The organism is Telluria sp. ZB4P37 (assembly GCF_059685855.1).
Map to the genome: position 1 here is coordinate 796,080 of NZ_JCASID010000001.1, position 112,116 is coordinate 908,195.

The 112,116-nt window shown below is 65.0% G+C and carries 115 protein-coding genes (2 of these 115 running past the window's edge); 60 read left to right on the forward strand and 55 right to left on the reverse strand.

Annotated elements, in window-relative coordinates:
- Positions 1-98: the 5' portion of a glutathione-regulated potassium-efflux system protein KefC gene (gene kefC / locus AC56K1_RS03750; RefSeq protein ID WP_497156490.1), read on the reverse strand. The gene continues 1,705 nt to the left of window position 1, outside the view; 98 of the gene's 1,803 nt are visible here — the first part of the coding sequence; the start codon lies at positions 96-98; its stop codon lies off the left edge, out of view.
- Positions 88-666, reverse strand: a complete 579-nt coding sequence (locus tag AC56K1_RS03755) for an NAD(P)H-dependent oxidoreductase (RefSeq protein ID WP_497156491.1) — start codon at positions 664-666, stop codon at positions 88-90. The genes kefC and AC56K1_RS03755 overlap by 11 nt, the downstream gene beginning before the upstream one ends.
- Before the next feature lie 267 nt (positions 667-933).
- Between AC56K1_RS03755 and AC56K1_RS03760 the strand changes: the two genes are divergently transcribed.
- Positions 934-1,299, forward strand: coding sequence for a hypothetical protein (locus AC56K1_RS03760; protein ID WP_497156492.1), 366 nt, complete (start codon positions 934-936; stop codon positions 1,297-1,299).
- 81 nt (positions 1,300-1,380) lie between these two features.
- Here the strand turns inward: AC56K1_RS03760 and AC56K1_RS03765 are convergent, their stop codons facing one another.
- Positions 1,381-1,524, reverse strand: coding sequence for a hypothetical protein (locus AC56K1_RS03765; protein WP_497156493.1), 144 nt, complete (start codon positions 1,522-1,524; stop codon positions 1,381-1,383).
- Positions 1,525-1,625: 101 nt separating this feature from the next.
- Positions 1,626-1,946: a hypothetical protein gene (locus AC56K1_RS03770; RefSeq protein WP_497156494.1), complete on the reverse strand. Its 321-nt coding sequence runs from the start codon at positions 1,944-1,946 to the stop codon at positions 1,626-1,628.
- A gap of 132 nt (positions 1,947-2,078) precedes the next feature.
- Between AC56K1_RS03770 and AC56K1_RS03775 the strand changes: the two genes are divergently transcribed.
- Positions 2,079-2,720, forward strand: coding sequence for a TetR/AcrR family transcriptional regulator (locus tag AC56K1_RS03775; protein ID WP_497156495.1), 642 nt, complete (start codon positions 2,079-2,081; stop codon positions 2,718-2,720).
- 74 nt (positions 2,721-2,794) lie between these two features.
- On the opposite strand, the gene AC56K1_RS03780 is transcribed toward AC56K1_RS03775, so the two are convergent.
- The 5 genes from AC56K1_RS03780 to AC56K1_RS03800 all read right to left on the reverse strand — a co-directional run bounded on the left by AC56K1_RS03780 (position 2,795) and on the right by AC56K1_RS03800 (position 8,582).
- Positions 2,795-3,301, reverse strand: a complete 507-nt coding sequence (locus tag AC56K1_RS03780) for an outer membrane beta-barrel protein (protein WP_497156496.1) — start codon at positions 3,299-3,301, stop codon at positions 2,795-2,797.
- Between the two features lie 245 nt (positions 3,302-3,546).
- Positions 3,547-4,959, reverse strand: coding sequence for a dihydrolipoyl dehydrogenase (gene lpdA / locus AC56K1_RS03785; RefSeq protein ID WP_497156497.1), 1,413 nt, complete (start codon positions 4,957-4,959; stop codon positions 3,547-3,549).
- Between the two features lie 4 nt (positions 4,960-4,963).
- The gene (locus AC56K1_RS03790; protein ID WP_497156498.1) at positions 4,964-6,295 is read right to left on the reverse strand and encodes a dihydrolipoamide acetyltransferase family protein; all 1,332 of its coding nucleotides are present in this window, start codon (positions 6,293-6,295) and stop codon (positions 4,964-4,966) included.
- Positions 6,296-6,297: 2 nt separating this feature from the next.
- A complete protein-coding gene (locus AC56K1_RS03795; RefSeq protein WP_497156635.1) occupies positions 6,298-7,311 on the reverse strand; it encodes an alpha-ketoacid dehydrogenase subunit beta in 1,014 nt (337 codons plus the stop codon).
- 38 nt (positions 7,312-7,349) lie between these two features.
- On the reverse strand, positions 7,350-8,582 hold the full coding sequence (locus AC56K1_RS03800) for a 3-methyl-2-oxobutanoate dehydrogenase (2-methylpropanoyl-transferring) subunit alpha (protein ID WP_497156499.1): 1,233 nt from the start codon (positions 8,580-8,582) through the stop codon (positions 7,350-7,352).
- 219 nt (positions 8,583-8,801) lie between these two features.
- On the opposite strand from AC56K1_RS03800, the gene AC56K1_RS03805 reads away from it, so the two are divergent.
- Entirely contained in the window at positions 8,802-10,394 is a 1,593-nt protein-coding gene (locus tag AC56K1_RS03805; protein ID WP_497156500.1) for an EAL domain-containing protein, read from the forward strand.
- 78 nt (positions 10,395-10,472) lie between these two features.
- Here the strand turns inward: AC56K1_RS03805 and AC56K1_RS03810 are convergent, their stop codons facing one another.
- On the reverse strand, positions 10,473-11,855 hold the full coding sequence (locus AC56K1_RS03810) for an amino acid permease (RefSeq protein ID WP_497156501.1): 1,383 nt from the start codon (positions 11,853-11,855) through the stop codon (positions 10,473-10,475).
- A gap of 458 nt (positions 11,856-12,313) precedes the next feature.
- Between AC56K1_RS03810 and AC56K1_RS03815 the strand changes: the two genes are divergently transcribed.
- A complete protein-coding gene (locus AC56K1_RS03815) occupies positions 12,314-12,898 on the forward strand; it encodes a PEP-CTERM sorting domain-containing protein (protein ID WP_497156502.1) in 585 nt (194 codons plus the stop codon).
- A 66-nt stretch (positions 12,899-12,964) separates the two neighbouring features.
- On the opposite strand, the gene AC56K1_RS03820 is transcribed toward AC56K1_RS03815, so the two are convergent.
- From AC56K1_RS03820 to AC56K1_RS03835, 4 genes are all read right to left on the reverse strand, one after another.
- Complete coding sequence (locus tag AC56K1_RS03820) at positions 12,965-13,930, reverse strand: retroviral-like aspartic protease family protein (RefSeq protein ID WP_497156503.1); 966 nt, start codon at positions 13,928-13,930, stop codon at positions 12,965-12,967.
- A 33-nt stretch (positions 13,931-13,963) separates the two neighbouring features.
- Positions 13,964-14,329, reverse strand: a complete 366-nt coding sequence (locus AC56K1_RS03825; RefSeq protein ID WP_497156504.1) for a hypothetical protein — start codon at positions 14,327-14,329, stop codon at positions 13,964-13,966.
- A 187-nt stretch (positions 14,330-14,516) separates the two neighbouring features.
- A complete protein-coding gene (locus tag AC56K1_RS03830) occupies positions 14,517-15,509 on the reverse strand; it encodes an amidohydrolase family protein (protein ID WP_497156505.1) in 993 nt (330 codons plus the stop codon).
- Between the two features lie 83 nt (positions 15,510-15,592).
- On the reverse strand, positions 15,593-16,003 hold the full coding sequence (locus AC56K1_RS03835) for a secondary thiamine-phosphate synthase enzyme YjbQ (RefSeq protein ID WP_497156506.1): 411 nt from the start codon (positions 16,001-16,003) through the stop codon (positions 15,593-15,595).
- 128 nt (positions 16,004-16,131) lie between these two features.
- On the opposite strand from AC56K1_RS03835, the gene AC56K1_RS03840 reads away from it, so the two are divergent.
- A complete protein-coding gene (locus AC56K1_RS03840) occupies positions 16,132-16,422 on the forward strand; it encodes a hypothetical protein (protein ID WP_497156507.1) in 291 nt (96 codons plus the stop codon).
- Positions 16,423-16,475: 53 nt separating this feature from the next.
- Here the strand turns inward: AC56K1_RS03840 and AC56K1_RS03845 are convergent, their stop codons facing one another.
- From AC56K1_RS03845 to AC56K1_RS03860, 4 genes are all read right to left on the reverse strand, one after another.
- Entirely contained in the window at positions 16,476-18,767 is a 2,292-nt protein-coding gene (locus tag AC56K1_RS03845; RefSeq protein ID WP_497156508.1) for a putative bifunctional diguanylate cyclase/phosphodiesterase, read from the reverse strand.
- 260 nt (positions 18,768-19,027) lie between these two features.
- Positions 19,028-19,729 (reverse strand): MBL fold metallo-hydrolase, encoded by a 702-nt coding sequence (locus AC56K1_RS03850; RefSeq protein WP_497156509.1) that lies wholly within the window; start codon positions 19,727-19,729, stop codon positions 19,028-19,030.
- A 64-nt stretch (positions 19,730-19,793) separates the two neighbouring features.
- Entirely contained in the window at positions 19,794-20,600 is an 807-nt protein-coding gene (locus tag AC56K1_RS03855) for a TlpA family protein disulfide reductase (RefSeq protein WP_497156510.1), read from the reverse strand.
- 57 nt (positions 20,601-20,657) lie between these two features.
- Positions 20,658-21,989 carry a hemolysin family protein gene (locus tag AC56K1_RS03860; protein WP_497156511.1) on the reverse strand — a complete coding sequence of 444 codons (1,332 nt, stop codon included), beginning with the start codon at positions 21,987-21,989 and terminating at the stop codon, positions 20,658-20,660.
- Positions 21,990-22,290: 301 nt separating this feature from the next.
- Here AC56K1_RS03860 and AC56K1_RS03865 point away from each other — a divergent pair, with 301 nt between their 5' ends.
- From AC56K1_RS03865 to AC56K1_RS03875, 3 genes are read left to right on the forward strand one after another with little or no spacing between them, the layout of a single operon-like run.
- On the forward strand, positions 22,291-24,405 hold the full coding sequence (locus AC56K1_RS03865) for a putative bifunctional diguanylate cyclase/phosphodiesterase (RefSeq protein ID WP_497156512.1): 2,115 nt from the start codon (positions 22,291-22,293) through the stop codon (positions 24,403-24,405).
- A complete protein-coding gene (locus AC56K1_RS03870; RefSeq protein ID WP_497156513.1) occupies positions 24,398-24,667 on the forward strand; it encodes a hypothetical protein in 270 nt (89 codons plus the stop codon). The genes AC56K1_RS03865 and AC56K1_RS03870 overlap by 8 nt, the downstream gene beginning before the upstream one ends.
- Positions 24,668-24,680: 13 nt before the next feature.
- Entirely contained in the window at positions 24,681-26,624 is a 1,944-nt protein-coding gene (locus AC56K1_RS03875; protein ID WP_497156636.1) for a metallophosphoesterase family protein, read from the forward strand.
- Between the two features lie 20 nt (positions 26,625-26,644).
- On the opposite strand, the gene hmgA is transcribed toward AC56K1_RS03875, so the two are convergent.
- Positions 26,645-27,940 carry a homogentisate 1,2-dioxygenase gene (hmgA, locus tag AC56K1_RS03880; protein WP_497156514.1) on the reverse strand — a complete coding sequence of 432 codons (1,296 nt, stop codon included), beginning with the start codon at positions 27,938-27,940 and terminating at the stop codon, positions 26,645-26,647.
- A gap of 159 nt (positions 27,941-28,099) precedes the next feature.
- Here hmgA and AC56K1_RS03885 point away from each other — a divergent pair, with 159 nt between their 5' ends.
- The 6 genes from AC56K1_RS03885 to AC56K1_RS03910 all read left to right on the forward strand — a co-directional run bounded on the left by AC56K1_RS03885 (position 28,100) and on the right by AC56K1_RS03910 (position 32,518).
- The gene (locus AC56K1_RS03885; RefSeq protein ID WP_497156515.1) at positions 28,100-29,005 is read left to right on the forward strand and encodes a LysR family transcriptional regulator; all 906 of its coding nucleotides are present in this window, start codon (positions 28,100-28,102) and stop codon (positions 29,003-29,005) included.
- A gap of 66 nt (positions 29,006-29,071) precedes the next feature.
- A complete protein-coding gene (hppD, locus tag AC56K1_RS03890; protein ID WP_497156516.1) occupies positions 29,072-30,157 on the forward strand; it encodes a 4-hydroxyphenylpyruvate dioxygenase in 1,086 nt (361 codons plus the stop codon).
- A 135-nt stretch (positions 30,158-30,292) separates the two neighbouring features.
- Positions 30,293-30,646 carry a CidA/LrgA family protein gene (locus AC56K1_RS03895; protein ID WP_497156517.1) on the forward strand — a complete coding sequence of 118 codons (354 nt, stop codon included), beginning with the start codon at positions 30,293-30,295 and terminating at the stop codon, positions 30,644-30,646.
- Entirely contained in the window at positions 30,639-31,376 is a 738-nt protein-coding gene (locus AC56K1_RS03900; protein WP_497156518.1) for an LrgB family protein, read from the forward strand. The genes AC56K1_RS03895 and AC56K1_RS03900 overlap by 8 nt, the downstream gene beginning before the upstream one ends.
- Positions 31,377-31,493: 117 nt before the next feature.
- Positions 31,494-32,018, forward strand: coding sequence for a patatin-like phospholipase family protein (locus tag AC56K1_RS03905; RefSeq protein WP_497156519.1), 525 nt, complete (start codon positions 31,494-31,496; stop codon positions 32,016-32,018).
- The gene (locus AC56K1_RS03910) at positions 31,940-32,518 is read left to right on the forward strand and encodes a patatin-like phospholipase family protein (RefSeq protein ID WP_497156520.1); all 579 of its coding nucleotides are present in this window, start codon (positions 31,940-31,942) and stop codon (positions 32,516-32,518) included. Before AC56K1_RS03905 ends, AC56K1_RS03910 begins: the two co-directional genes overlap by 79 nt.
- 120 nt (positions 32,519-32,638) lie before the next feature.
- On the opposite strand, the gene AC56K1_RS03915 is transcribed toward AC56K1_RS03910, so the two are convergent.
- Complete coding sequence (locus AC56K1_RS03915) at positions 32,639-33,235, reverse strand: hemerythrin domain-containing protein (RefSeq protein ID WP_497156521.1); 597 nt, start codon at positions 33,233-33,235, stop codon at positions 32,639-32,641.
- 358 nt (positions 33,236-33,593) lie between these two features.
- Between AC56K1_RS03915 and AC56K1_RS03920 the strand changes: the two genes are divergently transcribed.
- The gene (locus AC56K1_RS03920; protein ID WP_497156522.1) at positions 33,594-34,616 is read left to right on the forward strand and encodes a manganese catalase family protein; all 1,023 of its coding nucleotides are present in this window, start codon (positions 33,594-33,596) and stop codon (positions 34,614-34,616) included.
- 60 nt (positions 34,617-34,676) lie between these two features.
- Positions 34,677-35,600, forward strand: a complete 924-nt coding sequence (locus AC56K1_RS03925; protein WP_497156523.1) for a ZIP family metal transporter — start codon at positions 34,677-34,679, stop codon at positions 35,598-35,600.
- A 302-nt stretch (positions 35,601-35,902) separates the two neighbouring features.
- Here the strand turns inward: AC56K1_RS03925 and AC56K1_RS03930 are convergent, their stop codons facing one another.
- Complete coding sequence (locus tag AC56K1_RS03930) at positions 35,903-37,246, reverse strand: MFS transporter (protein ID WP_497156524.1); 1,344 nt, start codon at positions 37,244-37,246, stop codon at positions 35,903-35,905.
- 190 nt (positions 37,247-37,436) lie between these two features.
- On the opposite strand from AC56K1_RS03930, the gene cyoA reads away from it, so the two are divergent.
- The 10 genes from cyoA to AC56K1_RS03980 all read left to right on the forward strand — a co-directional run bounded on the left by cyoA (position 37,437) and on the right by AC56K1_RS03980 (position 45,588).
- Entirely contained in the window at positions 37,437-38,477 is a 1,041-nt protein-coding gene (cyoA, locus tag AC56K1_RS03935) for a ubiquinol oxidase subunit II (RefSeq protein ID WP_497156525.1), read from the forward strand.
- A gap of 2 nt (positions 38,478-38,479) precedes the next feature.
- Positions 38,480-40,483 carry a cytochrome o ubiquinol oxidase subunit I gene (gene cyoB, locus AC56K1_RS03940; RefSeq protein ID WP_497156526.1) on the forward strand — a complete coding sequence of 668 codons (2,004 nt, stop codon included), beginning with the start codon at positions 38,480-38,482 and terminating at the stop codon, positions 40,481-40,483.
- The gene (gene cyoC, locus AC56K1_RS03945; protein ID WP_497156527.1) at positions 40,476-41,114 is read left to right on the forward strand and encodes a cytochrome o ubiquinol oxidase subunit III; all 639 of its coding nucleotides are present in this window, start codon (positions 40,476-40,478) and stop codon (positions 41,112-41,114) included. The genes cyoB and cyoC overlap by 8 nt, the downstream gene beginning before the upstream one ends.
- The gene (gene cyoD / locus AC56K1_RS03950; RefSeq protein ID WP_489872801.1) at positions 41,111-41,512 is read left to right on the forward strand and encodes a cytochrome o ubiquinol oxidase subunit IV; all 402 of its coding nucleotides are present in this window, start codon (positions 41,111-41,113) and stop codon (positions 41,510-41,512) included. The genes cyoC and cyoD overlap by 4 nt, the downstream gene beginning before the upstream one ends.
- Positions 41,512-42,312, forward strand: a complete 801-nt coding sequence (locus AC56K1_RS03955; protein WP_497156528.1) for an SURF1 family protein — start codon at positions 41,512-41,514, stop codon at positions 42,310-42,312. The genes cyoD and AC56K1_RS03955 overlap by 1 nt, the downstream gene beginning before the upstream one ends.
- 108 nt (positions 42,313-42,420) lie before the next feature.
- Complete coding sequence (locus tag AC56K1_RS03960; RefSeq protein ID WP_497156529.1) at positions 42,421-43,758, forward strand: ATP-binding protein; 1,338 nt, start codon at positions 42,421-42,423, stop codon at positions 43,756-43,758.
- The gene (locus AC56K1_RS03965; RefSeq protein WP_497156530.1) at positions 43,755-44,297 is read left to right on the forward strand and encodes a response regulator transcription factor; all 543 of its coding nucleotides are present in this window, start codon (positions 43,755-43,757) and stop codon (positions 44,295-44,297) included. The genes AC56K1_RS03960 and AC56K1_RS03965 overlap by 4 nt, the downstream gene beginning before the upstream one ends.
- Positions 44,298-44,299: 2 nt before the next feature.
- On the forward strand, positions 44,300-44,677 hold the full coding sequence (locus AC56K1_RS03970) for a c-type cytochrome (protein ID WP_497156531.1): 378 nt from the start codon (positions 44,300-44,302) through the stop codon (positions 44,675-44,677).
- Positions 44,674-45,366, forward strand: coding sequence for an MOSC domain-containing protein (locus AC56K1_RS03975; protein WP_497156532.1), 693 nt, complete (start codon positions 44,674-44,676; stop codon positions 45,364-45,366). Before AC56K1_RS03970 ends, AC56K1_RS03975 begins: the two co-directional genes overlap by 4 nt.
- Before the next feature lie 81 nt (positions 45,367-45,447).
- Positions 45,448-45,588, forward strand: a complete 141-nt coding sequence (locus AC56K1_RS03980) for a helix-turn-helix domain-containing protein (RefSeq protein ID WP_497156533.1) — start codon at positions 45,448-45,450, stop codon at positions 45,586-45,588.
- A gap of 319 nt (positions 45,589-45,907) precedes the next feature.
- Here the strand turns inward: AC56K1_RS03980 and AC56K1_RS03985 are convergent, their stop codons facing one another.
- The 3 genes from AC56K1_RS03985 to AC56K1_RS03995 form a co-directional block, all read right to left on the reverse strand.
- Positions 45,908-47,587 carry a hybrid sensor histidine kinase/response regulator gene (locus AC56K1_RS03985; RefSeq protein ID WP_497156534.1) on the reverse strand — a complete coding sequence of 560 codons (1,680 nt, stop codon included), beginning with the start codon at positions 47,585-47,587 and terminating at the stop codon, positions 45,908-45,910.
- A gap of 7 nt (positions 47,588-47,594) precedes the next feature.
- Entirely contained in the window at positions 47,595-48,767 is a 1,173-nt protein-coding gene (locus tag AC56K1_RS03990) for an FIST signal transduction protein (RefSeq protein ID WP_497156535.1), read from the reverse strand.
- Positions 48,768-49,752: 985 nt separating this feature from the next.
- Positions 49,753-50,508, reverse strand: a complete 756-nt coding sequence (locus AC56K1_RS03995; RefSeq protein ID WP_497156536.1) for an SDR family NAD(P)-dependent oxidoreductase — start codon at positions 50,506-50,508, stop codon at positions 49,753-49,755.
- A 142-nt stretch (positions 50,509-50,650) separates the two neighbouring features.
- On the opposite strand from AC56K1_RS03995, the gene AC56K1_RS04000 reads away from it, so the two are divergent.
- A complete protein-coding gene (locus AC56K1_RS04000; RefSeq protein WP_497156537.1) occupies positions 50,651-51,559 on the forward strand; it encodes a LysR family transcriptional regulator in 909 nt (302 codons plus the stop codon).
- A gap of 53 nt (positions 51,560-51,612) precedes the next feature.
- Here the strand turns inward: AC56K1_RS04000 and AC56K1_RS04005 are convergent, their stop codons facing one another.
- Positions 51,613-52,056 (reverse strand): hypothetical protein, encoded by a 444-nt coding sequence (locus tag AC56K1_RS04005; RefSeq protein WP_497156538.1) that lies wholly within the window; start codon positions 52,054-52,056, stop codon positions 51,613-51,615.
- A gap of 168 nt (positions 52,057-52,224) precedes the next feature.
- Entirely contained in the window at positions 52,225-53,109 is an 885-nt protein-coding gene (locus tag AC56K1_RS04010) for a LysR family transcriptional regulator (RefSeq protein ID WP_497156539.1), read from the reverse strand.
- A 16-nt stretch (positions 53,110-53,125) separates the two neighbouring features.
- On the opposite strand from AC56K1_RS04010, the gene AC56K1_RS04015 reads away from it, so the two are divergent.
- Positions 53,126-53,335: a hypothetical protein gene (locus AC56K1_RS04015; RefSeq protein WP_497156540.1), complete on the forward strand. Its 210-nt coding sequence runs from the start codon at positions 53,126-53,128 to the stop codon at positions 53,333-53,335.
- Between the two features lie 178 nt (positions 53,336-53,513).
- Here AC56K1_RS04015 and AC56K1_RS04020 read toward each other — a convergent pair whose 3' ends face one another.
- The 5 genes from AC56K1_RS04020 to AC56K1_RS04040 form a co-directional block, all read right to left on the reverse strand.
- Positions 53,514-54,425: a LysR family transcriptional regulator gene (locus tag AC56K1_RS04020; RefSeq protein WP_497156541.1), complete on the reverse strand. Its 912-nt coding sequence runs from the start codon at positions 54,423-54,425 to the stop codon at positions 53,514-53,516.
- A 140-nt stretch (positions 54,426-54,565) separates the two neighbouring features.
- A complete protein-coding gene (locus AC56K1_RS04025) occupies positions 54,566-55,549 on the reverse strand; it encodes an alpha/beta fold hydrolase (protein ID WP_497156542.1) in 984 nt (327 codons plus the stop codon).
- Positions 55,550-55,872: 323 nt separating this feature from the next.
- Positions 55,873-57,102 (reverse strand): EAL domain-containing protein, encoded by a 1,230-nt coding sequence (locus AC56K1_RS04030; protein WP_497156543.1) that lies wholly within the window; start codon positions 57,100-57,102, stop codon positions 55,873-55,875.
- 54 nt (positions 57,103-57,156) lie between these two features.
- Complete coding sequence (locus tag AC56K1_RS04035) at positions 57,157-57,381, reverse strand: hypothetical protein (protein WP_497156544.1); 225 nt, start codon at positions 57,379-57,381, stop codon at positions 57,157-57,159.
- Positions 57,382-57,760: 379 nt separating this feature from the next.
- Positions 57,761-58,690, reverse strand: a complete 930-nt coding sequence (locus tag AC56K1_RS04040) for a pyridoxamine 5'-phosphate oxidase family protein (RefSeq protein ID WP_497156545.1) — start codon at positions 58,688-58,690, stop codon at positions 57,761-57,763.
- Positions 58,691-59,054: 364 nt separating this feature from the next.
- Here AC56K1_RS04040 and AC56K1_RS04045 point away from each other — a divergent pair, with 364 nt between their 5' ends.
- The 4 genes from AC56K1_RS04045 (at position 59,055) to AC56K1_RS04060 (ending at position 61,812) form a co-directional block, all read left to right on the forward strand.
- Positions 59,055-59,468: a hypothetical protein gene (locus tag AC56K1_RS04045; RefSeq protein ID WP_497156546.1), complete on the forward strand. Its 414-nt coding sequence runs from the start codon at positions 59,055-59,057 to the stop codon at positions 59,466-59,468.
- Between the two features lie 300 nt (positions 59,469-59,768).
- Complete coding sequence (locus tag AC56K1_RS04050; protein ID WP_497156547.1) at positions 59,769-60,143, forward strand: DsrE family protein; 375 nt, start codon at positions 59,769-59,771, stop codon at positions 60,141-60,143.
- 16 nt (positions 60,144-60,159) lie between these two features.
- On the forward strand, positions 60,160-60,642 hold the full coding sequence (locus AC56K1_RS04055; RefSeq protein ID WP_497156548.1) for a nuclear transport factor 2 family protein: 483 nt from the start codon (positions 60,160-60,162) through the stop codon (positions 60,640-60,642).
- 234 nt (positions 60,643-60,876) lie between these two features.
- Complete coding sequence (locus AC56K1_RS04060; protein ID WP_497156549.1) at positions 60,877-61,812, forward strand: PDR/VanB family oxidoreductase; 936 nt, start codon at positions 60,877-60,879, stop codon at positions 61,810-61,812.
- A gap of 1 nt (position 61,813) precedes the next feature.
- On the opposite strand, the gene AC56K1_RS04065 is transcribed toward AC56K1_RS04060, so the two are convergent.
- Positions 61,814-62,746 (reverse strand): pyridoxamine 5'-phosphate oxidase family protein, encoded by a 933-nt coding sequence (locus tag AC56K1_RS04065; protein ID WP_497156550.1) that lies wholly within the window; start codon positions 62,744-62,746, stop codon positions 61,814-61,816.
- 287 nt (positions 62,747-63,033) lie between these two features.
- On the opposite strand from AC56K1_RS04065, the gene AC56K1_RS04070 reads away from it, so the two are divergent.
- Positions 63,034-63,408, forward strand: coding sequence for a DsrE family protein (locus AC56K1_RS04070; protein WP_497156551.1), 375 nt, complete (start codon positions 63,034-63,036; stop codon positions 63,406-63,408).
- A 76-nt stretch (positions 63,409-63,484) separates the two neighbouring features.
- The gene (locus AC56K1_RS04075) at positions 63,485-64,819 is read left to right on the forward strand and encodes a putative bifunctional diguanylate cyclase/phosphodiesterase (protein ID WP_497156552.1); all 1,335 of its coding nucleotides are present in this window, start codon (positions 63,485-63,487) and stop codon (positions 64,817-64,819) included.
- Between the two features lie 316 nt (positions 64,820-65,135).
- Here AC56K1_RS04075 and AC56K1_RS04080 read toward each other — a convergent pair whose 3' ends face one another.
- Positions 65,136-65,636, reverse strand: a complete 501-nt coding sequence (locus tag AC56K1_RS04080) for a MarR family winged helix-turn-helix transcriptional regulator (RefSeq protein ID WP_497156553.1) — start codon at positions 65,634-65,636, stop codon at positions 65,136-65,138.
- 103 nt (positions 65,637-65,739) lie between these two features.
- On the opposite strand from AC56K1_RS04080, the gene AC56K1_RS04085 reads away from it, so the two are divergent.
- Positions 65,740-68,550, forward strand: coding sequence for a bifunctional diguanylate cyclase/phosphodiesterase (locus tag AC56K1_RS04085; protein WP_497156554.1), 2,811 nt, complete (start codon positions 65,740-65,742; stop codon positions 68,548-68,550).
- A gap of 148 nt (positions 68,551-68,698) precedes the next feature.
- Positions 68,699-71,167 (forward strand): penicillin-binding protein 1A, encoded by a 2,469-nt coding sequence (locus AC56K1_RS04090; RefSeq protein WP_497156555.1) that lies wholly within the window; start codon positions 68,699-68,701, stop codon positions 71,165-71,167.
- 61 nt (positions 71,168-71,228) lie between these two features.
- Here AC56K1_RS04090 and AC56K1_RS04095 read toward each other — a convergent pair whose 3' ends face one another.
- The 3 genes from AC56K1_RS04095 to AC56K1_RS04105 all read right to left on the reverse strand — a co-directional run bounded on the left by AC56K1_RS04095 (position 71,229) and on the right by AC56K1_RS04105 (position 72,430).
- Positions 71,229-71,768 (reverse strand): M23 family metallopeptidase, encoded by a 540-nt coding sequence (locus AC56K1_RS04095; RefSeq protein ID WP_497156556.1) that lies wholly within the window; start codon positions 71,766-71,768, stop codon positions 71,229-71,231.
- 160 nt (positions 71,769-71,928) lie between these two features.
- A complete protein-coding gene (locus AC56K1_RS04100) occupies positions 71,929-72,105 on the reverse strand; it encodes a hypothetical protein (protein WP_497156557.1) in 177 nt (58 codons plus the stop codon).
- 145 nt (positions 72,106-72,250) lie between these two features.
- Positions 72,251-72,430 (reverse strand): DUF3606 domain-containing protein, encoded by a 180-nt coding sequence (locus AC56K1_RS04105; protein ID WP_497156558.1) that lies wholly within the window; start codon positions 72,428-72,430, stop codon positions 72,251-72,253.
- Positions 72,431-72,727: 297 nt separating this feature from the next.
- On the opposite strand from AC56K1_RS04105, the gene AC56K1_RS04110 reads away from it, so the two are divergent.
- The 3 genes from AC56K1_RS04110 to AC56K1_RS04120 all read left to right on the forward strand — a co-directional run bounded on the left by AC56K1_RS04110 (position 72,728) and on the right by AC56K1_RS04120 (position 75,721).
- The gene (locus AC56K1_RS04110) at positions 72,728-73,042 is read left to right on the forward strand and encodes a thioredoxin family protein (RefSeq protein WP_497156559.1); all 315 of its coding nucleotides are present in this window, start codon (positions 72,728-72,730) and stop codon (positions 73,040-73,042) included.
- Positions 73,039-74,343: an MFS transporter gene (locus AC56K1_RS04115; RefSeq protein WP_497156560.1), complete on the forward strand. Its 1,305-nt coding sequence runs from the start codon at positions 73,039-73,041 to the stop codon at positions 74,341-74,343. The genes AC56K1_RS04110 and AC56K1_RS04115 overlap by 4 nt, the downstream gene beginning before the upstream one ends.
- Before the next feature lie 73 nt (positions 74,344-74,416).
- Positions 74,417-75,721 carry an aspartyl/asparaginyl beta-hydroxylase domain-containing protein gene (locus AC56K1_RS04120; protein WP_497156561.1) on the forward strand — a complete coding sequence of 435 codons (1,305 nt, stop codon included), beginning with the start codon at positions 74,417-74,419 and terminating at the stop codon, positions 75,719-75,721.
- A gap of 9 nt (positions 75,722-75,730) precedes the next feature.
- Here AC56K1_RS04120 and AC56K1_RS04125 read toward each other — a convergent pair whose 3' ends face one another.
- Positions 75,731-76,552, reverse strand: a complete 822-nt coding sequence (locus AC56K1_RS04125; protein ID WP_497156562.1) for a DUF481 domain-containing protein — start codon at positions 76,550-76,552, stop codon at positions 75,731-75,733.
- An 89-nt stretch (positions 76,553-76,641) separates the two neighbouring features.
- Positions 76,642-77,934 carry an NCS2 family permease gene (locus tag AC56K1_RS04130; RefSeq protein WP_497156563.1) on the reverse strand — a complete coding sequence of 431 codons (1,293 nt, stop codon included), beginning with the start codon at positions 77,932-77,934 and terminating at the stop codon, positions 76,642-76,644.
- A gap of 150 nt (positions 77,935-78,084) precedes the next feature.
- Between AC56K1_RS04130 and AC56K1_RS04135 the strand changes: the two genes are divergently transcribed.
- Complete coding sequence (locus tag AC56K1_RS04135) at positions 78,085-79,293, forward strand: hypothetical protein (RefSeq protein ID WP_497156564.1); 1,209 nt, start codon at positions 78,085-78,087, stop codon at positions 79,291-79,293.
- Positions 79,294-79,745: 452 nt separating this feature from the next.
- Positions 79,746-80,939 carry a glycosyltransferase gene (locus AC56K1_RS04140; protein ID WP_497156565.1) on the forward strand — a complete coding sequence of 398 codons (1,194 nt, stop codon included), beginning with the start codon at positions 79,746-79,748 and terminating at the stop codon, positions 80,937-80,939.
- Positions 80,940-81,149: 210 nt separating this feature from the next.
- Here AC56K1_RS04140 and AC56K1_RS04145 read toward each other — a convergent pair whose 3' ends face one another.
- Positions 81,150-81,374 (reverse strand): KGG domain-containing protein, encoded by a 225-nt coding sequence (locus tag AC56K1_RS04145; RefSeq protein WP_497156566.1) that lies wholly within the window; start codon positions 81,372-81,374, stop codon positions 81,150-81,152.
- Positions 81,375-81,547: 173 nt separating this feature from the next.
- Positions 81,548-82,006 carry a hypothetical protein gene (locus AC56K1_RS04150; RefSeq protein ID WP_497156567.1) on the reverse strand — a complete coding sequence of 153 codons (459 nt, stop codon included), beginning with the start codon at positions 82,004-82,006 and terminating at the stop codon, positions 81,548-81,550.
- Between the two features lie 228 nt (positions 82,007-82,234).
- On the opposite strand from AC56K1_RS04150, the gene AC56K1_RS04155 reads away from it, so the two are divergent.
- Together AC56K1_RS04155 and AC56K1_RS04160 are read left to right on the forward strand one after the other, a co-directional pair.
- Entirely contained in the window at positions 82,235-82,660 is a 426-nt protein-coding gene (locus AC56K1_RS04155) for an NUDIX hydrolase (protein WP_497156568.1), read from the forward strand.
- A 122-nt stretch (positions 82,661-82,782) separates the two neighbouring features.
- The gene (locus AC56K1_RS04160) at positions 82,783-83,616 is read left to right on the forward strand and encodes a phytanoyl-CoA dioxygenase family protein (RefSeq protein ID WP_497156569.1); all 834 of its coding nucleotides are present in this window, start codon (positions 82,783-82,785) and stop codon (positions 83,614-83,616) included.
- Positions 83,617-83,643: 27 nt separating this feature from the next.
- Here AC56K1_RS04160 and AC56K1_RS04165 read toward each other — a convergent pair whose 3' ends face one another.
- The 4 genes from AC56K1_RS04165 to AC56K1_RS04180 form a co-directional block, all read right to left on the reverse strand.
- Entirely contained in the window at positions 83,644-83,931 is a 288-nt protein-coding gene (locus tag AC56K1_RS04165) for a hypothetical protein (protein ID WP_497156570.1), read from the reverse strand.
- A 65-nt stretch (positions 83,932-83,996) separates the two neighbouring features.
- The gene (locus AC56K1_RS04170) at positions 83,997-84,278 is read right to left on the reverse strand and encodes a DUF5985 family protein (protein ID WP_497156571.1); all 282 of its coding nucleotides are present in this window, start codon (positions 84,276-84,278) and stop codon (positions 83,997-83,999) included.
- Between the two features lie 4 nt (positions 84,279-84,282).
- Entirely contained in the window at positions 84,283-84,540 is a 258-nt protein-coding gene (locus AC56K1_RS04175; protein WP_497156572.1) for a DUF5985 family protein, read from the reverse strand.
- The gene (locus AC56K1_RS04180; RefSeq protein ID WP_497156573.1) at positions 84,540-84,944 is read right to left on the reverse strand and encodes a hypothetical protein; all 405 of its coding nucleotides are present in this window, start codon (positions 84,942-84,944) and stop codon (positions 84,540-84,542) included. Before AC56K1_RS04180 ends, AC56K1_RS04175 begins: the two co-directional genes overlap by 1 nt.
- A gap of 178 nt (positions 84,945-85,122) precedes the next feature.
- On the opposite strand from AC56K1_RS04180, the gene AC56K1_RS04185 reads away from it, so the two are divergent.
- The 5 genes from AC56K1_RS04185 (at position 85,123) to AC56K1_RS04205 (ending at position 89,712) form a co-directional block, all read left to right on the forward strand.
- Positions 85,123-85,899: a DNA/RNA non-specific endonuclease gene (locus AC56K1_RS04185; RefSeq protein ID WP_497156574.1), complete on the forward strand. Its 777-nt coding sequence runs from the start codon at positions 85,123-85,125 to the stop codon at positions 85,897-85,899.
- 14 nt (positions 85,900-85,913) lie between these two features.
- Positions 85,914-86,171 (forward strand): hypothetical protein, encoded by a 258-nt coding sequence (locus AC56K1_RS04190; RefSeq protein ID WP_497156575.1) that lies wholly within the window; start codon positions 85,914-85,916, stop codon positions 86,169-86,171.
- 148 nt (positions 86,172-86,319) lie between these two features.
- Positions 86,320-86,745, forward strand: a complete 426-nt coding sequence (locus tag AC56K1_RS04195) for a YsnF/AvaK domain-containing protein (protein WP_497156576.1) — start codon at positions 86,320-86,322, stop codon at positions 86,743-86,745.
- Positions 86,746-86,769: 24 nt separating this feature from the next.
- Positions 86,770-87,933, forward strand: a complete 1,164-nt coding sequence (locus AC56K1_RS04200) for a YsnF/AvaK domain-containing protein (RefSeq protein WP_497156577.1) — start codon at positions 86,770-86,772, stop codon at positions 87,931-87,933.
- A gap of 252 nt (positions 87,934-88,185) precedes the next feature.
- Complete coding sequence (locus AC56K1_RS04205; protein ID WP_497156578.1) at positions 88,186-89,712, forward strand: hypothetical protein; 1,527 nt, start codon at positions 88,186-88,188, stop codon at positions 89,710-89,712.
- Between the two features lie 113 nt (positions 89,713-89,825).
- On the opposite strand, the gene AC56K1_RS04210 is transcribed toward AC56K1_RS04205, so the two are convergent.
- The 3 genes from AC56K1_RS04210 to AC56K1_RS04220 form a co-directional block, all read right to left on the reverse strand.
- A complete protein-coding gene (locus AC56K1_RS04210) occupies positions 89,826-92,690 on the reverse strand; it encodes a M16 family metallopeptidase (RefSeq protein ID WP_497156579.1) in 2,865 nt (954 codons plus the stop codon).
- 103 nt (positions 92,691-92,793) lie between these two features.
- Positions 92,794-93,792, reverse strand: a complete 999-nt coding sequence (locus AC56K1_RS04215) for a sensor domain-containing diguanylate cyclase (protein ID WP_497156580.1) — start codon at positions 93,790-93,792, stop codon at positions 92,794-92,796.
- Positions 93,793-93,926: 134 nt separating this feature from the next.
- Positions 93,927-94,877, reverse strand: a complete 951-nt coding sequence (locus AC56K1_RS04220) for a sensor histidine kinase (RefSeq protein WP_497156581.1) — start codon at positions 94,875-94,877, stop codon at positions 93,927-93,929.
- Positions 94,878-95,061: 184 nt separating this feature from the next.
- Between AC56K1_RS04220 and queE the strand changes: the two genes are divergently transcribed.
- From queE to AC56K1_RS04265, 9 genes are all read left to right on the forward strand, one after another.
- Entirely contained in the window at positions 95,062-95,697 is a 636-nt protein-coding gene (queE, locus tag AC56K1_RS04225) for a 7-carboxy-7-deazaguanine synthase (RefSeq protein WP_497156582.1), read from the forward strand.
- A gap of 16 nt (positions 95,698-95,713) precedes the next feature.
- A complete protein-coding gene (queD, locus tag AC56K1_RS04230) occupies positions 95,714-96,160 on the forward strand; it encodes a 6-carboxytetrahydropterin synthase QueD (protein ID WP_497131362.1) in 447 nt (148 codons plus the stop codon).
- Positions 96,153-96,650, forward strand: a complete 498-nt coding sequence (gene tadA, locus AC56K1_RS04235) for a tRNA adenosine(34) deaminase TadA (RefSeq protein WP_497156583.1) — start codon at positions 96,153-96,155, stop codon at positions 96,648-96,650. Before queD ends, tadA begins: the two co-directional genes overlap by 8 nt.
- Before the next feature lie 170 nt (positions 96,651-96,820).
- A complete protein-coding gene (locus AC56K1_RS04240; RefSeq protein ID WP_497156584.1) occupies positions 96,821-97,747 on the forward strand; it encodes an alpha/beta fold hydrolase in 927 nt (308 codons plus the stop codon).
- On the forward strand, positions 97,744-98,670 hold the full coding sequence (gene ldcA, locus AC56K1_RS04245) for a muramoyltetrapeptide carboxypeptidase (RefSeq protein WP_497156585.1): 927 nt from the start codon (positions 97,744-97,746) through the stop codon (positions 98,668-98,670). Before AC56K1_RS04240 ends, ldcA begins: the two co-directional genes overlap by 4 nt.
- Positions 98,671-98,792: 122 nt before the next feature.
- Positions 98,793-100,397: an ABC-F family ATPase gene (locus tag AC56K1_RS04250; protein ID WP_497156586.1), complete on the forward strand. Its 1,605-nt coding sequence runs from the start codon at positions 98,793-98,795 to the stop codon at positions 100,395-100,397.
- A gap of 101 nt (positions 100,398-100,498) precedes the next feature.
- The gene (gene nadA, locus AC56K1_RS04255; protein WP_497156637.1) at positions 100,499-101,629 is read left to right on the forward strand and encodes a quinolinate synthase NadA; all 1,131 of its coding nucleotides are present in this window, start codon (positions 100,499-100,501) and stop codon (positions 101,627-101,629) included.
- Positions 101,626-102,492 (forward strand): carboxylating nicotinate-nucleotide diphosphorylase, encoded by an 867-nt coding sequence (nadC, locus tag AC56K1_RS04260; RefSeq protein WP_497156587.1) that lies wholly within the window; start codon positions 101,626-101,628, stop codon positions 102,490-102,492. Before nadA ends, nadC begins: the two co-directional genes overlap by 4 nt.
- Positions 102,492-102,815, forward strand: coding sequence for a hypothetical protein (locus AC56K1_RS04265; protein ID WP_497156588.1), 324 nt, complete (start codon positions 102,492-102,494; stop codon positions 102,813-102,815). The genes nadC and AC56K1_RS04265 overlap by 1 nt, the downstream gene beginning before the upstream one ends.
- A 181-nt stretch (positions 102,816-102,996) precedes the next feature.
- Here the strand turns inward: AC56K1_RS04265 and AC56K1_RS04270 are convergent, their stop codons facing one another.
- The 4 genes from AC56K1_RS04270 to nadB all read right to left on the reverse strand — a co-directional run bounded on the left by AC56K1_RS04270 (position 102,997) and on the right by nadB (position 107,584).
- Entirely contained in the window at positions 102,997-104,040 is a 1,044-nt protein-coding gene (locus AC56K1_RS04270; protein ID WP_497156589.1) for an alpha/beta fold hydrolase, read from the reverse strand.
- 12 nt (positions 104,041-104,052) lie between these two features.
- Positions 104,053-104,931 carry an NAD-dependent protein deacetylase gene (locus tag AC56K1_RS04275; protein ID WP_497156590.1) on the reverse strand — a complete coding sequence of 293 codons (879 nt, stop codon included), beginning with the start codon at positions 104,929-104,931 and terminating at the stop codon, positions 104,053-104,055.
- Positions 104,932-105,016: 85 nt separating this feature from the next.
- A complete protein-coding gene (locus AC56K1_RS04280; protein WP_497156591.1) occupies positions 105,017-105,916 on the reverse strand; it encodes a DMT family transporter in 900 nt (299 codons plus the stop codon).
- A 39-nt stretch (positions 105,917-105,955) separates the two neighbouring features.
- Positions 105,956-107,584 (reverse strand): L-aspartate oxidase, encoded by a 1,629-nt coding sequence (nadB, locus tag AC56K1_RS04285; RefSeq protein WP_497156592.1) that lies wholly within the window; start codon positions 107,582-107,584, stop codon positions 105,956-105,958.
- A gap of 163 nt (positions 107,585-107,747) precedes the next feature.
- Here nadB and AC56K1_RS04290 point away from each other — a divergent pair, with 163 nt between their 5' ends.
- The gene (locus AC56K1_RS04290; protein WP_497156593.1) at positions 107,748-108,248 is read left to right on the forward strand and encodes a pyridoxamine 5'-phosphate oxidase family protein; all 501 of its coding nucleotides are present in this window, start codon (positions 107,748-107,750) and stop codon (positions 108,246-108,248) included.
- A 113-nt stretch (positions 108,249-108,361) separates the two neighbouring features.
- A complete protein-coding gene (gene pnuC, locus AC56K1_RS04295; protein WP_497156594.1) occupies positions 108,362-108,964 on the forward strand; it encodes a nicotinamide riboside transporter PnuC in 603 nt (200 codons plus the stop codon).
- Here pnuC and AC56K1_RS04300 read toward each other — a convergent pair.
- Together AC56K1_RS04300 and AC56K1_RS04305 are read right to left on the reverse strand one after the other, a co-directional pair.
- Complete coding sequence (locus AC56K1_RS04300) at positions 108,961-109,302, reverse strand: hypothetical protein (protein ID WP_497156595.1); 342 nt, start codon at positions 109,300-109,302, stop codon at positions 108,961-108,963. The genes pnuC and AC56K1_RS04300 overlap by 4 nt on opposite strands.
- 106 nt (positions 109,303-109,408) lie before the next feature.
- Positions 109,409-109,852 carry a DUF411 domain-containing protein gene (locus tag AC56K1_RS04305; protein ID WP_497156596.1) on the reverse strand — a complete coding sequence of 148 codons (444 nt, stop codon included), beginning with the start codon at positions 109,850-109,852 and terminating at the stop codon, positions 109,409-109,411.
- 133 nt (positions 109,853-109,985) lie between these two features.
- Here AC56K1_RS04305 and AC56K1_RS04310 point away from each other — a divergent pair, with 133 nt between their 5' ends.
- Entirely contained in the window at positions 109,986-111,146 is a 1,161-nt protein-coding gene (locus AC56K1_RS04310; RefSeq protein WP_497156597.1) for a tyrosine-type recombinase/integrase, read from the forward strand.
- Positions 111,147-111,172: 26 nt separating this feature from the next.
- Here AC56K1_RS04310 and AC56K1_RS04315 read toward each other — a convergent pair whose 3' ends face one another.
- Both AC56K1_RS04315 and AC56K1_RS04320 read right to left on the reverse strand, forming a co-directional pair.
- Entirely contained in the window at positions 111,173-111,451 is a 279-nt protein-coding gene (locus AC56K1_RS04315) for a hypothetical protein (RefSeq protein WP_489872743.1), read from the reverse strand.
- Between the two features lie 104 nt (positions 111,452-111,555).
- Positions 111,556-112,116, reverse strand: partial view of a hypothetical protein gene (locus AC56K1_RS04320; protein WP_497156598.1) — the 3' portion only. The gene runs 975 nt beyond the window's last position; only the last 561 of its 1,536 coding nucleotides appear in the window; the start codon falls outside the window, past its right edge; the stop codon is at positions 111,556-111,558.

Sequence of the window (112,116 nt, forward strand, 5' to 3'; positions counted from 1 at the left end):
CCGAGCACCGCACCCAGGCCCAGGCGCTTGGCGAGCGGCACCGCGATTACGGCGGCAGCCAGGTAGACGAAGGCGTTGATCAAGAGGCTATGCTCCATGCGCGCCTCCGGCGGCGATATCTTCCGTGCCGATGCCGGCGTGAAGCGCCAGCTGCGCATGCAGTTGCGCGGCGTGGCGGGTGGCGGCTTCCGGGTCGTACGAATCTGCGCCGTAGAACACGTGCGGCTCGAACCAGCGCATGCCGCAACTGCGCGTGGCCTGCTCCAGCGGCGCCAGAAAATCGAGCAGCGGCCGGCCATGCGTGCCGCCTGGGCGGTAGTCGCTTGAAGCGCCGCTTGCCGCCACCGCCGCCCAGGCGGCCTTGCCTGCCAGCGGCCCGGGCTGGTCGAGCGCCCACTCGGGCTTGAAGACGGTATCGAACCATTCCTTCAGGAGCGCCGGCATCGCATACCAGCTGAACTGGAACATGAACACCACCAGCGGCGCGGCCTTGACCAGCTCGCGCTGGCGCCGAACGTCGATGTAGAAATCGGGATAGAGCTGGTACAGGTCCTGCACCATCACGCCGGGCAGACCGGTGACGGCGTCGACGACGCGGCGGCTGATGCGCGAGCGGTGCAGCGACGGGTCGGCAAAGACGACCAGGGCGCGGAGGTCGGAAGTCATGGGCAATCCTGGGAAGTCCTTGAACAGATACCGGATTGTACATTGTGAAATTAATAAGCCGTGGCGCTGTGCCCGCTTCGTGTGGAAGATGCCCGGCGGCGCCCTCTACGACCTGCGAGGCATGCTGCATGCGCTGGGCAGACGCAGGCCTCCATTGCGCCTTCCTGGGCGGCCTGATCCTACAGGCGGAACGGGCCGGCGCCTATGCGTGCGCGCCGCGCGCGGGGCTATCATGGCCTCCTGAATCCAATCCAGGGAGGCTACAGTATGTCGATGCAAAGCGATGGCAAGGACGCCAAAGGGCGCAACTACGACCAGGTCACCAAGAACGGCACCAGCAGCGCCGGCAGCATGGGTGCCGGCGGCACGGGCGATGCGGGCAAGCTCGAGCAACAGGGCTCGGAGCAGCGCGACAGCCGCACCGATGACCTGCTCGCCGGCGACACGGCCGAACAGGAAGCCGATCAGGGCTTCGCCGGCGGCAGTTTCAGCGGCGAGATCCAGACCGGGATGGAAGGCATCGCCAGCCGTTCCGGCAGCGGGGCCGGCAACCGCCAGTCGGGCCAGCAGGAGCAGCCGGGCCAGCCGGGCGGCGCCGGACGCAAGGACAAGGGACCCGCCGGCGGACGCTGATCGAAGCACCACCATAGGCGCGCCAGGGCGCGCCGGCGCCGGGTGTGCGCATGCACCCCGGCGCTTTGCCGCGTCCCGATATCACCCGGTGAGCGGCGTGTCCTCTTTCTTCAGTGTACGCGGCACGAAGCGCGATTTGCTGTGGCGGGCCACTACACGAAGATGGATGCCGTGGTCATCGTCCCGCCGCTCGCTTTCGCCGCGATTGTCGCATCCTGGGTACATGCCTGGTTTCCTTTCGGGGTAAGCCGGAGGTCGCCGTCGTCGATGCGGCTGCAACGGATGCTCAGGAGGTCGCACGGGTAGTTCTGGTAGACCCGCCAGGGCTAGCGCGCGCCCTGCATCGGCAGCAGGTGGGCGCGCGTTCGACATAGCCCGAGGTGAAATCGGGGAAGGGGGCCGGGGCCATGCCCGGGTCGCGCGGCGCCACCGCGACCGCCTGCCCGTGCGCCTCCAGGTGGCGCTGCAGCCGGCGGACCCAGCCTGCCTGCGCGGCCATCCACCGTGAGCGCGGCGCCGCCGGACAGCTCGAGGCGCAAACCCGTGGCCATGATCGCCAGGTCGGCTTCCAGCTCCCGCCCCGATTGCAGCAGGATGCCGCGCCCGGTGAAGCGCGCGATGTGGTCGGTGACAACTGAGGCGCGCACCGCGCGGATCGCCCTGAACAGGTCGCCGTCGGGCACCACGCAGATGCGCTGGCGTTCCGGTTGTCATCGGTCGAATACTGACACTGTACATTGTCACAATATCAATGACATGTTTCTGTGTAGAATGTCGGTATGAAAGCTGAGCTTACCACCACGCGCTCCTACCGGGGACTGTCGCAGGACGAACGGCGCGCCGAACGCCGCGCGCGCCTGGTGGCCGCCGCGCTTGCCGTCTATGGCGAGCGCGGCTACCACCAGGCCACCGTCAAGGCGGTCTGCGAGCAGGCCGGCCTGACCGAACGCTATTTTTACGAATCCTTCGCCAACAGCGAGGCGCTCTTGATCGATTCCTTCAACGCCGTCACCTATTCGGTATTGGGGGAGATCACGCGCGCCGCGGAAGAAGCCGGGCGCGGACGGATCGCGCGCTCGCGCGCCATGCTGCATGCCTATTTCGCGGCCCTGCAGCGCGAACCGCAATCGGCGCGCGTGTTCCTGGTCGAGATCCGCGGCGTCAGCCGCGCGGTCGACCTCGCCTTTGATGCGGCCCTGCGCACCATCGGGCGCGAGGTTGCCCGCATCGTGGCGCCGCCCGGCGCCCCGCACGACGAGCTGCTGCAGGCCGGCGTGGTCGGCGGCGTGATCCACATCGCCCTGCGCTGGATCGAGGACGGCTACCTGCCCGACATCGACTCCGTGGCCGATTCGGCGCTCACGCTGGGCGCCGTGCTGGCCACCGCGCCCCGTCCCCGGGCCGCACTCTCGGCCGCATGAAAAAAGGCCCGGTGCGGGCCGGGCCTTTCTCATTGCGCAGGCGCTGCCCCGGGGCAGCGCATCGACACGACTGCTTAGAACTGGAAGGCGACGCCAACGCTCAGGTTGGTGGTGTCGCTGGCTGGCTTTTGCACTTCCAGGCGTGCCGACACGGCCGGGGTGAATGCGTAGCCGACGCCCAGGCCAACCACGGCTCCCGAGGTCGATTCGGTAGCGGTCGAGCCACGAACATTGGCCTTGGCTTCCAGGTAGTTGTAGCCAAGGCGGCCAAGCAGGCTGAAGCCGCCGTTCAGCGGCAGGGTGCCGACGACCGACACGGCAGCCTGGTCGACGTCCAGGTCACCGGTCACGCCGAATGCGCTGACGGTGTATTCGCCGAGGCGGCGGTAGCCGGCTTCGACCGCGACGTTCTGGACGAAGGTGTAACCGGCGAAGATGCCGGCGCTGGTCGCGCGGCCCGACGCGTCGTCGATCTTGGTCTTGCCGACATCGGCGCCGACATAGAAGGTGCCGGGCTGGGCGGCGAAGGCCGACGACGAAGCGATGACGAGGGCGGCTGCAGCGGCGATTTTCTTGAACATGTTCAATTCCTTGGTGATTTTTATTCTGCGAGTATTCGCGAGGGCCGCGATTATTGCATGGGATTGTGAAATTCGCAAATTCGGCATGAAACGTGCCCATGCCAATATTATTTGGTCGTTAAGCTATTTATGCATACGGGATTAAGGCAACAAGCGAAAGCTCCGAATTCGTAGTATTCGGAGGCAAAGGGGCGAGCGGGGAAGGTGAAACGCTGCCGCCCGGGCGGGCGGCAGCGATAGAACGATCAGATGTGCAGCGCGTGGCCGAGCGCGCGCATGGCGGCTTCCTGCACCGCTTCACCCAGGGTCGGGTGGGCGTGGATGGTGCCGGCGATGTCTTCCAGCTGGGCGCCCAGCTCGATCGACTGGGTGAAGCCCGCCGCCAGTTCCGACACGGCGCCGCCGACGGCCTGCCAGCCGACGATGCGGTGGTCGCTCTTCCTTGCCACCACCCGCACGAAGCCATCGGTGCTTTCGATGGTCATCGCGCGTCCGTTGGCACTGAACGGGAAGCTGGCGGTGATGATCTCGATGCCGGCCTTGTCCGCATCCGGCGGCGACATCCCGACCACCACGATTTCCGGGTCGGTGAAGCACACGGCCGGGATCGCAGCAGGGGAGAACTCGCGGCGCTTGCCGGACACGATCTCGGCCACCATCTCGCCCTGCGCCATCGCGCGGTGCGCCAGCATCGGCTCGCCCGCAAGGTCGCCGATCGCCCACACGTTGCGCATCGAGGTGCGGCACTGGCTGTCCACCTTGATGGCCCGGCCGTCCATGTCGAGCATCAGGTTTTCCAGGCCCCAGCCGACGGTACGCGGCTTGCGCCCGACCGCCACCAGCACGCGGTCCGCCTCCAGCAAGGATTCGACTCCGGAGGCATCGCGGATGCGCACCCTCGTTTGGCCATCGCTGTCGTCCATGCCCAGCACCGAGGTGGCCAGGCGCAGCTCGACGCCCAGGCGCCCCAGCGCGGACGCGACCGGTTTCACGAGGTCCGCATCGTAAGCCGGCAGGATGCGGTCCGCCGCTTCGACGACCGTGACTTGCGAACCGAGTTTGCGGTAGGCCGTGCCCAGCTCCAGGCCGATATAGCCGGCGCCGACCACGACCAGTCGCTGCGGAATGCCGCCTGGGGAGAGCGCTTCGGTGCTCGAGATGACCGCGCCGCCGAAAGGCATGAAGGGCAGCTCGACCGGCACCGAGCCGCTGGCCAGCAGCATGTGCTCGCAGCGGATGCGCACGGTGGCTTCGCTGCTGCCATCCGGCGTGACTTCGACCGTCTTGCCGTCCAAAATCGTGGCCCAGCCGCTTACCAGCTTCACGCCGTTTTTCTTGAGCAGGGCGCCGACGCCGCCGGTCAGCTTCTTGACGATGCCGTCCTTCCAGGCCACGGTGCGATCGAGGTCGATGCGCGGGTCCGACCCCGTGATGCCCAGCGGCGAAGTCTCCGCCGCGTAGCTGCGCGCCTTGCAGAATTCATCGGCCGCGTGGATCAGGGCCTTGGACGGGATGCAGCCGATATTCAGGCAGGTGCCGCCCGGCTGCGCGCCTTCGACCAGGATGGTCTGCACGCCGAGCTGGCCCGCCTTGATGCCGGCGACGTAGCCGCCCGGACCGCCGCCGATGATGAGCAGGGTGGTATTGAGTGTCTCCATCTGTTTACTCCACGAAGATGGTGGCGGGGGTTTCGAGATAGCCGCGAATCGTCTGCACGAACTTCGCCGCCACCTGGCCGTCGATCACGCGGTGGTCGAACGAGGACGACAGGTTCATCATCTTGCGCGCCACCATGGCGCCGTCGCGGATCACCGGACGCTCGACGATGCGGTTGGTGCCGATGATCGCCACTTCCGGACGGTTGATGACCGGGGTGGTGACGATGCCGCCCAACGGACCCAGGCTGGTGATCGTGATGGTGGAGCCAGTGAGCTCGTCGCGCGTGGCCTTGCCATTGCGCGCGGCATCGGCCAGGCGCGCCACTTCCGCGGAACTGGCCCACGGGTCGCGTGCTTCGGCATGGCGCACCACCGGCACCATCAGCCCGGCCTCGGTTTGCGTCGCGATGCCCAGGTGGACCGGGTCGTACTGCGTCAGCAGGTTGTTCTGGTCATCGTAGCGCGCATTCATCATCGGATACGCACGGATAGCCAGCACCACGGCGCGCATCAGGAGCGGCAGCAGGGTGAGCTTGCCGCGCTCGGGGCCATAGCGCGCATTGAGCCCTGCTCGCAGCAGTTCCAGTTCGGTGACGTCGATTTCTTCGACATAGGTGAAGTGCGGGATCTGGCGCTTGGCCTCCTGCATCTTCTCGGCGATCTTGCGGCGCAGGCCGATGATCGGCGTGGCGTGCTCGCCCTGCAGCTGTGCATAGCGGTTGTCGCTGCCGGCGCCCTGGCCACCCTGGCGCCGTCCGGCGACATGCTCGTCGAGGTCGGCGTGGGTGACGCGGCCGGCCGGGCCGCTGCCATGCACGAACTGCAGCTCGATGCCCAGGTCCCAGGCGCGCTGGCGCACGGCCGGCGCGGCATGCGGCTTGTCGCCCTCTGCACGCATGGCCGGGGCCTGTTGATGCGCGCGTGCCTGCGGTTTCTGCGGCGCGGCCGGGGCCGGGGCGCGCGCAGCTGGCGCGCACGCCTCGGCCTGCGCCACCGCTGCCAGCTGGGGCTCGGCGACCTCTTCGGCCGGCGCTTTCGAGGCCGCCGACTGCACCGGTTCCTGCCTGGCCTTGTCGCCAGAATAGTTGCCGGCGCCTGCCACTTCCAGGCGGATCAGCTCCGCGCCGACCGCCATCGCCTGGCCGATCGCGCCGCCCAGGCTCGTGATGGTGCCCGCCACCGGCGAGGGGATCTCGACGGTCGCCTTGTCGGTCATGACGTCGGCCAGCACCTGGTCTTCCTTGACCGTGTCGCCCGGCTGGACATGCCAGGCCACGACTTCGACTTCCGCGATGCCTTCGCCCAGGTCCGGCATCTTGATAACGTGAATGCCCATGTCTATTGACCCTCCATCGCGCGTTTCAGGGCCGCCGCAACGCGGTCCGGCCCCGGGAAATAAGCCCATTCCTGCGCATGCGGGTAAGGGGTGTCCCAGCCGGCGACGCGCTCGATCGGCGCCTCCAGGTGGTAGAAGCAGTGTTCCTGCACCAGCGCCGCCAGTTCCGCGCCGAAGCCGCTGGTTTTCGTGGCTTCATGCACGATCACGCAGCGGCCGGTCTTCTGCACCGATTTCACGATGGTGTCGAGATCGAGCGGCCAGATGCTGCGCAGGTCGATCACTTCGGCATCGACGCCGCTCTCGCGTGCGGCCGCTTCCGAGACCCAGACCATGGTGCCGTAGGCCAGCACGGTGACGTCGCTGCCCGGGCGGACAATGGAGGCCTTGTCCAGGTCCACCGTGTAATACCCGGTCGGCACATTGCCCAGCGCCTGGCCCGACCAGGGCACGACGGGACGGTCGTGGTGGCCGTCGAAGGGGCCGTTATATAAACGCTTGGGTTCCAGGAAGATCACCGGATCGTCGTTCTCGATCGAGGCGATGAGCAGGCCCTTGGCGTCGTAGGGGTTGGACGGCATCACCGTGCGCAGCCCGCAGACGTGGGTAAAGAAGGCTTCCGGACTCTGGCTGTGGGTCTGGCCGCCCCAGATGCCGCCGCCGCAAGGCATGCGGATCACCATCGAGGCCGTGAATTCGCCGGCCGAGCGGTAGCGCAGGCGCGCCGCTTCCGACACGATCTGGTCGGTCGCCGGATAGAAATAGTCGGCGAACTGGATTTCGACCACGGGGCGCAGGCCATAGGCGGCCATGCCGACCGCCGTGCCCACGATGCCGCCTTCGGAAATCGGCGCATCGAACACGCGCGATTTGCCGTACTTGGCCTGCAGGCCGTCGGTGACGCGGAACACGCCGCCGAAATAGCCGACGTCCTGGCCATACACCACCACGTTATTGTCGCGCTCCATCATGACGTCCATGGCCGAGCGCAGCGCCTGGATCATGGTCATCGGCATGGTGGCCACGTCTTTGTTTTGATCGTCGCGTGCCATCGTCATACTCCCAGTTCCTGGCGCTGCCGGCGCAGGTGCTCCGGCATCTCTTTGTATACGTCCTCGAACATCGTGGCGGCGCTCGGCGCGCGCTCGTCGCCCAGGATGCCGTAGCTTTCGGCTTCTTTCTGGGCCGCGAGGATTTCCGCTTCGAGCTCCGCCTGCACGGCGTCGTTTTCTTCGTCCGACCACCAGCCGAGATTCGTCAGGTGCTTGCGCAGGCGTTGAATCGGGTCGCCCAGCGGGAAGCGCGAGACGTCGTCGGCCGGGCGGTAGCGGCCCGGATCGTCCGAGGTCGAGTGGGGACCTGCGCGGTAGGTAACCCATTCGATCAGGGCCGGCCCGAGGTTGCTGCGCGCCCGTTCGGCGGCCCAGCGCGAAGCGCTCAGCACGGCCAGGAAGTCGTTGCCGTCCACGCGCAGCGAGGCGATGCCGCTGCCGATGCCGCGGGTAGCAAAAGTGACGCTCTCGCCGCCGGCGATGGCCTGGAAGGTCGAGATCGCCCACTGGTTGTTGACCACGTTCAGGATCACCGGCGCGCGGTAGACGTGGGCAAAGGTGAGGGCGGTGGAAAAATCGGATTCGGCGGTGGCGCCGTCGCCGATCCAGGCCGAGGCGATTTTTGTGTCGCCCTTGATGGCCGAGGCCATGGCCCAGCCGACCGCTTGCGGGTACTGGGTGGCGAGGTTGCCGGAAATGGTGAAGAAGCCGGCGCGGCGTACCGAATACATCACCGGCAGCTGGCGGCCCTTGAGCGGGTCGCGCTCGTTCGACAGCAGCTGGCAGATCATCTCGACCAGCGGCACCTGCTTGGCGAACAGCAGGCTTTGCTGGCGGTAGGTTGGGAAATGCATGTCGCCGTCCTGCAGCGCGAGCGCCTGGGCGGTGCCGATGGCTTCCTCGCCGAGCGAGGTCATATAGAAGGACATTTTCTTCTGGCGCTGGGCGATCACCATGCGCGCGTCGAAAATGCGGGTCTTCATCATCGTGCGCAGGCCGAAGCGGAACAGCTCGCGGTCGGGCTCGGGCGCCCACGGCCCGACGGCATTGCCGGCTTCGTCCAGCACGCTGATCAGGGATGAGGCGATGCCGCTGGTGTCGATCGGCGCGACATCGACCGGCGGACGCGGGACGGCGCCGGCCGGACTCAATTGGAGATACGAAAAATCGGTCTTGCAGCCCGGACGGCCGGTAGGCTCCGGTACATGCAGCGACAGAGGCTTACTCTGACTCATAAACGCTACCCCTTTGTAAGGTGACTTGCGGCAAGCATGATACGGCGAACCGCCCTTCGCACGGCGTCACGGGCCAATTATTTTCATATTGCTATGCAGCATAGAAGGGCGCCTCCGCGTGGCCGTAGGGTACAAAGCCTCGCGCATTTGCGGACCGGGCGCGGTGGCAGTAGTATGGACCGTGCCCGGGCGGGTCCATCCGGCCCAGCGCAGGCAACCATGAAAAAAACCGTCGCCGTCCTCCTGACCCTCGTGGTTGCGACCGCAGGCATCGGGTTGCCGATCTGGCTGGCGATCGAGGAGTCGGAGCGTCAGGCCTTCAAGGCGGAAAGCATCCACGCGCTCGGCTACGCGCGCGACGTGGTGCAGCGGGCCGACCAGACCGGCGACCAGGTGCGGGCCGGCCTGGGCCGCCTGGCCGCGATGCACACTGCGGCGCCATGCGCGCCGGCCAGCCTGGACCTGATGCGCGAGATCGACCTCAGTTCCAGCTATATCCAGGCGGTCGGCTATGTCGAGGGCGAGCGCATGCTGTGCTCGTCCATTGCCGGCCCGGCCAGCGCGCTCGAGCTCGGACCGCCCGACTACACCAGCTCCACAGGCGCGCAGATACGCCGCAACGTGCGCTTTCGCTTCGCCCCGGATATCACCTTCATCGTGGTCCAGGCGGGGCGCTTCGCAGCCATCGTGCACAAACAGCTGGCGATCGACACGGCCAAGAGCGAGCCCGACGTGGCCCTGGCCGTGATGTCGCTGAATTACCCGGTGCCTGTGATCGAACGCGGCCATGTGGACCCGGACTGGCTGCGGCGCCTCGGACGCCGGCGCGAGGTGGTCTTCATTGAAGACGGCCACATCGTGGCGGTGGTGCGCTCGACGCGCTACATGACGGCCGGCATTGCGGCGGTGCCGCTGCATTACCTGCAGGGGCGCTCGCAGGACGTGGCCCTGCGCCTGGTGCCGGCCGGCCTGCTGGCAGGCGTTGTGCTGGCCCTGGCGATCCTGCACCTGGCGCGCCAGCAGATGGCGCTGCCGTCGGCGGTGAAGGTCGCCTTGCGGCGCAAGGAATTTTTCCTCGAATACCAGCCGATTGTCGAACTCGATACTGGCGCCTGGATCGGGGTCGAGGCGCTGGTGCGCTGGCGCCGTCCGACCGGCGAAATCGTGGGGCCGGACCTGTTCATCCCGATTGCCGAGCAGAACGGCCTGATCGTCCGGCTCACGCAGCAGGTGTTCGACATGGTAGCCCGCGACACCGGCGCCTACCTGGCGGCGCATCCGGGCTTTCACGTGGGCGTGAATGTGGCCCCGGCGGATTTCCATGCGCCGGGCTTCCTGAAACGCCTGCAGGAGACGGTCGGGGCGATGCAGGCCGGGCCGGGCAACCTGATCCTGGAAATCACCGAGCGCGGCCTGCTCGACCCGATGGTGGCGCGCGAGACCACGGGCGCGCTGCGGCGCCACGGCTTCGCGGTAGCGATCGACGACTTCGGCACCGGCTACTCGAGCCTGTCCTATCTCGAATCGCTCGAAATCGACTATCTCAAGATCGACCGCAGCTTCATCGAGGCGATCGGCACCGGCGCGCCCACCAGCCAGGTGGTGCAGCACATCATCCGCATGGCCAAGGACCTCGGCATCCAGATGATCGCCGAGGGCATCGAAGGGCAGGCGCAGGCCGATTTCCTGCGCAAGCACCACGTGCAGTTCGGCCAGGGCTGGCTGTTCGGGCGACCCATGCCGTTCCCGGAGATATTACGCCAGCTCGGGGCACTGGAAGACGCCAGGACGCAGCTGGCGCGCGCCGGCTGAGTACGCCAAGCGCTTCGAAGCGCGGCCGGCGCGCCGCACGCATCGCGGCACTGCCGTCCCATCCAGATGCCGGCTGGCCTAGGCCGACACGGATGCCATCGACGCCCCGCCGCGCTGGCGCAGCCAATAACCCAGCCCAAGCAGCAGCAGCCAGGCCGGGATCATGAACACCGACACCTGGAGGCCGGGCGTCAAATACATTACCACCATGATGCCGGCCAGGAAGGCCAGGCACAGGTAATTGGTCAGCGGGAACAGCGGGCTGCGGAAAGCGGTGGCCTGGCCCGCCGCTTCCTTCTGGCGGCGGAAGCGCAAATGGCTCCAGCAGATCATGCCCCAGTTGATGACCAGCGCTGCAACGGCCAGGCCCATCAGCATGCCGAAGGCTTCGCGCGGCAGGAAGTAATTGATGCAGATGCAGATGCCGGTGGCCACGGCGGACACCGCCAGCGCGGCCAGCGGCACGCCGCGGCGGTTCAGTTTCAACAGCGCGCGCGGGGCATTGCCCTGTTCGGCCAGGCCAAACAGCATGCGGCTGTTGGCGTACACGCAGCCGTTGTACACCGACAGCGCGGCGGTCAGCACCACCAGGTTGAGGATGTTGGCCACGACATTGCTGTCGAGCGCGGCGAAGATCAGCACGAAGGGGCTGCCGCCCAGCGCGACCTTGGTCCAGGGGTAGAGCATCAGGAGCACGGCCAGTGCGCCGACGTAGAAGATGGCGATGCGCCAGATTGCCTGGTTGATGGCGCGCGGGATGGTGCGCCCCGGGTTGTCGGCCTCGGCGGCGGTGATGCCGATCATTTCCAGGCCGCCGAAGGAGAACATGATCACCGCCATCGACAGCGCCAGCCCGGTAAAGCCGCTCGGGAAGAAGCCGCCGTGGCGCCACAGGTTGGACACGCCCGCCTGCGGGCCGGCTGTATCGCTGATGAGCAAGTAGCAGCCGAACACGATCATGCCGACCACGGCCGCGACCTTGATGATGGAGAACCAGAATTCGAGCTCGCCGAAGGCCTTCACGTTCATCAGGCTGAGCAGGTTCACCAGCACGAAGAAGCCGAGCGCCGACACCCAGGTGGGAATCTCGGGGAACCAGTACTGGATATAGATGCCGAGCGCCGACAGTTCGGCCATGCTGACCAGTATGTACATGACCCAGTAGTTCCAGCCCGACATGAAGCCGGCCATGGGGCTGCCGTATTTGGCCGCGAAATAGCCGAAGGAGCCGGCGACCGGTTCGTCGACGATCATCTCGCCCATCTGGCGCATGATGAGGAAGGCGATCAGGCCGGCGAACGCATAGCCGAGCAGGGCCGACGGGCCGGCCATCTGGATGGTCTGTGCAACGCCGAGGAAGAGTCCGGTGCCGATGGCGCCGCCGAGGGCGATCAGCTGGATGTGGCGGTTCTTGAGTCCGCGCTTGAGTTCGTTACTCTGTGGGTGCTGCGGCTCGTTCATCGCTGGCCTCAAGGTGTCGAAGGCAACAGTTGCCTTAAAGCCAGCGATTTTACTGCAAGGACGGCGCGGCGGGCGAAAACCTTGCCCGCGCCCGTCCGCGATGCCATTTAGAAGCCGCGGTAGTTGCGCGGATAGCCTGGGCGCTTGGCCGACGTGCCGCTGAATTTCTTCCAGAGGAAGCCTGCAATTGCCATCATGATCATTTTACGCATGCTGAATCTCCATTGGGTTGGACGGCTGGTGTACGCCGTGATGGGAACAGCTTACCGGGACATGGAAATCGGCGGCGCATGGCTGGCCGACATCGATCCCAGCAAGACACTATATATTCCTGTCGGCAAACTTTACAGGGCGAACTTGTTCCAATCCGGCTTCCCAGGCAATACAAGTACTTGCAGATCTGGCACAACAATTGCTTTTGGCCATGATTGCAATCACACATAACTAGGGAATCCACTATGAAAAAAATCGCTACCACCATCGCCGTTGCCGCCGTCCTGCTGTGCAATGCCGCCAGCGCCGCACCGCTGATGCTCACCGAACTGCCGAAGAATGCCTATATCACCGTCGGCAAATACGACATCGCGTGGATTTCGCCATGGAGCCAGAAATCGACCCCGGGCGGGATCGACTTTTCGATCCAGTCGCCATACGGCTGGGGCGCCATGACCAACGCCATCTATAACGAGATCGGCGGCCTCGACGCCGACCAGTTCTCGTTCGTCGGCGCCAATGTCGACTACAAGACAGGCAACAACAAGGATGAGGCCAGCGGAGCGAGCGTCAGTTACGTCGTCAATGGCCTGCCCATGTACGACGTGGCCGTCGCCACCCCGTGGTTTACCCAGCACAGCTGGATCGACTGGGGCCAGGGTCAGGTCGGCCAGTGGAGCCTGATCGACGGCGACGTCGGCGGCGGCTGCGCCAACTCCTGCAACGAGTCGCTCGCCGTGCGCCTGCACGACGTACCGGAACCGGCATCGCTTGGACTGCTGGCCGCCGGCCTGGCCGGCCTGGGCCTGTCGCGTCGCCGCAAGGCCTAAGCGTTTTGCTTCGGCAGCAAACAAGGCGCCGCGGCGCCTTTTTTTGATCGCTGCCGCCGCCGGCATTCAGGGCGCGGCGACGGCTCCCGGCACTGCCGGCGCGGGCTGCGTGACCGGGCTGAAATAGATCCGGTTCTGGCTCATCGCGACATACACGCGGTGGCGCTTGAGGAAGTCAAGGCCCAGCACCAGCATCTCGCCCGAGCGCTCCATGTTTACCAGGCGCAGGCTGAAGTCCTTCACCTGCAGTTCGCCGATCGCCATCTGCGCCACCGGCACCGTCCACACCGCCTGCTCGAGGTCGTTCCATTTGATGCCCGCGCCGTCGCGCACCGCTCCGGGCGAGTCCGGGCTCAGGCCCATGCGCCCGGCCGTGAACAAATCAAGGTAGGAGCGCTGGGTGAGGGTCGAGATCACGGTCTTGACGTCCTTGCCGTTGATGCGCACCGTGAACCAGGGCCGCAGGTCCTTTCGCTGAGCGTGGATCTGGAAGGGGACGGACGGCGTCTTCGGGTCCCAGTAGGCCAGCGGCGCGCGCAGGCAGCCGGCCGGCTTGAAGAACTTCAGGTAGCGGTCCTGCAGGTTGACTTCGACGTCGTTGCGGAACAGGTAGTTGGCGCCGATCCGGGCGCCCACGCCGTCTTCCGAGAGATCGTCGACCGCGAACCAGGATTTCCGGAATTCGGTGGGACCGATCGCGATATGCTCGATGTTCGCATTCAGGACATACACGCCGGCGTAATTGGTTTCGGAGCTGATCACCTTCACGCCCATGCCTGCCAGCGTGTCCTTGTCCAGCACGGTCGCGTGCTGGCCCCCGGAATCGATCAAGGCCTGTACCGCCTTGCCGTTGATCCGGGCCTCGGCCACCGGCACGCTGTCGGCCAGGAACGTGAGCGGCAGCGTCGCCACTTCACCAAGAACGCAGCCGGGCGGCAATGACTGGGCCGATGCCGCGGCGCTCGCCAGCAGGGCGGCCAGGAGGGTGCAGCCGAGCCGGCGCGCGCGGCCGGCAGGAGGAAATGAGGTCATGTCGGTCCGATGGTGAAAGGTCGAAAAGCTGGGTCAGCCCGGCATCACGAAGAAGGCGATCGCGCCCATGACGGTCGCCCCCAGCATGGCCAGCACGAAGCCGGACATCCGGGCGAGCGAACGCAGGCGCCGGCCTTTTTCGCGGCTGCGGAACAGGTAGACCGGGATGGCGACCGGCCCGATGCCGACCACGAAGGTGTTCATCCAGCGCGAGCGGCGGAACATGCGCGCTTCGCTGTCCTGGCGGTACCAGTAATAGGGCAGGAAGTTCAGCAGGAAGGCGGTCAGGAGGATCCACCAGGCCGGCATCTGCAAATGGGCCGCGGCGTACAGCGCTTTGGCCATGCCGCTGGCGAGCATGAGCGCCAGCAGCGCCCACAGGGTGTTCTTCGGTGTCATTCGATCGGTTTCGACTGCGATGTTGGCTGTGGTTCCAGCTGCGTGCCGGTTGCATGCAGGCTATGAGAGGCCGCGAGCATACCGCCCGGGCAAGGCAGGGAAATTCAACAAAACTCACAATGGACACGAAATCGTGCCTGTTTGCGCCGATTATGCGCGGCAGGTGGCGCCGCGCCGGAATCGGGCTTCAGCGCAGGTAGGGCGCCACGTTGCCGGCGATGCGCGCGATTTCCGCAGCGGTGAGCGGCAGGGCGCGGAAGGCGGCCCAGGCCTGGCGCGGCTTCATGTTGGTGGGCGTGGCCGCGTCCGAGCCGTACAGGATCTTGTCGACCCCGACCTGGCGGATGCGCTCCACCATCGCGTGCGCATGGGCGGGCGCGATGTCCGGCGTGGCGATCGAGGCGACGTCGAACCACAGGTTGCGGGTGTTCGGGTCCTTGCGCGCGGCGGCCTCGGCAAAGACGCGCATCACCTCGTTGGCCGGTGGGTCCTCGTAGCCGGGACCGGCGCCGGCCAGGTGCGCGACCTGCACCACGATGCTGGTCGCCTGCGGCATCAAGTGCTCGAGGAAGGCGCGCGCCTGCGCTTGGCCATACGGACGCTTGAGCGAAATCGAGGCGCGCATGTGCACGGCGATTGCCATGCGGTGCCTGTTGGCCGCGCTGAATACTTCTTTCAGGCGGGCGATATGGGCCGGGTTCTCGAGCTGCATGTCGGAATTCCCGAAGTGCATCTTGATCCCGTGGCGCAACTGCGGGTGGGCCGCGCAGCGTTCCAGTTCGGCCAGCGCATAGTCCTTCAGCGGATTGAAACCGCAGAAGGCCCGCAGGCGGTCCGGGTAGCTCGCGGCCTGGGCGCCGGTCCAGTCGTTTTCCGCCTTGACTTTCGCGTATTCGTCCTCGATGGTGCGCGAGGGGCGGCCATACATATAGGCCACCGACATCACGGCCGCGCGGCGGATGCCGGCCTCGTCGAGGTGTTTGATGAGTTCGGTCACCGGGATCTCGGTCAGCGCGTCCGGACCAGGCGTGGGCGCGATCAGGGCGATGATGGCGGGACTGAACAGGTGCTGGTGGTGATCGGCGGCCGGCGCGCTCGGTGCTGCCGGCGCCGCGAGGCAGGCGGGCAGGGCGAGCAGCAGGCTGGCCGTCGTGAACAGCTTCGTGAGCGGGCGGGACATCGCGGTTCCTGGGCGGAGATGGATACCGCAGCTTACCCAGCGCTGATCCTGCTGTCCACGACAACTGGATACATATGGCGCGATCACATGACCGTTACCACCACGCGGCGGCGGTGCGGCGCGCTGCGGTGCTCGTACAGGTAGATGCCCTGCCAGGTGCCCAGCAGCAGGCGGGCGCCGCCCACCGGCACAGTCAGGCTTGAACCGGTCAGCATGTTGCGCACGTGGGCGGCCATGTCGTCCGGGCCCTCCGCATCGTGGCGGTAGGCCGGGTCGGCGTCGGGTGCCAGCCGCTCCAGGACGGTCTCGAGATCGGCCCGCACGTCCGGGTCGGCGTTCTCGGTCATGAGCAGCGAGCAGCTGGTGTGCTGGACAAATACGTGGGCCAGGCCGCACTGCATGCCGGATTCGCGCACGACGCCCGCCACCGCATCGGTGATGTCGCGCGTGCCGCGCCCTGGGGTGGAAAATTCGAGGATGGTCTGGTGGGCCAAGGCGAGGCTCCCGGCGGGTTGGTGATTCCCTGATTATCCACGGATCGCGGCCCGGCTTCGTTCCTGGTCGCCTGGGCTACACTGGCGGCCAAAGGATGGACCGCACACTTTGAACAGGATGAACGACGATGGATGAAACGACCAGGAACGAGATTGCCGCGCTGGGCCGCAAGGCGCACGCATTGACGGAGTCGGCCTACCGCGGCCATGCCGCCACGCGCGGCGACCCGGCCTGGGCCGACAAGCAGCGCATCCTGCTGGCCGACATGGCCCTGCACCTGCTGCAGACGGCGCTGCGGGAAGGCGAGTTGCCGGCCGATGAACTCAGGCGCAACCTGTATGCCATCCTGACGATATCGGACCAGTTCATTCCAAATGCTGGTCTTAAAGCGAGCGCCAATCAGTTGCAGGAGAGGTAGAGCCCTGCCGGCCGTTCACGAGCCGTCGCCGAGCCTGCGACTAGCGACGGCTCTCAAGCCGCTTTCGTCGCCAGCTGCGCCAGCAAATCATCCAGCGGCGCCGGGCGCGAGAACAGGTAGCCCTGCATGCAGGGGCCGCCGTTTTCGGCCAGGTACTGGGCCTGCTGGGCCGTCTCGATGCCCTCGGCCACCACGCGCAGGCCGAGGTGGTCGGCCATGGCCAGGATCGACTGCACGATCGCGGTGCCGTTGACGTCGTTCGGCGTGTCGCGAATGAAGCTCTTGTCGATTTTCAGTTCGTACAGCGGCATCTTCTTCAGGTAGGCCAGGTTCGAATAACCGGTGCCGAAATCGTCGATCGAGAAACGGATGCCCAGCGCGGCCAGTTCGTGCATGCGCGCGATGGTCTCTTCCAGGTTTTGCACCAGCAGGCCTTCCGTGACTTCGAAGATCAGCTGGTCGGCCGGGGCGCCGGTCTCGCGCAGGATGCTGCGCACGCCCTCGACGAAATCGGCCTGGCGGAACTGCGCCGGGCTGACGTTGATCGACAGCGGGATCGGGTGGCCGGCCGCTTCCAGGCGCAGCCAGGAGGTGCAGGCTTCGCGCAGCACCCAGTTCCCCAGCGGGACGATCAGGCCGCTCGATTCGGCGATCGGGATGAAGACGTCGGGCGGCACCAGCACGCCGTCGGCGCGGCGCCAGCGCATCAGGAGCTCGGCGCCGACCGGCTGCTGGCGGCTGTCGACCTGCAGCTGCAGGTGCATCGCCAGTTCGCCGTTTTCCAGCGCCGAAGCGAGCTCGCGCTCGAGGGTGAGCTTGCGCTCGGCCTCGGCCAGCATATTGGTCTCGAACAGGGCCACGCCATTGCGCCCGCCGGCCTTGGCCTGGTACATCGCGGTATCGGCTTCGCGCAGCAGGTCGTGGCCGGCGTGGCCCGGCACCAGCGGCAGCGCCACGCCGACGCTGCCGGTGCAGCGGTAGGCGTGTTCGCCGATGGTGACTTCCTCGCCCAGTGCGGTCAGCACCTTGCCCGCCACGGCCAGCGCGGTGGCGGTGGCGCTCTCCGGATCCTCGCCGAGGTCGTTGAGCAGGATGACGAATTCGTCGCCGCCCAGGCGCGCCACGGTATCGCGCTTGCGCACCACCGACCCGAGGCGGGAGGCGGCATGCCTGAGCAAGGCGTCGCCGGTGGCGTGGCCCCGGGCGTCGTTGACATACTTGAAGTTGTCCAGGTCGATGAACAGCACGGCGCCGAGCACGCCGCTGGCGTTGCGGGTGGCGACCAGGGTGTCGAGGCGCTCGGTCAGCAGGCGCCGGTTCGGCAGGCCGGTGAGCACGTCGTAGAAGGCGAGGTGGTGGATCTTCTTGTCGGAGTTGCGGCGCTCGGTGACGTCGCGCCCGACCGCGACCCAGTGGGTGTTGCGGCCGGCTTCGCTGGCGAACGGCACCATCTCCATCTCGACCCAGAACGGCTCGCCCGACTTGGTATAGTTGATCAGTTCCGCCGTGACGGACTGGTTGCGCGAGACCGCCTGCAGGATGCGATCCAGCTCGCGCGGATCGGTTTCCGGGCCGTGCAGGATGCGCATGCTCTGGCCGAGGATCTCGTCGCGGCCGTAGCCGGTGCGGCGCTCGAAGGCTTCGTTGGCGAAGATGATCGGCTGGTGGGCGCCCGGCTCGTCAACTGCCTGGGCAATGATGACCAGGTCGTTCAGGCGCGCCACCGCGGCCGAGGTCAGGCGCAGCTCGGCGTTCAGCTCGTGCAGCTTGTCCTGCTTCGCCTCGAGCGACTCGGCAAAGCCCTGTACCTCGCCCAGGGTCTGCGACAGCCCCTTGAGCAGGGTGCCGCAGGTGATCGTGATGAGGGCGCCCACGCACAGGTAATTGAGGGTGACGATCAGCGAGGGCAGCAGGGTGTCGCCGCCGAGGCCCTTGACCACCAGGTCGGCGTGGCCGGACAGCCCCAGGCCGAGGATGATGGCGGCGCTGAGGAGGAGGCAGGCGACGGCGTGGCGCGTGCCTAGCAGGATCACCGCCAGTACGGACGGCGCCATCAGGAAGATCTGGCTGACAGCGCCGACGGTGAGCATCAGGCCGGTGCCGACCATGAACAGCACGGCGAGGAAATTGACGACGCGCAGGGTGTAGGGAAGGCGGTCATACCACCAGATCGCGAAGATCCAGGTCAGGGCGACGGAGTCCATGAGGGCGATCTCCCACATCCCCTGGCTCAGGGCCAGGGTGGCGCTGGGAACCGCGGCCACCGTGCCCAGCACGAGCACGGTCGACATCAGCGAGGAGAAGATCCGGAGGCGCCATTGCGCAATGTCGTAGAACTGTTTCATTCAGCGGCCCTGGTACGTATTGCTTTATGAAAAGTTACTTATTCACATTACGTGTTGACTAAAGGAAATATCATACCGTAACTATAGGTTTCTGTCATGGGACACGCATGAGGTGTTGTTTCTGGAACGTCCGCTTACGAGGGCGGGGCGGTGCCCGGGCGGGCGAGGGGCGGCGCCCGGAGTTCTGCGGGAGCGGGGGCAGGTTGCAGGTTGCAGGTTGCAGCATGACCCGGTTCAGGCCGCCCCGACGGAATGGATGGTCAGGAGCTGTGGGCCAGGCCCAGGTTGCGGTTGGCCGGCACCGCGACGTCCATCAGTTTCGGGCGCGGCAGGTTCAGTCCTGCCATCAGGACGATGAATTCAGTGCGCGAGCGCCCGGCCAGGCGCGCGTTGTGGCGCTTCTCCCAGCCGATCGAGGACAGCGACTGGCCCTTGTAGTCGTGGCCGGGCCACACCCGCGTGGCGTCGTCGAGCGTAAACAGTTTCAGGGTCACGCTGTCGTACAGCGCGCCGGCGCTGCCGCCCTGGAAATCGGTGCGCCCGCAGCCATCCACCAGGAGGGTGTCGCCGGTGAACAGGTTGCCGCGCCACAGATAGCACATGCTGCCCGCCGTGTGGCCGGGCGTATGGATCACCGCGATGTGCTCGCGCTGCCCGAAGCGCAGCAGGTCGCCGTCCTCGAACTGCACCTGGGCCGGACCGATGCCGCAGCCGCTCGGCACGCAGGCCTGCGCGCCGGTCATGGCGCGCAGCTTGCCGGCCGAGGTGACGTGGTCGGCGTGGGCATGGGTTTCCAGCACATGGGTGAGCCTCAAGCCGAGGCGCTCGATGTGGCCCAGGTCGCGCTGCCAGTGGCGGTCGACCGGGTCGATGATCACCGCGTCGCGGTTGTCCGGCGAGGACAGGATATACGTGTAGGTAGACGACTCGGCGTCGAACAGCTGGATCGGGGTGGCTTGCATGTGCTCTCCTGGATGCGCGCTGTTGTACCACAGGCGCGTCCGCGAGGGAAGCAGGGGCCGGGCTTTAGCGCCCCAGAATTGCCAGTTTGTCGCGCAGGCTCGCCTCCGACAGTTCGCCCGCATGCCGGGACTGCAGCACCCCGCGCGCATCGTAGAACAGCGTGGTCGGATAGCCGGGCGAGCCGGTGCGCGCCGACAGCTGCGCGGCCGGATCGATCACCACGTTCGCCATGCGCAAGCCCTGCGCGGACAGGAATTGCGTCACCGTCGCCGCCGACTCGCCCTGGTTGACGAACACGAAGGCCACGCCCGGATTGGCCTGCTGCGCGGCGCGCAGGGCCGGCATCTCGCGCCGGCAGGGCGGGCACCAGGTGGCCCACAGGTTGACCACCAGCGGCTTGCCCGCGTAGCTGCGCAGTGCGACTTCGCTGCCGTCCAGGCGCCGCACCACCAGGTCCGGCAGCGGCGCCCGCGCCGGCGCCGAGGCCCGCATGGCCAGGGTGCCGCCCAGCCAGACGGCGCCGCCCAGCAGGGTCGCCACCAGCAGCGGACGGCGCAGATCCGCGTGGCGGCGCGTCAGTTCGGCGGCGATGGCGCAGGCCACGATCAGGCCGACGTTGCGGTCGAAACCGCCGTCCCGGATGTCGAGGGCGGAGAGCGGGCTGGCCACGAAAATATCGTGGTGGCGCAGCACGAACACCGCGCGCGCGGCAAGGAAGCCGCCGATGATCATCTTCCACAGCAGCGGGCCGGCGTCCTGGCCATGGCGGCGGCGATACCATTCGGCGGCGCCATTGGCCGCCAGGATCGCCGCCAGCACCAGCAGGGTGGCGACGGGAAGTACGACCGGTCCGAGTTTGACGACGTCCACCGCATTGCTCCCGCTGTTGAGTTGGCGGGAGCATACCGCAAACGGCTTGATGGAAGCTTAATCGAGCTCCGGTTCCAGCGGCGCCGGCGGCGGCTCGCGGCGCGACACCATGATGCGGTCGATGCGGTTGCCGTCCATGTCCATGACTTCGAAGCGGAAGCTGTCCCAGTCGACGATGTCGGCCGCCTTCGGGATGTAGCCGAGCTGGTAGAGCAGGAAGCCGGCCAGGGTGTGGTAGGCGCCGCTGTCCTCGCCGGGGAAGGCGGCATTGGTCGCCAGCAGGTCGCGGAAGCGGTCAAGCGCCACGCCGCCATCGAGCAGCCAGCTGCCGTCCTGGCGCTGCACCGCGTCGGGATCGTGCTCCTCGCCGCCCACCGCCACGTCGCCCACCAGCGCGCTCATGATGTCGCTCAGGGTGACCATGCCCTGGATGTCGCCGTATTCGTCGACGATCAGGGCCAGCTCGGCGCGGTTCTTCTTGAACATCTCGAGCAGCACCATGGCGCCCACGGTTTCCGGCACGTACAGCAGTTCCTGCACCGCGCCGTCGATGTCGATCGCATCGATCGAGCCCACCCGCACCGCCTGCGCGAGCAGGTCGCGCGCCAGCACATAGCCCAGGATGTGCGAGCGGTCGCCGCGGCAGACCGGGAAGCGGCTGTAGGGCTGGGACACGATGGTCCCCAGGTTGGCGCCGCGGTCGTCCTCGAGGTCGAGGATCACCAGGTCCACCCGCGGCGTCATGAGGGATTTCAGGTGCTGGTCGTCCAGACGCAGGGCGCGCGAGACGATGTCGTATTCGGTCTTCTCGAACACGCCGGTGTTGGCGCCTTCCTTGATGATGCCGGCGATGTCTTCCTCGGTCGGCGCTTCTTCCTTGGCTTCGTGGATGCCGAGCACGCGCACGATGGCATTGGTGCTCACGGCGAGGAATTTCACGAAAGGCGACATCACCACCGACAGCAGACGCAGGGGCTCGGCGATCAGTGTGGCCACCATTTCGGGGTAGGCCATGGCGATGCGCTTAGGGACCAGCTCGCCGAAAATGATCGAGGCCACGGTAATCGAGATGACCACCACGCCGAGCGCGACTTCGCGCGCGTACGGGGCCAGCGCCGGGACTGTCTCGAGGTCGGGCGTCAGTTGGCTGACCAGCGAAGCCTCGCCGAAAGCGCCGTTGAAAATGCTGATCAGGGTGATCCCGACCTGCACGGTGGAGAGGAAGTGGCTCGGGTCGTCGGCCAGGCCGAGCGCGATGCGCGCCCCCCGGCTGCCGTCTTCGGCGCGCCGTTCCAGGCGCATGCGCTTGGCCGACACCAGCGCCAACTCGCTCATGGCGAACACCCCGTTCAGGAGAATCAGGACGGAGATGATCAGTATGTCGGTCAACACTGGCGCACAGGCCTTTCGCGGGCGATCCGGGCCGTGTCCGGGCACGCCAGGGTCGCGCACGGCACATCATAGCCTGTGGGAGGCTGAGTGTGCCGCACGATCATGACAAAAGGCTAAGAGTGGTTAGCGAAACCAGATACTTGCTCTCATGACAACATCCTCGTACATTGAGCCATTTGACTTCCGGCATCGTCCAAAAGCGGACATCTGCTCGTTAGGCTAGAGGAACCGGCTTCGCCTCAAGAACAGGTATAGTTGGCGAAGCCGCATCCTGCTACAACCAGTCTCGGAGAGCGTCGTGGTGAGTCCTTTTGTCGAACACTCCCTGTCTCGCATGGTCGATAAGGTTCGGGACTATGCAATATTTCTCATCGACGCTGAAGGGGTCGTACAAACATGGAATCCGGCTGCCGCAGCCATGAAAGGGTACCGGAAGGACGAGATTGTTGGTCAGAATTTCGGTGTGCTCTACACTGACGAGGACAGACTCCTGGGCCGCCCGAAACTTAATCTTCTCAAGGCCGAAGAGCAGGAAACTTTTCAAGAGGAAACCTGGCGGCAGCGGAAGGACGGTACGCGGTTTTGGGCTCTGATAGAAATCATAGCGATCAGGGATGACTCTGGTGTGCTCTCCGGATTTTGCAAGTTGACTCGGGATATTACTGCTCGTCGGCAAGCGGAACAGGCCCTTTTTCAGGAAAAGGCGCGTGCAGAGATTACGCTTAGCTCAATCGGTGACGCCGTCATTTCCATCGACGTCGATGGCGCCGTTACTTATCTCAATCCTGCGGCGGAGAGATTAACTGGCTGGACAAAGGGTGAAGCCACCGGCCGGAGCGTGACCGAGGTGGTATGTCTGGTGAACAGTCAGACGCGTGCATTTCCGCTCCCCCACCCGATGCTCGACGCTGTCGAACACCACGCAACCCGCAAGCTCGATTTCCACACCATGCTGGTTCGCCGGGATGGCTCGGAGATTCCAATCGAGGACGCCATTACGCCGATCCCTGGAGATAAGGAGTCTGCTGGCGGTGCAGGTGCCGGCGCCGTGATTGTTTTTCGTGATGTGAGTGCATCGCGGGCTCTGAACGCAAAAATGATTCATGCGGCAAACCACGATTTCTTGACCGGACTCCCTAACAGAGTCCTGTTGCTGGACCGCCTGGAGCATGAGATTACCCGGGCTCACCGACAGGAAATGAACCTCGCGGTCCTGTTTATCGATCTCGATAATTTTAAGAATATTAACGATTCCTTAGGCCACGATGTCGGGGACCAGTTACTCCAGTTCGTGGCCAAAAAACTCTGCAAATGTGTTCGCGGAATGGACACTGTCAGCAGGTTGGGAGGCGACGAATTCGTCATCCTCCTGGCCGACAACGTGGCCCCGGCAGGCCTTGCAGCCACAGCGGACAAGATCCGGGAAACGCTATCCCAGCCCCATTTCATTTCGACGCACGAGCTTTACATAACCGCCAGTATCGGCGCTGCCGTGTACCCGTTCGATGGTGCCAATGTGAGCACGCTTCTGAAAAACGCCGATACCGCTATGTACATCGCAAAAGAGAAAGGTCGGAACAACTGTCAGTTCTTCGACCATGCGATGAATGCTCGCGCTACGGAGCGCCAACTCGTCGAGTCAAATTTACGGCACGCGTTGGCACAGCAGCAGTTCGTTCTTCATTATCAGCCGAAGATCAACCTGGCGACGAACGAGGTGACAGGTGCCGAGGCTTTGCTGCGGTGGCAGCACCCCGAGTGGGGCCAGGTCCTTCCCGAGCGATTCATCACAATTGCGGAAGAGTGCGGATTGATTGTGCCGATCGGTAGCTGGGTGTTGCGGGAAGCATGTAGCCAAGCCAAACGCTGGCTCGACGCTGGTGCCGGGAGCGCATCAATAGCCGTCAACATCTCTGCGTTGGAATTCCGCCAGAAAAGCTTTTTTGCGAGCGTGCGTGACGCACTGTCCCAGACCGGCCTGCCGCCCGCGTGCTTGCAGCTGGAGATAACAGAAAGCGTTGTCATGCACGACGCAGTTGCAAGCGTCGAGACGATGCATGAATTAAAAGAACTTGGTGTGCTGCTAGCGGTGGACGACTTTGGAACGGGTTACTCCAGTCTGAGTTATCTAAGGAATTTTCCGATTGACATACTGAAAATCGATCAATCGTTCGTACGGGATATCACCGATCACCAGGAGGACGGCGCCATTGTTGCCGCCATCGTTGTCATGGGAAATAGCCTGAAGCAAATCGTCATTGCAGAGGGAGTCGAGACAAAGACGCAACTCGCCTTTCTGAAAGACCGCAGTTGTGCGGAAGGACAGGGCTACCTCTTTAGCCGACCATTGACACCCGAACAATTCGCCGCTTTTACACAGAAGCAGGATTGTTCCAGACCATGGATTGAATAATCGACGCACCGAAGCAGCGCGTTTGGTTCGAACAAACCCAGAATGCATCTGTTTGTTTGTGCGGTTCGACGAGGTCCGCTATGGGGTGCGCATTCAATCGGTCAGGGGAAGTCGGCAAGCGGCAGGGCAGGACTTCACCGTGATCCTGATCGGTCATCGCAGCGTGGTGATCGCGCTGCTCAACCCGCACGGCGTGTCTGTTACACTGATCTGTTCATCCAACCAGGCTAGCGCCCCGATTGATCCAGTCTCCAGCTCTTGATGGCCTGCCGCCAGTGCTCGCCGGTCCACTCCTGCGCCGCCTCGAGCCGGGCCGCCTGGTGCTGTGGCTGGTCGGCAGCGCGCCGCTCGACCTGACGCTGGTGTTGGCGCCCAAGGCCGGTACGCCCCAGCGCTTGCGCCTGGACGCGGGCCGCTGCCGTGTCGTGCGCGTCGGCCGCCACGCCTGCGTACACCTGATCGACGTCACACTTCCCGAGCCGCTGCCGCAAGACACGATCATCGAGTACGACTTGCTCGTCACGCAGGGCGATCGCACCGAGGCCGGCATCGCTTCTTGGGCGCCGCACCTGCTGCATGCCGGCGCGGCGCGGCCGAACATGGTGCTGCGTAGCCGCAGCGACAATATCCTGTTTGGTTCCTGCCGCAAGCCGCATCATCCCGCGCGTGACGGCCTGGCGCGCGCCGACGCCTTGTTGGCCGACCACCTTGAGCGGGCCGACGAACGGCCCGCCATGCTCATCCTGTGCGGTGACCAGGTCTATGCCGACGACGTGGCAGGCCCGATGCTTGCGGCGATCCACGCATTGATCCGGCGCCTCGGCCTGTATGGCGAAACGCTCGAAGGCGCGGTCGTCGCCGACAGCGAGGCGTTATATACCCATGCGGCCAGTTACTACCGGCGCGAAGAACTGCTGCCGGCGTTCCGGTCCAACGATGCGCTGCGCGACCGCTTTTTTGGCGGCAGCGAAAAGCCGATCTTCACCACGGCCAATGCGCACAACCACCTGGTGACCCTGGCGGAGGTGATGGCCATGTATCTGCTGGTCTGGTCGCCCGTGCCATGGCAACTGGTGGCGGATGCGTCGCCGCCCCCGCTTGCGCCGGGACACGCCGAGCGCTGGCGGCGCGAGTCGACGGCGCTGGCGGACTTCTGCCGCGATCTGCCGCAAGCCGCCCGGCTGCTGGCGCATGTGCAGACGCTGATGATCTTCGACGACCATGACATCACCGATGACTGGAATCTGTCGTCCAAGTGGGAAACTACCGTCTACGGGCACCCGTTCTCGCGCCGCATCGTGGGCAATGCGCTGATCGCCTACCTGCTGTGCCAGGGCTGGGGCAACCGCCCCGATGTATTCAAGACGGTGCTGGACGAGTCGGCGGTGCTGCTTGCAACGGCCGCTCTCGATGACCGGTTGGACGCGCCCTTGCAGGACGCGCTGGTCAGGCGCCTGCTGTCTTTCCGCCAGTGGCATTTCGTCGTACGGAGCAAGCCCACGATCATCGTGCTCGATACCCGCACCCGGCGCTGGCGCAACCGGCGCCGGCCCGGCCATCCCTCGGGGCTGATGGATTGGGAATCGCTGACCGAACTGCAGCACGAACTGCTGGACGAAACGGCGGCCGTCATCGTCTCGCCGACGCCCATGTTCGGGGTCAAGCTGATCGAAGTGGTGCAGCGGGTCGCCACCTTCTGCGGCCTGGCCTTGACGGTCGACGCCGAGAACTGGATGGCGCATCGCGGCGCGGCCAGCAGCATGCTCAATATCTTCCGCCATTCACGCAGCCCGGGCAATTACGTGGTCCTGTCGGGCGATGTGCACTACTCGTTTGTCTACGATGTCGAAGTGCGCGACTCGGACCGCATGCCGCATATCTGGCAGATCACCAGCAGTGGTATCAAGAACGAATTCCCGCGCGGCCTGCTCGACTGGCTCGACCGCCTCAATCGCTGGCTGTACTCGCCGCGCTCGCCGCTGAACTGGTTCACCCAGCGCCGCGATCTCGTCTTCACGCCGCACCTGCCCGACGCGCGCCAAGAGGGCGAGCGGGTCTGGAATGGCGCCGGCATCGGCCAGGTGTGGCTCGATGCGCAAGGGCGGCCGATGCGCATCGTGCAGCACAACGCCGACGGCCGGCTGTCGACCCGGTTCCTGGCGCCTGAGCAGGAAGCACCCCATGCGGCGGCTCCCGAGCAGCCGTTGGAGAAGCACTGATTGACAAGGTTTGCTGGGTGCTAAGGCTCCAGCCGGAAGTGCTTCCCGATGCCGGCCCAGCACTGCTGGTAGTCGGCCTGGCGCTGCGGTGAATCCAGCGCGTACGGCGTCGGCACGATTACGTTGCGGGTCTCGAACATGAAGGCCATGGTGTCCAGCACCTTGTGCGGCTGCGAGGTGTCGCTGATACTCGCCTTCTCAAAAGTAGCGGCATCCGGCCCGTGTCCGCTCATGCAGTTGTGCAGGCTGGCGCCGCCCGGATTGAAGCCGTCGGCCTTGGCGTCGTAGGCGCCGTGGATCAGGCCCATGAATTCGCTGGCCGCGTTGCGGTGGAACCAGGGTGGGCGGAAGGTGTCTTCGCCCACCAGCCAGCGCGGCGGGAAGATCACGAAGTCCAGCGTGGACACGCCCGGGGTGTCGCTCGGTGCGTGCAGCACCAGGAAAATCGACGGGTCCGGGTGGTCGTAGCTGATCGAGCCGATGGCATTGAAGTGGCGCAGGTCGTACTTATAGGGCGCGTAGTTGCCGTGCCAGGCGACGACGTCCAGCGGCGAGTGGCCGATGGGGGCGCGCCACAGGCCGCCGCAGAACTTGGCGACCAGCTCGAATTCGCCTTCCACATCTTCATAGCGGGCGACGGGCGTGAGGAAGTCGCGCGGGTTGGCCAGGCCGTTCGAGCCGATCGGGCCCATGTCGGGTAGTTGCAAGAGGGCGCCGAAGTTCTCGCAAATGTAGCCGCGCGCCTCGCCGTCCGGCAGGTCCACCCTGAAACGCAGCCCGCGCGGGAGCACGGCGATTTCCTGCGGCTCCACTTCGAGCAATCCGAGTTCGGTATGGATGGCCAGGCGCCCGAGTTGCGGCACCACCAGCAGCTCGCCGTCGGCGCTGTAGAAATAGCGTCCTTCCATCGATTTATTGGCGGCGTACAGGTGGATCGCGCAGCCGGTCATGGCTTCGGGCGAACCGTTGCCGGCCATGGTGACCCAGCCGTCGACGAAATCGGTAGGTGCATCGGGCATCGGCAGGGGGCTCCAGCGCAGCTGGTCGGGCGGCGCCGGGGTGTCGAAGCGGCTCACGATACGGCCCGTGTCGATCGCCTGGAAGGCGCCGTGCACGGCGGCCGGGCGGATCCGGTACAGCCAGGAGCGGCGGTTGTGGCTGCGCGGCGCGGTAAAGGCGGTGCCGGAGATCTGTTCGGCATACAGGCCATAGGCGACGCGCTGCGGCGAGTTGCGGTGCTGCGGCAGGGCGCCGGGCAAGGCCTCGGTGGCGAACTCGTTGCCGAAGCCTGACTGGTAGCCGGAGGGCTGGCTCATGCTGGAATCTCCTGGAATAGCGTGGTAATGAACTAACGCCGGCTACTGTAGAAGAATTCACACTACTTTACGAGATGAATAGCAAAATGTAGACTATTCATCACCTAAATACTACTATTCCTGCGCGACCCCCGCGCCCACAATGCACGCCATGACGCCATGATCGAACCGCACGCCATCGACCTGAACCTGCTGTCGGTGTTCCAGGAAGTCTACCGGGAGCGCCAGATTTCCGCGGCTGCGAGGCGGCTGGGCCTGTCCCAGTCGGCGGTGAGCAATGCGCTGGCGCGGCTGCGGCGCAGCTTCGGCGACGAGCTGTTCGTGCGCACCGCCACCGGCATGCAGCCGACCCCGCTGGCAACGCAGATGGCCGAGCCGATCGGGGTGGCGATGGCGCAGGTGGCCCTCGCCTTGAACCAGCGCAGCCGCTTCGATCCGGCCACCAGCGGCAGGCGCTTCGTGCTGGCGATGACGGACGTGGGCGAGATTTATTTTATGCCGGCGCTGATCGAACGCTGCCGCGTGCTGGCTCCCCTGGTGGAAATCAGCTCGGTGCGCGCAGCCGCGGCGGCACTGAAAGAGGACATGGAAGGCGGGCGGGTCGACCTGGCGATCGGCCCCTTCGAGGATATGTCGGAAGCGCTGTACCAGCGCCAGCTGTTTCGCCAGCCCTATGTGACGATGTTCCGCAAGGGCCATCCGCTGGGCAAGGGCGCAATGACCCTGGAGCGCTTCGTGCGCGCCGAGCACGTGCTGGTGGCTTCCACCGAAAGCCCGTACGAGCGCATCAACGCGCTGCTCGAGCGCGCCGGCGTGGGGCCTTCGGTGCGCTTCCGGGTGCCGCATTTCACCGCGGTGCCGTATATCGTGGGCAGCAGTGACCTGGTGGTGACGGTGCCGCAGAAGCTGGCCGAGCGGGCCGCCGCGCCCTTCGGCCTGGAGTGGGTGGTGCCGCCACTCGAATTGCCGCCGCTGCAGACCAATGCGTTCTGGCACCGGCGCTACAACCAGGACCCGGGCAACCAGTGGCTGCGCGGCTTGCTGGCGGAAGTATTTGCGGAATGAAGACAAGCATGACCCGGCTGCACGAGACGGCGGCCGGCTTGATCAACGACATACAAGGAAAGAACAATGGCAGACCTGTTTGAGAATCCCATGGGCCTGATGGGCTTCGAGTTCGTCGAGTTCGCGTCGCCGACGCCGGGCGTGCTGGAAGCGGTGTTCGCGCAGCTTGGCTTCACGAAAGTCGCGGTGCACCGCTCGAAGGCGGTCAGCCTGTACCGCCAGGGCGGCATCAACTTCATCATCAACAACGAGCCGAAGAGCTACGCCGCCTATTTCGCCGCCGAGCATGGCCCGTCGGCCTGCGGCATGGCCTTCCGCGTGAAGGATGCGCACAAGGCCTATGCGCGCGCGCTGGAACTGGGCGCCCAGGCGGTCGAGATCCCGACCGGCCCGATGGAACTGCGCCTGCCGGCCATCAAGGGCATCGGCGGCGCGCCGCTCTACCTGATCGACCGTTTCGAAGACGGCAAGTCGATCTATGACATCGATTTCGAATTCATCGAAGGCGTCGAACGCCACCCCGTGGGCCACGGCCTGTCGATCATCGACCACCTGACCCACAACGTCTACCGCGGCCGCATGGCCTTCTGGGCCAGCTTCTACGAGAAGCTGTTCAACTTCCGCGAGATCCGCTACTTCGACATCAAGGGCGAGTACACCGGCCTGACCTCGAAGGCGATGACGGCGCCGGACGGCATGATCCGCATCCCGCTGAACGAAGAGGGCAAGGCGGGCGGCGGCCAGATCGAGGAATTCCTGATGCAGTTCAACGGCGAAGGCATCCAGCACATCGCCTTGCTGTCCGACGACCTGATGAAGACCGTCGATTCGCTGCGCGCCGCCGGCGTGCCGCTGATGGCCGCGCCGCCGGAGACCTATTACGAGATGCTGGAAGGCCGCATCCCGGGCCACGGCGAAAACGCCGACGAACTGAAATCGCGCGGCCTGCTGCTCGACGGCAGCGTCCTTGACGGCAAGCCGCGCCTGCTGCTGCAGATCTTCTCGACCACCCAGCTCGGACCCGTGTTCTTCGAATTCATCCAGCGCAAGGGCGACGACGGTTTCGGCGAGGGCAATTTCAAGGCGCTGTTCGAGTCGATCGAGCGGGATCAGGTGCGTCGTGGGGCGATTGCGGGGGCTGCGGCGGCGTAAGCTGTCGGCTGGCTCACCCGAGGTCAACTTGGGACGGACAATGCCATTGGCATTGTTCGCGCCTGCGCGGGGGCGCCGGTCCGCACTCCCAAACTTCATTTTTGCTATCCTGAGCGCTTCCCCCAAGGAGCGCCCATGCTGCCCGCATTCACCATCCTCCTGCTGTTCCAGTGCCTCGGCGAAGGCATTGTCTTCATGCTCGGCCTTCCGCTGCCCGGGCCCGTTACCGGCATGCTGCTCCTGATGATCGCGCTGGTCTCCTGGCCGCCCTTGCTGACCGCCGTGGAGCAGGGCGCGAACACCTTGCTCTCGCACCTGTCGCTGCTCTTCATCCCTGCCGGCGTGGGCATCGTCGCCACCGCAGCCAGCGGCACCGGGCACTGGTTCGCCATCCTCGCCTCGCTGGTCGCCAGTACCGTGCTGACGCTCAGCGTCACCGGCCTGCTGCTGCGCGGCCTGGGTGCGAGCGCAAAGGAACACGATGCTTGAGTTGGCCGGCTTGAGCCACTTCTGGGTCTATCTCTCCGCCTCGCCGCTGCTGGGCCTGACCATGACCCTGTGCGCCTACCTTGCGGCGCAGCGGGTCTTTGCCTTCTTCGGCGGCTCGCCGGTGGCCAACCCGGTGGCGATCGCGGTCGGCCTGATCGCGCTGGTGCTGTGGGTCTCGGGCATGTCCTACGGCCGGTATTTTGCCGGCGCCCAGTTCGTGCACTTCTTGCTTGGCCCCGCGACGGTCGCGCTGGCGGTGCCGATGGTGCGCCAGCTGCCGCGGCTGCGGCGCTCCTTCTTGCCGCTGGCCTGCGCGCTGGTCGCCGGCTGCGTGACCGCCATCGTGTCGGCGGTGGCGATCGCCGTGCTGCTCGGCGCCACGCCGGAACTGGCGGCCACGCTCGGGCCGAAGTCGGCCACCTCGCCGATCGCGATGGCGGTGTCCGAGCGCCTCGGCGGCATTCCGGCGTTCACGGCTGCCCTGGTGATGGGCACCGGCGTCTTTGGGGCCATCGTCGCGCGCTATGTGTTCGACGCCTTGCGCATCACCTCGCCCGCGGCCTGCGGTTTTGCGCTGGGCCTGGCCGCGCATGGCGTGGGCACGGCGCGCGCCTTTCAGGTCAGCGCCGAGATGGGCGCTTTCGCCGGGCTGGCGATGGGCCTGAATGGCGCCATGACAGCCCTGCTCGCGCCCTGGCTGGCGCCGCTGGTGATGCGCTGGCTGGCCTGAGCCGCTTGGCAGCTGGGTACCTGCCTGTCGGCACCGTCGCGCCGTCAACTCTCTTAGATTGCTTGACTCCAGTCCATACGCGGTCATTCCGGCCGCTCTCAGCTTCAGGAGTCAGTTGTGGCAATACCTATCAAGAAAATCAGCCTCGGGTTGAAGGGCGGCGGCAGTTACGGCGCCTTCACCTGGGGCGTGCTCTACCGCCTGTTGCAGGAGGGGCGGCGCGAGATCACGTCCTTGAGCGGCGTCAGCGCCGGCGCCATCAATGCGGCCGTGGTAGCCGACGGCTATGCGCACGGCGGCGGACACGAAGGCGCGCGCCGCGCGCTCGACCGCTTCTGGCGCGCGCTGGGTAAGACCGCATTGTTCAGCCCGCTGCAGCGCACGCCGCTCGACCACATGGCCGGCGGCTTCACCATGAGCCATTCGCCTTTTTACCAGTTGATGGAAATGGCCGGCGCCATGGCCGGACCCGTGCGCGAGCAGCCCTTGACCACCAATCCGCTGCGCCATTTCCTCACCGCGTTGATTGACTTCGAGCGCGTGCGCGCCTGCGAAGAGATGGGGTGTTCATCGGCGCGACCAACCTGCACAGCGGTGCGGGCAAGCTGTTCCGGCGCGAGGAGCTGGACGTGCAGCGCGTGATCGCCTCGGCCTGCCTGCCGACCGTGTTTGCCTCGGTCGAGGTGGAAGGAGAATTGTATTGGGACGGCAGCTATACGGCCAATCCGCCGCTGACGCCTCTGCTGGAGGAAGGCGGCGCGGGCGACCTGCTGGTGGTGCAGATCAACCCGATCGCACGCACCGAGACGCCGCGCAGCATGGCCGACATCAGCAACCGGGCCAATGAGATCGCCTTCAACATCAGCTTCGTGCGCGAGGTGAGCAGCTTGCTGCATACCCAGGGCGTGCAGGACGAGCAAGGCGGCGCGTCGATGAGTTTCGCGCCGGTGCGGCTGCACATGATCAGCGCGCTCGACGTGCTGCGGGAGTTCGGCATTTCGAGGAAGTTCAATTCGGAGCTGGGATTCTTGCAGATGCTGCACGACCGCGGGGTGGCGGCGGCCGAGCAGTGGCTGGCGCGGCATTTCGACGATATCGGGGTGAGGGCGACGCTCGATCCGGCGCTGGTGTTCAGGGCTTGAGCCGGGGCTGCGCGCGTGCTGCCTGAACGCGTGGGCGGCGTACGCGACGCACCGTGTCGGGTGGAGCTGCCCACCCTGCGGTGAGTGAGCGGCTCTGCGATCAGCAGCTGATTCGGCTCTTCAAGCCGGGTTCGACTTCCAGGTTTTTTTTGGGCCGAAAGCCTTTGCCGCGAACACGGCGCTGGCCAGGCCGACCAGCAGCGCGGTGCCGCTGCCGGAGAAGCCGACGGCATGGTTCTTGGCCAGCTTGCCGGCCTTTGGGCCGACCAGCTGCATGCGGCGGTGGGTCATTTGCGCGCCCAGCTCGGACAGCGCATCCTGGCTCAGCATGGCTTCGGCATGCGGCAGCAGGGTGGTTTCCTCGTCGGCCACGTGGTGCATCACGTCGCGCATCAGTTCCATGACGAGCTTGTCGTGGCGCGGGTCGGAGCCGCTGGTGCGGCGCAGCTCGGCGATGAGGCGGCGCATCTCGTCGTGCTCGGGCTCGGCCTTGTGCATGAAGGGCTCGCCGGCGTCGCGCTTGCGCATGACCGGGTAGAAGATTTCTTCTTCGAGCGTGGCGTGGATCTCGAGTGCGTCGCAGATGGTGTCGGCCAGGGCTTTCTTGACGCTCGGGCGCTTGTCCTTCTGGTACTGGTGGAAGGTGACCATGACGTGCGAATGGTCGAAGCGGATCATGTTGGTGATCGTCGGGCTCAGCTTATTAAGAGAAAACATGGTCGATCTCCTGTGGTCGGTCAACCAACATGGTAGTGCTCCGCTGCCCGACCTTACTGTAGGCGCGCGCGCCGTGCCGGTGTCGGTGCGGATCGCCTGCGGCGGCCCGACCGGAAGCGCGCCTGTGCACTATTTTCTGAAGAGATCGTAGAAAATTTCTTAACCGACATTATCTTTACATCCATTAACAAGATGTCACTCTAGTCCTACAGACGCACGCGCCGACACCTGATTACCTCAACCACGCATGCCTGCCAAGATGAACGCATTCGGCTGCCGACCCCGGCGGCGGCCACCTGAAGGGCAAGCACGCTCTCGGCGCGTTGCCCACGTGTTCAATCCACGGAGGAACAAGTTCATGTTTGCACATAACAAGCGTCTGCAATACACAGTCCGCGTCAGCGGCCCCAATCCAGGGCTGGCCAACCTGATGCTCGAGCAGTTCGGCGGCCCGCAGGGCGAGCTTGCGGCGGCCATGCGCTACTTCACCCAGGCCGTATCGGAAGACGATCCAGGCCGCAAGGACATGCTGTTCGACATCGCGACCGAGGAGTTGAGCCACCTCGAGATCATCGGGCACATCGTCGCCATGCTCAACAAGGGCGCCAAGGGCCGCCTGTCCGAAGCGGTCGACAGCGAAGCCGAGATGTACAAGTCGATCACCGGCGCCGGCAACGACAGCCACATCACCCAGGTGCTGTATGGCGCGGGGACCCCGCTGGTTAACTCGGCCGGCGTGCCATGGACGGCTGCCTACATCGACTCGATCACCGAGCCGACCGCCGACCTGCGCTCGAACATCGCGGCCGAATCGCGCGCCAAGATCGTCTACGAGCGCCTGATCGCGCTCACCGACGACCCGGGCGTGAAGGAAGCGCTGGGCTTCCTCATGACGCGCGAAGTGGCGCACCAGAAGTCGTTCGAGAAGGCGCTGTATGCCATCGAGCCGAATTTTCCTCCGGGCAAAATGCCGGCCGATCCGCGCTTTGCCAGCGTCTACTACAACATGTCCCAGGGTCCGGGCGAGATGCGCGGCCCGTGGAACGAGGGCGCCGACTGGGACTTCGTCACCGACCGCGAGAAGCAGCAGGCGGTCGACGGCGGCTCGGGCGAGGCCGAGGTGGCCCTGCCGAGCGGCGACATCGACATCCTCAAGCAGATGGCTTTGCGCACCATGTCCGATCCGATGTCCTCGCCGCGCACCGGCGCCGAACTCGGTATGAGCATGCAGTCCGCCGGTGGTGGTACGATGGCTGGAACATCGGGCAATGCCATGGGCGAGCCGTCCACTGCATCGAAGGGCGGGCTGCTCGATGACACCGGCCTGGGCAAACCGTCCGACAAAGGCACGGCCAAGTCGACGAAAGCAATGAAGAAGTAAGCCAGCGCCGCGCGGCGGGTGGCGACACCCCCGCCGCGCGGCCTTTTTCCCGGGCATTGCATGAATTTTCGTACAGAGCACGCACACGGCAACAAGCTGTTTTCCGCACGCGCTTTCCTGCGCGCGCTGACCTTCCGCCACGTCGTCGGTTTCCTCGTTTGCGGCGCCGGCTGCGCCCTCCTGCTCGGCAGCATGGTCGAGCAGCTCATCACGGACAACCCCAAGATGCATCGCGCACTGATCGGTGGCGCGACCGCCGCCGCGGCCACCGCGCTGGGCACCCTGCCGGTCTTGCTGGCACAGAAGTTCTCGAAACGCACCTACGACTGCTTCCTCGGTTTCGGCGCCGGCGTCATGCTGGGCGCGACCGCCTTCTCACTGATCATCCCGGCGCTGGCCGCCGCCAAGTCGGCCGGCGCCGGCAACTGGGAGGCCAGCCTGATGGCCGGCGCCGGCATCATGGCCGGGGCGGGCGCCATCCTGCTGCTGGGCCGCGCCGTGCACATCGAAGGCATCCTCGAGCAGGGCGAAGAAGGCGTCTCGCTGCGCCGCGCCTGGCTGTTCGTCTGGGCGGTGGCGCTGCACAACCTGCCGGAAGGACTGGCCATTGGTGTCGCCCATGCCGGCATCGACCTGGAGAAGGCGCATGCGCTGACCACAGGCATCTCGATCCAGGACGTGCCCGAAGGGCTGGTCGTCGCGCTTGCCCTGCGCACGGTCGGCTACAGCCGCCTGAGGGCGGTGGGCCTGGGCGTGGCTTCCGGCCTGATCGAACCGGTTGCGGCGGCGTTTGGCGTGGCCCTGATCGGCATTGCCGCCGGCATGCTGCCCTTCGCCCTGGCGGCCGCGGGCGGCGCCATGCTGTTCGTGATCGTCAACGACGTGGTGCCCGAGTCGCGCCAGAGCGGCAACGGCACCTGGGCCAGTATCGCCCTCGTGTTCGGGTTCATCCTGATGACAGTGCTCGACACGGCCCTGTCGTAGCGCAGGGCCCTTTTTTCGGTTCAGGCGGCCCGCCTCGGCAGCGAGCACTGGTGCGACATCAACAAATACCCCACGTACAGCACTGGATGCTGGCCCGCGCTGCCGCGCGGCCTTCGTCCGTGTCCAGGCTGGCGCGCAAACTCGTGTACATCCTGACCCCAAAGCAGTGGAAAAAACGTTGCGACTCCGGGTGCGCAAGAGGGAGGCGGCCAAGAACGGGCCCGTAAACGCGATAACGCCGGCAGTGCTTGCGCACTGCCGGCGTTTTACGCGCGCGGCCGGGGCCGCGCCGCAGGGTTAGCTTAGTCCCTGATCTCGAGCGCCCGGTTCAGGCTCAGCGCCGCCAGCGAGCCGACCGCACCCGACAGCAAATACAGGCTCACATAACCGAGGCCATAGTGCGCCGACAGGCCCAGTGCGATCAGCGGGGCGAAGGCTGCGCCGACCAGCCAGGCCAGGTCCGAGGTCAGGGCCGCGCCAGTGTAGCGGTACTGCTGCTTGAAGTTCGAGGTCACGGCGCCTGCAGCCTGGCCATACGACAGGCCCAGCAGCGTGAAGCCGACCAGGATGAAGATGTTCTGGCCGGTTTCACCGCCATCCATCAGGGTCGGCACGAAGCCCGAGAACAGCGCGATCAGCGCCGCCAGCGTGCCCAGCGTGGTGCGGCGGCCGACCTTGTCGGCGATGAAGCCCGAGGCCAGGATGGCCAGCGCAGCCAGGACCGCACCCCACATCTGGACGTGCAGGAATTCATTCATCGGGCGGGTGTCGTAGAGCTGGATCCAGGACAGCGGGAACACGGTCACCAGGTGGAACAGCGCATAGCTGGCCAGGGCGGCCAGCGCGCCGATGGCGATGTTGCTGCCTTGCGACTTGACCAGCTCGCCGACCGGCGCCGGATCGAGTTCGTGGGAATCCAGCAGGCGCGAATACTCGCTGGTGGACACCAGGCGCAGGCGGGCGAACAGCGCGACCACGTTGATCATGAAGGCGCAGAAGAAGGGATAGCGCCAGCCCCAGACCAGGAAATCGTCCTGCGACAGGTTGGTGAGCAAATAGGCGAACAGGCCGGCGGCGATCAGGAAGCCGATCGGGGCGGCAAGCTGGCCGAGCATGGCATACCAGCCGCGCTTGTGCTCGGGGGCCGAGAGCGCCAGCAGGGACGGCAGGCCGTCCCAGGAACCGCCCTGGGCCACGCCCTGGCCAATGCGCATCAGGGACAGCAGCACGATCGAGGCCGCGCCGATCTGGCCGTAGGTCGGGATGAACGAAATGACAACAGTGCAGGTGCCCATCAGGAAGAGGGCGATGGTCAGCTTGATCTCGCGGCTATAGCGCTTCTGGATTTCCATGAACAGCACGGTGCCGATGGGGCGCGCGATGAATGCGAACGCGAAAACGGTAAATGAGTACAGTGTCGCTTCGAGCCGGTCAGCCCATGGGAAAAACACCGACGGGAATACCAGCACCGAGGCGATGGCGTAGACGAAGAATTCGAAATATTCCGACGCCCGGCCAATGACCACACCGACAGCGATGTCGGCCGGGTGGATCTCACCGTCCCGGGCATTGATGTTGCGGGCACCGCTAGTGGGGTGGCTGATGGGAGCGGCACCTGCGCCGCCGTGCTGGGTCGAGCTTTGCATATCTTCTCCTGATTCCTGAATCTGATTCTTCGTTCTTGTTGCTGATCTTTACCCGGCCCGGGGCACCACTATTTACCGCAATGCATTTATTGCAAGACGGCATGGGTGGGACAAAGTGTCCAATGGTTCCCGTAGGCCGTTGGCAGTACAGTAGCATGTTCTTATTCCCATGTAACGTTAGATACCTAGCATGATTCCTAAAATTGTCCGCCGCGGACTCCCATTACTCCTGCTTGCAGTGCTGTCCGGCTGCAACACGGTCGTGATGAATCCCAACGGCGATATTGCAAGACAGCAGGCCGACCTGATCACGGTGTCGGTCCTCCTGATGTTGATCATCGTCGTTCCGGTGATGATCCTGATCGTCCTGTTCGCCTGGCGCTACCGCAAGAACGCGGGCGCCAAGTACGAGCCCGACTGGGACCACTCGACCAAGCTCGAGCTGGTGATCTGGGGCGCGCCGCTCCTGATCATCATCGTGCTCGGCCTGATTACCTGGGTCTCGACCCACAAGCTCGACCCGTACCGCCCGCTCGACCGCATCGACGCCAACCGCCCGATCGCCGCGTCGACCAAGCCGATCGAGGTGCAGGTGGTGGCGCTGGACTGGAAATGGCTGTTCATCTATCCGGAGCAGGGCATCGCCTCGGTCAATGAGCTGGTCACGCCGATCGACACCCCGATCCGCTTCAAGATCACCGCGTCGACCGTGATGAACGCCTTCTACATCCCGACCCTGGCCGGCATGATCTACGCGATGCCGAGCATGGAGACCACCCTGAACGCCGTGCTGAACAAGACCGGCGACTACGAAGGCCGGTCGACCAATTTCTCCGGCGAAGGCTTCTCGCACATGAAGTTCGGCTACAAGGGCGTCAGCGCCGGCGAGTTCGACGCCTGGGTCGCGAAGATGAAGGCCACGCCGGGCGCGCTGGACCGCGCCGGCTACATCGAGCTCGAGAAACCGACCTCGCGCGAACCGGTGCGTCATTACGGTTCGGTCGAGCCGGCCCTGTTCAACCGCATCCTGAACCGCTGCGTGGCCGACGGCACTGTCTGCATGAACCAGCAGATGCTTGATGACCACAAGCGCGCCCAGGTCGCCGCCGCAATCAAGCAGCTGCCGAAATCCGGCGCTGCCCAAATGGCGGAAGCGGAAGTCTGCGTCACGCCGGTCCCTGCCGGCAGCGCCCCTACGCCGGGCGCCCTTAACATCACTGTGAAAAAGTAATCATGCAAGACTCATTCGACCTGACGAAGCTTATCTTCGGTCGGCTCAGCTGGGACGCGATTCCCTTCCATGAGCCGATCCTGCTGGCTACCTTCGCCGGCGTGATCGTGGGTGGCCTGGGCCTGGTGGCCCTGATCACCTACTTCCGCCAGTGGAGCGGCCTGTGGAACAACTGGATCACCAGTATCGACCACAAGAAAATCGGCATCATGTACATGATCCTGGGCCTGGTGATGTTCCTGCGCGGCTTCGCCGATGCGCTGATGATGCGCGCCCAGCAGGCCTTCGCCTTCGGTTCCAACCACGGCTTCCTGCCGCCGGACCACTACGACCAGATCTTCACCGCCCACGGCGTGATCATGATCTTCTTCGTGGCGATGCCGTTCGTGACCGGCCTGATGAACTACGTGGTGCCGCTGCAGATCGGCGCGCGCGACGTGGCCTTCCCGTTCCTGAACAACTTCTCGTTCTGGATGACCACCATGGGCGCCGTGCTCGTGATGGCCTCGCTGTTCGTGGGTGAATTCGCGCGTACCGGCTGGCTGGCCTATCCGCCGCTGTCGGGCATCCTCGCCAGCCCCGGGGTGGGCGTGGACTACTACATCTGGTCGCTGCAGATCGCGGGCGTGGGCACGCTGCTGTCCGGCGTGAACCTGATCGTCACCATCATCAAGATGCGCGCACCGGGCATGGGCCTGATGAAGATGCCGGTCTTCGTCTGGACCTCGCTGTGCACCAACATCCTGATCGTGATGTCCTTCCCGATCCTGACCGCCGTGCTGGCCATGCTGGGCATGGACCGCCTGTTCGACACCAACTTCTTCACGAACGACAAGGGCGGCAACGCCATGATGTACGTGAACCTGATCTGGATCTGGGGCCATCCCGAGGTCTACATCCTGGTGCTGCCGGCCTTCGGCATCTTCTCGGAAGTCGTCTCGACCTTCTGCGGCAAGCGCCTGTTCGGCTATACCTCGATGGTGTATGCGACCGTCGTCATCATGATCCTGTCCTACCTGGTGTGGCTGCACCACTTCTTCACCATGGGTTCGGGCGCGAGCGTCAATTCGTTCTTCGGCATCACGACGATGATCATCTCGATCCCGACCGGCGCCAAGATCTTCAACTGGCTGTTCACGATGTACCGCGGCCGCATCCGCTTCGAGCTGCCGATGATGTGGACCGTCTCGTTCATGCTGACCTTCACGATCGGCGGCATGACCGGCGTGATGCTGGCCATTCCGGCGGCCGACTTCGTGCTGCACAATTCGCTGTTCCTGATCGCCCACTTCCACAACGTGATCATCGGCGGCGTGCTGTTCGGCCTGTTCGCCGGCTTCAACTACTGGGCGCCGAAGATGTTCGGTGTGAAGCTGAACCAGTTCTGGGGCAAGGTCTCGTTCTGGCTGTGGTCGATCGGCTTTTGGGTCGCCTTCACCCCCCCGTACATCCTGGGCTTCATGGGCGTGACCCGCCGCGTGAGCCATTTCGAGGATCCGTCGATCCAGTGGCTGTTCCAGATCTCGTTCTTCGGCACCCTGATGATCGCCGGCGGTATCGGCGCACTGCTGCTGCAGATCTTCTTCACCTGGAAAGACCGCGTCAAGCTGCGCGACGTCACCGGCGACCCATGGGATGGCCGTACTCTGGAATGGGCGACCACCTCGCCGCCGCCCGACTACAACTTCGCGTTCACGCCGGTCGTGCACGACAACGACACCTTCGCCGACATGAAGAAGAACGGCTACCAGCGTCCGTTGAAGGCCTATGTGGCGATCCACATGCCGAGCAACACCTGGGCCGGTTTCGTGATCTCCGCGCTGGCGATGGTGGTGGGCTTTGCCATCATCTGGCACATGTGGCTGCTGACCGGCTTTGCTTTCGTCGCCATGATGGCCGCGATCATCGTCCACACCTTCAACTACAAGCGCGATTACTACATCCCGGCGGAAGAAGTCACCCGTACCGAGGAAGCGCATACCCGTCTGCTGGAAAGCCATGTCTGAAATTAAAGCCACTATGCCAGGCGCCCTGAGCGCCGACGAGGTGACCGCGCGCTACCTGGTGCGCGAGCACCACCCGGAGAACGGCACCCTGCTGGGTTTCTGGATCTACCTGATGAGCGACTGCCTCATCTTCGCGTCCCTGTTCGCCACCTATGCGGTGCTGGGCCGTAACTACGCCGGGGGACCGTCCGGCGCCGAACTGTTCGACCTGTCGCTGATCGCGGTGAACACCGCCTTCCTGTTGATGTCGTCGATCACCTTCGGCTTCGCGATGATCTCGGCCCAGGCCAAGAACGTCGGCAAGACCATCATGTGGATGGCGGTCACCGGCCTGCTCGGCCTGGCCTTCCTGTCGCTCGAGATCTACGAGTTCTACCACCTGATCCACCAGGGCGCCGGCCCGTCGCGCAGCGGCTTCCTGACCGCGTTCTTCTCGCTGGTCGGCACCCACGGCCTGCACGTGCTGTTCGGCTTCGTGTGGCTGGTGACGCTGATGGTCCAGCTGAAAAAGCATGGGCTCACCGGCGAGAACTTCCGCCGCCTGCAGTGCCTGTCGCTGTTCTGGCACTTCCTGGACGTCGTCTGGATCGGCGTGTTTACCTTTGTCTACCTACTGGGAGTGCTGCCATGAGCGTGCAACACCACGAACACGGCCACAACCACGATGGCCATGAAACCTATGTGACGCATTACAGCGCCAAGGATTACGCGATCGGCTTCGTGCTGTCGCTGATCCTGACCGCGATCCCGTTCTGGCTGGTGATGGGCAACGTTCTGCCGCCCAATACCACCCGCATTGTGATCCTGGCCTTCGCGGCGGTGCAGGTGGTCGTGCAGATGATCTACTTCCTCCACCTGAACTCGAAGTCCGAGGACGGCTGGAACATGATGGCGCTGATCCTGACTATCGTGCTGCTGGTGATCGTCATGTCCGGCTCCATCTGGGTCATGTACCACATGAACGCCAACATGATGCCGGCCATGGGCGGCGCCAGCGATACGACCCACGGCACGCACGACATGCCGTAATGGAGGACCAGCGCGGCCAGCCGGCAGGACCATCCTCCCACCCGCCACGCGGCGCCTTTGCGCGCCGCGTGGCGGTGGTGGCGGCCCTGCTGCTGGCCGTGCTGTTTGCGGGTCTCGGAACCTGGCAGGTAGTACGCCTGCAATGGAAACTGGACCTGATCGCACGCGTCGACGCACGCGTGCATGCACCAGCCGTTGCCGCGCCTGCCGCGGCGCGCTGGGCGCACGTCACCAAGGCCTCCGACGAATACCGGCGCGTACGCCTGCCAGGTCACTACCTCTACGAGTTCACCACCCCCGTGCAAGCCCTCAGCGAGCTGGGCGCGGGCTTCTGGCTGCTCACGCCGTTCTGCATGGAAGAGGGCCATATCGTCTTCATCAACCGCGGCTTCATTCAAGCCGCGGACAATAAGCCGGGTACCTATGCGGCGCGGCGCGCCGGCGCCAATCCCTGCGCGGCCAAAGGCGAGCGGGTGGAAGTCACCGGCCTGCTGCGCATCAGCGAGCCGGGCGGCGGCTTCCTGCGCGAGAACGACCCGGTGAATAATCGCTGGTACTCGCGCGATGTGGCCCTGCTGGCGCAGGCCCGCGGCCTGTCGAACGTCGCGCCGTATTTCGTGGACGCCGGAAAAGGCCAGGATCCGTCAGGCGCCCCCGAGCGCGCCGTCGGCGGCCTGACCGTGATCGCCTTCCAGAATAACCACCTCGTGTATGCACTGACTTGGTATGCTCTGGCCTTGATGGTGGCTGGGGGCTGGTGGTGGGTGTGCAGGCATGGCGCCAAGCTCGAGGATCATTAGCCTCCGGATGGCCGAAAACTCCGTTTCCATTGTTCGCCGTCTTGGGGCTAACGATTGATTCAGTCACCGCATCCTGGCCACTGACATCCAAGAAAAATAAACGACCCAATGCAATCCCCCCTCGATTTCTTCGCCAAGGCAGCACGTTCCTCGCCGCAGGCCGCCGCGGCGAACGTGGAGTTCGCCGCCGGCCACAAGAACATGCTGCAGCTGATCGAGCTGCGCTGGATCGCCGTAATCGGCCAGATCACGACCATCGCCTCGGCCATCCTGATGTTCGGCATCGAGCTGCCGCTGGTGCACATGCTGCAGGTGCTGGCCTGCCTGATCGCCTTCAACGTCGCCAGCCACCTGCGCTGGCACGAACGGCGGCCGGTGTCGAATGGCGAAATGTTCATGGCCCTGCTGGTGGACGTGGCCAGCCTGACCGTGCTGCTCTACCTGTCCGGCGGCATCACCAATCCCTTCGCCTTCCTGTATCTGCTGCAGGTGATCCTGTCGGCCGTGCTGCTCGAGGTGTTCTGGACCTGGACCATCGTGGCGATCACGATCGGCTGCATGGCCGGCCTGGCCATGTACGCGCAGCCGCTGGCGCTGCCATTCGATCACGCGCGCGGCATGTCGAGCCTCTACATCCAGGGCCTGCTGGTGTGCTTTGCGCTCGATGCGGCGCTGCTGGTGATGTTCATCTCGCGCATCTCCGACACCCTGCGCCAGAAGGCCGCGCAACTGGCTTCCCTGCGCCAGCACGCGGTGGAAGAAGAACACATCGTGCGCATGGGCCTGCTGGCCTCGGGCGCGGCGCATGAACTGGGCACGCCGCTGGCGACCGTCTCGGTGATCCTGGGCGACTGGAAGCGCATGCCGCAGTTCCGCAACGATCCCGGCCTGCTGGAAGAAATCACCGAGATGCAGACCCAGCTCCAGCGCTGCAAGTCCATCGTCAGCGGCATCTTGCTGTCGGCCGGCGAAGCGCGCGGCGAATCGGCGGTGCGCACCACCGTCAAGAGCTTCCTTGACGGCCTCGTCGCGTCCTGGCAGGCGAGCCGTCAGGTAGGCAGCTTCCAGTACAATAACCGCATCCTCGACGACCTGCCGGTGGCCTCGGATTCGGCGCTGAAGCAGACCATCGACAACCTGCTCGACAACGCGCTCGAGGCCTCGCCCGCCTGGGTCGGGCTGGAGGCCAGCATCGAGGACGGCGTGCTGTTCCTGGTGGTGCAGGACCGCGGTCCCGGATTTGCCCCGGAGATGCTGGGCCAGATCGGCAAGCCCTACCAGTCTACCAAGGCCCAGCCGGGCCACGGCCTGGGCCTGTTCCTGGCCGTGAACGTGGTGCGCAAGCTGGGTGGCGCGGTGACGGCAGTGAACCGGGCGGAGGGCGGGGCGCAGGTGACGCTCAGGCTGCCGCTCTCGAGTATCGAACTGGAGGAGGACCGCACTTGACCGCTACACCTGAGCGCCTGCTGCTCATCATCGAAGACGACGAGGCCTTCGCCCGCACCCTGAGCCGCTCCTTCGAGCGGCGCGGCTACACCGTGCTGGTGGCCCACGGCCCGGACGAAGCGACCGCGCTGATCGGCACGCATTCGCCCGGCTATGCCGTCGTCGACCTCAAGCTCAAGGGCAATACCTCGGGCCTGGCTTGCGTCCAGCTGCTGCACGAGCACGACCCGGACATGCTGATCGTCGTGCTGACCGGCTTTGCCAGCATCGCCACCGCGGTGGAAGCGATCAAGCTGGGTGCGGTGCAATACCTGGCCAAGCCATCCAACACCGACGATATCGAGGCCGCCTTCGGCCACGTGGCCGGCAACGCCGAGGTGGAGCTGACCGCGCGCTCTACCTCAATCAAGACGCTCGAATGGGAGCGCATCCACGCCGTGCTGGCCGAGACCGATTTCAATATTTCGGAAGCGGCGCGCCGGCTTGGACTGCACCGCCGCACGCTGGCGCGCAAGCTCGAGAAACAACGGGTCAAATAAGCATGCGCGCGCTCGTTATCGGCCTGTGTTTATTTGCTGCGGTATCCGGCGCGCAGGCGGCCGACCCGCTCGCGGCCGGAAGGCTGGCCTTCAAGCGCTGCGCCAACTGCCACCAGGTCGGCCCCACCGCGCGCAGCAACTTCGGTCCCCAGCTGAACGGCATCGTCGGCCGCCGCGCCGGTTCGGCGCCCGATTTCGCGTATTCACCTGCGATGAAGCGGGCCGGTTTTGTGTGGACCGAGCAGAAGCTCGCCGCCTTCCTGCGCGACCCGGACGCGGTCGTCCCGGGGAACAAGATGCGCTTCTGGGGCATCGGCAACGAGCGCCAGATTGCCGATTTGCTGGCCTACCTGCGTACGGCGAAAGGTGGGAATCCTTGAGTTTCGGGGCGGCGCGCCCGCTTGGCAAGCTCTTGGCGCTGGCCATCCGCCCGGCGGGTAGCAGCGCTCCGCGGCGGATCGATGCCGCGCTTGCCCTTGGCGGCGTCGGCCTGGCTGGCGACCGGCATGCCGATCCGCGCTCGCCACGCCAACTGCTGCTGGCCGGCAGTGGCATCTACGATTCCCTGTCGCTGCCGCGGCACGCCTTGCGCGAAAACCTGCTGATCGACGTGGATACCTCGCAGCTCGCGTCCGGCACCGTTCTGCACATCGGTGCGGAGGTGAGCCTGCGCCTGATGTTCCGGTGCGAAGCCTGCGGCCAGCTCGACCTGCAGCGGCCCGGCCTGGCGAGCAGCGTGCGTGCGCACCGCGGGATGCTGGCCCGCGTTCTTGCTGGCGGCACGATCCGGCCGGGTGACGCGATCGAGGAGCTGGGCCGCCGGATGCCCGCATGGCCCGACGACTGGCGCGGGCGGGTGGCGCAGGTGCTGGATGCGGTGCCGGAAGGCAGCGTGGTCGCCTACCGCGACCTGGCCCGGCTGGCAGGCATCGAGTCGACTTATTGCCGCGCTTTCCCGCGCATGCTCGCCAAACTCGGCCCATCGTATGCAATCAAGGCGGTCGCGGCAAGCGCCGCTTTGTCGCGGCCGCGCTGGGACGGGGCTGGCTTGTACGACGCAGGCAGCTGAAGTCCCGCGCCTGTCGTGCCGCTGTCGTAGCCAGGCCGGGTTTGCTGTCCGATCATCACCGTTCCGCACCAGGAGATCATCATGTCGATTCAAAAAATGCGCCTCCAACGGGGCTGGTCGCAGCAGCAACTGGCCGACGCCAGCGGGCTCAGTGCGCGTACCGTCCAACGTATCGAGTCCGGCCAATCGGGAAGCGTGGAATCGATGAAAGATGATTCATGATCCCGGCGCACGAATCAGTGCATTGACTATTGCGTGGTGGACACGTCCAGTGGATGGGTAGATTCGGCGGCATGGCGATGACGCCATGCCAACACTTGGAACCCGAACACATGAATGCACCAGCACGCCGTTCTCCTGTATAGAGGAAGCTGCTCGCCGTAATGATCGTTGTGGCGGGATCGAACGTGCAGAAAAGCTCGGGTCATGGGACCAAAACCATGATCGAGCGTGTCAAGGGAAATTCACTGTCGGAAAGTTCGCAATTCGGCCAAGAGCGGGTCGACTTTTTTTGTTCCGTGTTCGCTGCTGACGCGACAGATCAGGCGGTTTGTTTCGGCACGGTCGCCAGCAGGCGCAGCAGCGCCGCGGCGTCCACTGGTTTGGTCAGGTGGTGGTTGAAACCCGCGGCGACCGAGCGTTCGCGGTCTCCCGGCTGGCCATAGCCAGTCAGCGCGATCAGCGTCGCGTGCGCAGTCTGCGGCAGCGCGCGGACCCGCCGTGCCAGCTCGTAGCCGTCGATGTCGGGTAAGCCAATATCGAGCAGTAGAATATCCGGCGGAGCCTGCGCAGCCAGCTCCAGCGCGGTGCTTCCTTCGTAGGCGACACGTAGCCGGTATCCGACTGTGCTGAGGAACATTGATAGTGTTTCAGCCGCATCGGCATTGTCATCGACGATGAGTATGTCCATTCCACGGGCGCAGGCCGCTCCGCCCGATTCGCGCTGTGCAAACACCGGTGCGCCGCCTTGCGCCTGTGGCAGCCGGAGGGTGAATTCGCTGCCTGCGCCAGGACCCGCACTGGCCGCACTGACGCTTCCCTGGTGCCGTTCGACCAAGGCCTTGACAAGGGCCAGCCCGAGTCCGAGGCCGCCTTGAGCCCGGTCCGGCGAGCGCTCGCCTTGCACGAACAGATCGAAGACATGAGGCAGCAGCGCGGCGTCGATGCCGATGCCATTGTCGCGCACTACGATTTGCACCATTGCAGAGTCTTGCGTTAGTTCCAGTTCAATGACGCCGCCCTGCGGGGTGTACTTGCTCGCGTTGTTGAGCAGGTTTGTGAGGATCTGGACAAGCCGGGTACCATCACCGTACACCTGCGCAGCTTGCGCGGATAGCGTGAGCGATAAGCGCTGACGGCGCACGTCAATCAGCGGTCGCGCCTGTTCTACCGCATCGCGTACGATCGCGCTCATCTCATGCGGTTCCCGCGCCAGTGCCACCAGGCCGCCTGTAACGCGTGAGACGTCAAGCAGGTCGTCCAGCAGGCTGGTCATATGACCTATCTGGCGGTCAATAATCTCGCAGGTCTGTTTCAGTCGCGCGGGCGTGACCTGACCGACACGCAGGATCTGGGCGGCCATGCCAATCGGGGCCAATGGATTGCGCAGTTCGTGCGCCAACATCGCTAGAAATTCATCTTTGCGGCGGTCGGCGTCACGCAGCTTACCCTCGGCTTCGCGCCGCGAGATCAGTTCGCTTTCGGCTCGTTGGTAGGCCGCCTGCAGCTCGCGACGGCTGGCGTCGAGGGCGTCATTGAGTTGGCTGGCGCGCCGGTTGCTGTCGCGTGCGGCAGCGGCAAGGCCGGCGGCTGCCAGTTCAGCCCGTTCGCCGGCCAGCTTGGCGCCAAGCAGGGGCAGCAGGGCCGCGATGGCAGTACGCACCGACGCTGCAGCTTGCGCCCCAATGAACACTACGATCGCACTACCTGAGCAATCACAGTGGCCCCAGACAGGCAGGTCTGACTCGTCCTCGGCCAAGGGCAGGGACGACTGGGCGCTACGTGCGTCCGCACACTGACGCAAAAACTCTTGCCAGCGGCCACCACAGCGAAGTGTCTGAGGTAAGCCAGGAGCGGGCAAGAATATTCCGACCTCGACGTCCCTGCTGAACACCAGGACCTGTGCAACGCCCGCGTAACGCGCAAGCTTATCCGTTCCGGCGCGTCTCCTGTCCGGCGTCTGTAAATCAATAAAGATGGAGACGAGCTCAAACGGAATCATCGTGCACTCAGAGTGGGATTGCGCACACGACGGCGGTACAGTTATGGAACCCACTAAATTGCCCAGTGCTTCTTGCAATCTGACCGTAAGTATTGCATCCTGCGAAATTTTCGGACCCTAGCGTCGCCGCAACTGCTTCCAGTTCATCTCCGAATTGATGTCCCAGGCGAAGACGCGTAGCCGCACAGTCAAAAAGCAGCGAGCCAGCGTGTTGGCCACCATCCAAGCCATCGAGCGCCGCCTGCGATGCCTGGCGCGCCGCGTCGCAAGCCGACGCCTCATTGGCTACCATGATATGGACCGTGGCCCCGACTGGTACCTCGGCGGCACATGAAATCGACCCGTCCTCATTGAGGGAAAGCGGTACACGCAGCTTATAGCCGTCGCCGGTGTCGATGCCGATCACGTTGTGAAGGAAAAACGGAAGCGGGTCGGCGCGGCTGAAGGTCTGGCCAGTCGCTTGCGCATGCTCTTCAAAGACTTCTACCGCAGGTGCGGCGTTCAGGCTGACTAAGCGGGTGCCTTGGGCTTCGGTGACGCGCAGCGCCGGGCCGCTTGGTTGCCAGCCATGGCGAACGCCGAGGCCGATTGGCTTTTTCGACAACATTTCCAGAACGACGATCGCATCTGTATGCGCTTCTGTGCCAATGAATACATGTGTTTTATGAAACTTGGCGTCGTCGGCGGCTCCACCGCCGAACAATTGGTACGTGCCGCCGGTAAGGACCATCATTTCGTGGATGATCTCGTCCACATAGCCAGCGAGCGCATCGGTCAATATCAGCGCGTTACGGTAGGGGAAGTCCGGATGCTCACTACCGGTAAAGACCGGCATTACCTGGTCGATAGCGCTGCCGGAATTATTCCGAAGACCAGTGCCCAGCCCAGCCCGAAACAGAATATCATCTGCGCGAATCGCCATGACAGAAACCGAAGCATTGCCGGTAGCGCAGCCGGAGAATTCCCCCGCTGACGAGCAGCCAACCAGCAGGCGCGGTTGGCATGCGGTGTCAAGCGCGCCCAACAGTAGCGGAAAATCAAATTCGGGCGAGGCGAATACGATCAGCACATCGGGACGGCCACCATCCAATTTGTGAAGGATCGAGTCGGCGAGCGCCTGGCCTGCGGCGTCAGGCACGCAGAGGGACGTGTGACTGACTGCCACTATCGTATTTGCCATGTATAACCTATGAAGAAAAAGAACGAGGGACAGTATCTTGCAGAGAGAGTAGCGGAAGAACGCCTACCTCATACGCATTCCAAAATACTGCACTTTAGAAATTTTAGCAAATATGTGTCAGGTGGCACTAAAATTGTTAAACAGCGTAAGCTGTTCAACTGCAGGGTAGCAACGCTCAACCGGCCGGGCTCATGGCCGTTACAGGCCAACGAAACGAAAGCAAAACACAGGGGATCGCGTAAGGAGGTCGGGTCGAGCTGACATTGGGCCAGCCCTCGGCACCTTGCTCAACAGGCTGTATCCGGATCGTACTGAGCGACGGAATGTGCTTGGCGGTTGAGTCGGATGCGCTATCGCGTGAGCTGAAGGCAACGGAATAGCCGACTCATCCTTTGCTGGCGACCGTCTGCTGTCGGTCGAACGTGTCGGTCTCGGTGGGGGGTATGCCAGATTGCTGCATGCAAAAGCCCGAACCCTGACTCGAAGCATGAGCAGACGGTCCAAACTTCGAACGAACCTGTTCTTCAGACATCGGTGCCGAAGCTCGCCCCCGCGCTTGACACCGCGTGGGATAATTTTCAGCATCGCGCTACCGTTATGTGGGCTTGCCGACAAGTGAAGTCTGGAGATTTTGTGTCGAACAGGTTTTTGTTTCGACAAGCCCAGGAACGCTCTTCAGTGGCCAGGAATGGCTGTGCCAGCAAACTACCGTGGCCTATTGATGGATTGAGCTTGCCGAACGACGCTTTCGGGTCGACTCCAGTCCTTCGTGACGGTCTGCGATTTTTTCGGCGCCGTCGACCTGATATGCCTTGTCCGACGGGCGAGATCGGCCAGAAGCGAATATGGGAGTCAAACTGCTGCGCGCGTCAGGCATCCTGCCCCGGCCGATCGCCGTCCCCCGGCCCTAGGCAGCGATTCTGACTTGTCCGCTGGGCCATTCTGTTGCGATCAGCCGGTGACGGCATCCGGGGCCAGATGAGCCTCAAATCTGGCGCATGCCGCCGTCCACGAACAGCTCGACACCACTGACGAAACTTGAGTCATCGGATGCGAGGAAAACAGCGGCCTTCGCGATTTCGTCGGGATGACCCACCCGGCCCATCGGAATCTGGGACGCTAAGTGGTCCAGAAAGCCTTGCTGCTGATCCGGATCGGTGCCAACCAGCTCGACCAGGCCTGGTGTCTTGATTGGGCCCGGACTGAGCGTGTTCACGCGAATGCCCTTGCCTTTCAGGTCGACGATCCAGTTCCGGGCAAACGCCCGCACTGCAGCCTTCGAAGCGGCGTACACGCTGAAAGCTTCCGTACCGCCGCTGGCGGCAGTAGAGCCGGTCATGATCACCGATGAACCCGGGCCCATCAAGGGCAGGGCGCACTGCACGGTGAATAAAGTGCCTTTCACGTTGCGCGAGAACGTGTCCTCGTAGTGCGCTTCGGTGATCTGCCCAATGGGAAGCAGGGAGCCGCCGCCGGCATTTGCCACCAGCACGTCGATCTTGCCATGCTCCTGCTTGATTCGATCGTACAGCGCTTGCAACTGGCTGACATCGGCCGAGTCGACCCGGACACCCGTGGCCGTGCCGCGGATCGCGGATACCGCGGCATCGAGTTCGGCCTGGCGGCGGCCGGTGATATAGACGATTGCGCCTTCGCTCACGAAGCGCTTCGCGATGGCCAGGCCGATACCAGTGCTTCCGCCGGTAACGACCGCTACTTTTTCTGTAAGTTTCAGTGACATGGTTTTCCCCTGAGGATGGATTTGAAACGCGCTCGATCTCGAGCACAGATTCAGTGTGGGGCGGATGCAGGTGGAGCGGAAGACAGGCTGGACGCATATGATTTATGCTCTGACTGCATGAATTGCGAAAGGCGCAGTCAAATTGGATAAATTGCTATGGATGCATTGCTTCGTACGGGCGGTGGAAACGGGGAGCTTTTCGGCTGTGGCGCGGGAATTGCAGGTCGGCCAGCCCAACGTTAGCAGGCACATCGCGTCGCTTGAGAAATTGCTCGACACCCGGCTGCTGCATCGTTCGACGCGCCGCTTGGCTACAACGCCTGAGGGGCAGAGCTATTACGCCCAAGCACGTCACGCGCTCGATGTGATCTCGCAGGCGGAGTCCGATGCGCGCGGAGAAAAGAACCCGCATGGACTCCTGCGGGTGTCGTGTGCGGAAAGCCTGGGCACTGAGGTCGTGATGGCCGCGATGCCGGCCTTTCTGGCGCGCTACCCCGACGTGCAAGTCGAGCTGCGGCTCAGCGACGGCTACATCGACTTGGTGGCCGAAGGTGTCGACATCGCGCTGCGCGGCGGGGCACTGAAGGACAGCGCATTGCGCGCACGCCGGGTAGGGACTTCCGAGCGCATCTGCGTGGCGAGCGCGGCCTATCTCGATCAGCATGGCACACCAGCCACCCCTTCCGATCTGCTGCAGCATCAGTGCCTGATCTACACCTTGCTGGGCAGCGGAAGCGCGAGCGGTCGCTGGCCGTTCAGCAGCGGCGACCTCCATGTGAGCGGGCGCTTGCGGCTCAACAGCCTTGAAGGCATCCGCCGCGCGGTCTTGCGCGACATGGGCATAGGTTATCTTCCCTCATGGATGCTTGCCGCCGAGCTCAAGCGGGGCGAGGTGAGGGCGGTGCTGGCGGATCACGCCGCCCCCGGCACACCCCTGAATGCGCTGTATTCGGCCGAGCGCCTGCTCCCGCGACGGGCCTCCGCATTCATCGAATTTATCGGCGGCGTCTTTGCCCGTACGCCGGGACTCGATGGAGTGCCCCTCGTCTGAGCGCCAGGCGCCAAGCTGGCCCGCGCGGCCTGCTGCCCGGCGCGCCCGCATGGTCAGTGCAGGGACCTCTGTATGGCCTGCGGCAGCTGGTCAGGCGCGCAGTAGCGGTAGGTCGTCGACGCGCCCTTGATGATTTGGGTAAATGTCAGCGCGTCGTGGACGACGACCATCTGGCGCTGTATTTCCCGGCGTCCCGGCCCCGATCCAGTGCCGACGCAGCGCTGTTCGACCGTAGCGCGGCCGGCCTTGCGTTTCAGCACAGTCGCCCTGCACGCGCGACTGTGCGCCGTGCTGATGCCATGGCCGTCGTACTGGCGGAGCGCAGCATTCTCAGGCGCTGCGCAATTGCTCCCGCGGGCCACGTAGATCCCGGGTTCTAGCTTGTAAACACCGCCGGGTTTTGCAGATGTATCGACACTGGCCGATACGGTCGCGCTGCATCCAAGCGCCGCAAGCACCAAAGCCGTGCGTGCGATCCATCGTTGTTGGTTTTTCATGTCATCCTTGTTGTCGGCGAGGCCCGTTACGGGGGCGATATTACCCGCGACACCAGGGGATCCAGGGCCCCGATACAGAAGCGCGACAGCTCGATACATTCGATTACGGCCGGCGCGGCGGTGGCGCCCGACGGTGGCGCAGGAAGCGTGAACTAGCCTCGGGGCAGCCTAGGGCTGGAGACTGGGGTGGGTGCGCAAATGCTCGACGATACTGTCGATGAACTTGCGGATTTTCAGAGACCCGTTTTTCCCTTCGCGGTGGACCACCTGCACTGGCCACGGTGGTTCCTCGAAGTCCTCGAGCAAGAGGCGCAACTGGCCCGCCTTCACTGCATCTGCCACCTGATAGGAAAGCAAGCGGGTGATGCCCACTCCGGCGATTGCAGCAGATAGCGCCGCATCGTTGCTCGTGACCGTCAAGCGTGGCTTCATCCTGACGGTGAAAGGTTCTGGGTCCTGTCCGAAGCGCCATTCGACCCGAGGCGACACGGCGCTCGAAGACACGACGGTATGTTGCAGTAAGTCCGATGGATGGGCAGGAACCCCTGAGGCATCGAGGTAACTTGGCGCGGCGCACAAGACGCGCCTGACCTGACCTACACGGGTGGCGCGCAAGGCGGAATCGGGAAGGTGGCCGATCCGAATCGCGACGTCGATTCCTTCTTCCACGACGTTGACAACGCGGTCCAGGAACTGTGCGGTTACCTCGACCTGGGGATATTGACGCATATAGTCGACAATGCAAGGCAGCACCATCATGCGACCGAAGAGAATTGGCGCGGTGATCGCTAGCGTGCCTTGGGGCTGGCTATTGGTGCCGGCGACAGCTTCATTTGCTTCAGCGATGCTGGCCAGGATCGCGCGGGCCGAATCAAAATATTGGCGTCCGGCATCCGTCATGCGCACATTGCGCGTAGTGCGCAGCAACAGGCGCACGCCCAGCTGCTCTTCGAGAGCGACGATCGCGCGCGTGACCGCCGCCGGCGAGACGTCGAGCTTGCGCGAGGCGGAGGCGAATCCGCTTTCTTCGCCAACCGTCACGAATACCTGCATGAGGTGGATTTGGTCGATGACTGTTCTCCTGGCGAAAAAAGTTGAAACCGCGATAGGACTTGCACAGGCATTATTTCGCAAAAGCTTGTCGATAACAATCAACTTGGCGAGAGCCTGCGTGCGCGCTTGTTTTTACCGCTATGATGCGGGCGAAACCTTGCTCTCGCCAAGGCTCTGCGGTGATTTGTCGTTGGCTGTGCTGAATGAGCAGGTGGCTTTACGATGACGCAATGGCAGCGGCACCGGCCAAGAAGGCCAGGAAAAACTCGATCGGACTGGACAAGGAACACTTCGCGGCTGATGGGAGCCTGCATTAGACGCGGCACATGTATCGGGCACATGTTGACGAAGCCGGGGTTCTGTATGCGTTGGTATCTGCACCGGTTTGCATCACCTGGCTCAGCTTACCGGTCCAGACGGAGGCGCTCGTGGGTACGAAACCGTTCGCGTCCCAGGTTCACCAGTGCGCGAAGGCTGGGCGAGACGTGACGACGCCCCGGGTAGTAAAGGCATAGTCCTTCGACCTTGAGGGAGGCGTCGCCGAGCACCTGCTCCAGATGACCGCTGGAGATATCCTCGGCGACATGCCACTCCGCGAGGTAAGCCAAACCCAGCCCTCCACGTGCGGCTTCCCTCGCCAGGGCCGGGTTGTCGAAGGTTAGCATGCCACTCACGTCGATCTCAACTGGGAGGCCGTCGGCCATGAGTTCCCAGCGGTAGAGTGCGCCGCTAGGCAGGCGCATTCGGATACAGGGTTTGGTACGGAGGTCGGCTGGCGTGGCTGGCGCACCAATTTCTTCGATTAACGCCGGAGTACCGACGACGACGTAGCGCAGTGCCGGTTCAATTTGTATCGAAATCATATCCTGCGGAACACTCTGTGCAAGACGGATGCCAGCATCGTAACCACCGGCGACAATGTCGATCAGCCGGCCTTCGGTCACGATGTCGAGATGCACCGCCGGGTAGCGGGCGGCGAACGCCATGAACAAGGGCATGCAGCGCAAGGCGGCGGCAGCGGAGGTATTGATGCGCAGCGTGCCCGACGGCTGGCCGCTGCTACTGCCGGCCGTTTCCATCGCATGCCGGATGTCCAGGAGTGCCGGTGCAATGGCGGCGGCAAACTCGGCGCCAGCTTCCGTTACTGCGACGCTGCGCGTCGTTCGATTGAACAAGCGCACGCCCAATCGCCTCTCGAGCCCGGCAACCGTATGGCTGACGGCGGAAGTCGAGACGCCAAGTGCGGTGGCAGCCGCGCGAAAGCCGCGCATGCGCGCGACCGTGAGTACTGCTTCAAGTTCGGCAAGTGTGGTCATGAGTCCGAAGGAGGGTCTTCGCGGTTCGTCGCGGCTGACGACCGTGTGCCTGGGTCGATTGAAATGCCAGGATGGGCTGGCGTCGTCTCCAGCCCATCCTGGCGTGGCCGGCAAGCATCGTAGCTTGCCGGCCGCCTGGATCATTTGCGCAGGGCCTTGGCCAGGAAGGGGCGCATCAGCGCGCCGATCGTGGCACTGTCTTCTTCGAGCGCGAAGTGACCGGTATCGAGGAGGTGCAGTTGCGCCTTCGGCAGGTCGCGCAAGTAAGGGCTGGCGCCAGCTGGTGGGAAGATTTTGTCGTTCTTCCCCCAGACAATCAGCATGGGTGGCTGATGCTTGCGGAAATACGACTGCCATTGCGCATAATGCCCCGGATTGCTGCCATAGCTGTAGAACAGTTCGAGCTGGATGTCCTTGTTGCCGGGGCGGTCCATGTAGGCCTGATCCAGGGTCCAGGCGTCCGGACTGATCCGCGTGACATCGCGCGCGCCTTCCGTATATTGCCATTTGGTCGCGCCCAGCTCGAACAGGGGGCGCAGTTTCGCGCCATTGGCTTCGGACTTGTCCGCCCAATATTGCTTCAAAGGCTTCCAGAAATCGTTGTCAATACCTTCATCGTAAGCATTTCCGTTTTGCACGACGATGGCGGTGACGCGTTCGGGATGCGCAGCAGCGATCCGGAAACCGATCGGCGCACCGTAATCCTGCACGTACATCGCATACTTGGTCACGCCCACGGCTTCGGTGAATCTGTCGACCACCTTGGCAAGGTTGTCGAAGCTGTACCGGAAGTCCTTCATCGAGGGCATGTCGCTTTGTCCATAGCCCGGATAATCCGGTGCGATGACATGGTAGCGGTCAGCCAGCAGCGGGATCAGGTTGCGGAACATCTGCGATGACGTTGGGAAGCCATGCAGAAGCAGAATTGTCGGCGCGTTCTTCGGGCCGGCTTCACGGTAGAAAATGTTGACGCCATCGACCTTGACGGTGCGGTAGCTGACGCTGGCCGTGCTGGCAAGCTTGGCTGTAGCTTTAGCCGGTGCCGGCGCCGCGTAGGTAGCATTCGAAGCGAATACCAAGGTCATCGCCGCTGCAAGGGGGGCAAAGGTACGGATGATGCGCATGATGATTCTCCTGTGGATCAGTCAATGGAATGAGGTTCTCGTTATGCCTTGTGCCGGACTGCGTGATAGGCGGCTGGCAGGCCTGCCTTCGATCACGCTTAATTTGCGAGAACCGTGCAGCAGATGAATCCATTCTAGGGATGGTCGTGAAGGAGAAAAATGGTGGGGGTCTCAATTGAGTATTTCGCTTGCCGAAACTGACGTGCCGTTTGATAGGGATCCCATGCCTGTCGGGGACGGACGCGTTCTGCACGCCCAGGCACGCGCAAGGGCGGATTAGGTGCGCGCAAGCGGCGCTGGATCGCCAGCCCTTCCGGTGTTTATCAGTGGGAAGTTTGGATTGATCCCGCGCCGCCAGAGGCCACGTGCGCGCACTGGGCGGGCGGACTCGTATACAGAGACTGCAGGCCGGCGTCCTCGAGATCTTCGAGGAGCCGTATTAGCGTTGTGGAGACCTGCTTCAAATCGTACAGCAGGGGAACGATGTCGTTGAGCGCCGCGCCTGCCCGGATACGGCCGACGAGTTGGCCCCCTACATCGTGCAGGCTCCGGTGCGGCGCGTCGATGGCCTGGTACATGGGGGTATCGGCGAAATAGCGGCCATCGCCGATATACCATTTGCCAAGCGCACATTTGGTCAGGCACAGCGGGGGATAGCCCTCCATCTGCCGGACCGGGGAATCCGGAGGGAGTGCGCTGCGCTGGATCGCGTAGCTGACCATCTGGCGCCGCCATTGCACGTGGTCGACGATGGCCATGTGTACCAGCCCTATCGGCATGCCCCGGCATTTGCCGATGTTATGCCGGAACACGTCGAATTCTGCCAGCGGCAGCGGATAGCTTACCAAGTAGCCTTGCGCGATTTCGCAGCCGGCCTCGACCAGGAAATCGTGCTGCTCCGACGTCTCGACACCCTCGGCGACCACATGCAGTCCAAGCTCGTGTCCGAGCCGGATTGAGGAGCGAACGATGGTGGCGTTCTTTGCCGAATTCAGCATACGGCCGACGATGCCCTGGTCTAATTTAATGCTGGTAAACGGCCACTGGCTGAGTGTATCGATCGAGGAGTAGCCGACGCCGTAATCGTCCATCGCCAGCCCGATACCTGCCTCGGCCAGCGCATCCACATTGTGCACCATCCTGTGCCCGGCCTGCATGGCCTGGGTTTCGGTGATCTCGAGTTCGAGCGAGTCCGGCGGTAAGCGGCCTTGCGCCACGCTGCTCAGAACCTGTTCCGTCAGCACATCGTCCTCAAGGTCGGGTGCCGTTACATTGAACGAGACACACATGTCGCTGCTGATGCCCTTCGCAGCAAGGTCATCCATGAGCTTCGGCAGCAGTTGCAGCGTCAGGCGGTTGATCAAACCAGAACGCTCGGCGACCGGGATAAAGGCGCCAGGCGGGAGCAGCACGCCATCAGGGCGCTGCCAGCGTGCGAGCGCTTCAGCCCCGACGATGCGGTTGCTGATCAAGGATGCCTTGGGCTGGTAGTGCAGGATGAATTCCCCGTCACGCAAGCCCTGCATGACCTCGCTCGTCGTTACCGTGACCATGGCGACCCCCAAGCGGAAAGAATATTTTCTTTATCCGCCGATCGGTTCGCATCGTCAAGCGATTTGACAGGCTTGTACACTGTGTGGGGTTAGTGAGCGGGCCAGTCCCGGGAAGTCGACCGGCAGGCGCCAGAGCAATGCAGTCGCCAGCCCGATGAGGGCCGCGCCGGCGCCCGGCGGCAGCGCCAGGACGATCAGCGAGCCGAGCAGGCTGCGCAGGAGGCCGAGGACGGGGCAGGCACGCTCCAGCCTGGGAAGGGCTTTGGTCAGGTTTCGCATAACATTCTCCGGTAGGTTCGGACGGGAACCAGTTGACACGATGAGGTGGTGCGGGCGGATCCCGCGGGCTGCGTTGGCGGCAATAAGGATTCATTCTAGGGAACGCCTGCCGAAGCAGAAACGACGCGCCGGGAAATGGATTATTTCGGCAAACGGCATGCCTGACGCTCGGTTGCCGGTTTGGACCGGCTCGGCAATGCCTTGCATCGCACCTGCCTGTGCCTATACTGGGAACTGGCGCGCCCGCCGGCCCGAAGGAGGCACACGATGTCGACCGACCTGTACGGTCGGCTACCCGACGGTATCGCGGGTCTGAGCTGGGCTGAGGACGTGATCCGCGCCCAGCACGGAGCGGGCCGCTCCGCGACCTGAGGGCAGGTCAGGCACCCGCGGCGGGGGGATTAAAGGGCGAGGCGTCCAGGTATTCCCACTCCAGGCGCTCCGCGACATGGCGCAGGATCCAGCGCTCGACCTCGACTTCCAGGAAGCGCCCGGTGCCGCCGGTCAATCCTTGCGGATCGTCCTGGTCCCACAGCAGGCGCGCGCGCCCGCTCATCTGAAGCAGTCGGCTCCCTTCGAAGTCGGGAACTGACAGTCCGAAGCGTGCGTCCACTTCAAGGTTGCCCAGCGTGTTGAAGATGCTGTTGCCATGGTAGTCGGGTATGCGCAAGGTTCGCGGCCCTATCACCTGGACGAATCCGCGCGGCCCGCCGCGATGCGAGGCGTCGGCGCCGGTTGCGGTAGCTGCACTCGCCACGAACACCGTGTCGGCGGCGCGCAGCAAAGCCTCGACGCTGCCGCCAATACTGTTGCCGGTCGCAACGCCATCAGCGTTTCCTTCCGTACTCAGGGCACGAAGCGCGCGCCGTTGGATGTATTTTGGACAGTTGGGATAGGCTTCCTGCACAGTGATCTCGAGACCTGCCTCGTCCTTATGGCTGACCATGCCGTTGATGCGGTAGCGGCGCCGCGTGCCCAGTTCGATGAATAGCATGCCGACCGCCGGATTTGCCGCAATATTGGCCCAGAACGGATCGGCGCCGTCGCGCCGGCCAGTAGTGACCTCGAGTGCGATCAGTGCATCGCCGGCGGCGCTTACGAAACCCGGCTTGCCGTAAACGACCGATGACCAAACACGGCCGTCGGCATCGCTGCTTGCGAGCACGACCATAAACTGCTTGCTGATGAAGCTCCGGGCGCCGCCTAAAATGCTGGCAGCGATCACGGTGCCGTTGCGATCTGCGATGGCTGCTTCGCCTGCGCGCAGCTGGACTGCGCGCTCGCCTGGGTGAAATGAAAATACGGACATGATGGATTCCTGTCGTCTGGGTGGGCAATGGACGCATTGTCGGCAATAGCGTGACTGGACAGAATCCGTGCTCGGCGCAATTGATTGTTCCGCGGGATGAAATCACGCGTGCTACGCGTGCCGGTTGTTCAGGGCTTAGCGACTCGAGCCGCGCGTTGGCCGCCCATGAAGCCAGCAGTGATTGCGGCGACCTCGACCATCGGGTGTCCATTAGGAAGTGGCGCCTTCGAGGATATGCACCTGGCGGCGACGCCATCCCAGCTCGATGAATCGGCAAAGGCGCCATGGATCAGGACGATGGTCGGTTTGCCGCCTTCCTGCGCCGGCGCAGCGCTAGCAGGACATCGAACATTTTGCAGACTGCATGCGGGCAAGCGGCGTAGTTCCGGATGCATTGTCCACGCGTGGCCTGGACGGCGCCGAAGCGCGCCAAGGGCGAGTGCGCCTGGCTACCCTGGCATGCCATGCCTTGAGCTCAATGGCGCCGTTTGCTTTTTTTGAGGGCGGCCATGGCCTCATGCTGGATCATTGCATCCTGCACGGCATCGATTTCCATTTTGATGCTGTTCATCTGCTGGGCGAAGTCTCTGAGCAACTGGAGATGGGCAGGTCCGGACATGGTCGGGTGCAAGAGTTCTTCCTGGTGGCGTTCGCCAATCTCCTTGCGTTTGCCATGAAGCTTGCGGATGGCTGTCCGGTGCTCGCTTTCATTGCCTTGATCGGATTCATCTACAGCCTAATCGTTTCGGACGAGCGGCAAATCTTCCTATTCACCTAGTTCGTAAGGTGGTTTGTAGCACGTCCGGTTGACCACATCGACCGCATATTGTTCAGTAATTAGCGTGGACACATTGTCGACGCGCCCTACCTTTCAAACGTCTGAAAATTGTCGCCTGGCAACTGATGGGGTTGTCAGGATGTTTGCATCGGATGGCTGGCAGGTCCCGAACATTCCACTTCCCGAAATAATCCATTTCTCCGCGCCCCGTTTCTCAAGATGCGCCTGTCGGCCAGAATGACTTCCATGCCGTAACGACGGCTACCAATTCAACCGAACCATTCCAATCAGGAGCGCATCATGAAAGCAGCCATCATCATTTTCTCGGATCCAAAAAACGGCGGCGAAGAAGCCCTCGGACGCCTGTTCAACGGCTTGGCCGCCGCCTACGACTTCAAGCAGCGCGGTACTGAGGTCGCCATTTACTTCCAGGGTACGGGCACCCGCTGGGCCGGAGTGGTCGGCAACCCGGCACACCCGGTCCATGCGCTCTACCAGGCAGTAGCTGACACCGTCGCCGGCGTGTCCTGCGGCTGCGCAGACGTCTTCGGCGCCCGCGAAGATGCCGAGAAGAATGGCTTCGATCTGGTCACCGACAACAGCGTGCCCGGCACCTCGGGCCTGCCCAGCATCGCCCAGCTCGCCGCTGATGGCTACGCCATCTACAGCTTCTGATCAAGTGCAGTCTGACATGGCCACCACCGTGAACGAACTCCGCCCACCCTTGCCGCCATTTTCCCGGGAGAGCGCCATCGAAAAGATCCGCCTGGCGGAGGATGGCTGGAACAGCCGTGATCCCGCCCGGGTCGCCCTGGCCTACAGCCTGGATACCCGCTGGCGCAACCGCGCTGAGTTCGCGCAAGGACGGGACCAGGCAAAGGCCTTCCTCGAGCGCAAGTGGCGCAGGGAGCTGGAGTACCGACTCATCAAGGAGCTGTGGGCGTTCACGGAGAATCGCATCGCCGTGCGCTATGCCTACGAATGGCGCGACGATTCCGGCAACTGGTTCCGCTCGTACGGCAATGAGAACTGGGAGTTCGGGTCCGATGGGCTGATGGTCAACCGCTACGCCTGCATCAACGACCTGCCCATCCTCGAGCGGGAGCGCAAATTTCACTGGCGGCTGGGACGGCGTCCAGATGAGCATCCCGGGCTATCCGAGCTCGGACTATAAGCGCATGGGGGACGACATGATGGCATGGCTGATGAGATTGCTAGTGCGTCCTCCTCCCCGGAAGCACGCGGACGCGCCGCAAGACAGCGCGGAATGGCGGGCCGATCTTGGGCATGGATGATGGTGCCATGGCAGTTACCCAGGTCGCTAGTCGCAGGGAACGCAACATGAACACGTATATCGGCAAGGGCAGCACCTTCTTCATCACTTCTTTTCATGCAAAGGCTTGAGATTATGCGCTACCACATTCGAACCGTTGTGCAGCACGGCGTCCATGTGAAGGAGTTCCACATGGTGCCCGCCGATGGTTCCCGCGCGCCCGACTGGGCGCCCGGCAGCCACGTCGAGATCGGGTTTCGCTCGCAGTCGGGGGAGGAGTTCCACAAGGCCTATTCCCTGGTCGGCGCTCCGGGCGAGTGCCTGCGCATTGCCGTACAGCGTGAACCGGCGGGGCGCGGCGGTTCGCGCGTCCTGCATGACGAATACCAGCCAGGCATGCAAGTGGAGCTGGGCGCGCCCGTCGATGCGTTCAGCCTGAAGCGAGGCGCTGCGCGCACGGTCTTGGTTGCCGGCGGGATCGGCATCACGCCGATGACCTCGATGGCGCGGGCCCTCGACGGCGCCGGCCACCGCTTCGAACTGCACTACCTGGCGCGCGAGCCAGAGCGGCTGGTGCTGATGGGCGAGTTCGAGGGCATGCGGCACGGCGTGGTGTCGACCTATCTTACCAGCGGCGGACAACGCCCGGACCTGGACACGCTGATCGGTCCTTACGTGGAAGGCAGCGAACTACACGCCTGCGGCCCGGTGTCGCTGCTCGAAGCGATCCGTACCCGTGCGGCGGCCCTGGGCTGGCCCGCGGCCCACGTACACGTAGAGAGCTTCGGCGCGCGCAGCGCTAGCGAGGATAAGCCGGTGCGGGTCTACCTGCGCCAGAGCGACCTAAGGATCGAGGTCGCGCCCGGCACCTCGATCCTCGATGCGATGATTGCTGCTGACGCTTTCGTCTCCTACGACTGCAAGCGCGGGGAATGCGGCAATTGCTTCGCCCAGGTGGTGTCAGGCACACCCATGCACCGCGACGTCTGCCTCACGCCGCAACAGCGGCTCCAGGGCATGACCACATGCGTTTCCTGGGCCGCGAGCAGCGATCTCGAACTTGATCTTTAGGCTAGGCGGTAGCCAGCGGCATATTGAATGGCGAGGGATCCAGGTATTCCCATTCGAGCTGCTGGGGCGTGTTGCGCACCACTAGGCGCTCGACCTTGAAGTCCCAAAAACGCAAGGTGCCGCCAGTCTGGCCAGCGGGGTCCGGCATATCCCAGTGCAGCGCCACATCGCCCGTCAACTGCAGTAGGCGGTTGCCGGCAAAATCCGGGATGCAGAGGCCTGCACGGGGATTAACCTCGAAGTTGCCGAAGGTGTTGTAGAGACAGTTCCCGGGATAGTCAGGGATCCGCAGGGTGTGCTCATCCAGAATGGTGATGAAGCCGGCTGTCCCGCCGCGGTGGGAGACGTCAGCGCCGTATTCGGGATGGCAGCTGGCTACAAATAGTGTATCGGCCTGCCGCACAATATCCGCGACATCGCCTGCAAGCAGCGCACCATGCGTCGCTGCGGCAGGCAGGCCGCTGCTTCCGACCGCGCGCAGGTTGCGCCGCTGGATGTACTTGGGGCAGTTGGGATAGGCCTCGATCACGCCCACTTCCACGCCGGCCGCGTCGATCGCAGTCAGGCGGCCGTTGACGCGGTAGCGCCGTCGGCTTCCCAACTCAATGAACAACATACCTATGCTCGGGTTCGCGCCGATGTTGGTCCAGAACGGGTCGGTCTGGTCGCGCTCCTGCGCCGGTACTGCCAGGCCGATCGCCTTGCCGGTCTCCGTCTGTGCGAACCCAGGCTGGCCGAAGAGGACGGACGCCCAGACGCCACCACCAGCATCGATGCTCGCAACGACCGCCATGGACTGTTTGCCGATGAAAGGGCGCGCTCCGCCAATGACCGTATCAGTCAACACGGAGATGTTCCGGTCAGCTTGGGCTGTTTCTCCGGCACGTTCCTGGATGACGCGCTCGCCGCGGTGAAACTTGGAATGTTCGCTCATCGATGTCTCCGATCACGATATGAAGTTAGTCGCGTGCACTGCGTGAGTGCGGCAAGAGTATTGCGCCATCTTTTTTCGTATTGACAATCAAGCATAGGCCTTCAATCTCTTGAGGGCAAGGCCGCGCTTTCCGGCACGCGCGCTGCTTGTCTGCTGAACAAGCGCTCCTACCGAAACAATCAATTTCTCCCTGCACTATTTTTCGGCATCTCTTTACCGTCCAGAATGTAACTCATGCCTTGAACGGCTACCCCTCTCAACCGAACCATCCAAACCAGGAGCGCATCATGAAAGCAGCGATCATCATTTTCTCGGATCCAAAAAACGGCGGCGAAGAAGCCCTCGGACGCTTGTTCAACGGCTTGGCCGCAGCCTACGATTTCAAGCAGCGCGGTACAGATGTTGCGATCTACTTCCAGGGCACCGGCACCCGTTGGGCAGGCGTGGTCGGCAACCCGGCCCATCCGGTCCACGCCCTTTACCAAGCGGTTGCCGATACGGTCGCCGGCGTGTCCTGCGGCTGCGCTGATGTCTTCGGCGCTCGGGAAGACGCCGAAAAAAACGGCTTCGACCTGGTGACCGACAACAGCGTGCCCGGTACCTCGGGCCTCCCCAGCATTGCCCAGCTGGCGGCTGACGGGTATTCCATCTACAGCTTCTAGCCCAGAAGGGGCGAGCGGTGCTCGTCCCTGCGCAATGCATGACATGGACGCTAGCGCGTCCGATCAGGAGGTATGCATGGAATACGGAAGGAACAGGGCCGGCGGCGGTGACAGCTGTGAGCCGAAACTAGAGGCAGGCACCGGACTACCCGGCTCACAGCAGCAGATTGAGACGCTGGCGCAATGCTGGCACGATGCGCGCTCAACCGGCTTGCCGCTGTCGGTGCTTCACCTGCATCTTGGACGCATGCAGGAAATCGGCCAAGTCTTTGGTGACGAGATCGCGGACGAACTCCTGCGCCAGGCTATCGTCCGGCTCGGGGTTAGTCTACCTTCGCACAGTGTCCTGGCACGACTCAGTGACGATACCTTGAGCCTGATTCTGCGCGGCAGCGCTGTGGACGATGCGGCCGCGTACGCCGAAGCCTTGTGCCACCTCATGGATCGTCCGTTTGCCGTCGCGGGGATGGCTATCTGCATCCATGTCAGCGGCGGGCTGGCCGGTGATGCCGACGATGTCGTCTCTCCGGCGGCGCTTTGCCGCCGGGCCAACGCCGCCTTGGCCCAGGCCAAGCCGGGCGGCAGGCGAGTTGCCGTGTATGGCAACGCCCAGCAGCGCATGCAAGCAAGCCGACTGGCACTGATGGGCGATCTGTTCGGCGCGGTCGAACGCGATGAACTGCGCTTGTACTGCCAACCGAAAATCGATCTGCGAACTGGCCGGATCGCCGGTGCTGAAACGCTGGTGCGCTGGGCCCATCCAAGGCTGGGCCTGATTCCCGCAGCGCAGTTTATCGCGCTGGCGGAGCAAAGCGGAATGATCGGCCGCGTGACCAACTGGGTGCTGAACGCGACGCTGGGCTTCCTGCGCGGCTGGCAGGCTTATCCCGACGTGCAGACGCTCGCGGTCAATCTCTCGGCGCACGACATTCGTCATCCGGCGATGGCGCAACGCGTCCAGAACCAGCTCGACGCCTGGGGCGTTCGTCCTGAGCTACTCCAGTTCGAGCTCACGGAAAGCACGTTGGTGGAAGACCCGGCCGCGGCATTGGCGACGCTGACCCGCCTGAAGGATTGCGGCGTGGAGATCATGATCGACGACTACGGGACCGGCTACGCAAGTCTGAGCTATTTGCGGCAGTTCCCAATGGACGGCATCAAGATCGATCAGTCCTTTATTACGCCGATTCTCGGCGATATGGAAGCGGCAGCCATTGTACGGTCGACCATTGCCCTCGGTCACGCGCTGGGACGGAAAGTGGTTGCGGAAGGGGTGGAGTGCCAGAACGTATCGGACTGCCTCGCCGAGCAAGGCTGCGACCTGGCGCAGGGCTATTTGTTCAGCATGCCCATGCCTATCGAAGACCTGCCGGACTGGCAAGTCGCCCAAAAAGCTCAGCCTGCCATGTAAGTCAATGTAGCTGCGACGGGTCCAGCTACATTCGGAAGCAAAAAAAGGCAACTTCAGAACACAAGTGGGTTACATCGCTTTGATGTAATGCATCTACGCCATTGATGTGAACGGCAAACCGCCATTCATTTATCACCAACGTTCAATCGAAAGAGCACAAGTTCACCTGCTTTGCTGTCCCGTCACTATCGACTTCGGTTGGTTGCGCCCGAATCCACAATTACCGCGTCTACCTGCTTAATTCGTACAAAGAAATTGTGAAACCTGTGGCATACCGGCCTGGCTGCGACGCAGGCAGCCCGCCTGCGTGCCAACCCTAGAGCTGCGCCAACGGCAGCTTGCCCCCATCCGGATCGGCGTCGAGCACCTTGATCAGCCGTTCCAGGTCCTGCTCCATCCGCCCCAGCGTAGCCGGGTCGAGGCTGGCCAGCGCGTCGGGCAGGACGCCGGCGAATGGCAGCGGCGCATTGCGCAGCACCTCGGCGCCGGGCGGCAGTACCCGCAGCGCCACGCTGCGGCGGTCGGCGCCTTCCCGGGCGGTCGCCACGTAGCCGCGTTCGACCAGCGAGCGCACCAGGTTGCTGGCGGTGGATTGGTGGATGTCTAGTTCGCGCGCCAGACCGCCGGCGCCGATGCCGGGCTGGCGTTCGATCACCGACAGCGCCCATAGCTGGGCGCCGCCGAGGCCGGCTTCGCGCTCGACCTGGCGGAAATGGGTCTTCACGGCATTGAAGACGATGCGGAACTGGCGCAGCACGCGCATGGAGCTGCCGTCGTCGGCAGGCGGGTGGGAATGGTCGGGCGTCGGTGGTGTCATGCCGCCATCTTAGCGGAAACGCAATGGCCACACCGGAGCGGCCCCGCCGTTTGCGCGCGAGTAACGTGGCGCGGTGGGCACCGACTTGCGCTAGCATGGGTTCATGAATCGGCTGCTGGCAAAACCGCTCTTGCTGCGCCGGCATATGGTGTCGCGCGCCGCCGTGGCAACCTTCCTGGCTGGGCTTGCGCTGACGGGTCTCCTGTTTGGCGTGGCACGCCAACTGGAGGCCGACATCGCGCGCGCCGATTTCAGCCAGCGCACCGCCGTGCGCACCGCCGCCGTCACGCGCGCGTTCGCCGAAGCCGTCTCCGACCTGCGCTCGCTGAACCTGCTGTTCGTGGCCAACGGCGGCGAGGTGTCGCGCGATGCCTTCGATGCCTTTGCCCAGCCGCTGGCGGCGCGCAACGGCTACCTGCTGGCCCTCGAATACCACCGCTTCGTGAGCGGCGCGCAGCGCCCCGCCTTCGAGGCCGAGCGGGCCCGCACCTGGCAGGGCTTCGCCATCCGCGAACGCGGGCCGAATGGCCTGATCCCGGCTGCGCCGCGTCCGCGCTACCTGGTTGCCGACTACATCGTCCCGATCGCCTTTAACGCCCCGGTGTATGGCTTCGATGCCTGGTCCAATCCGCAGCAGCGCAGCTTCACCCAGCAGGCGATCGATACCGGCCTGCCGACTTCCAGCCCATTGCTGCGCCTGGTGCAGGGCGACGGCAACCTGCGCGGCGTGCTGGTGACGATGCCGGTTTACCGCGCCGGCGCCGAACACTATACGGTCGAGGGGCGGCGCGCCGCGGTGCTTGGCTGCACCACGGTGGTGCTCGACGCCGCGGTGCTGGTCGGCGCCAGCCTGCAGGCGGCGCGCCTGCTGACCATGGGCGACTACACGCTCACGCTGCATGGATACACCGCCGATGGGCGGCGGGTGGCGGTGTTCCGTCATCCGGGCGCACCAAAACCGCTGTCCCTGTTCGAGCGCTGGTTCGGCGGCGGCCCGGTGACCATCACCCGCAGCATCGAGATGGCCGGCGCGCGCTGGGAGGTCGAGGCGCAGCGCCTGACGCGGCGCCTCGACACCCAGGCCGGCTCGCTGTCCATCCTCGGCTACGGCCTGTTCCTCAGCTTCGCGACAGGCTGGCTGGTCCACCAGCGCGCCACGCGCACGCGCCGCATCGAATCTCTGGTCGAGCGGCGCACCGCCGACCTGGCCACCACCGCCGGTGCGCTGCGCCTGCACCAGCGCGCCATCGAGGCCGCGGCCAACCCGATCCTGTTGATCAGCGCGACCCATCCCGACTATCCGATCGAATACGCCAACCCGGCCTGCGAGCGCACCCTCGGCTATGAAGAGGGCGCCCTGGTGGGCCTGCCGGTGGGCATGCTGGCGCGCCAGGACAACGACGAGCCGGGACTGGAAGAATTGCGCCAGGCCCTGGACGCGCGCCGCAAGGCCCATGCGCTGGTGCGGCACGCCACGCGCGATGGGCGCGAGCTGGTGAGCGAGGTCTACCTGGCGCCGGTCAACGACGGGCATGGCTTTACCGAGCATTTCGTGGTGACCACCTATGACGTCACCGTGGCCAAGCGCTACGAGGCCGAGCTGGCGCACCGCGCGCGCTACGACACGCTCACCGGGCTGGCCAACCGCGCGCTGCTGTCCGACCGCATCGAGCGGGCGATCGCGGTGGCGAACGGCGGCCCGGTGTGGACGGTGGCACTCGACATCGACCATTTCAAGCTGATCAACGACACCCTCGGACGCCGGCTCGGCGACGAAGCGCTGCGCGCGATCGCCGGCCGCATCGCCGGCGTCACGCGCCAGGCCGACACCGCGGCGCGCACCGGCGGCGACGACTTCATGCTGGTGCTGTGCGGCTGCCTGGACGAGCGCCAGGCCGCGACCCAGGTGCAGGCGGTGCGCGACGCCATCGCCGAGCCGCTGCCGATCCAGGGCCACACGCTGGTGTTCGGTTCCAGCGCCGGCGTGGCCGGCTACCCGGTCGATGGCAAGGACCCGGAAACCCTGGTCAAGCATGCCGAGGTGGCGATGTACCGCGCCAAGGATATCGGCCGCAACGGGGTGCAGTTCTACGCCCCGCACATGAACGCGCACGCCACCGACCGCCTGGCCCTGGAAGGCGCCCTGCGCTTAGCGCTGCGCAAGGACCAGTTCGAGCTCTACTTCCAGCCGCAGGTGGACCTGGTCAGCGGGCGGGTGGTGGGCACCGAGGCGCTGATCCGCTGGCGCCACCCCAAGCTGGGCACGGTGCGCCCCGACCGCTTCATCGCGCTGGCCGAGGAGACCGGCCTGATCGTGCCGATCGGCGCCTGGGTCCTGCGCACGGCCTGCCGCCAGAACCAGGACTGGCAGCGCGCCGGCTTTGGCCCGCTGCGCGTGGGCGTGAACCTGTCGGCGCGCCAGTTTTCCGAGCCCGACCTGGTGCAGACCGTGCGCCAGGTGCTGGACGAAACCGGGCTGTCGGCCGACTCGCTCGAGATCGAACTGACCGAGAGCATGATGATGGCCAACGTCGAATCGGCGATCGAGACCATGCGCTGCCTGAAGGCCATGGGCGTGACCCTGTCGATCGACGATTTCGGCACGGGTTACTCCAGCCTGGCCTACCTCAAGCGCTTTCCGGTGGACGTGCTCAAGATCGACCAGTCGTTTGTCCGCGACATCGTCGGCAGCCCGGACGGCGCGGCCATGGTCGACGCCATCATCTCGCTCGCCCACGGGCTGCGCATGCACGTGATTGCGGAAGGCGTCGAAACCCTCGCCCAGCTCGACTACCTGCGCGGCTGCGGCTGCGACGAGGTGCAGGGCTACATCTATGGCCGCCCGGGCCGGGTGGAAGACGTCGAGCCGCTGCTGCGCATGGGGCGGATGGAGCCGACCCCCGAGCACGCCTGAGCAGTCCGCCGCGCGCCGGGGGCCTCCGGGCGCAGAGCGCGAGCCCAGCACGCAATCCCCACCGTCGTTTTGACTCTGGTCAGCTATACTTGCCGCAGACGCAATGCGCAACGCGCACCACCCGTAACAGGCAGCAAGGATTCATATAGTGGACCAGGAAGACAAGACCGAGATCAAGCACGACACCGGCAACACGCCGCGTGCACGGCTCAAGCAGCATGGACAGCGCCTGTTCGAGGGCGCGGGGCAACGGGCCCGGAGCAGCATGTCGATGGCCCGGGCGCGGCTGCGCGACCGGCCACTGGTCGAACAAGTGCTGCTGGTCGGGCTGTGGGCGCTCGCCGCCGGCCTCTCCGCCTTCTTCATCTACCTGCTGGTCCTGATCCCGCTCACCCCCGGCATCGACGACCTGCACCAGGCCCGCACCGCGCGCCCGAGCATCATCCTGTCCGCCGACGGCAAGGAGCTCGGCACCTTTGAAAAGGGCCTGCAGGAACGGGTCAAGCTGTCGCAGGTCTCGCCGCACGTGGTCAAGGCCCTGATCTCGACCGAGGACCACCGCTTCTACGAGCACCATGGCGTGGACTTCCGGCGCATCGGTGGCGCGCTGCTGGCCACCGTCAAGGGCGATGCGCAGGGCGGCTCGACCATTACGCAGCAGCTGGCGCGCAACATGTTCCCCGAAGAGATCGGGCGGGCACGCAGCATCAACCGCAAGATGAAAGAGCTGATCACCGCGATCAAGATCGAGAACACCTACAGCAAGACCGAAATCCTCGAGGCCTACCTCAACACCGTGCCCTTTCTGTACAACGCTTACGGCATCGAGATGGCGGCGCGCACCTATTTCGCCAAGCCGGCGCTGCGCCTGGACGTGCTCGAATCGGCGACCCTGGTGGGCATGCTCAAGGGGACCCACTACTACAACCCGGTGGCCAATCCCGAGCGCTCGAAGACCCGGCGCAACGTGGTGCTGTCGCAGATGGCCCGGCATGGCGCCTTCAGCGAAGAGCGCTACCGCGCGCTGGCGAAGCGTCCCTTGCGGGTGCGCTTCGCGCGCCTGAGCGACCGCAGCGGCAAGGATAATCACTTCACCGCCCACGTACGCAAGTGGCTGCAGGAGTGGGCCGACGAGAACGACTATGACCTGCAGCTCGACGGGCTGGTGGTGCACACCACGCTCGACCAGGGCTTGCAGGAAGCGGCGCAGCGCGCCGTCGAGCGCCAGTCCAACACGCTGCAGGCAGTGGCCGACGTCGAATGGGCGTCGTCGAACCTGCCGCGCTCCACGTCGAGCGGCATGTACGCCGCGATGCGCGGCGACGTCAATCCCTTCGCGTATTACTGGAATTCGCACCCGCGCGAGCTCGATGCCTTCGTGCGCGAATCCGGAGACTACCGCCGCGCGGTGGAAGACGGCGAAGCGCCTGACGCCGCACTCAAGCGCCTGAAAGGCGACCGCAGCTTCATGGCCGAGCTGAAGGCGGCCAAGTCGCGCCTGGAAGCGGGTTTCGTCGCGATGGACCCGGGTACCGGCGAAGTGCGCGCCTGGATCGGCAGCCGCAGCTTCGAGCGCGACCAGTTCGACCACGTGGTGCAGGCCTCGCGCCAGCCGGGCTCCACCTTCAAGCCGATCGTCTATGCCGCCGCGCTGGAGCGTGGCATCTCGCCCGACCAGACCTATCGCGACGCGGTGCAGGACATCCGCGTCGGCCCCGGCAAAGCCTGGCGCCCGACCGACATGAACGGCAGCACCGGCGCCATGATGACCATGCGCGACGGCCTGGTGTTTTCCAAGAATACGATCACGGCGCAGGTGATGCAGGAAGTCGGCTTGAGCCCGATCGTGAGCCTGGCCAAGGGCATGGGCATCCGCCAGAGCAAACTGGCGCAGGTGCCCTCGCTGGCGCTGGGCACCAGCCCGGTGACCCTGCTGGAAATGGTCAGCACCTACAGCACCATCGCGGCCCAGGGCGAATACCGCAAGCCGGTGTTCGTGCGCCGCATCACCGACCGCGAAGGCAAGTTGATTGCCGATTTCGTGCCTGATGCGCCCGAGCGCGCGCTGTCGCAGGCATCGGCCCTGAACCTGATCGACATGCTGCGCGGCGTCGTCAACCGCGGCACCGGCGGCGGCGTGCGCTACCGCTTCGGCCTGTACGGCGACGTGGCCGGAAAGACCGGCACCACCCAGAACAATACCGACGGCTGGTTCATCCTGATGCACCCGAACCTGGTGGCCGGCGCCTGGGTGGGCTTCAACGACAACCGCGTGACCATGCGCAGCAGCTATTGGGGGCAGGGCGGCCACAACGCGCTGCTGCTGGTCGGCGACTTCATGCGCGGCGCGATTGAGACCGGCAAGCTCGACCCGAATGCGCTGCTGCCGGGCGCGCGCGCGCCGGCCCCGCGCCAGATGGAAGTCCCGAGCGAGGAAATCGAGGAAGGACCGGGCGATTTGCAGTTCGAGGAGGTCGAGGATCCTGCCCAGGAAGGGCCGCCGGAATCGCAGATCGAGACCGACGAGCCGGAGGTCGAGGAGGTGCAGCCGCCGCCGATGCCGGAAGTGATCCCGGTACAGCCGCCTCCGCCGACGGGCGAGGATGAGATTATTTGATCTGCGACCGTTGTTAAATCAGGCTCCGGCCTTCGCCGGAGCCTTCGTTCCCCGCGTTTTGCTACCGTTTCATGCTACCCCGCAGTAACGGATACGGATTGACCGCCCCTTCCGTCCCGTACACTCCGTAATGCAAATGCGGCGGCGTCGCCGCCGCATTCCCCGTATTGCCCACAAACCCCAGCACGCGTCCTTCCTCCACCCGCATCCCGGCCGCCACGTCCGAAAAGCGGTCGAGGTGGGCGTAGTAATGCCGCTGGCCGCCCGGCCCCAGCAACCACACCACCTGGCCGCCCAAACGGTTGGTGCCGACGCGCAGCACGATGCCCTCGGTGGCGGCGCGCACCGGCGTGCCGCGCCTGGAGAAGATATCGATACCCTCGTGCCGGCGCCCGTTGCCGCGCTCGGCGTGCCAGGTATCGCGCAAGCCCTTGGGACGTACGCCCTCGACCGGCATGGCCAGCGTCGACGGCGCCGGCATCGAGGCCAGGCGCATGGCGTACAGCCCGTGGCGCAGCCAGGGATCGAGCAGGCCCCAGGCGGCGATCAGGAGGGCGGCGATGAGCAGGCTGCGCAGGAAGGTTCGCATGGGTCGCGCCATGACAGGAATACGCAACAGCTGGGGGCGAAAGCCCGGATTGACAGGGTCAGGCGGAATCGAACGTCGGCAGGGCCGATAGGGCCTGGGGCCGGCTCTCCTGCGGCGCGCCCGGCGCTTCGGCCGCACCCGGCGGGGAGCTGAGGGTGAAGGTGCCGACGCTCTATCCGCTGACGGCCGAACGCGTATGGATGCCGTAGACCTCGACGCCTTCGTGGGTGGTAGGGCGCAGCACGCCGCTGCCCGCATGCAGGGTGGCCGCGCGCATCTCGGGATGCATCTGCTTGCCGCTGGAGTTGGCGCCATGGCGGTTGCGGGCGAAGGTCACGCCTCTATTCAAACCGGGCTCCTTTCGGATGGACCGGCGCCGGGCGCGCGTGCCGGACTCAACAGGCGGCTCAAGGGAGGGGCAGGTAGCAGGCGGCGCGCGGGAACAGCCGCACCGGGTACGCTGCTACCGGGGCAGGCCGTCCGGACCAGGTGCATCAACGGCGTTTCAGGTGCTCACGGACCTTGTCGGCAACCGGCCCGACCTGTTTGACGGCATCTATCAGCTGCTCCTTGCTCACGCCCAGTGCTTCGGTCCAATAGCGTACTTCCCATTCTTCGTGCACGTTGATGCGGCTGCGGTCTTGCGAACCGGCTTTTTGCAGATTGTCGGACATGTTGACTCCTGTTGACGAGTTCGATTCAACTTTGGCACCGGTACAAACCATGGTCAGTTAGGCATTTCACCTTTCGCAAGATTTCTTATGCGCAGCACCGCCAGGACGAGATCCGCAGCAGCTGGCGGCGCGCGCTGGGCCACGCGCAGCGCAGGAACGCTATTGCCGCGAGGCCGCGGACAAGCGCGAGGAGTCGGGATGACACGCGCACTGACGGCAGGGCGGTGCCGGGGGGACTGGCTGGGTGGGAGGGTTTTGAGGTACGCTTGCCATATCGGCATTATTGAGGAGTCCCCCATGACCTACGACACCGCCCAGCCGGAACGCAGCGCGATTGACGCACTGCCCGGCACCACCGTCCTCGATTTCGGGACCAACTGGTGCGGCTATTGCCGCGCCGCCGAGCCGCTGATCGACGGGGCCCTGCGCTCGGGCTCAGTGCGCCATGTGAAGGTCGAGGACGGCCCGGGGCGCGCTCTCGGGCGCTCCTTCCGCGTCAAGCTGTGGCCGACCGTGATCGTGCTGAAAGACGGCCAGGAAGTCGCGCGCGTGGTGCGCCCGGTCTCCAGCGACGAAGTGCGCGTGGCCCTGGCCCAGGCCGGTGCCGCATGACGCTTGCTGCAACCCACCTCCCGGCCAACAAGCCGCGCACCGTCCTGTTTGCCAGCCTGATCGGCACCACCATCGAGTTCTACGACTTCTATATCTATGCCACCGCCGCGGTGCTGGTGTTCCCGCGGCTGTTCTTCCCGGCGGCCGACCCGGCCGCCGCTACCCTGCAATCGCTGGCGACCTTCGCCATCGCCTTTTTCGCGCGCCCGGTCGGCTCGGCCGTGTTCGGCCATTTCGGCGACCGGGTCGGGCGCAAGGCCACCCTGGTGGCCGCGCTCCTCACCATGGGTATCTCGACGGTCTTGATTGGTCTGCTGCCGACCTATGCGTCGATCGGCACCGCGGCGCCCCTGCTGCTGGCGCTGTGCCGCTTTGGCCAGGGCCTGGGCCTGGGCGGCGAGTGGGGCGGGGCGGTGCTGCTGGCCACCGAGAACGCGCCGCCATCCAAGCGCGCCTGGTACGGCATGTTCCCGCAGCTGGGTGCGCCGATCGGCTTCTTTCTGTCGGGCGGTACCTTCCTGCTGCTGGGCCAGGTAATGAGCGACGTTGAATTCTTCAGCTATGGATGGCGCATTCCTTTTCTTGCCAGCGCCCTGCTCGTGATCGTCGGCCTCTACGTGCGCCTGAAGATCACCGAGACACCGGATTTCCAGAAGGTGATCGACCGTGGCGAACGGGTCAAGGTGCCGGTGCTCGCCGTGTTGCAAGACCATCGCCGCGCCCTGGTTCTGGGCACCATCATTGCGGTGTGCACCTTCGTGGTGTTCTACCTGATGACGGTGTTCGCCCTGAGTTGGGGCACGATGAAGCTGGGTTTCTCGCGCCAGCAATTCCTGACCTTGCAGCTGGTGGCAGTGGTGTTCTTCGGCCTTACCATCCCGCCCTCGGCGCTGCTGGCCGACCGTTACGGCCGGCGCGCGGCCATGATCCTGGTGAGCGCGGCGATCGCCCTGTTCGGCCTGCTGTTCGGTCCGCTGTTCGGCGCCGGCACGCTGCTGTCGGTGGGCGCCTTCATGATCATCGGGATGTGCCTGGTCGGCTTCACCTATGGGCCGCTGGGCACGCTGCTGGCCGAAATGTTCCCGCCCGAAGTGCGCTATACCGGCGCTTCGCTCACCTTCAATCTCGCCGGCATCCTGGGCGCATCGCTGGCGCCCTATGTGGCGACCTGGCTGGCGACCAACTACGGGCTGGCGTATGTCGGCTACTACCTGTCGGGCGCGGCGCTATTGAGCCTGTGTGCGCTGCTGGCGATCGGGAAAGGCAGCCGCGGCAGCGGCGTGCAAGAGAAGATGGCCTGAAGTAAATACTGCTTGCCAATGTGCATATATCTGCACCAGAATGTTTGGCTCGTACTTACATTCCGGGACTCACGTGCAGCAGGCAAATAACAGGCAGGCAGATGCCGTCCAGATCGCAGATCTCGAACGCGACGCGCTGCAGGCCGGTGCGCGCGGCGAGCACCAGCGCGCGAACCGCTTGTGGGAAAGCATCCTGGCCAAGGCGCCCGACCATCCGCGCGCGCTGCGCTCGCTGTCGCACGCGGCTTTCCAGGCCGGACACCAGGCCCAGGCGCGGGCTCTGCTCGAACGCCTGGTCAGCGTCGACGGGCGCGACGTCCAGCAGTGGCTGAACCTGGCCGTGGTCTGCCTGGCGATGCAGGACGATGCCGGCGAAGAAGCCGCGATCCGCGGCGCCCTGACGGTCGATCCCTACGACCTGGTCGCGCTGCTGATGCGCAGCCGCCTCTACATCCGCCAGGGCAAGCGCCAGGCCGCGGCCTCGGCCTGCGCCGCGGTGGCCGCGGTAACGCCGCCCCTGCAGTCGCTGGCGCCCGACCTGCAGCCGGCCGTGCGCGAAGCGCTGGCCTGGCACGAAGCCTATAGCCGCGAATTCGGCAGCTACCTGGACGATTTCCTGGCGCCCCAGCTCAAGGAGATGAAAGGGGAAGACTTGCGGCGCTTCCGCGATTCGCTCGACATCATGGTAGGGCGCAAGCGCCGCTACGACTCTCAGCCGGCGCTGTTCCATTTCCAGGGCCTGGCCCCGGTCAGCTTCTTCGAACGCGCCGACTTTCCCTGGCTGGATGCCTTCGAGGCTGCGACCAGCGAGGTCCGCGATGAATGCTTGAACGTGATGGGTTCGGAAGAGGGCTTCTCGCCCTATATCAATTATGGCGACGACCAGCCGCTGGCCCAGTGGGCGGAACTGAACCGCTCTCCAAGCTGGAATGCCTTCCGCCTGATCGACAACGGCGAGGCGGTGGCCGGCAATGCCGGGCGCTGCCCACGCACGATGGCGCTGCTCGCCGGCGCGCCGCAGCCGGACCAGCCGGGCCGCACGCCGAGCGCAATGTTTTCGGTATTAAAGCCGCGCACGAAAATCCCGCCGCATACCGGCGTGAGCAACGTGCGGCTGGTGACCCACCTGCCGCTGATCGTGCCGCCTGGCTGCGGCTTCCGGGTCGGGAACGACACGCGCGCGTGGGAAGAGGGCAAGGCCTGGGTATTCGACGACACCATCGAGCACGAAGCCTGGAACGACAGCGACCAGCTGCGGGTCGTGCTGATCTTCGACATCTGGCATCCAGGGCTGTCGCCGGCCGAGCGGGCGATGATCACGGCCATGAGCGCCGGCATCAACGCGTTCACGCAGACGGCTGGCGGCTTTCAGCTGTAAATCAATGCGTCAGAACGAATAGACCATCGTCAGCGAGGTCTGGGTATCCAGGTTCTTCTTGCCCGCCGGGACGCTGCTGTCGTTGCGGGCGCTGAATCCCGCCTTCAACTGCATGGTCGAATTGATCTTGGTGCTGAGCGAGGTCTCGGCCACCGAGTGGGTGTTCGAGGTGCCTTTTTCGACGCTCACGCTCTGGGCGAAATAGGCCGAGGGGCTGACGCGCCAGCGGAACTGGGCCGCGCCGCGCACCGTCAGGCCGCTTTCGTCCTCGCCGGTGGCGCGCTCGCCCGCGAAATAGCCCGGGCCGATCTCGACGTCGAGCGATTTGTCGCCGGTATTGAACCAGTTCGAGCCGTGACCCACCGACACCGACGAATAGCGGGTATAGGCGCCGAAGCGGTCGTTCACGTGCGAACCGAGAAAGAAGGCGCGCCTGCCTTCGCCGAGAAGCTTGAGCGAAGCCTTGGCCGAAGCCGCGAAGCGCTCGGCCGACTTGCTCTTTTCGATATTGCCCTCGTCGTCCTCGTATTCGTCTTCCTTGAAGAAGCCGCTGACCACGAATTCATGGCTCCAGGCGGCGGTCTCGTGGCGGGCGTCGATCTTGCCCGTGATCGAGGTGCCGCTGGTGTTGCCGGACGTGGTGATCGCGCCCAGTTCGGCGGAGGTGAACCAGCCGCCTTCGGGGATCTCGGGCAGCGCCACGCGCAAGGGGGCGTGGACGTTGCCGACCACCGGCAGGTCGGGCCCGGCCCGGGCCGCGCCGTGGACGGCGCACAGGACCAGCGCAAGGGCGAAGGTCCGGTTTATCGCAAGGGATTTGAATGATTTCATGAGCATCGTTTGCCACGGGGGCGCTTGCAGGATGCGCGATATTGTATCCCAATGGCAGCGCGAAACGATGCTTTCCGACACAATTGGCACTAGGTACCGATATAGACGATCTTGAAAGTGAACAGTGCGGCAATCCCCCACACCACCGGCGCCACTTCGCGCGCCCGGCCCGTCAGCAGCTTGAGCACCGCGTAGGTGATGAAACCGAAAGCGATGCCTTCCGCGATCGAAAAGGTGAAGGGCATGACCAGCGCAGTGACCGCGGCCGGAATGCTCTCGGTGGAGTCGCTCCAGTCGACATCGCCCAGGTCGCCCAGCATCAGGCAGGCCACGAACAGCAGGGCCGGCGCGGTGGCATAGGGCGGCACCACGCCCGCCAGCGGCGCAATGAACAGGCAGGCCAGGAACAGCACCGCCACCGTGACGGCAGTCAGGCCGGTGCGCCCGCCGGCCTGCACGCCCGAGGCGCTTTCCAGGTAGGCGGTGGTGCTCGAGGTGCCCAGCAGGCTGCCGGCCACGATGGCGCCGCTGTCGGCCAGCAGTGCCTTGTTGAGGCGATCCATCTTGCCCTCGACCAGCAGGCCGGCGCGGCGCGCCACGCCCATCAGCGTGCCGGTGGCGTCGAACAGTTCCACCAGGAAGAACACCAGCACCACGTTCAGGATGCCGGCGGACAGGGCGCCGGGGATGTCGAGCTTGAGCAGGGTCGGGTCGATCGGGGGCGGCGCCGAGAAGATGCCCTGGTAGGTATTCCCGCCGAAGAAGAAGGACAGCACCGTCACCAGCACGATGCCGACCAGGATCGCGCCTTTCACGCGCAGGCGGTCGAGCGCCACGATGGCGAAGAAGCCGATTACCGCCATGATGGACTCGGGCTTGTGCAGGTCGCCGGCTTTGACCAGGGTGGCCGGGCTGGCCACCACGATCCCGGCATTCTTCAGCGCGATCAAGGCCAGGAACATGCCCAGGCCGACCGTGATGGCCACGCGCATCGAGCGCGGGATGCCATTGACAATCATGCCGCGCAGTCCCAGCACCGAGACCAGGATGAACAGGCAGCCCGAGATGAAGACCGCGCCCAGCGCCGCCTGCCAGGCGATGCCCATGCCCAGCACCACGGCATAGGCGAAATAGGCGTTCAGGCCCATGCCCGGCGCCATCGCGATCGGGTAGTTGGCGTACAGGCCCATGACGGCGGTGCCGAGCGCCGCCACCAGGCAGGTGGCCACGAACACGGCTTCCTTGGGCATGCCGGCGTCGCCGAGGATCGAGGGGTTGACGAAAATGATGTAGACCATCGTCAGGAAGGTCGTCAGCCCGGCCAGCAGTTCGGTGCGCACGTCGGTGCCGCTCTGCGTGAGCTTGAAGAATTTATCGAGCATTGTGGTGGCTCCATGCTTGTTTTGCCTGAAGCATAACACCGCGCTGAACAGGTGCCCGTGCGCCTGGGCGGCATCCGCGGCATCCGACGGCGTGCTGCATGCGATGCCGATGCGCTAACATGGCGGTTCATTCATTACCGACCTGCCGCCATGCCAAAGAATAAGCGCCCGCTGCCCCGTACTTCGAACAATCCGCGCGAGGAGGATGCCGGCTCCCAGGCCAACGAGCTGGCCGAGCTGGCGCTCGCCATCGCCGAGCAGGAAGAGTTCCCGGGCCCGGGTGGCGACGGCGAGCGCGAGGCAGAACTGGTGGCATTGGTGCGCAAGCTGCTGCGCAAGAAGCGCGACGAGGTCCTGTACGAAGCGATCGAGCAGGCCCGCTATACCGATCCCGAAGCCTGCCGCCTGCTGCGCGGGCGCATCGAGGAAGAAGCCGCCACCCTGCGCCTGCGCCGCGACGACGGGAGCGACTACGAGATCGACGCCTTCCTGGTGCCGCTGTTCGTGCGCAGCCAAGGCGGACTGGTGGCGCAGGAAACCTTCCAGGATTCCACTGCCTTCGAGGAGCTCTCCGCCAGCTTCCATGCGGCAGGGCTGGAAGGCAAGGACGCGAAACTGGTGCTGATCCAGCATGCCTACGACCTGGCCGAGATCGACCACATCGCGTTTTCGACCCTGCACGAGATGCTGCGCGAAGCCGCCGCCTCGCTGCTGGACAAGAAGCTGCAGCCGGCGCCGGCCATCGAGGCCAGCATCCGCGGCTGGACCGGCGAGCGCTTCGCGCCCGACGAGTCGGCGATGGAACTGCGCTTCCTGCTGGGCTTTTCGCTCAAGCGCGCGAACGACCCCTTCCATGCGGTGCCCCGCGACGAAGCCGCGGCCGACGCCTGGTACGCCGCGCGTGCCGAACGCTACCGCGCCTGGACCCTCCAGGTGGCGCCCGCGCTGCGCCGCTGCCTGTCGCACGACCCTGAGCGCGTGCATGTCGATTTCCTCTACCAGGACCTGTTCTACGGCGCAAAGGAGCAGGGCGTGGCCGAGCTGACCACCCTGGGCACGCTGTCGGAAGTGGCGCGCACGCTCGTCGCCAAGGAGCTGGAAGCCGATCAGGTGCATGCGGCGGTGGCACCGATCGACGCCGGCGAGCATATCGTGCTGCGGGTGAACCTGTACGCCCTCGATGGCGGCACGCCCTGGGGCAGCGTGGAGGTGCCGGTCGACCTGGCCGCGGACCTGGGCGCGGAAATGGACAACCTGTGCGATGCGCTGCTGTCGCTCGGCCTGGAAGGGGTGTCGGTGGCCACCGGCTTCAGCCCCGACGGCCATGCCGAGGGCGCCGAACCGTATCGCGACGATTGATACCGGCGGTGGCCGGAAGGCCTCCTTTTTCCTACAGCCTTCCTGTCGGGTAAGCCAGGGCGGCGCCGGGTGTGGCAGCAAGACCGGCTTCCGAATGAAAACGGACGCGAAATGGTCTTTGCGGAAGTCAGATCAGGGAAGCTTATCGCTAGGGCTGAGTAAAAAATTTGACAACTTTTCGTAGTTGAACTTCCTGTTTTGCTGTAGGAACGCCCCTACACGGGCCTGCTCATCAGTAAGCTCCCCCCTATGAGGGACGCCCGTCCCGTCCGGTTGCAATATTTCCCAGTGCAAATATTGCAATGCATAAATCGAAATATTAGAAAATTTGCATGTTACGATCGTCGGGTACGGTCGGCTCCATGCTCGGCCGGAGACTGGCATCGAGAGAGAAAATCTGCCAGGCATGACCAACAAATAGATAGCGCCAACTAGGCGAAAAGGAAATGAATATGCCGACCCTGATCGTGTTTTGCCACCTCCGTTGGGACTTCGTCTTTCAGCGTCCGCAGCACCTGATGACCCGTTTGGCGGAACACTACGACATCGTGTTTGTCGAGGAACCGGTATATAGCGAAGGCCAGGCCTTCCTCAAGAAGACGGCCGTGGCACCGAACATCACCGTGTGCCAGCCGCATACCGCGATCCACGCACCGGGCTTCCACGACGACCAGATCCCGACCCTGCAGAACCTGCTGGCCGAGCTCGTCCCCGACGGCGAACAGCCGATCGTCTGGTTCTACACCCCGATGGCGCTGCCGCTGCTGCAGGGGCTGAACCCGTCCAAGATCGTCTATGACTGCATGGACGAACTGGCGATGTTCAAGAATTCGCCGAAACAGCTGCTGCAGCGCGAAAGCGCGCTGCTGAACATGGCCGACGTCGTCTTCACCGGCGGCCCGAGCCTGTACCAGTCCAAGCGCGACCGCCACGCCAACGCCCACTGCTTCTCGAGCAGCGTCGACGCCAAGCACTTCCGCCAGGCCCAGAACCGCGACATCTCGCATCCTGACCAGGCCCACATTCCGGGCCCGCGCCTCGGTTTCTACGGCGTGATCGACGAGCGCTTCGACGTCGACCTGGTATCAAACATGGCAGATGCCCATCCGGAATGGCAGATCGTGCTGGTCGGCCCGGTCGTGAAGATCGACCCGGCGACGCTGCCGAAGCAGCCGAACGTCCACTACATGGGCCAGCGTACCTATGACCAGCTGCCGCAGTTCCTGGCCGGCTGGGACGTCTGCCTGCTGCCGTTCGCAATGAACGATTCGACCAAGTTCATCAGCCCGACCAAGGTGCTCGAATACATGGCGGCCGAGCTGCCGTCGGTCTCGACCCCGATCACCGATGTGGTGGTGCCGTACGGCGACGTGGTGGCCATTGCCGACACTGCGGAGCAGTACATCGCCGCCTGCGAACGCCAGCTGTCGATGAGCGAGGCCGAGCGCCAGGCCATGGCCAAGCGCATGCGCGAAGTCGTGGCCGGCACCTCCTGGGACCGTACCGCAACCAAGATGCACGAGCTGATCACCAGCGCCGTCCCGAACACCGCGGCCCAGCGCCTGGGCGCGGGCAAGGCCGATGTCGCGGTCCCGGAACTGGCCACGGCCAAGGCCAGCGCGATGCCGATCGCGAAGACCGCCTGATGCAGGCGAACGGCCACACAGCGTAAGCGGCCAGCGGGTTGGAAAACCCGCTGGCTGGCGACTGCACGGCGGCGGACCCTTCGGGGTACCGCCGCCGTGTCTTTTTGCGCCGGCGTTTCGTGGGTTGAAAAAAACGGCGGCAGGTCCGGTGGGATCCTGCCGCTGGTCTGGCGACTCCCCGCGCGTCACACGGGGATCGATCGGTTGAACCTAACGATTGCTGCGGCGCCCGCCGCCGCCGTTGCCGCCGCCGGCATTGTTCCCGCCGCTCTGGCTGTTGCCGCCCTGGGCGCCGCCGCGGCTGCCGCTCTGCGAATTGCCGCTCTGCGAATTCGCGCCTGGCGCGCGGCCGCCGGCCGGCGCCACTTCACGCTGCTTCTGTTCGTCCATCGAGGCGAACCCGCGCTTGCCCTTGCCTTGATTGTTCGATGCCATGATCGTCTCCTTTACCTGATGACAAAGTTGGTTGGATCCCTGCCGGTGCCCGTCGCGTCTTGCGAGGGGCGTGTTCCGGAAAAGGTGAGTCCATCTTATGGTAGCGGCCTCGACAGGTGAATAGGAGTGGCCAGCCCAGCCGTGTAGGATCGTTCCGGCGCATGCATGCGGGCTCAATGGCGAACGAAACTGGCGCCGGCAGGCATTGGCGGCCAGCCTCCGGCCGGGTCGCCCGCATCGGCCACGCGCACCATCGACAGCGGGTGCGCGAACTGGATCTGCTGGTGCTGGAAGGCGCGGTAGATCCCCAGCAGGATCTCCTGCTGCGCATCCATGTGCAGGATGTAGTCCGGGCTGCGGAAGTGGTAGACAACCTCGAAATCGAGGGACCAGTCGCCGTAGCGGAAAAAATGGGCGCGCTCGAAGCCGACATCGCTGCGCGCCGCGATGATGCCGCGCACGATGCCGGGAATCGCCGTGACCCGTTCTTCGCAGGTGCCGTAGGCCACGCGCAGGATGAAGGCCACGCGGCGCGACGCGTCGATGCGCGTCACGGTACGGCGCGACAGGTCGTCCAGGTGGCGCAGTGCCAGCACCCGGATCACATACATCGCCCCGTGGTCCCGACGCACACACCCAGCGCCAGCATCCAGCTTTCGAGCTCGCTATTGTTCAGCAAATACTCCATCCTGCACTCCCCTTGCCGCATGCCGCCAGCGTCCAGTGTGCGGCGCAGGCAGCGCGGGGCGCGCACAGTTGACAGCCAGGCACATGCGTCGATACATTGGCCCATCGGCACGCAGGCAGATCCTCGCGGCCCCGACCGGCGGCATCGCAGCCGTCCCCAACGGCATCAGCCCATGGCCAAGCACACTCTTTCCTGTGGCACCCTGGTCGTCAACCCTCAGCGCAAGCTGCTGCTATGCCACGTCACGCACACGCCGAAATGGGATATCCCGAAAGGCATGCTGGACCCGGGCGAAACCGAGCTGGAGGCGGCGATGCGCGAGCTGCGCGAGGAGTCCTCCCTGGTGTTCGATGCGGCGCGCTTCCGTGACCTCGGGCCCTTCGCCTACCGGCGCGACAAGGGCCTGCACCTGTTCATGGTGGAGTGCGGCCCCGGGCTCGAGCGCCTAACGCACCTGCATTGCAGCACCACCTTCCCGCACTACGTGACAGGCAGGCCCACGCCCGAGATGGACGGCTACCGCTGGGCGGCGCGCGAAGAGCTGCGGGGCCTGTGCTGGCCGCGCATGGGCGAGGTGCTAATCAGGATCGCCTGGTAGGAACAGGATTGGGGAGCGGCCTTGCGCCACCGGTTAGCGAATGCCGCTAGTATGGGCGCCCTGTGATCGCCGTGAACGCATCCAGCGGCGCTCCTGCCGCAACCTGTACTGGAGGAAGAACAATGACTAGTCAACTGCCCGCCACCGGCCATGAAGTGGCCGACATCATGCGCGGCATCTACGGCGACGGCATCATCGCCTGCCGCGGCGCCTTCGAGCGCGGCCTGATCGACGAACTGGGCGCCGATATCGACCTGCTGTTCCGCGAGGCCCAGGCCCGGCCCGGCGGGGCGCTCAACCGCGGCCCGAACCGGTTCTATGTCGAAGTACACCCGGAGCGGCTGCGCGGCTTCGTGACGATCGCCAGCCACCCCTGGGTGGTGGCCGTGTGCAGCGCCGTGCTCGGGCCGGACTACCGGCTGGTAGAAGTCGGCTTCGACGTGCCCGGCCCGGGCGCCATGCACCAGCCCTGGCACCGCGACTTCGCCTCGCCGCCGGAAACCGCGCGTGGCCGGCGCCTGAGTTCGCTCGCATTCAACATCACCACCGTCGACGTCACCGAAGACATGGGGCCGTTCGAGATCGCCCCCGGCACCCAATGGGACCTGTTCGGCGGAGACCCGATGTTCCCCGATCCTTCGCTGTGGCCGCGCTACGATGCGCTTGCCGAGCGCAAGATGCCGAAGATGGGCGACATCTCCGCGCGCTCGGCCCTGACCATCCACCGCGGCACGGCCAACCAGTCGAACCGTTCGCGCCCGGTGCTGGTGGTCGGCGCCGACGCGCCCGATGCGACCAATGCCATCCGCCACGACCTGCAGATGTCGCGCGCTTTTTACGACAGCCTGCCGCCGCAGGTGCGCGAGCACCTGAGCTGCCGGGTGGTGGAACGGCTCGAGCCGATCCAGCAGGCCCATACGATCGAGGGCCTGAAGATGGGCGTGACGATGGGGTAAACCGCCCGGGAGCCCGGGCGGGCGGGTTCAGGGCTTTTCGGGGACCTGCTGGGAGGGGACGGGGGTCTTGAGGGCGTCCGGCAGCGAATCGGCAATGCCGTTTGCCGGCGCCTGGCCGACGCGGCGCGCCTCGTCGGAATGCTGGTCGAGGCTGACTTCTTCGGCGACGTCGAAGCGGCCGTCCTCGAAGCCTTCTTCGCCCGGCAGCAGGTTATCGGAGCGTTGCGCCTGCCCGCCGCCGGCGACCGGATTGGTGTCCTGCCGGGTGTCCTGCCCGGGTTCCTGTTTGCGTTGTGGTTGGTTCGGTGTGGCCATGCTGATCTCCTGTCGGCGGTTTTCCATGGCCCATTATCGCGCCGCACCCCTGGCGCGGGCGCACGCTAGCCCTGCCCATCCTTGCGCCGCTCCTTCTGCGGCAGGTTCTTTTCCAGGATCGCCCACAGGATCAGGCCGTAGGCCAGCAGGCGCACCAGGTAATGCAGCGGCGAATCCTCGCCGGTTTCGTTCAGCACCGCGGAATAAATCCGGTGCAGGCCCTCGATGAAGAACGACAGCGCGAAATACATGAAGAAGCGGTCGCCCGAGCTGCGCCAGAAGCGCAGGAAGAACAGGGCGATGGTCAGCGAGGCCATCGAGATCGCGCCATACATCATCTGGCTCATCGGCTTACTCCTTCTCGTAGATCAGGCCGTACAACAGCAGCAGGCAGGCCACCAGGGCGCTGACCAGGCGCAGCGGCATGAAGTCGATATCCGGGAAGACGATCTTGTCGAATATCAGGAACAGGTTGTTGAAGGTCATCACCGCGAAACAGGAGCCGCTCCAGAACAGGAGGCGGTGTCGGGTGCGGCGGTAGCTGGCGAACAGCAGCCAGGTACAGGCCAGCGAGGTCAGCATGCACAACGTATAGATGAGTGCGCCCATTAGGGTTCCTTGCGCAAGCGGAAAGCATCGGCGAACTGCTGCGCCTTGCGGTCGAGGGTGGAGTGGATCAGGTGGGTGATGTCGACCAGGTGCCGGGCGTACAGCTCGGCCAGCAGGTCGATGCGTTCGCGCATCAATTCGGTCGATGGCGCGTAGCAATACGTATGCGCGCGGTTGGCCGGGTCGGGCGAGGCACAGGGACGCGCCATCAAGGCGCGGCACAGTTCGTCGAGCAGGGCCAGGGCCGTGCGCTCGCTGATATACAGCCGGGACGCGAGCATCTCCCCGGTCCATTGCTGGCCGGGATCAGCGCGCAGCAGCAGCAGCGCTTCCAGGAAGGGCACGGAGGGCACGCTCGTCAGGACGAACCGGCGCAAGTCCTCGGGGATGGGTGGACGGTCCATTCGGGTCGATCGGAATTTCCCAAAAGGAAGCTTTAAAAGAAAACGAGGATTCTAGATCATTCTTCGTGGAAAGGCATTCAATCGTGCGCACGGTCACGGAGGCAGCGCAAACAGCTGTTTGAGCCCGATCAAAGACAAGCGGCTACAATGCGGCTTGTTCCCATGTCATTTGCTCACCATGCTTCGTTCTTTCCTGGCACGCCTGGGCCTTGCGGCGGCCTTGCTGTTCTCCGGCGCCGTCCATGCCGCCGGCTGCCCTTCGCATTACCTCGACGGCCGTCCGCCCGAAATCCGCAACCCGAAACTGGCGGTCGACACGCGCGAGCTGTGTTACGACGTGTTCGGCGTCATGCATTCCGGCGTGACCCGCACCGCACTGTGGTCGGCCGAGTTCCTGCGCGCCGACAACCTGGAAGCGGCCCAAGGGTTAGAGCGCGACAATGCCTTCCACGCCGAGCCGCGCCTGCCGCGCAGCCAGCGCGCCGAGCTCTCCGATTACGCACGCAGCGGCCTCGATCGCGGCCACCTGGCGCCGAACGGCGACATGCCCGATCGCCGCGCCCAGCGCGAAAGCTTTTCGCTGGCGAACATGGTGCCGCAAGACCGCAACCACAACCGCCATATCTGGGCCCCGATCGAAGGCGCGGTGCGCAAGATGGCGAAGAAGGAAGGCGCCCTGTACGTGATTACCGGCCCGGCTTTCCTGGGCACGAATTTGCGCAAGGTCGGCAACGTGCTGGTGCCGAGCCACCTCTACAAGGTGGTGTACAGCCCGCGCCAGAAAGCGGCCGCCGCCTGGTTCGTCGAGAACCGGGGCGACGCCCCGATCCACGCCATTCCGGTGGCCGAGCTCGAGCGCATCGTCGGCATCGAGCTGCTGCCCTCGCTGACGCGGCAGCAGAAGGAACGCATGCTGGCCTTGCCCAAGATCCGCCAGCGCAAGAACCGACATTGAATCCTGGAGGCGCCATGACCCGCAAGAAGAGCTTTACCCCGTATGCCAACGAAGCCGACGTGCTGGAGATCGGCGACCTGATGCTTGAGAACCGCGTCGACCGCATCACGGTGTCGGGCGACGTCGACCTGACCGCCGACAAACAGGGCTTGCAGGACGCTAGAATCCTGCATGAAACCCTGGGTGCCATCGTCGCCGCGCTCGAGGCGCGCGAGCTGCCCGACCGGCTGCCGCCGCCGGAGGTCAAGACCGTCGCCAACCCCTTCAACTGAGGCCGCGCGGGTCGGACACAAGGCCGCGTCTTCCCTGCGTCGGCGGCCTTTTTCCGGCTCATCATTCCAGCAGTCAAGGGTGTGCAGGTCTCACGCCGATTCGGGTAATCTCGTTCGCTCTCATCCAGCGATTTCGAGGAGCCGATTGATGCCCAGTACGACCCCCGAGCACAACGATCAGGATGGTGTGCGGATTCCCGTGATCGAAGAGCAGCTCGCCTTTGGAACCCGTGTCGTGGAAACCGGCCGCGGCGTCCGCATCCACAAGACGGTATCGGAGCAGCCTGTCACCATCGACGAGCGCCTGTCGCGCGACGAAGTGCAGGTCAGGCACGTCCCGATCGACCGCATCGTGGCGGCCGGCGAAGCGCCGGCCAACCGGTACGAAGGCGATACGCTGATCATTCCCGTGCTCGAGGAAGTGCTGGTCGTCGAACGGCGGCTTCGCATCAAGGAAGAGCTGCATATTACCCGGACCCGGCAGGAAGAACGCTACCAGGAAACCGTTGCGCTGAAAGTGGAACGTGTCGACGTGGAGCGATTCGACGATGCCGGCAATCCGCCGGAGCCATGACTGACCCCTAACGGAGGAACGACCATGCAACATACTCTTGTAGCTGTATTCGATAACCGCACCGACGCACAAAACGCCATGAACGAATTGCTGTCCTCGGGCTTCTCGCGCGAGGATGTGCGCCTGTCGGGCTCCGACACCGGTACCAGCACCACCACGACCACCACGGCCGACACCGATACCGGCTTCGGCAGCGGCATCAAGAACTTCTTCAGCGACCTGTTCGGCGACAGCAACGACAACGTGACCCGTTACGAAGGCGCGGTCAGCAGCGGCAAGAACGTCATCACGCTCACCGCCGATTCGCTCGACGAAGTCGAGCGCGCAGCCGATATCGTCGAAGGCTTCGGCCCGATCGACATCGACGAGCATTCGAGCGGCATGGGCGCCGCCGGTGCGATGCTCTCGGGCAGCCAGAGCGGCATGTCCTCGTCGTCGATGTCGGCGCAGTCGGCGCAGTCGGCGCAGTCGGCCTCGACCCAGCAGGGCGCCCTCACCGCCGGATCGCAGCAGCGCGATACCGCCACCCAGTCCGGGGCGACCCGATCGATCCCGGTGATGGAAGAGCAGCTCAATGTGGGCAAGCGCGAAGTCCAGCGCGGCGGCGTGCGCATCTTCTCGCGCGTCGTGGAAACCCCGGTCAATGAAACCATCGGCCTGCGCGAAGAGCACGTCGACGTCCAGCGCCGCCAGGTGAACCAGCCGATCAATCCTGCGGACGTCACCGCGTTCAAGGAGCAGACCATCGAGATGCGCGAAAGCGCCGAGGAAGCCGTGGTCGAGAAGTCGGCGCGCATCGTCGAGGAAGTCACGATCGGCAAGCAGGTCAACGAGCGCCAGGAGCAGGTCACCGACACCGTGCGCCGCACCGAAGTGGACGTCGAGCGGCTGGGCGCCACCGGCGCCATGGACAACGACAGCTATTACCGCAACCACTTCCAGAGCACCTACGGCACTTCGGGCGGTTCGTACGACGATTACGCGCCGGCTTACGGCTATGGCTCGCAGATGCGCAGCGATACCCGCTACAAAGACCGCGCCTGGGCCGACGTCGAGGGCGACCTGCGCACCGACTGGGAGACCCGCAACGCCGGCAAGGCCGGCTCGACCTGGGAAAGAATGAAGGCCGCCGTGCGTCATGGCTGGGACCGCATGACCGACGACAACAGCGGCAATCGTTCGTACTAGGACGGGCATTGCGGCGGCCTTCACGGCCGCCCGCAGCACGCGAAACGGCGCCGTCACGGGCGCCGTTTTTCATTGGCGTGGGCGGGTTGCAGGTCCCGCCGACCGGACCGCGCCAGGCCCGCGATCCGTGCACGGCAGTCGCGCGCGCGCCGCTGCGGGTTTGGAGTAATCTCAACCCATTCGCCCAGCCGTGGCGGGTGCATCGCGTGCAGCGGCCTGCGCCATGATATTGACCATTTCGGAGGAACGACCATGCAACATACTCTCGTAGCCGTGTTCGATAACCGGACCGACGCCCAGAATGCAATGAACGAACTGTTGTCCTCGAATTTCTCGCACCAGGACGTGCGCCTGTCCAACGCCGACCCGACCGGCATGACCGACAGCGTGACCGGGGATCCGGGCCGCGATACCTCCGAGCCCGGCGAAAGCCTCGGCGCCAGCATCAAGCACTTCTTCCACGACCTGTTCGGTGCCGACCACGGCGACCGCGTCAGCCGCTACGAGGGTGCGGTCACGCGTGGCCACCACGTGCTCACCGTCACCGCCGATTCGCTCCCGGAAGTCGAACGCGCGGCCGACATCGTCGAGCGCTATGGCCCGACCGACATCGACGAACAGGCTTCGGGGACCGGCGCGGCCGGCATGCCGGAGTCCATGCGCATGAGCGGCGCCGGCGGAATGCAGCAGTCGGCCCAGATGTCGGCCCAGTCTGCGACCCCATCTTCGGGGCAGCCGTCGGTTCAGGCCGCTCCGTTCCTGGCGCAGCAGCTCGACGACGCAGGCGACCGCAAGCTGTTCGCGCAGCAGTCGCTGAACCAGGCCGAGCCGATGGGCCAGACCTACCAGGAACCAATGGGCAAGAGCGGCCTGAGCGCCACCGGCGGCACCTCCTTCCAGGGTTCGACCCTGCAGGAGAACTCGGTGCAGGGCTCCGCGCTCGACGGCACCCAGGGCACGGATGCTTCGTTCGACAGCTCGGGCCAGCAGGGCGGCACGATCCGCGGCTCGGCACTGGAGGGCTCGGCCTACCAGGGCGCCGGCGCCGCTTCGCAGCAGCGCGACGCGATCACTGGCAGCGCTTCCAGCCCCAACATGGGATCGATGGAAATCCAGCGCGGCAAGTCCCGCATCTATTCGCCGGCGACGGGGACGGGTTCAGGCCCGAGCCAGGACCTCGGCAGCAGCTTCGGCGACGACGACGATACCCGCTTCCGCAGCCACTACGATACTCACCTGAGCAGCTCGGGCGACAACTACGACGACTACAAGCCGGCCTATTCCTTCGGTGCCGAGATGCGCAAGAGCCAGATGTACCGCAACCAGCCATGGGACGACATCGAGGGCGACATGCGCCGCGGCTGGGATTCGCGCATCGCGAACGGCACCGGCAGCACCGCAAGCGGCACCGAAGGCGTGGGCGGGGCCTGGGACAAGATGAAGACGGCGGTCCGGCATGGCTGGGAAAGCATGACCGGCGGCCACGGCATGTCGACGGCCGACCAGCTGGACCTCGACGACGACGACACTGCCTACCGCAGGCACTGGAACGCCACCTACAGCAGCGCCACCGAAGGCTCGTCCTATGACGAGTACAAGCCGGCCTACTCCTATGGCTCGGAGATGGCGAGCAGCGAAAAATACCGCGGCCGCCAGTGGAACGAAGTCGAGGACGACCTGCGCACCGGCTGGGTTACCCGCTACGGCAGCGGCGGGCAGTCGACATGGGAGAAGATGAAGTCGGCGGTGCGGCAGGGGTGGGATCGGATGACGTCTTGATCGGGGAGTGCGCGTGTAGCGCGTACTTCAATGTCGCTCCGCAGCCAGTAACCAGAAAAAATCGGCGCCCAAGGGCGCCGATTTAACGGGTACATATAGCGAAACGAACTAACTCACTCCGCAAACACCTGCATCGCCGGCGTGATCTTTACCGCCTCCGGCTTGATCCCCAGCTTCATCGACCCGATCTTCTGGTCTTCATCCAGCAGCGCCTGCGGCTTGTTGGCGTCGTACTTGACCGGCGAGAAGGCATCGCTCACCAGCTTTTCCTTCAGCTCGGCCGCATCCTTGGTGATCACCACCACCGACAGGTTCTTGCTGGAGAGGTGCTTCCTGATCGCCGCGTTCACGTCTGCCACGCTCAGTTTCGCCAGGGCGTCGCGCATCATGCGCGTGAATTCCGGCGTGCGGTACCATTGGGCGTCGAGCGCATAGCCGAGCTGCTGGTCCTGCGTCGCCGTCATCACGAACACGTTCTTCATCAGGTACCCGCGGGTGGTCTCGAAGTCCCGCTGGCTCAAGCCATTTGCCACCAGCTTGTCCAGCTCGAACAGGGCGGCGCGCAGGGCAAAGTGGCCGTTCTGCGGGGCGACCGGGCGGATCCAGACTTCGAACAATTGCGCCTTGCGGCCCAGGTTCGGGTTCGGGAAAAACTGGAACATCCCGCGCGGGAAGGCTTCGATATAGGCATAGTCGCCGTAGTTCAGGCCACGCTCTTCACGAATGCGCTGGTACAGGCGTGCGCTCGAGGCGCGGTGCTCGCCCAGCCAGGTCTTCGCCATCCACAGGGCCGGGAAGTCCGGGTGCGAACGGGTGACTTCCAAAGGCAGGCCGAAGGAGATCGCGGTCGCACGGGTGTTCTTTTCGACGATCTCGACTTCCAGGCCGTTCGGCATCCGGCCACGAATGTTCGGGGTCGGCGCCAGGCCGCTGCCGGCGGGCAGGCGTGACAGCGCGGTCTTGAGCGAAGCCGCCATCTTCTCGGACACGTCGCCCGAGATGCCCACCCGCACGGCTTCCTTGGTATAGGCCTGGCGGTAGAAGTTCTTCACGTCGTCCAGGGTGATAGCCTCGATGCCCTTGGTGCTGCCCAGCACCGGGTGGCCGTAGGGCGTGCCGGCGAAGACATTCGCCTGCAGGCGCTCCTTGCCGAATTCCTCTTCGTTGTTGTCCTTCAGGTCCAGCACCAGCGCATTCTTCTGTGCGTCCTTCAGGCGGCGGAAGTCTTCCTCGCGAAAGCCCGGCTCCAGCAGCAGCGGCAGGGCGATGCCAAGAAACTGGTCCCAGTTGTCCTTGTGGGTGGTGCCGGTGAAGGTGGTCATTTCCTTGTCGGTCTGTTCAACGAGGCTGGCCGCCAGCGGGAACAGGGCCTTGTTGACCTCGTCGATCTTGCGCTCGCGCGAACCGCTTGACGCGACCATCGCGGCGGTCAGCGCGGCCAGGCCTTCCTTGCCTTTCGGGTCATGCGCGGAGCCGGCCGCGAAGAGCAGCTTGAAGCGGATCTGCGGCAGCGTCGATTTCTGGACCAGCACGTCGAACCCGGTCCCGCCAGGCTTGGGAGCGAAGCCCGCCAGCTTCGGCAGCGTGCCAACCGCCGCCGGCAGCGCTTCATGCGACAGGGTAGTCACCACCATCGAGTCGTCCACCAGGTATTTGCGGGCGGCGGCCTGCAGGTCGGCCGGGCTCAAGCTGTCGACCACACGGTAGTAGCGGTTCAGGGTGCCGTAGGAACGGTCGAAGTGCACGTAGGACGCCAGGGTCGAGGCGATCGCCTCGGTGTTGTCGAGCGAGCGGATCAGGCCGTACTTGTTGGCCGACTTGGCATCCGCCAGGGCACTCGCCGCAACCGGCTCGTCGCGCAGCTTCGCCACCGTCTCCAGGATGGCGTCGCGCACATAGACGGCGTCGGAGGCCTTCTTGACGCGGGCGCCGATCGTGGCCAGCGTGGCGTCGACCCGGTTCGGGGTAAAGTCGAACAGCTGGTCGACCTTCTGCTCGTCCTGCACCAGGCGCTTGTACAGGGTCGAGGTGCGCCCGAACGAGAGCGACAGCAGCATCGACAGCGCGGCCTGGTCTTTTTGCGTTTCCGAGAAGGCCGGCGCGCGGAAGGCGACGGTCACCAGGGGCAGGGTGGGGGTCGGCCATGGCACGTGGCGGTACTGGGCGCCGCGTGCCGGCGGCTCGACCGGCACGTTCGACTTGAAGCTGCCGCGTTTCCACGAGCCGAAGTAGCGCTCGACCATCGCGATGGCCTTGGCCGGCTCGACGTCGCCGGCGACGATGACGGTGGTGCGCTCCGGACGGTACCAGCGATCAAAAAAGACCTTCGAATACTCGTACTGGTTGGGCATGTCCTCGATGTCCTTGAGGAAGCCCATCGTCGTGTGGCGGTAGGTGTGGGTGGTGAACGCTGCTTCGCGCTGCACCTCGAACAGCTTCTGCATCGGGTTCGCACTGTTCTTGTTGTACTCGCCCAGCACGGCGCGCGACTCGGTCTTGAAGGCCTCGACCGGATAGGACAGGTGCTGGAAGCGGTCGGCTTCAACCTTGAGCACGGTCTCCAGGTCTTCCTTGGCGAAGGTCGTGTAGTAGTTGGTCAGGTCGTCGCTGGTGTAGGCGTTCTGGCGCGCACCGGCTTGCGTGATGATCTGCTGGTATTTCTCCGGCGGATAGGCCGGGGTGCCGCGGAACATCATGTGCTCGAAAAAGTGGGCGAAGCCCGACTTGCCCGGTTCGACTTCATTGCGCGAACCGGTCTGCACCGGAATGTGCACGGACACCAGGTTCGGGAAGCCGGTCGGCACGACGATCACCTTCAGGCCGTTCGGCAAGGTTTTTTCAACAGCCTTGAAGGGCAGCACGTCGGCGGCGGGTGCCACCCTGGAAGGGACCGCAGCCATGGCCGGCGCCGCGAAAGCCAGCAGCGCGGCGGGAATGATCGTCGCCAGCAGGCTGCGCGACAGGATGGGTTTCAACACGGTCTCTCCTTATTGGAATATTTCTAACCGCGAAGGATAGAATATTCGACTAGGAAAGAACAGTGAATTCAGGCGTGCAGTCGTGGCGCGCAGCTGGGGGATGTTACGCCGCTTCGCTCAGGGGCAGGCTGATGCGGTTGCGGCCCAGGTGCTTGGCCCGGTACAGGGCGGCGTCGGCGATCGCGACCAGCTGGCTGGCAGTGCTGTCGGGCCCGGCAATCGCGGTGGCCGCGCCGATCGACACCGTCACGTGGCGGGTCGGGGCAGTGGAGGGCAGCTGCAGCTGCTCGACCCGGCAGCGGATGCGTTCGGCCACGATGGCCGCGCCCTTGAGCGACTGGTTCGGCAGGATCACGGCGAACTCCTCGCCGCCATAGCGCGCGACGAGGTCGTTGGCGCGCATTTCGCTGGACACGGCCTTGGCGATGCGCTTGAGGCATTCGTCGCCGCCGAGGTGGCCGTTGGCGTCGTTGTACGCCTTGAAGTTGTCGACGTCCACCATCAGGAGCGACAGCGGCTGGCCCTGGCGCAGGGCGCGCGCCCATTCTGCGTGCAGGGTATCGTCGAAGCAGCGGCGGTTGGCAAGTCCCGTCAGGCCGTCGCGAGTAGCCAGCTGCTCGAGCGCCACCTGGGCCATCTTTTCCTCGGTCAGGTCGCGCAGGGTCTCGACCACGGCCGACAATTCACCTTCGGAATCGTAGATCGGGCTGGCGTCGGCCGCCAGGTAGCGGCGGCGGCCGGCGCGCGGCATGTCGAACCAGCTCTCCAGGCACAGGCTGGCCGGGGCGCCCTCAGTCGCGCAGCGCGGGATGATCTGGCGCACCTCGTCGGTACGGTTCTGCAGCACCAGGTCGGCCAGGGTAGGGCGCCGGTGCTCGTAGAAGCTGCGCCAATGGTCGCTGGTGCCGAGGATTTCGCGTGCGGGAACGCCGGTCAGCCGTTCGCACGCCCGGTTCCAGATCATGACGCGGGCATCGCGGTCGAGTACGAAGACCGGGATCGAGATGGTTTCCATCAGTTGACCGACGAAGGCATCGTCTTTGACGAGCGCGTTCGCGACTGGCAGGTTGATGCCGGCGCTTGTTATTGTCGAGCTGATCATAAGGTCCTCTGCGGTTCCGGTCCAGCAGCCGAAGTGACTGCCAACAGGAAACGATTTTGCTACCGCAAGCACAGAATCTTATTGATTTTGAGCAAGATTATTTACAGGTGCTCGACATTACCCGTGGCGCGCATTCACGCCATCAACGGCTCCCGCCGTACCGGCAGGGTGACGGCGACGACGGTGCCGCCGCGCCGCCCGGCGGCCAGGCGCATGCTGCCGCCGAGGGCATCGGCGCGTTCGCGCATGCCGTCCAGGCTGCTGCCGCGCTGCGGCTGGACGGCCGGACCGGTGCCGTCGTCTTCCACTTTCAGGGTGATGTCGCGGGCCGAATCGACCAGGGTGACGCAGACCATGGTCGCCTGCGCATGGTGGGCCACGTTCGCCAGCGCTTCCTGCAAGGCACGGAACAGCACGGCGTCGGTTTCACGGTCGGTCGCGCAAGGAGCGAGCGGGTCGCAGCCGGCGTCGAAGCGGTAATCCAGCCCGTGCAGGCGGGCGAACTCGGCAAGGTGGCGCTCGGCGGCCTGGCGCAGGGTGGTGCCGGGGGCGATCGGGCGCAGGCCGGCGACGATGGCGCGCACGGCCCGGATCGATGCATCGAGATTCGCAATCGACGCGGTGAGCTTGTCGTGGATGGCGGGGGAAGCGCCGCGCACGGCGGCCTGCTGCAGCGCGAGTTCGACGCGCAGGGCCAGCAGCCGGTGGCCGAGTTCCTCGTGCAGGTCGCGCGCGATACGGGACCGCTCGGAGTCACGCACGCCTTCCTGGCCATGCACCAGCCGGCACAGCATTTCATGGCTGCCGGCCAATGCATTCTCGACATCGGCATGGGCATGGCGTTCGGCCGCCAGTTGCAGCTCGAGCGAGCGGCTGCGTTCTTCCGCTGCCCGCGAGCGGCGCTGCAGCAGCACGGCCAACGCGAGAGCGGCCAGCGCCACCATGGCCGTGCCCAGCAGCTCGGGCGGCGCGCCGCGCAGCGGCAGCGGCGGCGCAGCGGCAAGCTCGGCGGCCACGGCCGGCGTGGCGGCGGCGCTTGCCGCCAGCACCGACAGCTGAATTAGGAATGAGATGGAGTTTGTCATGGCTTCTTTCTGACTCACGTTCGGAACATTCCTCAGGAAGGTACATCGGAGTCCGACAGAGAATATTGCTGATCATCAATGCATGAACGCCACACCGGGCCATTGCGGCGGCATTGGCAGGACCGCGGCAGTAGCATGGCAGCGGCGCGGCGCGCTATAATGGAAGGTTGACGAGAGGCTTACTGTGACTTACAGCATCAAAGAGATCTTCTACACCTTGCAGGGAGAAGGCGCCCATGCGGGGCGCCCGGCCGTGTTCTGCCGCTTCTCCGGCTGCAACCTGTGGACCGGCCGCGAGCAGGACCGCGCCACCAGCATCTGCCGCTTCTGCGATACCGATTTCGTCGGCACCGACGGCGAGCGCGGCGGCAAGTTCCGCGATGCCGCCGCTTTGGCTACCGAGATCGACAGCCTGTGGCCGGCCACCCATGCGGCCAGCAAATACGTCGTGTTTACCGGCGGCGAGCCGCTGCTGCAGCTCGACCGCGCTCTGATCGACGCCATGCACGCGGTGGGCTTTACCATCGCCATCGAGACTAACGGCACGCTGCCGGTCCCTGGCGGGGTGGACTGGGTCTGCGTCAGCCCGAAGATGGGCTCGCAGCTGGTGGTCGCACGGGGCAACGAGATCAAGGTCGTCATCCCGCAGGCGGACCAGGACCTGGCGGCCTACGAGGGACTCGACTTCGAGAACTTCTATGTACAGCCGATGGACGGCCCGCTCGCCGCACAAAACACGCGCCTGGCGATCGAGACCTGCCGCCGCAATCCGAAGTGGAAGCTCAGCCTCCAGACCCACAAACTCCTCCAGATTCCCTAAGTTACCTGAAGCCGCAATGTTGACCATTACCCGCAAGCTGGAATTCGATGCAGGCCATCGCATTCCCGACCACAAGAGCCAGTGCCGCAACCTGCACGGCCACCGCTATACCCTCGAGATCACCCTTACCGGCGAAGTCATCAACGCTGAGGGAAATTCCGACAACGGCATGATCATGGATTTCTCCGACGTCAAGACGCTGGCGAAGGAACACCTGGTCGACGTCTGGGACCATGCCTTCCTCGTGTACGAAAAAGACGACAAGGTGCGCGAGTTCCTTGCGTCGCTCCCCGGCCACAAGACCGTGGTGATCGACTGCATCCCGACAGTCGAAAACCTGGCGCGCGTCGCCTTCGGCATCCTCAAGACGGTCTTCACCGACCGCTACGGCACCGGGTTACGCCTGCACAAGCTGGTGCTGCACGAAACCCCGAACTGCTGGGCAGAAGTCCTCGATGCCTGAGCAGGCGTCCGGGCCGGCGGCATCGCACTTCATGGGACTGGCCCTCGAACAGGCCAGGCTGGCCTGGGCGGAAGGAGAGGTGCCGGTCGGCGCGGTCGTGGTCAAGGACGGCGAAGTCATTTCCGTCGGCTACAACCAGCCGATCGGGCGCCACGACCCCACTGCCCACGCCGAAATCGTCGCACTGCGCGCGGCCGCGGAAAAGCTCGGCAACTACCGGCTGCCCGGCTGCGAGCTGTACGTCACGCTCGAACCCTGCATCATGTGCTCGGGCGCGATGATGCATGCGCGCCTGGCGCGGGTGGTCTATGCCGCGCTTGACCCGAAGACCGGCGCCTGCGGCTCGGTGGTAAATTTGTTCGAGCAGGAAAAACTCAACCACCACACCGAAGTCACGGGTGGCCTCATGGCCGAGGAAGCAAGCAGCCTGCTCAAGGCCTTCTTCGCTGAACGCAGGGCCGCGGCCCGGAAATTGCCGGACAGGCCGTAGGCCAGGGCAGTGCGCGGGTCCATGCGACAGCGCAGGCCCGCGCACCGGGTGCGGGCGCCCGCAGGCTTGCGAAAGTGGTATGCTCGATTCAAGCCGTCCCGCGCGGCGAGTCCATTCCACCGCAACGCCGAGAGAACCGATGCCGCCCTGCGCGGCGCCGATATGTCGCCATGCCAACGTTGAATGCCAACGGAATCCGCATCGCCTTCGATACCGCAGGCGATCCCAAGGCCGTGCCGCTGCTGCTGGTGCATGGCCTCGGCATGCAGCTTGCGAGCTGGCCCGACGAATTCGTCGACGGCCTGGTCGAGCTCGGCTTCTACGTGATCCGTTTCGATAACCGCGACAGCGGCCTGTCGACCAAGTTCGAGCAGGCCGGCGTACCCAACCTCTCCATCGCTGCATTCAAGTCGACGCTCGGCTGGCCGCTGCGCGCCGCCTACTGCCTCGACGACATGGCCGGAGACGCCATCGGCGTGCTCTCCGCGCTGGGGGTGGCGCGCGCCCACGTGGTCGGGGTATCGATGGGCGGCATGATTGCCCAGATCCTCGCCGCGCGTTACCCGCAGCGCATCCTGAGCCTGACCTCGATCATGTCGAGCAGCTGCCGGCGCGGCTTGCCGGGCCCGGAGAAAAAGCTGCGCAAGCTGCTTGAGCGCCGCCCGGGCAACCCGTCCGACATCGAGAGCATCATCGATCAGGGCATGGAAGTCATGCGCGCCATCGGCAGCCCGTCCTATCCAACGCCCGAGCGCCTGCTGCGCCGGCGCGTGGCCCGCTCGGTGCGGCGCAGCTACTGCCCCAGCGGGGTGGCGCGCCAGATGATGGCGATCGCCGCCTCCGGCGACCGCTGCGCCCAGCTGGCTACCATCAGCGCGCCCTCGCTGGTGATCCACGGCGCGGCCGACCCGCTGGTGCCGCTGGCCTGCGGCGAGGATACCGCCAGCCGCATCCCCGGCGCCCGCCTCGAGGTCATCGAAGGCATGGGCCACGACCTGCCGCCACAACTGGCCGAGCGGCTGCTCGCCTTGATCGATGCCCACGCCAGGGGTAAGATGCTACCGGACTCAACACCCCGGCTATTTGTCAAACAGTGATCACCCAACAAATCGGCATTGCCATCATCGCCCCCGGCGGCCAGGCCCTCGACCCCTGCGCGGTCGACCGTGCAGTCAGCCGCCTCGAGGCGCACGGCTGCCTGGTCCACAATTACTACGACCACGCCTCCATCCACGAGCGCTTTGGCGGCACCGACCAGGGCCGCCTGGCCCAGCTGCAGGCCGCGGTGGCCGACCCGGATATCCAGCTGATCATGGCCCTGCGCGGCGGCTACGGCACCACGCGACTGCTGCCGCAGATCGATTTCGAGGCGATCGCCGCCAGCGGCAAGCTGGTGGTCGGCTTCTCCGACGTCACCGCCATCCACATGGGCCTGATGGCCCGCACCGGCGCCCTCAGCTATGCCGGGCCGATGCTGGTGGGCGACTTCGGCGCGCGCGACACGGTCCCGTTCACGCTCGACAATTTCTGGCACTGCCTGGCCGGCCCGACCCATACCATCACCGAGTGCGCCAGCGGCAATCCCTGCATCGAGACCTCCGGCACGGTCTGGGGCGGTAACCTGGCGATGGTGGTGTCGCTGCTGGGCACCCCGTACTTCCCGAATATCGAAGGCGGCATCCTCTACCTCGAGGACATCGGCGAGCATCCCTACCGGGTCGAGCGCATGCTGCTGCAGCTGGAGCACGCCGGGGTACTGGCGCGCCAGCGCGCCGTCGTGCTGGGCGATTTCTCGGGCTACCAGCTCAGAAAGAACGATAACGGTTACGATTTCGACACGATGCTGGCCCACCTGCGCGCCACGCTGCCGCTGCCCGTCATCCATGGCCTGAGCTTCGGCCATGGTCCGCGCCGGGTGACGATTCCCTTCGGCGCGCAGGGGCGGCTGGCATCAAACCCCGAAGGCTTCACGCTCAGCTTGTCGGATTACCCGACGCTGCGCACCATCGGCTGCGGCTGAGCAGGGCATGCCGGGCCCGGCCGATACGCCAAACCGGGGTTGGCCGGCACGGTCTCGCCCAGTCGCTGCTGCGATGGTAAAATGCACGGTTAATCGTAAACTCCGCTTCCAAAGGTTTCCTAGTGCTATCCACAGCCAATATCACCATGCAGTTCGGCGCCAAGCCGCTGTTCGAGAACATCTCCGTCAAGTTCGGCGACGGCAACCGTTACGGCCTGATCGGGGCGAACGGCTGCGGCAAGTCGACCTTCATGAAGATCCTTGGCGGCGACCTGGAGCCATCGGCCGGCAACGTCAGCCTCGACCCGGGCGAGCGCCTTGGTAAACTCCGCCAGGACCAGTTCGCCTACGAAGACATCCGCGTGCTGGACGTCGTCATGATGGGCCACACCGAGCTGTGGAACGCCATCTCGGAACGCGACGCCATCTATGCCAATCCGGAAGCGACCGACGACGACTACATGCGCGCCGCCGAGCTCGAAGGCAAGGTCGCCGAATACGACGGCTACTCGGCCGAAGCCCGCGCCGGCGAACTGCTGCTGGGCCTGGACATCGCGGGCGACCTGCACCAGGGCCCGATGAGCGCCGTGGCGCCTGGCTGGAAGCTTCGCGTGCTGCTGGCCCAAGCCCTGTTCTCGAATCCGGACATCCTGCTGCTGGACGAGCCGACCAACAACCTGGACATCAACACGATCCGCTGGCTGGAAGACATGCTCAACCAGCGCAATTCGACGATGATCATCATCTCGCACGATCGCCACTTCCTGAACCAGGTCTGCACCCACATCGCCGACATGGACTACGGCACCCTGAAGGTCTACCCGGGTTCCTACGACGACTACATGCTGGCGTCGACCCAGGCGCGCAACCAGCAACTGGCCAACAATGCCAAGGCCAAGGAAAAGGTCGCCGAACTGCAGGAATTCGTGCGCCGCTTCTCGGCCAACAAGTCCAAGGCGCGCCAGGCGACCTCGCGTGCCAAGCAGATCGACAAGATCAAGATCGAAGACTTCAAGCCATCCTCGCGCGCCTATCCGTTCGTGCGCTTCGAAGCCGAGAAGAAGCTGCACCGCCTGGCGGTGGAAACCGAGGGCTTGAGCAAGGCCTACGACCGCCCGCTGTTCAAGAATTTCTCGATCATGATCGAGGCCGGCGAGCGGGTCGCGATCATCGGCGCCAACGGCGCCGGCAAGACCACGCTGCTGCGCTGCATCGGCGGCAAGGACATCACCGGCCTGGACGCCGACCATGGCCGCACCAAGTGGGCCGAGAACGCGAACGTCGGCTACATGCCGCAGGATCCGACTGAGGAATTCCCGACCGACGCGGTGCTGACCGACTGGATGGGACGCTGGACCAAAGAGGGCGACGACGACCTGGCCGTGCGCTCGATCCTGGGGCGCCTGCTGTTCGGTGGCGACGAGGTCAAGAAGTCGGTCAAGGTGCTGTCCGGCGGCGAAAAGGGCCGCATGATGTATGGCAAGCTCATGCTGGGCCGCCACAACGTGATGCTGCTGGACGAGCCGACCAACCACATGGACATGGAATCGATCGAGTCGCTCAACATCGCTCTGGATAAATACGAAGGCACCCTGATCTTCGTGTCGCACGACCGCGAATTCGTGTCGTCGCTCGCCACGCGCGTGCTCGAAGTGAAGGAAAACGAAATCGTCGATTTCCGTGGCAGCTATGAAGATTACCTGAGCAGCCAGGGTATCGAGGCTTGAAGCCGATGCACTGCATCCGCGGGATGGGCTGAATCATTCCCTCCTGCGGATGCCTGACTGGCCGCCGTTCCCGGCCCGTTCCACGAGACCATGACCTCATGATTACCGTACCGATCAAGACCTATGAATACGACCACCCGCAAGGTGGCCTTTCCTGCACCTCGGAAGCGTGGGCGCGCACGCCCGCGACCCCGACCGCCAGCGAAAAAATCGAGCTCAAGGAGCGCATTCGCCGCTTGTTGAAGGAACGCGACGCGGTGCTTGTCGCTCACTATTACGTGGACGCCGACCTGCAGGACCTGGCCGAGGAAACCGGCGGCTGCGTCTCGGACTCGCTCGAGATGGCGCGCTTCGGCCGCGACCACCCGGCCAGGACCCTGGTGGTGGCCGGCGTGCGCTTCATGGGCGAATCGGCCAAGATCCTGAGCCCGGAAAAGACCATCCTGATGCCGGACCTGGACGCGACCTGCTCGCTGGATCTCGGCTGCCCGGCAGACGAATTCGCCGCCTTCTGCGACCAGCATCCGGACCGCACCGTGGTGGTGTACGCCAACACCAGCGCCGCCGTGAAGGCGCGCGCCGACTGGATGGTGACTTCCTCGATCGGCCTGGATATCGTGAAACACCTGCACGACCAGGGCAAGAAGATCCTGTGGGCGCCGGACCGCCACCTGGGCGCGTATATCCAGAAGCAGACCGGCGCCGACATGCTGCTGTGGCAGGGTTCCTGCCTGGTGCACGACGAATTCAAGGGCGTCGAGCTCGACCTGTTGAAGGCCGAGCATCCGGAAGCCAGGGTGCTGGTGCACCCCGAGTCGCCCGCCGCGGTCGTGGCCCAGGCCGACGTGGTCGGCTCGACCACCCAGCTGATCAACGCCGCGGTGAACTTGCCGGCGACCACCTTCATCGTCGCCACCGACAACGGCATCCTGCACAAGATGCGCCTGGCCGCCCCTGGCAAGCATTTCATCGAAGCGCCGACCGCCGGCAACAGCGCCACCTGCAAGAGCTGCGCGCATTGCCCATGGATGGCCATGAACGGCCTGAAGAACCTGGCGGAGGTGCTGGAATCCGGCGCCAACGAAGTGCATGTGGACCCGGAAATCGGTGTTCAAGCCAAGCGCGCGATCGACCGCATGCTCGATTTCGCGGCCGCGAAAAAAGCACAAGCCCTGCCGAGCGGTGCGCTCGAGCAGAACACCACTTTGTTCCAGGGAATTGGGCCCGCATGACGACCCTCCGTAACCAGCACGACCAGTTCGACGAGAAACTGCAATCCGCGTTTGAAGCCAATATCCTTGCTGCGCTGCTGGAAGACATCGGCAGCGGCGACCTGACCGGCCTGCTGGTGCCGAACGACACGCGCGTGCAGGCGCGTGTGATCGTGCGCGAAAACGCCGTGCTGTGCGGCGCGCCCTGGTTCGAGGCCGTGATGCTGGCGGTCGATCAAAGCATCGCCATCGACTGGAAGTATGCCGAGGGCGAGATGATGACGGCGGACTCTGTCGTCTGCACCATCGAAGCCAATCCGCGCTCGCTGCTGACAGCCGAACGCGCGGCGCTGAACTTCATGCAGCTGCTGTCGGGCGTGGCCACCGCCACCCGCAAGTACGTGGACGTGATCGAAGGCACCAAAGCTGCGATCCTCGATACCCGCAAGACACTGCCCGGCCTGCGCCAGGCCCAGAAGTATGCGGTGCGTGTCGGCGGCGGCAAGAACCAGCGCATGGCGCTCTACGACGGCATCCTGATCAAGGAAAACCACATTGCCGCGGCCGGCGGTGTGTCGAAGGCGCTGGCGGCGGCCGCCGCCCTGGGATCGAATGCACCGGTGCAGATCGAGGTCGAAACCATCGCCCAGCTTCAAGAGGCGCTGGCCGCCGGCGTCAAGTCGGTACTGCTGGATAACTTCGATCTGGCGATGATGCGTGAAGCGGTGGCGGTCAACGCCGGCCGCGCGCTGCTGGAAGCCTCGGGCGGCATCAACATGGACACGGTGCGCGCGATTGCGGAAACGGGTGTCGATCGCATTTCGATCGGCAGCCTGACCAAGGACGTGCGCGCCACCGATTACTCGCTGCGGATCGTGGGCTGATGATGGACTGGAGCAAACTGCGCCTCTCGACTGGCGCCCGGATCTTCTGGCTCATGTTCGGCCTCGTGCTGGGCGTGCCGACCCTGCTGGGCGGGCTCGCCAGCCACAACACGGCCGACCTGTGCTTCGGGATCGGCATGATCCTGGTGGGCGTGCGCGGCTTCCTGCGGCCGGTCATGTTCGGCAAGGCGCTGAGGATGGAACAGGACCCGCAGACCGCGCAAGTATCGATCGGCTCGCCGATGCTGCACGGCGGGCTGTCGATGGTGATCTTCATCGCGTTGACGGCGGGGATCGTGATCAAGTATGTGATCAAGGCTTGAAGCACGCTCGGGCTCGTCGGTAGATTCACAGCATCCCGCGCCCTGAAGACCGTCCTACGCGCCACTGGCGGGAAGTCATTTCCGCCAGTGGCGCGTAGTCATTTCCGCCAGTGGTGGAAATGACAGTTTTGAGGATGGCGGGGATTGAAGCACCAGCATTTCTCAGCCATCAGGCAAACCCTCACACCCCGCTCTCGCTCGCCCTCGCCAGCGCCTCCGCCTCGGGCGTGCGCACATGCACCGGTTTACCCGACTGCGCCGCAATCGCATCGATCGCCGCCATCACCTTGTCCGGGTGCGCATAATGCGTCATATGCCCCACGCCCGCTTCCAGCTCCAGCTGGCTGTTGGCCAGGTGCCCGTGCAGCCTTTCCGAGTTGTGCCCGCAATTGACGATCTTGTCCTGCGTCCCCGCGACGATTACCACCGGCACCTTCAGCTCGGCATAGCGCTTCGACAGCGACACCGCTGCCGGCACCATGAGCGCGCCTTCGGCGGCGCTGGCGCGCAGCTGCTTCGGGCGCAGCGCCATCCAGACCGGGAAGCGCTTGAAACGCTCGGCCACCGGCATCGGCGAAAACATTTTCTTGCTTGCGAGGGGCCACAGCAGGCGCGAGCCCAGGGGCGAGATGGTATAGCGCAGCAGGTCGCCCAGGACCGGAATCGCCGGCGGCGACGCGGCCACGGCATCAAGGCGCACGCTCGGATAGTAGTAACCCGACAGCAGCACCAGCCCGCGCACGGTGTCGGGCGATTGCAGGCCCATGGCGAGTGCCACCATGGTGCCCCAGGAATGGCCGGCGACGATGCTCGACTCGACGCCGAGCTGGGCCAGGGCCTTGTTCAGCAGTTCCGCCTGCTTGTCGGGCGTCCAGAGCGTGGTGCGGGGACGGTCGCTGTAGCCGAACCCCGGCCGGTCGAAGGCGATCACGCGGTAATGCTCCGCGGCGTGTTGAAACAGGCCGCTGGTGACGAAATCCTCGGCGTGGACGCCATTGCCATGCAGGAGCACGAGGGTCGGGCCGGCGCCGCGCTCGAGGTAATGAAGGCGTACGCCGTCGACCTCGATGAACTTGCCCTGCGGCGGATTATCCTGCTCGGCCTGCCGGGTCTTGGCGCGCACGTAGAGGAAGGAAGCGGCCAGGCCGATGCCGGTGAGAATGGCGCCGGTACTCAGGCCGGTCGGACGCGATGCGATGGAAGTAGTGCGGTAGCGCTTGGTCACAAGATCCCCCTGTTATTCGTTGATTGGTTGGGACTCCTCCGGCTCCTCCGCGTGGAGCAGGCCGGCAACGAGCGGCAGCAGCCGCTCGGCCGACTCTTCTATTTTATGTGCGATCAGGTCGTCCGCACGCGTGCGCCCGAGGTTGACGGCGGCAATCGGCTTTCCGGTCCCGGCCGCCATGCGGCAAAACCGGAAACCCGAATACACCATCAGCGACGAGCCGACCACGAGCAAGGCATCGGCCGCTTCCATGCTGGCCACGGCGCGGGCGGTCCGCGCTTGCGGGATACCATCGCCAAAGAATACGACATCCGGCGAAAGTGCGCCGCCGCAATGGACGCACCAGGGCAGGTGGAAATCTTCCAGGGCATCCGGCTCGATTGCGGCGTCCCCGTCCGGCAGGGGCGTGGCCAGGACGTTCGCCAGCTCGGGGTTGGCTTCATCGAGCATGGTCTGCACGAAAGCACGGGAGAAATCGGCCCGGCAATGCAGGCAGACGACGCCGTGGACGCTCCCGTGCAGCTCGAGTACCGACGGGCTGCCGGCGCGCTGGTGCAGCCCGTCGACGTTTTGTGTCAGCAGGGCGCTAAAACGGTCGTGCTGCTGGAGCCGGGCCAGCGCGCGGTGGCCGCTATTGGGGAAGGCCCGCGCCATGATCGGCCAGCCGACCATGCTGCGTGCCCAGTAGCGGCGCTGGACCTCGTTTGATCGCCGGAATTCCGGTCCCTGGATGGGCAGCCGCCCCCGTCGCACGCCGTCGCGGTCGCGGTAACCGGGAATGCCGGAGGCGGTCGACAGGCCGGCGCCGGTGAGTACCAGCGCGCGGGGATGCCGCTCCAGGAACTGGGCGAGTTCCCCGGCGGCATCCTGCAGGGATGAACCTTCTGCCATCTTGCTTTCCTCCTTGTCAGGCTGCGATCCTAGCATCCAGGACCGGGGTGCCGGAACACGATTGCGCGATCGAACACGCGCCGGATCAGCGCGCCGAAACGAAGATGCCGCCCACGATCAGGCCGAAGGCCAGCACATGGTAGAGGTGCGGCGCCTCGCCCAGGAAGCTTGAAGAAAACAGCGCCGTGAACAGCGGCGTGAGGTTGATGAAGAAGGCGGCGATGCTCGGCCCCGCGCGCTGCACGCCCGCGCCCCAGCAGCGCATCGCCAGGATGGCCGGGCCGATCGCGACATACAGCAGGGCCGCAAGCAGCGGCCAGCTCCAGGCGATCTGGACACCCTGCAGCGCCCATTCGCCGCCACTAAGCGCGGCCGACCACAGCACGCCATAGGCGACCTGGGCCAGCAGGAAGGCGGCCCAGTCGGCGCGCAGGCCTGGTGCGTCCTTCTGCTGCATCAGCATCCAGCTGTAGAAGGACCAGGCGATCGTGGCCAGGATCATGTACAGGTCGCCCGTCACCAGCCGCAGCTGCAGGAGCTGGTGCACGTCGCCGCGGCACAGCACCACCAGTACCCCGGCAATCGACAGCACGGCACCCACCACCTGCTTGCGCTTGACCGGCATGCCGTAGAAGAAGCGGCCGACCAGCAGCATCCAGACCGGGATCCCGGAGGCAACCAGGGTCACGTTGATCGGCGTTGAGCTCTGCAGCGCCAGGTATTGCAGCGAGTTGTACAGCCCCACGCCCAGCAGGCCGAGCACCGCATAGCGCCGCCAGTTGGCCAGCACGCCGCTGCCCGGCTGGAAAGCCGCGCGGCCGAGCGGCAGCAGCACCGCCAGCGCGATGGTCCAGCGGATCAGGTTGAGCGTCATCGGCGGCACCGCGTCGCGCACCAGGCGCCCGACGATGGCATTGCCCGCCCACAGCACCGGCGGGACGGTGAGCAGCAGGATGGTCGATGGGGTGAGGGCGGGGCGGTTCATGGCGGGCAGCCGATCCGCGCAGGGACCGGCGTGAGAAACTTAGCGGCGTTCCGGCGTCAGCACGCTCGGCAGCGCCTTCGGCAGCGTGTCCGGGAAGTCGCGCGAATAATGCAGGCCGCGGCTTTCGTGGCGCGACAAGGCGCTGTTGACGATCAGGGAGGCCACTTCGACCAGGTTGCGCAGCTCCAGCAGGTCGTGGGTGATACGGAAGTTGCGGTAATACTCGTCGATCTCTTCCTTGAGCAGCTTGATGCGATGCTGGGCGCGTTCGAGGCGCTTGGTGGTGCGCACGATGCCGACGTAATTCCACATGAAGCGGCGCAGCTCGTCCCAATTGTGGGCGATGACGACTTCTTCGTCCGCATTCGTGACGCGGCTTTCGTCCCACGGCGGCAGCGCCGGGCTCTCACTGGGGGGCGCAGCCGCGATCTGGTGCGCGCAGGCGCGCCCGATCACCACGCATTCCAGCAGCGAATTGCTGGCCAGGCGGTTGGCGCCGTGCAGGCCGGTGCAGGCGGTTTCGCCCACCGCATACAAGCCCGGGATGTCGGTGCGGCCCGCCAGGTCGGTCACGATGCCGCCGCAGGTGAAGTGCACCGCCGGCACCACGGGAATCGGCTGCTTCGTGATGTCGATGCCCAGCTCCAGGCAGCGCGCGTAAATGGTCGGGAAGTGCTCCATCAGGAATTCCGGACTCTGGTGGCTGATGTCCAGGTGGACGTAGTCGAGCCCGCGCTTTTTCATCTCGAAGTCGATCGCGCGCGCGACCACGTCGCGCGGGGCCAGCTCGCCGCGCTCGTCATGGGCCGGCATGAAGCGCGTGCCGGCCGCGCTGCCAGCTTCCGGCGGCAGCTTGAGCAGGCCACCTTCGCCGCGGATCGCTTCCGTGATCAGGAAGGACTTGGCGTACGGGTGGTACAGGCAGGTCGGGTGGAACTGGATGAATTCCATGTTCGACACGCGGCAGCCGGCGCGCCAGGCCATGGCGATGCCGTCGCCGGTGGCGGTGTCGGGATTGGTCGTGTACAGGTAGACCTTGCCGGCGCCGCCGGTGGCCAGCACGGTGTGCTCGGCTTCGAAGGTGAGCACGTCGCCGCTTTGTTCGTCCTGGACGTACAGGCCATAGCAGCGCGGTTGCCCCACCAGGTGCGGCGCTCCACCGTGCACGCCCTTGCCGGTCAGCTTGTCCGAGGTGATGACGTCGATCGCGCAGTGGTGCTCGAACAGGGTGATGTTCGGGTGCGCGCGCACCTTTTGCTCCAGCGTGACCTGCACCGCGTGGCCGGTGGCGTCTGCCGCGTGGATGATGCGGCGCTGGCTGTGGCCGCCCTCGCGGGTCAGGTGGAAGCCCATCTCGGCTGAGGCGTCGCGCGTGAAAGGCACGCCCTGCTCGATCAGCCACTCGATCGCGGCGCGGCCGTTTTCGACGATGTAGCGGGTCGCCGCTTCCTCGCACAGGCCGGCGCCGGCGATCAGGGTGTCGGCGATGTGCTGGTCATGGCTGTCGCTTGAATCGAGCACCGCGGCGATGCCGCCCTGGGCCCAGTTGCTGGCCCCATCGAGCAGCGCGCGCTTGGAGATGATCGCAACGCTGCGCGTCTGCGCAAGGTGCAGGGCCACCGACAGGCCGGCCAGCCCGCTGCCGACAATAGCGACGTCAAATTTCATGGAGGAGTGAGTTTTTATACGGAGGCGTCACTATAGACGATTTGGCCATTCCGCGCCGGGCTGCGGCCGCAGGGACAGGGCCGGCTCAGTGTACGTCGGCGCACCGATGGACCCTGGCCGCGGCGCTACTATCGGGTTTTCATTCCTATTCCAGAGGACTGCCATGCCAGCAAATACCACCCCTGCGCACGCCGCCGCCCTGTCCGACAAGATCGGCTCGATGCGCTTCGCCATGTTCACCACGCGCGACCAGAACGGCCACCTGATCAGCCAGCCGATGACCAACCAGCAGGTCGATTCCGAAGGCGCCCTATGGTTCTTCACCCGCACCACGACCGAGCTGTGGGATAACATCGCCCATGAGCCGGAGGTCAATATCAGCTTCGCCAATACCGACGACAGCAACTACGTGTCGGTGAGCGGCAGGGCCGAGCGGGTGGTGGATCGCGTGAAGATCAAGGCGCTGTGGAATCCGATGGTGCAGGCCTGGTTCCCGGCCGGCCCGGAGGACGAGCATGTGGTCCTGGTGCGCGTGCTGCCGCATGCTGCCGAATACTGGGATTCGAACGACAGCAAGATGGTGCGCCTGTTCGCCATGGCCAAGGCTGCGGTGACCGGCTCGACGCCGGACATGGACTCGGACCACGGCAGCATCCGCATGTAAGTGCAGGCGCCCCGGCTGCCCGGGCTTGCCCCGGCCCGCCGTGGTCGCGTAAAGTGGCTGCTTCATCCCCGGGAGCAGACCATGGCGCGAGCAGGACGAGGCAGGGCAGGCGCATGACGCCGCTGGAAATCGCGGCGAATGCCTTTACCGCCGTGGCGATCGTGCTCGCCGGGCGCAACAGCGTCCATACCTGGTGGACCGGCATCATCGGCTGTACTTTATTTGGCTTGCTGTTCGCGCAAAGCCGGCTGTATGCGGACGTGGTGCTGCAGGTGTTCTTTGTCGCGACCAGCCTGCTCGGCTGGTGGCGCTGGATCCGCGGCGCCGCAGGCACCCCGCTGCCGGTCACCCATGCCGGCGCCAGGACCCTGCTGTGGATGATCCCGGCCGGCTTTGCTGCCACCGCCTGCTATGGCGCGCTGCTGCACTTCCATACCAATGCCTACGCGCCTTTCGTGGATTCGGCGGTGCTGGTGTTCAGCGTGATCGCCCAGCTCCTGATGATGGGACGACGGATCGAGAACTGGCCGGTGTGGCTGGTGGTGAACACGATCGCGGTGCCGCTTTATTTCAGCCGTGGGCTCTACCTGACCGCGGTGCTGTACGCCTTCTTCTGGGTCAATGCCATCGTCTCGTGGATCTGGTGGCGCAAGCTGGCCGCGCTCGACGCGCACAAGGCGGCGCTTGCGGCGCGCGAACTCGCGCCAACGGCCTAGCGCGGCGGCAAATCGCCCGCATCCTGGTTGCCGCCGGTCTCCGGCGTACCCAGGCCGGTGCCGGTCTTGCTGGCCTGGTCCGGGCGGGTGTCCTGGGGCCCGCGCGCGGTATGGGTCATGGCACTGCCCGGCGCTTCGTGTTCCGGCCGCGCCTGCGTGGCCTCGCCATCGGGCGCATTGGTGGTGTCGCCCACCTGGTTGCGGGTCAAGCCGTCGCCGCCGTTGCCGCCGGTTTCCTGCTGGGTTTCGTGGCTTGGCGTTGCGCCTTGCTGGCCGCTGGTGGCGTCGCCGACGCCCAGGGTCGTGGACGGGTCGTCCTGTGGGGTGTGTTCGCTCATCTCGGCCTCCATTGCATCATGAACGCCGATTATGCACCTGCCTGGGGCCGCGCCGCATCGGCTGGCGGAGCGCGCCGATGTAGGACGGGCGCGCACACCAGGCTGCCTATTGGTAGCGCCCGTACACCGCCGCCTTGCCGCCGTCTTTCACCAACAGCACCTCGTACGGCTCCTTGCGCGGGCCTTCCATGCCGGGAGAGCCCATCGGCATGGCCGGCACGGCCAGGCCACGCGCCTTCGGTTTTTCGCTTAACAAGCGCTTGATGTCGGCGGCCGGGACGTGGCCCTCGATCGCATAACCGTTCACGCGTCCGGTGTGGCAGGAGCCGTATTGCGCCGGAATGCCGAATTTCTCGCGGTAGTCCGACGGGTTGGCGACGTCCCTGGCCTTGACGGTGAAGCCATTGGCCTCGAGATGCCTGACCCATTCCTTGCAGCAGCCGCAGGTGGCGGTTTTATAGACCTTGATCACTGGTTGCGCGGCGCCGGCAGCGAGCGGAAAGGCGAGCGTGGCGGCAAGGGCGGCCTTGGTAGAAAAACGCAGGGGCATGATGGCTCCAAAGTAGCGGGGACGAGCCGGTATTATGCCGCAGCCTTGATTGCCGTGTCAGGCTTGCGCGAACCCTTGGTAGGCTTGCAGGTCGGTGCTATACTGTATAAAAACACAGTAGATTCAAGCAACCATGCCTACGTTTATTCCGCTCGACCTCGATCCACCCGCTGAAGATTCTCCCGAGCGTGCCGCCGCGAGCGCCCGCGGCGGGGTCTTCCGTGGCGTGGCCGACGAGCCGGTGACCGACGCGAAAACCGATGTCGAACTGGCGCGCGAATACATCGGCCACGGCGAATTGAGCCCGAAATCCATCGCCAATACGCAGAAAGAGCTGTACCGCTTCCTGACCTGGTGCCGCGAAGAGGCGCGCAAGACCTTCCGGCAGCTCAGCGTGGCCGACCTGAACGCCTACAAGGAATTCATCCGCAACCCGCCCTCGGCGTGGACCAGCACCACCAAATGGCCGCGCAATGATCCGCGCTACCGCCCGTTCTCCGGGCCGCTGTCCGACGCCAGCCGGCGCCAGGCCATGATTGCCGTCAAGGGCCTGCTCGGCTATGCGGAGCAGACCGGTTACCTGCGGCGCAACCCGGCCAGGATGGTGCGCAACGTGCGGGCGTCGAATGCCAGCCGCATCACGCGCTACCTGACGACCCAGGCGATTGCGTACGCGCTCGATGCCGTCACCAGCCGCGTGGCCGAGACGCCGGCGGCGATCCGCCAGCGCGAGCGCGACCGCTTCCTGCTGGTGGCGTTTGCCCAGACCGGCGCGCGCCTGAACGAGATCGCCGGCGCCAGCATGGGCGCCATCTACAGCGAAGGCGACAAGCGCTGGTGGCTCGACGTGATGGGCAAGGGCGCCAAGCCGCGCCGCCTGCCGGTGCCGCCGGCGATGCTGGCGGCCTTCCGTGACTACCGCCGGGCGTTCGGGATGCTGCCGCAGGCCAGTCGCGCCGACCGCACGCCGCTGGTGCTGTCGAGCCGGCGCGAGAAACCGGTGCGCATCACCGACGAAGCGGCGTCCGAAGCGCTCAAGGCGGTGTTCATGGCCGGCGCCGATCGTGCGGCAGCGCTGGGCGACGCCGACAGCGCGGCATCGCTGCGCCAGGCATCGACGCACTGGCTGCGTCACAGCATGCTCACCAACCACGCCAACAGCGGGGTGCAGCTCAAGACCCTGCAGGACACGGCCGGCCACGCCAACATCGCCACCACGGCGGCCTACCTGCACAAGACCGACCACGAGCGCCACGACGAAATCGTGGGCAAGGGGCCGGGCCTGGCGGAGTAGGGCGGCAGCTGGCTGGCTGCCCGCGATCAGATCGGCAGCTCGGATTCGCCGCCGGCCGAACTGCCGAAATCCTGCAGGTCGTCGAGCGACAGGCGGCGCTCGTTCAGGGCCTGCACGATGGACTTGAGCTGGTCCGCATCCGGATGGAGGTAGACGATCCGCTGTTCCAGTTCGTTGTCCCAGTATTTCGTATAGGGGACGTCGGTTTCCGACATGACTTTGGCATCGAAGCTGCCGTCCATCATTTCACCGACCAGGATGACCTTGGCGGTGTCGGGGGTGGTGTTCTTGACGGTCGTGCCCATGCTCATCCTTTCGAGTGATCAGTTCGCATCGGCACATTCTTACCCACCTGCCCAGGCCGCGCAAACGGCTGGCATTCAGCCGTGCGCGCTTATGCAGCTTGCACTCAGCGAGCAGCCTGCGGCGCAGGACCCCGGATGCAAACGGGCTTGCCGACCACGTAGCGCAAGCCGCCCGGATAGCGCGGGTCGCCGGGAGGAAGGGCGACCCGCTTGCCCGGACCGCATAGTTCGGCGTGGGCCGCATCGCTGGTGGGGTCGAACATGGACTCGATCGGATGGCCGGGAAGGCCGTATGTCGCCACGGTGAACTTGTGGATCGCACCATCGCGATGCAGCACCCGCTCGATGAAGATCTCCGGCTCCGGCGCATACAGGCTTGGGATCAGGCGCAGCACCGCCCGCGCGGCCGGACTGAACTCGATATACACGTAGCTGCGCGCGTGCTTCATCGCGCCCGCCTGCACCAGCAGCATGGCCGCCAGCAGCATCACACGCCAGCGCGGAACGCGCTGCATCCAGCTCAAGGCCAGGTAGAGCAGCGGCATGCCGCCCCAGAAGGCATAGCGCATCATGCCGTTGGCGCCCGAATTCCAGTTGATGGTGGACAGCGACGGCAGGGCCAGCGCGGCGCTGAACAGGATCGCGGCGAACGCATGCGGCAGCCA

Bases quoted from the DNA above. Each gene is read 5' to 3' on its own strand.
- AC56K1_RS03755 (WP_497156491.1), bottom strand. From the start codon at position 666: ATGACTTCCGACCTCCGCGCCCTGGTCGTCTTTGCCGACCCGTCGCTG.
- AC56K1_RS03760 (WP_497156492.1), top strand. From the start codon at position 934: ATGTCGATGCAAAGCGATGGCAAGGACGCCAAAGGGCGCAACTACGAC.
- AC56K1_RS03765 (WP_497156493.1), bottom strand. From the start codon at position 1,524: ATGTACCCAGGATGCGACAATCGCGGCGAAAGCGAGCGGCGGGACGAT.
- AC56K1_RS03775 (WP_497156495.1), top strand. From the start codon at position 2,079: ATGAAAGCTGAGCTTACCACCACGCGCTCCTACCGGGGACTGTCGCAG.
- AC56K1_RS03780 (WP_497156496.1), bottom strand. From the start codon at position 3,301: ATGTTCAAGAAAATCGCCGCTGCAGCCGCCCTCGTCATCGCTTCGTCG.
- lpdA (WP_497156497.1), bottom strand. From the start codon at position 4,959: ATGGAGACACTCAATACCACCCTGCTCATCATCGGCGGCGGTCCGGGC.
- AC56K1_RS03790 (WP_497156498.1), bottom strand. From the start codon at position 6,295: ATGGGCATTCACGTTATCAAGATGCCGGACCTGGGCGAAGGCATCGCG.
- AC56K1_RS03795 (WP_497156635.1), bottom strand. From the start codon at position 7,311: ATGCCGATGACCATGATCCAGGCGCTGCGCTCGGCCATGGACGTCATG.
- AC56K1_RS03800 (WP_497156499.1), bottom strand. From the start codon at position 8,582: ATGAGTCAGAGTAAGCCTCTGTCGCTGCATGTACCGGAGCCTACCGGC.
- AC56K1_RS03805 (WP_497156500.1), top strand. From the start codon at position 8,802: ATGAAAAAAACCGTCGCCGTCCTCCTGACCCTCGTGGTTGCGACCGCA.
- AC56K1_RS03810 (WP_497156501.1), bottom strand. From the start codon at position 11,855: ATGAACGAGCCGCAGCACCCACAGAGTAACGAACTCAAGCGCGGACTC.
- AC56K1_RS03815 (WP_497156502.1), top strand. From the start codon at position 12,314: ATGAAAAAAATCGCTACCACCATCGCCGTTGCCGCCGTCCTGCTGTGC.
- AC56K1_RS03820 (WP_497156503.1), bottom strand. From the start codon at position 13,930: ATGACCTCATTTCCTCCTGCCGGCCGCGCGCGCCGGCTCGGCTGCACC.
- AC56K1_RS03825 (WP_497156504.1), bottom strand. From the start codon at position 14,329: ATGACACCGAAGAACACCCTGTGGGCGCTGCTGGCGCTCATGCTCGCC.
- AC56K1_RS03830 (WP_497156505.1), bottom strand. From the start codon at position 15,509: ATGTCCCGCCCGCTCACGAAGCTGTTCACGACGGCCAGCCTGCTGCTC.
- AC56K1_RS03840 (WP_497156507.1), top strand. From the start codon at position 16,132: ATGGATGAAACGACCAGGAACGAGATTGCCGCGCTGGGCCGCAAGGCG.
- AC56K1_RS03845 (WP_497156508.1), bottom strand. From the start codon at position 18,767: ATGAAACAGTTCTACGACATTGCGCAATGGCGCCTCCGGATCTTCTCC.
- AC56K1_RS03850 (WP_497156509.1), bottom strand. From the start codon at position 19,729: ATGCAAGCCACCCCGATCCAGCTGTTCGACGCCGAGTCGTCTACCTAC.
- hmgA (WP_497156514.1), bottom strand. From the start codon at position 27,940: ATGAGCCAGCCCTCCGGCTACCAGTCAGGCTTCGGCAACGAGTTCGCC.
- AC56K1_RS03885 (WP_497156515.1), top strand. From the start codon at position 28,100: ATGATCGAACCGCACGCCATCGACCTGAACCTGCTGTCGGTGTTCCAG.
- hppD (WP_497156516.1), top strand. From the start codon at position 29,072: ATGGCAGACCTGTTTGAGAATCCCATGGGCCTGATGGGCTTCGAGTTC.
- AC56K1_RS03895 (WP_497156517.1), top strand. From the start codon at position 30,293: ATGCTGCCCGCATTCACCATCCTCCTGCTGTTCCAGTGCCTCGGCGAA.
- AC56K1_RS03900 (WP_497156518.1), top strand. From the start codon at position 30,639: ATGCTTGAGTTGGCCGGCTTGAGCCACTTCTGGGTCTATCTCTCCGCC.
- AC56K1_RS03915 (WP_497156521.1), bottom strand. From the start codon at position 33,235: ATGTTTTCTCTTAATAAGCTGAGCCCGACGATCACCAACATGATCCGC.
- AC56K1_RS03920 (WP_497156522.1), top strand. From the start codon at position 33,594: ATGTTTGCACATAACAAGCGTCTGCAATACACAGTCCGCGTCAGCGGC.
- AC56K1_RS03925 (WP_497156523.1), top strand. From the start codon at position 34,677: ATGAATTTTCGTACAGAGCACGCACACGGCAACAAGCTGTTTTCCGCA.
- AC56K1_RS03930 (WP_497156524.1), bottom strand. From the start codon at position 37,246: ATGCAAAGCTCGACCCAGCACGGCGGCGCAGGTGCCGCTCCCATCAGC.
- cyoA (WP_497156525.1), top strand. From the start codon at position 37,437: ATGATTCCTAAAATTGTCCGCCGCGGACTCCCATTACTCCTGCTTGCA.
- cyoB (WP_497156526.1), top strand. From the start codon at position 38,480: ATGCAAGACTCATTCGACCTGACGAAGCTTATCTTCGGTCGGCTCAGC.
- cyoC (WP_497156527.1), top strand. From the start codon at position 40,476: ATGTCTGAAATTAAAGCCACTATGCCAGGCGCCCTGAGCGCCGACGAG.
- cyoD (WP_489872801.1), top strand. From the start codon at position 41,111: ATGAGCGTGCAACACCACGAACACGGCCACAACCACGATGGCCATGAA.
- AC56K1_RS03955 (WP_497156528.1), top strand. From the start codon at position 41,512: ATGGAGGACCAGCGCGGCCAGCCGGCAGGACCATCCTCCCACCCGCCA.
- AC56K1_RS03960 (WP_497156529.1), top strand. From the start codon at position 42,421: ATGCAATCCCCCCTCGATTTCTTCGCCAAGGCAGCACGTTCCTCGCCG.
- AC56K1_RS03970 (WP_497156531.1), top strand. From the start codon at position 44,300: ATGCGCGCGCTCGTTATCGGCCTGTGTTTATTTGCTGCGGTATCCGGC.
- AC56K1_RS03980 (WP_497156533.1), top strand. From the start codon at position 45,448: ATGTCGATTCAAAAAATGCGCCTCCAACGGGGCTGGTCGCAGCAGCAA.
- AC56K1_RS03985 (WP_497156534.1), bottom strand. From the start codon at position 47,587: ATGATTCCGTTTGAGCTCGTCTCCATCTTTATTGATTTACAGACGCCG.
- AC56K1_RS03990 (WP_497156535.1), bottom strand. From the start codon at position 48,767: ATGGCAAATACGATAGTGGCAGTCAGTCACACGTCCCTCTGCGTGCCT.
- AC56K1_RS03995 (WP_497156536.1), bottom strand. From the start codon at position 50,508: ATGTCACTGAAACTTACAGAAAAAGTAGCGGTCGTTACCGGCGGAAGC.
- AC56K1_RS04005 (WP_497156538.1), bottom strand. From the start codon at position 52,056: ATGAAAAACCAACAACGATGGATCGCACGCACGGCTTTGGTGCTTGCG.
- AC56K1_RS04010 (WP_497156539.1), bottom strand. From the start codon at position 53,109: ATGCAGGTATTCGTGACGGTTGGCGAAGAAAGCGGATTCGCCTCCGCC.
- AC56K1_RS04015 (WP_497156540.1), top strand. From the start codon at position 53,126: ATGACTGTTCTCCTGGCGAAAAAAGTTGAAACCGCGATAGGACTTGCA.
- AC56K1_RS04020 (WP_497156541.1), bottom strand. From the start codon at position 54,425: ATGACCACACTTGCCGAACTTGAAGCAGTACTCACGGTCGCGCGCATG.
- AC56K1_RS04025 (WP_497156542.1), bottom strand. From the start codon at position 55,549: ATGCGCATCATCCGTACCTTTGCCCCCCTTGCAGCGGCGATGACCTTG.
- AC56K1_RS04030 (WP_497156543.1), bottom strand. From the start codon at position 57,102: ATGGTCACGGTAACGACGAGCGAGGTCATGCAGGGCTTGCGTGACGGG.
- AC56K1_RS04035 (WP_497156544.1), bottom strand. From the start codon at position 57,381: ATGCGAAACCTGACCAAAGCCCTTCCCAGGCTGGAGCGTGCCTGCCCC.
- AC56K1_RS04040 (WP_497156545.1), bottom strand. From the start codon at position 58,690: ATGTCCGTATTTTCATTTCACCCAGGCGAGCGCGCAGTCCAGCTGCGC.
- AC56K1_RS04045 (WP_497156546.1), top strand. From the start codon at position 59,055: ATGCGGGCAAGCGGCGTAGTTCCGGATGCATTGTCCACGCGTGGCCTG.
- AC56K1_RS04050 (WP_497156547.1), top strand. From the start codon at position 59,769: ATGAAAGCAGCCATCATCATTTTCTCGGATCCAAAAAACGGCGGCGAA.
- AC56K1_RS04055 (WP_497156548.1), top strand. From the start codon at position 60,160: ATGGCCACCACCGTGAACGAACTCCGCCCACCCTTGCCGCCATTTTCC.
- AC56K1_RS04060 (WP_497156549.1), top strand. From the start codon at position 60,877: ATGCGCTACCACATTCGAACCGTTGTGCAGCACGGCGTCCATGTGAAG.
- AC56K1_RS04065 (WP_497156550.1), bottom strand. From the start codon at position 62,746: ATGAGCGAACATTCCAAGTTTCACCGCGGCGAGCGCGTCATCCAGGAA.
- AC56K1_RS04070 (WP_497156551.1), top strand. From the start codon at position 63,034: ATGAAAGCAGCGATCATCATTTTCTCGGATCCAAAAAACGGCGGCGAA.
- AC56K1_RS04075 (WP_497156552.1), top strand. From the start codon at position 63,485: ATGGAATACGGAAGGAACAGGGCCGGCGGCGGTGACAGCTGTGAGCCG.
- AC56K1_RS04080 (WP_497156553.1), bottom strand. From the start codon at position 65,636: ATGACACCACCGACGCCCGACCATTCCCACCCGCCTGCCGACGACGGC.
- AC56K1_RS04085 (WP_497156554.1), top strand. From the start codon at position 65,740: ATGAATCGGCTGCTGGCAAAACCGCTCTTGCTGCGCCGGCATATGGTG.
- AC56K1_RS04095 (WP_497156556.1), bottom strand. From the start codon at position 71,768: ATGGCGCGACCCATGCGAACCTTCCTGCGCAGCCTGCTCATCGCCGCC.
- AC56K1_RS04105 (WP_497156558.1), bottom strand. From the start codon at position 72,430: ATGTCCGACAATCTGCAAAAAGCCGGTTCGCAAGACCGCAGCCGCATC.
- AC56K1_RS04110 (WP_497156559.1), top strand. From the start codon at position 72,728: ATGACCTACGACACCGCCCAGCCGGAACGCAGCGCGATTGACGCACTG.
- AC56K1_RS04115 (WP_497156560.1), top strand. From the start codon at position 73,039: ATGACGCTTGCTGCAACCCACCTCCCGGCCAACAAGCCGCGCACCGTC.
- AC56K1_RS04125 (WP_497156562.1), bottom strand. From the start codon at position 76,552: ATGAAATCATTCAAATCCCTTGCGATAAACCGGACCTTCGCCCTTGCG.
- AC56K1_RS04130 (WP_497156563.1), bottom strand. From the start codon at position 77,934: ATGCTCGATAAATTCTTCAAGCTCACGCAGAGCGGCACCGACGTGCGC.
- AC56K1_RS04135 (WP_497156564.1), top strand. From the start codon at position 78,085: ATGCCAAAGAATAAGCGCCCGCTGCCCCGTACTTCGAACAATCCGCGC.
- AC56K1_RS04140 (WP_497156565.1), top strand. From the start codon at position 79,746: ATGCCGACCCTGATCGTGTTTTGCCACCTCCGTTGGGACTTCGTCTTT.
- AC56K1_RS04145 (WP_497156566.1), bottom strand. From the start codon at position 81,374: ATGGCATCGAACAATCAAGGCAAGGGCAAGCGCGGGTTCGCCTCGATG.
- AC56K1_RS04155 (WP_497156568.1), top strand. From the start codon at position 82,235: ATGGCCAAGCACACTCTTTCCTGTGGCACCCTGGTCGTCAACCCTCAG.
- AC56K1_RS04160 (WP_497156569.1), top strand. From the start codon at position 82,783: ATGACTAGTCAACTGCCCGCCACCGGCCATGAAGTGGCCGACATCATG.
- AC56K1_RS04165 (WP_497156570.1), bottom strand. From the start codon at position 83,931: ATGGCCACACCGAACCAACCACAACGCAAACAGGAACCCGGGCAGGAC.
- AC56K1_RS04170 (WP_497156571.1), bottom strand. From the start codon at position 84,278: ATGAGCCAGATGATGTATGGCGCGATCTCGATGGCCTCGCTGACCATC.
- AC56K1_RS04175 (WP_497156572.1), bottom strand. From the start codon at position 84,540: ATGGGCGCACTCATCTATACGTTGTGCATGCTGACCTCGCTGGCCTGT.
- AC56K1_RS04180 (WP_497156573.1), bottom strand. From the start codon at position 84,944: ATGGACCGTCCACCCATCCCCGAGGACTTGCGCCGGTTCGTCCTGACG.
- AC56K1_RS04185 (WP_497156574.1), top strand. From the start codon at position 85,123: ATGCTTCGTTCTTTCCTGGCACGCCTGGGCCTTGCGGCGGCCTTGCTG.
- AC56K1_RS04190 (WP_497156575.1), top strand. From the start codon at position 85,914: ATGACCCGCAAGAAGAGCTTTACCCCGTATGCCAACGAAGCCGACGTG.
- AC56K1_RS04195 (WP_497156576.1), top strand. From the start codon at position 86,320: ATGCCCAGTACGACCCCCGAGCACAACGATCAGGATGGTGTGCGGATT.
- AC56K1_RS04200 (WP_497156577.1), top strand. From the start codon at position 86,770: ATGCAACATACTCTTGTAGCTGTATTCGATAACCGCACCGACGCACAA.
- AC56K1_RS04205 (WP_497156578.1), top strand. From the start codon at position 88,186: ATGCAACATACTCTCGTAGCCGTGTTCGATAACCGGACCGACGCCCAG.
- AC56K1_RS04215 (WP_497156580.1), bottom strand. From the start codon at position 93,792: ATGATCAGCTCGACAATAACAAGCGCCGGCATCAACCTGCCAGTCGCG.
- AC56K1_RS04220 (WP_497156581.1), bottom strand. From the start codon at position 94,877: ATGACAAACTCCATCTCATTCCTAATTCAGCTGTCGGTGCTGGCGGCA.
- queD (WP_497131362.1), top strand. From the start codon at position 95,714: ATGTTGACCATTACCCGCAAGCTGGAATTCGATGCAGGCCATCGCATT.
- tadA (WP_497156583.1), top strand. From the start codon at position 96,153: ATGCCTGAGCAGGCGTCCGGGCCGGCGGCATCGCACTTCATGGGACTG.
- AC56K1_RS04240 (WP_497156584.1), top strand. From the start codon at position 96,821: ATGCCAACGTTGAATGCCAACGGAATCCGCATCGCCTTCGATACCGCA.
- nadC (WP_497156587.1), top strand. From the start codon at position 101,626: ATGACGACCCTCCGTAACCAGCACGACCAGTTCGACGAGAAACTGCAA.
- AC56K1_RS04265 (WP_497156588.1), top strand. From the start codon at position 102,492: ATGATGGACTGGAGCAAACTGCGCCTCTCGACTGGCGCCCGGATCTTC.
- AC56K1_RS04275 (WP_497156590.1), bottom strand. From the start codon at position 104,931: ATGGCAGAAGGTTCATCCCTGCAGGATGCCGCCGGGGAACTCGCCCAG.
- AC56K1_RS04280 (WP_497156591.1), bottom strand. From the start codon at position 105,916: ATGAACCGCCCCGCCCTCACCCCATCGACCATCCTGCTGCTCACCGTC.
- nadB (WP_497156592.1), bottom strand. From the start codon at position 107,584: ATGAAATTTGACGTCGCTATTGTCGGCAGCGGGCTGGCCGGCCTGTCG.
- AC56K1_RS04290 (WP_497156593.1), top strand. From the start codon at position 107,748: ATGCCAGCAAATACCACCCCTGCGCACGCCGCCGCCCTGTCCGACAAG.
- pnuC (WP_497156594.1), top strand. From the start codon at position 108,362: ATGACGCCGCTGGAAATCGCGGCGAATGCCTTTACCGCCGTGGCGATC.
- AC56K1_RS04300 (WP_497156595.1), bottom strand. From the start codon at position 109,302: ATGAGCGAACACACCCCACAGGACGACCCGTCCACGACCCTGGGCGTC.
- AC56K1_RS04305 (WP_497156596.1), bottom strand. From the start codon at position 109,852: ATGCCCCTGCGTTTTTCTACCAAGGCCGCCCTTGCCGCCACGCTCGCC.
- AC56K1_RS04310 (WP_497156597.1), top strand. From the start codon at position 109,986: ATGCCTACGTTTATTCCGCTCGACCTCGATCCACCCGCTGAAGATTCT.
- AC56K1_RS04315 (WP_489872743.1), bottom strand. From the start codon at position 111,451: ATGGGCACGACCGTCAAGAACACCACCCCCGACACCGCCAAGGTCATC.